This is a genomic window from Pseudomonas sp. KBS0707, assembly GCF_005937945.2.
GTDB classification, from domain to species: Bacteria; Pseudomonadota; Gammaproteobacteria; order Pseudomonadales; family Pseudomonadaceae; genus Aquipseudomonas; species Aquipseudomonas amygdali.
In genome coordinates this window covers 460,175-575,517 of the sequence record NZ_CP041754.1, presented here as the reverse complement: position 1 = coordinate 575,517, position 115,343 = coordinate 460,175, and the positions used below count along the sequence as shown (strand labels likewise).

General features: G+C 60.0%; 75 protein-coding genes, 5 pseudogenes and 1 riboswitch (2 of these 81 running past the window's edge). Of the genes and pseudogenes, 29 read left to right on the top strand and 51 right to left on the bottom strand.

Features of this window, described 5'->3' with window-relative positions; all coding sequences use genetic code 11:
• The 3 genes in view from FFH21_RS02710 to FFH21_RS02700 are tightly spaced (at most 29 nt apart) and all read right to left on the bottom strand, a layout consistent with a single transcriptional unit that may run on beyond the window.
• Window positions 1–726: the 5' portion of an N-acetylmuramoyl-L-alanine amidase gene (locus FFH21_RS02710; protein ID WP_199523490.1), read on the bottom strand. It extends 705 nt beyond the left edge of the window; the window shows 726 of its 1,431 coding nt (coding positions 1–726); the start codon lies at window positions 724–726; its stop codon lies beyond the left edge, outside the window.
• Window positions 727–728: 2 nt separating this feature from the next.
• Window positions 729–1,157 carry a tRNA (adenosine(37)-N6)-threonylcarbamoyltransferase complex ATPase subunit type 1 TsaE gene (gene tsaE / locus FFH21_RS02705; RefSeq protein ID WP_220273530.1) on the bottom strand — a complete coding sequence of 143 codons (429 nt, stop codon included), beginning with the start codon at window positions 1,155–1,157 and terminating at the stop codon, window positions 729–731.
• 29 nt (window positions 1,158–1,186) lie between these two features.
• On the bottom strand, window positions 1,187–2,677 hold the full coding sequence (locus FFH21_RS02700; protein WP_011167562.1) for a bifunctional ADP-dependent NAD(P)H-hydrate dehydratase/NAD(P)H-hydrate epimerase: 1,491 nt from the start codon (window positions 2,675–2,677) through the stop codon (window positions 1,187–1,189).
• A 63-nt stretch (window positions 2,678–2,740) separates the two neighbouring features.
• Between FFH21_RS02700 and queG the strand changes: the two genes are divergently transcribed.
• Window positions 2,741–3,835: a tRNA epoxyqueuosine(34) reductase QueG gene (queG, locus tag FFH21_RS02695; RefSeq protein WP_011167561.1), complete on the top strand. Its 1,095-nt coding sequence runs from the start codon at window positions 2,741–2,743 to the stop codon at window positions 3,833–3,835.
• A gap of 271 nt (window positions 3,836–4,106) precedes the next feature.
• Here queG and FFH21_RS02690 read toward each other — a convergent pair whose 3' ends face one another.
• Window positions 4,107–4,718, bottom strand: a complete 612-nt coding sequence (locus tag FFH21_RS02690; RefSeq protein WP_011167560.1) for a trimeric intracellular cation channel family protein — start codon at window positions 4,716–4,718, stop codon at window positions 4,107–4,109.
• A 96-nt stretch (window positions 4,719–4,814) separates the two neighbouring features.
• On the bottom strand, window positions 4,815–5,351 hold the full coding sequence (orn, locus tag FFH21_RS02685; RefSeq protein ID WP_002551812.1) for an oligoribonuclease: 537 nt from the start codon (window positions 5,349–5,351) through the stop codon (window positions 4,815–4,817).
• Window positions 5,352–5,459: 108 nt separating this feature from the next.
• On the opposite strand from orn, the gene rsgA reads away from it, so the two are divergent.
• Window positions 5,460–6,491 carry a small ribosomal subunit biogenesis GTPase RsgA gene (rsgA, locus tag FFH21_RS02680; RefSeq protein WP_002551811.1) on the top strand — a complete coding sequence of 344 codons (1,032 nt, stop codon included), beginning with the start codon at window positions 5,460–5,462 and terminating at the stop codon, window positions 6,489–6,491.
• A gap of 61 nt (window positions 6,492–6,552) precedes the next feature.
• Here rsgA and motB read toward each other — a convergent pair whose 3' ends face one another.
• Together motB and motA are read right to left on the bottom strand one after the other, a co-directional pair.
• Entirely contained in the window at window positions 6,553–7,578 is a 1,026-nt protein-coding gene (gene motB / locus FFH21_RS02675; RefSeq protein WP_011167559.1) for a flagellar motor protein MotB, read from the bottom strand.
• Window positions 7,579–7,581: 3 nt separating this feature from the next.
• The gene (motA, locus tag FFH21_RS02670; protein ID WP_054088567.1) at window positions 7,582–8,433 is read right to left on the bottom strand and encodes a flagellar motor stator protein MotA; all 852 of its coding nucleotides are present in this window, start codon (window positions 8,431–8,433) and stop codon (window positions 7,582–7,584) included.
• A gap of 207 nt (window positions 8,434–8,640) precedes the next feature.
• Here motA and FFH21_RS02665 point away from each other — a divergent pair, with 207 nt between their 5' ends.
• From FFH21_RS02665 to FFH21_RS02655, 4 genes and pseudogenes are all read left to right on the top strand, one after another.
• Window positions 8,641–10,176 (top strand): HDOD domain-containing protein, encoded by a 1,536-nt coding sequence (locus tag FFH21_RS02665; protein WP_011167558.1) that lies wholly within the window; start codon window positions 8,641–8,643, stop codon window positions 10,174–10,176.
• A 45-nt stretch (window positions 10,177–10,221) separates the two neighbouring features.
• A pseudogene (locus FFH21_RS30410) lies at window positions 10,222–11,034 on the top strand (rhodanese-like domain-containing protein); the annotation flags it as partial.
• Between the two features lie 156 nt (window positions 11,035–11,190).
• Complete coding sequence (asd, locus tag FFH21_RS30405) at window positions 11,191–12,054, top strand: archaetidylserine decarboxylase (RefSeq protein WP_038819939.1); 864 nt, start codon at window positions 11,191–11,193, stop codon at window positions 12,052–12,054.
• A 258-nt stretch (window positions 12,055–12,312) separates the two neighbouring features.
• Window positions 12,313–14,097, top strand: coding sequence for a hypothetical protein (locus tag FFH21_RS02655; protein ID WP_041924408.1), 1,785 nt, complete (start codon window positions 12,313–12,315; stop codon window positions 14,095–14,097).
• Between the two features lie 66 nt (window positions 14,098–14,163).
• On the opposite strand, the gene serB is transcribed toward FFH21_RS02655, so the two are convergent.
• A complete protein-coding gene (serB, locus tag FFH21_RS02650; RefSeq protein WP_054073171.1) occupies window positions 14,164–15,378 on the bottom strand; it encodes a phosphoserine phosphatase SerB in 1,215 nt (404 codons plus the stop codon).
• A gap of 129 nt (window positions 15,379–15,507) precedes the next feature.
• Here serB and FFH21_RS02645 point away from each other — a divergent pair, with 129 nt between their 5' ends.
• Window positions 15,508–17,046 (top strand): HAMP domain-containing protein, encoded by a 1,539-nt coding sequence (locus FFH21_RS02645; RefSeq protein ID WP_011167554.1) that lies wholly within the window; start codon window positions 15,508–15,510, stop codon window positions 17,044–17,046.
• Between the two features lie 447 nt (window positions 17,047–17,493).
• Here the strand turns inward: FFH21_RS02645 and FFH21_RS02635 are convergent, their stop codons facing one another.
• From FFH21_RS02635 to FFH21_RS02590, 10 genes and pseudogenes are all read right to left on the bottom strand, one after another.
• On the bottom strand, window positions 17,494–18,189 hold the full coding sequence (locus FFH21_RS02635) for a membrane integrity-associated transporter subunit PqiC (protein WP_029241083.1): 696 nt from the start codon (window positions 18,187–18,189) through the stop codon (window positions 17,494–17,496).
• A 183-nt stretch (window positions 18,190–18,372) separates the two neighbouring features.
• Window positions 18,373–20,628, bottom strand: a complete 2,256-nt coding sequence (gene parC, locus FFH21_RS02630) for a DNA topoisomerase IV subunit A (protein WP_011167553.1) — start codon at window positions 20,626–20,628, stop codon at window positions 18,373–18,375.
• A 10-nt stretch (window positions 20,629–20,638) separates the two neighbouring features.
• Window positions 20,639–21,172: a TIGR02281 family clan AA aspartic protease gene (locus FFH21_RS02625; protein WP_011167552.1), complete on the bottom strand. Its 534-nt coding sequence runs from the start codon at window positions 21,170–21,172 to the stop codon at window positions 20,639–20,641.
• A pseudogene (locus tag FFH21_RS02620) lies at window positions 21,169–22,133 on the bottom strand (DNA topoisomerase IV). Before FFH21_RS02620 ends, FFH21_RS02625 begins: the two are co-directional and overlap by 4 nt.
• The gene (gene parE / locus FFH21_RS02615) at window positions 22,130–24,034 is read right to left on the bottom strand and encodes a DNA topoisomerase IV subunit B (protein ID WP_002551799.1); all 1,905 of its coding nucleotides are present in this window, start codon (window positions 24,032–24,034) and stop codon (window positions 22,130–22,132) included. Before parE ends, FFH21_RS02620 begins: the two are co-directional and overlap by 4 nt.
• A 76-nt stretch (window positions 24,035–24,110) precedes the next feature.
• Complete coding sequence (locus FFH21_RS02610; protein WP_011167550.1) at window positions 24,111–24,728, bottom strand: YqiA/YcfP family alpha/beta fold hydrolase; 618 nt, start codon at window positions 24,726–24,728, stop codon at window positions 24,111–24,113.
• Between the two features lie 88 nt (window positions 24,729–24,816).
• Window positions 24,817–25,623 (bottom strand): 3',5'-cyclic-AMP phosphodiesterase, encoded by an 807-nt coding sequence (gene cpdA, locus FFH21_RS02605; RefSeq protein WP_011167549.1) that lies wholly within the window; start codon window positions 25,621–25,623, stop codon window positions 24,817–24,819.
• Between the two features lie 87 nt (window positions 25,624–25,710).
• Window positions 25,711–26,085, bottom strand: a complete 375-nt coding sequence (locus tag FFH21_RS02600; RefSeq protein WP_011167548.1) for a hypothetical protein — start codon at window positions 26,083–26,085, stop codon at window positions 25,711–25,713.
• 197 nt (window positions 26,086–26,282) lie between these two features.
• A complete protein-coding gene (locus FFH21_RS02595) occupies window positions 26,283–26,735 on the bottom strand; it encodes a DUF1249 domain-containing protein (RefSeq protein ID WP_002551796.1) in 453 nt (150 codons plus the stop codon).
• Window positions 26,726–27,343 (bottom strand): NUDIX domain-containing protein, encoded by a 618-nt coding sequence (locus tag FFH21_RS02590; protein ID WP_002551795.1) that lies wholly within the window; start codon window positions 27,341–27,343, stop codon window positions 26,726–26,728. The genes FFH21_RS02595 and FFH21_RS02590 overlap by 10 nt, the downstream gene beginning before the upstream one ends.
• Window positions 27,344–27,550: 207 nt before the next feature.
• Between FFH21_RS02590 and FFH21_RS02585 the strand changes: the two genes are divergently transcribed.
• On the top strand, window positions 27,551–28,297 hold the full coding sequence (locus tag FFH21_RS02585; RefSeq protein WP_011167546.1) for an RsiV family protein: 747 nt from the start codon (window positions 27,551–27,553) through the stop codon (window positions 28,295–28,297).
• Here the strand turns inward: FFH21_RS02585 and cytX are convergent.
• Window positions 28,266–29,555 (bottom strand): annotated as a pseudogene (cytX, locus tag FFH21_RS02580) (putative hydroxymethylpyrimidine transporter CytX). The gene FFH21_RS02585 and the pseudogene cytX sit on opposite strands and share 32 nt — an antisense overlap.
• 409 nt (window positions 29,556–29,964) lie before the next feature.
• Window positions 29,965–31,854, bottom strand: a complete 1,890-nt coding sequence (thiC, locus tag FFH21_RS02570) for a phosphomethylpyrimidine synthase ThiC (protein ID WP_011167543.1) — start codon at window positions 31,852–31,854, stop codon at window positions 29,965–29,967.
• Between the two features lie 155 nt (window positions 31,855–32,009).
• Window positions 32,010–32,114: riboswitch (TPP riboswitch) on the bottom strand.
• Between the two features lie 161 nt (window positions 32,115–32,275).
• Here thiC and FFH21_RS02565 point away from each other — a divergent pair.
• The gene (locus FFH21_RS02565; protein WP_041924407.1) at window positions 32,276–33,715 is read left to right on the top strand and encodes a TolC family outer membrane protein; all 1,440 of its coding nucleotides are present in this window, start codon (window positions 32,276–32,278) and stop codon (window positions 33,713–33,715) included.
• 122 nt (window positions 33,716–33,837) lie between these two features.
• On the opposite strand, the gene waaA is transcribed toward FFH21_RS02565, so the two are convergent.
• Window positions 33,838–35,118 carry a lipid IV(A) 3-deoxy-D-manno-octulosonic acid transferase gene (waaA, locus tag FFH21_RS02555; protein ID WP_011167541.1) on the bottom strand — a complete coding sequence of 427 codons (1,281 nt, stop codon included), beginning with the start codon at window positions 35,116–35,118 and terminating at the stop codon, window positions 33,838–33,840.
• Between the two features lie 69 nt (window positions 35,119–35,187).
• Between waaA and FFH21_RS02550 the strand changes: the two genes are divergently transcribed.
• The 4 genes from FFH21_RS02550 to FFH21_RS02535 are packed head-to-tail and all read left to right on the top strand — an operon-like array spanning window position 35,188 to window position 38,549.
• Window positions 35,188–35,520 (top strand): SMR family transporter, encoded by a 333-nt coding sequence (locus FFH21_RS02550; protein WP_002551789.1) that lies wholly within the window; start codon window positions 35,188–35,190, stop codon window positions 35,518–35,520.
• A gap of 48 nt (window positions 35,521–35,568) precedes the next feature.
• Window positions 35,569–36,744 (top strand): FAD-binding oxidoreductase, encoded by a 1,176-nt coding sequence (locus tag FFH21_RS02545; RefSeq protein ID WP_011167540.1) that lies wholly within the window; start codon window positions 35,569–35,571, stop codon window positions 36,742–36,744.
• Window positions 36,741–37,556: an aldo/keto reductase gene (locus FFH21_RS02540; protein ID WP_019742281.1), complete on the top strand. Its 816-nt coding sequence runs from the start codon at window positions 36,741–36,743 to the stop codon at window positions 37,554–37,556. Before FFH21_RS02545 ends, FFH21_RS02540 begins: the two co-directional genes overlap by 4 nt.
• Before the next feature lie 36 nt (window positions 37,557–37,592).
• The gene (locus FFH21_RS02535) at window positions 37,593–38,549 is read left to right on the top strand and encodes a hypothetical protein (RefSeq protein ID WP_002551786.1); all 957 of its coding nucleotides are present in this window, start codon (window positions 37,593–37,595) and stop codon (window positions 38,547–38,549) included.
• Between the two features lie 47 nt (window positions 38,550–38,596).
• Here FFH21_RS02535 and hldE read toward each other — a convergent pair whose 3' ends face one another.
• Both hldE and msbA read right to left on the bottom strand, forming a co-directional pair.
• The gene (gene hldE / locus FFH21_RS02530) at window positions 38,597–40,021 is read right to left on the bottom strand and encodes a bifunctional D-glycero-beta-D-manno-heptose-7-phosphate kinase/D-glycero-beta-D-manno-heptose 1-phosphate adenylyltransferase HldE (RefSeq protein WP_011167538.1); all 1,425 of its coding nucleotides are present in this window, start codon (window positions 40,019–40,021) and stop codon (window positions 38,597–38,599) included.
• Window positions 40,022–40,148: 127 nt separating this feature from the next.
• Window positions 40,149–41,951 carry a lipid A export permease/ATP-binding protein MsbA gene (msbA, locus tag FFH21_RS02525; protein WP_019742283.1) on the bottom strand — a complete coding sequence of 601 codons (1,803 nt, stop codon included), beginning with the start codon at window positions 41,949–41,951 and terminating at the stop codon, window positions 40,149–40,151.
• 178 nt (window positions 41,952–42,129) lie between these two features.
• Here msbA and FFH21_RS02520 point away from each other — a divergent pair, with 178 nt between their 5' ends.
• Entirely contained in the window at window positions 42,130–42,768 is a 639-nt protein-coding gene (locus FFH21_RS02520; RefSeq protein ID WP_038820444.1) for a toluene tolerance protein, read from the top strand.
• 47 nt (window positions 42,769–42,815) lie between these two features.
• Here FFH21_RS02520 and FFH21_RS02515 read toward each other — a convergent pair whose 3' ends face one another.
• The 7 genes from FFH21_RS02515 to FFH21_RS02485 are packed head-to-tail and all read right to left on the bottom strand — an operon-like array spanning window position 42,816 to window position 50,940.
• Complete coding sequence (locus tag FFH21_RS02515; RefSeq protein WP_011167535.1) at window positions 42,816–43,985, bottom strand: O-antigen ligase; 1,170 nt, start codon at window positions 43,983–43,985, stop codon at window positions 42,816–42,818.
• The gene (locus FFH21_RS02510; RefSeq protein WP_019742285.1) at window positions 43,975–44,748 is read right to left on the bottom strand and encodes a glycosyltransferase family 2 protein; all 774 of its coding nucleotides are present in this window, start codon (window positions 44,746–44,748) and stop codon (window positions 43,975–43,977) included. The genes FFH21_RS02515 and FFH21_RS02510 overlap by 11 nt, the downstream gene beginning before the upstream one ends.
• 31 nt (window positions 44,749–44,779) lie before the next feature.
• The gene (locus FFH21_RS02505) at window positions 44,780–45,736 is read right to left on the bottom strand and encodes a glycosyltransferase (protein ID WP_005743025.1); all 957 of its coding nucleotides are present in this window, start codon (window positions 45,734–45,736) and stop codon (window positions 44,780–44,782) included.
• Between the two features lie 30 nt (window positions 45,737–45,766).
• On the bottom strand, window positions 45,767–47,176 hold the full coding sequence (locus FFH21_RS02500) for a PIG-L family deacetylase (RefSeq protein ID WP_019742286.1): 1,410 nt from the start codon (window positions 47,174–47,176) through the stop codon (window positions 45,767–45,769).
• The gene (locus FFH21_RS02495) at window positions 47,173–48,069 is read right to left on the bottom strand and encodes an antimicrobial resistance protein Mig-14 (RefSeq protein WP_011167533.1); all 897 of its coding nucleotides are present in this window, start codon (window positions 48,067–48,069) and stop codon (window positions 47,173–47,175) included. Before FFH21_RS02495 ends, FFH21_RS02500 begins: the two co-directional genes overlap by 4 nt.
• The gene (locus FFH21_RS02490; protein WP_011167532.1) at window positions 48,069–49,199 is read right to left on the bottom strand and encodes a glycosyltransferase; all 1,131 of its coding nucleotides are present in this window, start codon (window positions 49,197–49,199) and stop codon (window positions 48,069–48,071) included. The genes FFH21_RS02495 and FFH21_RS02490 overlap by 1 nt, the downstream gene beginning before the upstream one ends.
• Complete coding sequence (locus tag FFH21_RS02485; protein WP_002551776.1) at window positions 49,183–50,940, bottom strand: carbamoyltransferase; 1,758 nt, start codon at window positions 50,938–50,940, stop codon at window positions 49,183–49,185. Before FFH21_RS02485 ends, FFH21_RS02490 begins: the two co-directional genes overlap by 17 nt.
• A 302-nt stretch (window positions 50,941–51,242) precedes the next feature.
• Between FFH21_RS02485 and FFH21_RS02480 the strand changes: the two are divergent.
• Window positions 51,243–57,335 (top strand): annotated as a pseudogene (locus FFH21_RS02480) (dermonecrotic toxin domain-containing protein).
• A gap of 10 nt (window positions 57,336–57,345) precedes the next feature.
• On the opposite strand, the gene FFH21_RS02475 reads toward FFH21_RS02480, so the two are convergent.
• The 8 genes from FFH21_RS02475 to glnE form a co-directional block, all read right to left on the bottom strand.
• Window positions 57,346–58,791, bottom strand: coding sequence for a lipopolysaccharide kinase InaA family protein (locus FFH21_RS02475; protein ID WP_011167529.1), 1,446 nt, complete (start codon window positions 58,789–58,791; stop codon window positions 57,346–57,348).
• Entirely contained in the window at window positions 58,791–59,570 is a 780-nt protein-coding gene (locus FFH21_RS02470) for a lipopolysaccharide kinase InaA family protein (protein ID WP_011167528.1), read from the bottom strand. Before FFH21_RS02470 ends, FFH21_RS02475 begins: the two co-directional genes overlap by 1 nt.
• On the bottom strand, window positions 59,567–60,301 hold the full coding sequence (locus FFH21_RS02465; RefSeq protein ID WP_011167527.1) for a lipopolysaccharide kinase InaA family protein: 735 nt from the start codon (window positions 60,299–60,301) through the stop codon (window positions 59,567–59,569). The genes FFH21_RS02470 and FFH21_RS02465 overlap by 4 nt, the downstream gene beginning before the upstream one ends.
• Window positions 60,301–61,107, bottom strand: a complete 807-nt coding sequence (rfaP, locus tag FFH21_RS02460; RefSeq protein ID WP_011167526.1) for a lipopolysaccharide core heptose(I) kinase RfaP — start codon at window positions 61,105–61,107, stop codon at window positions 60,301–60,303. The genes FFH21_RS02465 and rfaP overlap by 1 nt, the downstream gene beginning before the upstream one ends.
• Window positions 61,107–62,228, bottom strand: a complete 1,122-nt coding sequence (locus FFH21_RS02455; RefSeq protein WP_011167525.1) for a glycosyltransferase family 4 protein — start codon at window positions 62,226–62,228, stop codon at window positions 61,107–61,109. Before FFH21_RS02455 ends, rfaP begins: the two co-directional genes overlap by 1 nt.
• Entirely contained in the window at window positions 62,228–63,292 is a 1,065-nt protein-coding gene (gene waaC, locus FFH21_RS02450; protein ID WP_011167524.1) for a lipopolysaccharide heptosyltransferase I, read from the bottom strand. The genes FFH21_RS02455 and waaC overlap by 1 nt, the downstream gene beginning before the upstream one ends.
• 2 nt (window positions 63,293–63,294) lie before the next feature.
• Window positions 63,295–64,329, bottom strand: a complete 1,035-nt coding sequence (gene waaF, locus FFH21_RS02445) for a lipopolysaccharide heptosyltransferase II (protein ID WP_002551768.1) — start codon at window positions 64,327–64,329, stop codon at window positions 63,295–63,297.
• A 129-nt stretch (window positions 64,330–64,458) separates the two neighbouring features.
• Window positions 64,459–67,416 (bottom strand): bifunctional [glutamate--ammonia ligase]-adenylyl-L-tyrosine phosphorylase/[glutamate--ammonia-ligase] adenylyltransferase, encoded by a 2,958-nt coding sequence (glnE, locus tag FFH21_RS02440; RefSeq protein WP_011167523.1) that lies wholly within the window; start codon window positions 67,414–67,416, stop codon window positions 64,459–64,461.
• Window positions 67,417–67,800: 384 nt separating this feature from the next.
• Here glnE and aceE point away from each other — a divergent pair, with 384 nt between their 5' ends.
• From aceE to yccS, 5 genes are all read left to right on the top strand, one after another.
• Entirely contained in the window at window positions 67,801–70,446 is a 2,646-nt protein-coding gene (aceE, locus tag FFH21_RS02435; protein ID WP_011167522.1) for a pyruvate dehydrogenase (acetyl-transferring), homodimeric type, read from the top strand.
• Between the two features lie 142 nt (window positions 70,447–70,588).
• Window positions 70,589–72,226 (top strand): dihydrolipoyllysine-residue acetyltransferase, encoded by a 1,638-nt coding sequence (aceF, locus tag FFH21_RS02430; protein ID WP_011167521.1) that lies wholly within the window; start codon window positions 70,589–70,591, stop codon window positions 72,224–72,226.
• 298 nt (window positions 72,227–72,524) lie between these two features.
• The gene (gene dbpA / locus FFH21_RS02420; RefSeq protein WP_041924406.1) at window positions 72,525–73,904 is read left to right on the top strand and encodes an ATP-dependent RNA helicase DbpA; all 1,380 of its coding nucleotides are present in this window, start codon (window positions 72,525–72,527) and stop codon (window positions 73,902–73,904) included.
• A 176-nt stretch (window positions 73,905–74,080) separates the two neighbouring features.
• The gene (locus tag FFH21_RS02410; protein ID WP_041924405.1) at window positions 74,081–75,259 is read left to right on the top strand and encodes an NAD(P)/FAD-dependent oxidoreductase; all 1,179 of its coding nucleotides are present in this window, start codon (window positions 74,081–74,083) and stop codon (window positions 75,257–75,259) included.
• 136 nt (window positions 75,260–75,395) lie between these two features.
• Window positions 75,396–77,594, top strand: a complete 2,199-nt coding sequence (gene yccS / locus FFH21_RS02405; protein ID WP_011167518.1) for a YccS family putative transporter — start codon at window positions 75,396–75,398, stop codon at window positions 77,592–77,594.
• On the opposite strand, the gene FFH21_RS02400 is transcribed toward yccS, so the two are convergent.
• Window positions 77,557–78,312, bottom strand: coding sequence for an ABC transporter substrate-binding protein (locus FFH21_RS02400; protein ID WP_011167517.1), 756 nt, complete (start codon window positions 78,310–78,312; stop codon window positions 77,557–77,559). The genes yccS and FFH21_RS02400 overlap by 38 nt on opposite strands.
• A 227-nt stretch (window positions 78,313–78,539) precedes the next feature.
• On the opposite strand from FFH21_RS02400, the gene FFH21_RS02395 reads away from it, so the two are divergent.
• Together FFH21_RS02395 and FFH21_RS02390 are read left to right on the top strand one after the other, a co-directional pair.
• Window positions 78,540–78,998 carry a GNAT family N-acetyltransferase gene (locus FFH21_RS02395; protein ID WP_002551760.1) on the top strand — a complete coding sequence of 153 codons (459 nt, stop codon included), beginning with the start codon at window positions 78,540–78,542 and terminating at the stop codon, window positions 78,996–78,998.
• A gap of 61 nt (window positions 78,999–79,059) precedes the next feature.
• Window positions 79,060–79,356, top strand: a complete 297-nt coding sequence (locus tag FFH21_RS02390) for a helix-turn-helix domain-containing protein (protein ID WP_011167516.1) — start codon at window positions 79,060–79,062, stop codon at window positions 79,354–79,356.
• 16 nt (window positions 79,357–79,372) lie between these two features.
• On the opposite strand, the gene FFH21_RS02385 is transcribed toward FFH21_RS02390, so the two are convergent.
• Together FFH21_RS02385 and FFH21_RS02380 are read right to left on the bottom strand one after the other, a co-directional pair.
• Window positions 79,373–79,897 carry a M48 family metallopeptidase gene (locus FFH21_RS02385; protein ID WP_011167515.1) on the bottom strand — a complete coding sequence of 175 codons (525 nt, stop codon included), beginning with the start codon at window positions 79,895–79,897 and terminating at the stop codon, window positions 79,373–79,375.
• Window positions 79,898–79,930: 33 nt separating this feature from the next.
• Complete coding sequence (locus FFH21_RS02380; RefSeq protein WP_011167514.1) at window positions 79,931–82,069, bottom strand: EAL domain-containing protein; 2,139 nt, start codon at window positions 82,067–82,069, stop codon at window positions 79,931–79,933.
• A gap of 314 nt (window positions 82,070–82,383) precedes the next feature.
• Between FFH21_RS02380 and FFH21_RS02375 the strand changes: the two genes are divergently transcribed.
• Window positions 82,384–83,055, top strand: coding sequence for a polysaccharide lyase family 7 protein (locus FFH21_RS02375; RefSeq protein WP_005743045.1), 672 nt, complete (start codon window positions 82,384–82,386; stop codon window positions 83,053–83,055).
• A 98-nt stretch (window positions 83,056–83,153) separates the two neighbouring features.
• Here FFH21_RS02375 and putP read toward each other — a convergent pair whose 3' ends face one another.
• Window positions 83,154–84,641, bottom strand: a complete 1,488-nt coding sequence (gene putP, locus FFH21_RS02370; protein WP_041924404.1) for a sodium/proline symporter PutP — start codon at window positions 84,639–84,641, stop codon at window positions 83,154–83,156.
• Between the two features lie 448 nt (window positions 84,642–85,089).
• Here putP and putA point away from each other — a divergent pair, with 448 nt between their 5' ends.
• Both putA and FFH21_RS02355 read left to right on the top strand, forming a co-directional pair.
• A complete protein-coding gene (gene putA, locus FFH21_RS02365) occupies window positions 85,090–89,043 on the top strand; it encodes a trifunctional transcriptional regulator/proline dehydrogenase/L-glutamate gamma-semialdehyde dehydrogenase (RefSeq protein ID WP_011167512.1) in 3,954 nt (1,317 codons plus the stop codon).
• A 226-nt stretch (window positions 89,044–89,269) separates the two neighbouring features.
• Complete coding sequence (locus tag FFH21_RS02355; protein WP_019741268.1) at window positions 89,270–91,072, top strand: acyl-CoA dehydrogenase; 1,803 nt, start codon at window positions 89,270–89,272, stop codon at window positions 91,070–91,072.
• Window positions 91,073–91,093: 21 nt separating this feature from the next.
• On the opposite strand, the gene FFH21_RS02350 is transcribed toward FFH21_RS02355, so the two are convergent.
• The gene (locus FFH21_RS02350) at window positions 91,094–93,739 is read right to left on the bottom strand and encodes a dermonecrotic toxin domain-containing protein (RefSeq protein WP_011167510.1); all 2,646 of its coding nucleotides are present in this window, start codon (window positions 93,737–93,739) and stop codon (window positions 91,094–91,096) included.
• Window positions 93,740–94,240: 501 nt separating this feature from the next.
• Here FFH21_RS02350 and FFH21_RS02345 point away from each other — a divergent pair.
• Together FFH21_RS02345 and mscK are read left to right on the top strand one after the other, a co-directional pair.
• Entirely contained in the window at window positions 94,241–95,983 is a 1,743-nt protein-coding gene (locus tag FFH21_RS02345) for a potassium/proton antiporter (RefSeq protein WP_004666441.1), read from the top strand.
• A 38-nt stretch (window positions 95,984–96,021) separates the two neighbouring features.
• Window positions 96,022–99,411 carry a mechanosensitive channel MscK gene (gene mscK / locus FFH21_RS02340; protein WP_041924403.1) on the top strand — a complete coding sequence of 1,130 codons (3,390 nt, stop codon included), beginning with the start codon at window positions 96,022–96,024 and terminating at the stop codon, window positions 99,409–99,411.
• A gap of 69 nt (window positions 99,412–99,480) precedes the next feature.
• Here the strand turns inward: mscK and FFH21_RS02335 are convergent, their stop codons facing one another.
• From FFH21_RS02335 to FFH21_RS02315, 5 genes and pseudogenes are all read right to left on the bottom strand, one after another.
• A complete protein-coding gene (locus FFH21_RS02335; RefSeq protein WP_011167507.1) occupies window positions 99,481–101,214 on the bottom strand; it encodes a biotin carboxylase N-terminal domain-containing protein in 1,734 nt (577 codons plus the stop codon).
• On the bottom strand, window positions 101,211–102,815 hold the full coding sequence (locus tag FFH21_RS02330; protein ID WP_011167506.1) for a 5-oxoprolinase/urea amidolyase family protein: 1,605 nt from the start codon (window positions 102,813–102,815) through the stop codon (window positions 101,211–101,213). The genes FFH21_RS02335 and FFH21_RS02330 overlap by 4 nt, the downstream gene beginning before the upstream one ends.
• Before the next feature lie 9 nt (window positions 102,816–102,824).
• Window positions 102,825–103,622 (bottom strand): annotated as a pseudogene (locus FFH21_RS02325) (putative hydro-lyase).
• Between the two features lie 2 nt (window positions 103,623–103,624).
• A complete protein-coding gene (locus tag FFH21_RS02320) occupies window positions 103,625–104,389 on the bottom strand; it encodes a LamB/YcsF family protein (protein WP_002551748.1) in 765 nt (254 codons plus the stop codon).
• 15 nt (window positions 104,390–104,404) lie between these two features.
• Complete coding sequence (locus FFH21_RS02315) at window positions 104,405–105,637, bottom strand: NRAMP family divalent metal transporter (RefSeq protein ID WP_011167505.1); 1,233 nt, start codon at window positions 105,635–105,637, stop codon at window positions 104,405–104,407.
• A 253-nt stretch (window positions 105,638–105,890) separates the two neighbouring features.
• Here FFH21_RS02315 and FFH21_RS02310 point away from each other — a divergent pair, with 253 nt between their 5' ends.
• Together FFH21_RS02310 and selO are read left to right on the top strand one after the other, a co-directional pair.
• Window positions 105,891–106,556: a GntR family transcriptional regulator gene (locus tag FFH21_RS02310; protein ID WP_011167504.1), complete on the top strand. Its 666-nt coding sequence runs from the start codon at window positions 105,891–105,893 to the stop codon at window positions 106,554–106,556.
• Between the two features lie 138 nt (window positions 106,557–106,694).
• A complete protein-coding gene (gene selO / locus FFH21_RS02305; RefSeq protein WP_011167503.1) occupies window positions 106,695–108,158 on the top strand; it encodes a protein adenylyltransferase SelO in 1,464 nt (487 codons plus the stop codon).
• 623 nt (window positions 108,159–108,781) lie between these two features.
• Here the strand turns inward: selO and FFH21_RS02285 are convergent.
• The 3 genes in view from FFH21_RS02285 to FFH21_RS02275 are tightly spaced (at most 47 nt apart) and all read right to left on the bottom strand, a layout consistent with a single transcriptional unit that may run on beyond the window.
• Complete coding sequence (locus tag FFH21_RS02285; RefSeq protein ID WP_002551743.1) at window positions 108,782–109,252, bottom strand: chemotaxis protein CheW; 471 nt, start codon at window positions 109,250–109,252, stop codon at window positions 108,782–108,784.
• The gene (locus FFH21_RS02280) at window positions 109,245–115,205 is read right to left on the bottom strand and encodes an Hpt domain-containing protein (RefSeq protein WP_011167502.1); all 5,961 of its coding nucleotides are present in this window, start codon (window positions 115,203–115,205) and stop codon (window positions 109,245–109,247) included. The genes FFH21_RS02285 and FFH21_RS02280 overlap by 8 nt, the downstream gene beginning before the upstream one ends.
• Before the next feature lie 47 nt (window positions 115,206–115,252).
• On the bottom strand, window positions 115,253–115,343 hold the 3' portion of the coding sequence (locus FFH21_RS02275) for a methyl-accepting chemotaxis protein (RefSeq protein WP_011167501.1). It continues 1,952 nt past the right edge of the window; 91 of the gene's 2,043 nt are visible here — the last part of the coding sequence; the start codon falls outside the window, past its right edge — the gene reads right to left on this strand; its stop codon occupies window positions 115,253–115,255.

Genomic DNA, 115,343 nt, shown 5'->3' with positions numbered 1-115,343 from the left:
GGCGATCTCGGTACGTTTGCGCAACGGAATAAAGTAGTCGCCGGTCCGCGTCAGTTCAGCGCGGTAGCCTTTCTCGGCATTGACCTGGCGCTGCAGTTCCTTGGCGATCGACAGCACCACGTTTTTCTCTTTCTGCCCGGCACCGCCCGAGGCACCCGGGTCTTCACCGCCGTGCCCGGCATCGATCACCACGACAATGTCGCGCTTGCCGTTGGGCACCGGGGTCAACTTGATTTCAGGCTTGGCCGGGCTAACCGGGACAGCGGGCGCGGTATTGGCCGCGGTATCCGGGATCACCGGTGTCGGGTTGGCATCGGCGGCGTTATCGAACAGGTCGACCACCAGACGGTTGCCGTACTGCTGGTTCGGCGCAAGCGTGAAGCTTTTGGGCGTCACCGCCTTTTTCAGGTCGATGACCACGCGCAGATCCGTCGGCGTGCGCTGGGCAGAGCGCATGCTGTTGATCGGCGTATTGGCTGTCGATACATTCAGCGGACCACCGAGTGTCGCGCCATTGATATCGATCACCAGACGATCAGGTGAAGTCAGTGTGAATACGCTGTGCTGGACAGGCCCGGACAGGTCGAATACCAGACGTGTGTTGTCCGGTGCTCGCCATAAGCGGACACTTTTTACTTGCGTAGCGGCAACCGCCTCGACAGCCAGGGCCATCAGCAGCAGACCAACTACAGTAACCAGCGCGCGCATGCGCATACCTAACCCCATATCTATTTGAATTCCAAAGCCAAAGTGGCACACCAGCGTTCGCCACGCGAGCCCAGCGGGCTCAATATCACGGACCGACCTTCTCCGTGCGGGCCAATGGTAATGGTCAGGTCAGGCTTTGGCAAAAAGCCTGCACCACGCTGGGGCCATTCAATCAGACAAAGTGCATCGCCGTCGAAGTAATCACGCACCCCCATGTACTCGAGTTCTTCGGGATCGACCAGACGATAAAGGTCAAAGTGAAAGACCCGTATGGCACCTATTTCGTAGGGCTCGACCAGCGTGAAAGTAGGACTCTTGACAGCCCCGGCATGCCCGAACCCGCGAATCATTCCCCGCGAAAGAGTGGTTTTTCCAGCGCCCAGATCGCCATCGAGAAAGATGACGCCCACGCCTTCGGTAACTGCGGCCAGGCGTGCACCAAAATTCATCATGGCCTCTTCGCCAACCACATGCAGCGTTAAATCAGACACGGTTGCAGCTCCTCCAATAACTGACGAATGGCAAGAATAATATCGCTGGCCGCCAGCCCGCGACCGTATTCACCGACTTTCTGACCGGCGCTTGCATGTAGCCACACCGCCAGACAGGCCGCATCGAATGGCGTCAGATGCTGCGCCAGCAGCGCACCGATCAACCCGGCCAGCACGTCCCCCAGTCCGGCGGTGGCCATGGCCGGATGACCGCGGTCGCACAACGCCAGTTGTCCGCTCGCATCGGCGATCAGACTGCCAGAGCCCTTGAGCACGCAAACCGTATCGAACTTGCGCGCCAGCGCCCGCACAGCAGCGGCCCGGTCAGCCTGAATGTCTTTGATGCCGACGCCCAGCAAACGCGCGGCCTCTCCCGGATGCGGAGTGATGACGCAGCCTTTGGGCAGGCTCACCGCCCCGGCGGCCAGCATATTCAGAGCATCGGCATCCCAAACCTGAGGCCGCTCGGCGTTGGCGGCAGCCGACAGCAAACTACGCCCCCAGGCGGCCTGCCCCAGCCCCGGACCGACCACCAATACGCTGGCCGGCTCGATCAACGCCATCAACTGGTTCGCCGAGCGAATGGCCGCACTCATGATTTCCGGCATGCGCGTCAAGGCGGCCGGAATATGTTCGGCGCGGGTCGCCAGCGTCAGCATGCCTGCCCCGCTGCGCAGGGCGCTTTCGGCGCTGAGCAAGGCAGCACCGCCGAAACCGTGATCGCCACCAATGACAAGCACCCGGCCGAACATGCCTTTATGTGCAGTACGCGGACGCGATGCCAGCGTCGGCAGACTGGATGCGCTCAGACGCTTCGCGCTGACCGGCACCTGCGCAACCAGCGCAGGGTCGGCGCGTAAATCATCAAACACCAGCTCGCCCACCAGGTCCGCCGCATCGCCCGTCAACAAGCCCAGTTTGAGGCCTATGAAGGTAACGGTCACATCGGCACGCACCGCCACGCCCAGCGCTTGGCCGGTGTCTGCACTCAAGCCCGACGGGATGTCCACGGCGGCGACCGGCAGGCCGCTGGCATTGATCGCCTTGATGGCCGAAACGTAGGGCTCGCGCACTTCGCCATTGAGCCCGGTACCGAGCAAGGCATCCAGCACCACGCCGGTCAGCGGCTGTCCGGCCCATACCTGAGTGTCGATGCCGGAAGCCGCCGCGTGCGCCGAAGCGGCATCACCGCTCAATGCAGCCGGGTCGCCGACAGCCAGCACCCTGACTTGCCAGCCTGCCTTGTGCGCCAGCGCGGCCACCAGATACCCGTCACCGGCATTGTTGCCACGCCCGGCCAGCACGGTCAGTTCATTGGCCTGCGGCCAGCGTCGGAGTATCGTCCGCCATAGCGCCTGGGCAGCGCGCAGCATCAATTCCAGGCCTGGCGTACCGGCAGCAATCAGCCGTGCATCAAGGTCGCGGACCTGCGCGGCGCTGTACAGCGCGTCGGGTAAATGAGGTTTCGTGTCGAACATGCGTCTATAGGCTCCGATGTCTGGCAGAATTATACGCACCTTGGCCCCGGTTTCTCTCTGCGCATGTCCGCTATTACTGCTGTACTTCCCACTTCCGATGATCTCGCCGCCCTTGCCGTCTCAATCAAGGCATGGGGGCGTGAGCTGGGCTTTCAGGAAGTGGGGATCAGCGGTCTGGACCTGGCAGAGCACGAGCAGCACCTGCAACGCTGGCTCGATGCAGGCTATCACGGCGAAATGGACTATATGGCAGCTCACGGCAGCAAACGTTCCCACCCGGACGAGCTGGTGCCGGGGACGCTGCGCGTGGTGTCGCTGCGCATGGACTATCTGCCCGGCGACACCAAGATGGCCCAGCGCCTGACAGAACCGGAAAAAGCCTATGTGTCACGCTACGCCTTGGGCCGTGACTATCACAAATTGATCCGCAAGCGTTTGCAGCAACTGGCTGAGCGCATTCTTCAGGCCATTGGCCCGTTTGGTTTTCGGGCGTTCGTGGACAGCGCGCCGGTGCTGGAAAAGGCGATTGCCGAACAAGCCGGGCTCGGCTGGATCGGCAAGAATACGCTGGTGCTCAACCGTAAGGCGGGCAGCTTTTTCTTTCTCGGCGAGCTGTTTGTCGACATCCCGCTGCCGGTGGATGCGCCGCATGCGACGGAACATTGCGGGCGCTGCACGGCCTGCCTGGACATCTGCCCGACGGCGGCCTTTGTAGGGCCTTATGTGCTGGACGCACGGCGCTGCATTTCCTACCTGACCATCGAGCTCAAGACCGCGATTCCAGAAGAGCTGCGGCCACTGATCGGCAACCGGGTGTTCGGTTGCGACGATTGCCAGATTGTCTGCCCGTGGAACCGCTTTGCACGACCAACCGACCAGAGCGATTTCCAGCCGCGCCATAACCTGGACAACGCCGGGCTGGCCGAGCTTTTTTTATGGGATGAAGACAAATTCCTCACTAGTACAGAAGGCTCGCCCCTGCGCCGCGCCGGGTACGAACGCTGGCTACGCAACCTGGCTGTCGGACTGGGCAACGCGCCCTCCACCATCCCGGTGATCGAAGCCCTGCACGCACGGCGCGACTATCCCTCGGAATTGGTCAGGGAGCATGTGGAATGGGCGTTGCAGAGGCATGGGGTGGCAGACGCAGAGGGCTAACGCGTCTGAGCGAGCCGGGCGACGCTTAACTTGCGAGGGAGCGGACTTGTCCGCGAACTGTCGGGAACCGGTAGCAAAAACGGTCGCCTTGGTGCATCAGACACAACAGAGTCAGCAGGTTTCAGGGCCGCTTCGCAGCCCATCGCAGCCGTCGTGACCTCCTGAAGCTCCCACGCCCTCCGGGCAGAAGCCCACTCTGCGGGCATCTCAGGATGTGAATGAAGCAGAGTGCTCCGTATGGGCATGCAGCTCCGGGCGTTCTGCGCCCTCTTCAGGGCTCGTCTTTATAGACGAATTTGGGCATTTCCCAGCGGAATCGGATCGCCAGCAGGCGCAGCAGCAGGCCGCCGAACAAGGTGATGAGCACGGCCTGTTCATCCGGCAGTTGCAGGTACTGGCACAGCAAAAAACACCACGCGGCCAGAAATGAAACGCTGGCATACAGTTCGCGAGGGAAGATCAGCGGAATGTCGTTGCAGAAGATGTCGCGCAGGATGCCACCGAAGACCCCGGTGATGACACCGCACACTGACGCGATCACCAGACCATGCCCGGCTTCCAGCGCAGTCATGCAGCCGATCAGGGTGAAGGCTACCAGCCCCAGCGCATCCAGCACCAGAAACAACGAGCGCAGGTGGCGCATCAATGGCGCGATAAAGATCGTCACCAACGCTGCCACACTGGTCAATATGAGGTATTCCGGGTGCTTGACCCAGGTCAGCGGGTAATGGCCGATCAGCACATCGCGCACCGAGCCGCCGCCCAGCGCTGTGACGCAAGCAATCAGCACCACGCCGAACCAGTCCATTCCTCGACGGCCCGCAGACAGCGCGCCAGTCATGGCTTCAGCAGTGATGGCAATCAGATAAAGCATCAGCAACATGGCGGGGACTCTGCGACAAAGGCGCGCAGTCTAACCAGCCGACCAACGCACTGAAAGAGTGCAGCGAAGATTATTCACTGCACGCGCGAGTCTTGATCAAGGCTTGATGAAGTGCTCACGATAAAAGCGCAGCTCGGCAATCGACTCGCGGATGTCATCGAGCGCCAGGTGGGTGCTGCCTTTCTTGAATTTCAGCTCGGGGGACCAGCGCGCCGCCAGTTCCTTGAGGGTCGAGACATCCAGATTGCGGTAGTGGAACCAGTTTTCCAGCGTCGGCATGTGGCGATACAGGAAGCGGCGATCCTGGCAGATGCTGTTGCCGCAGATCGGCGAACTGCGCTCGGGCACCCACAGCTTGATGAACTCAAGGGTCTGCGCCTCGGCTTCAGCCATGCTGATGGTGCTTTCGCGTACTCGCTGGGTCAGGCCCGAGCCACCGTGCTGGCGGGTGTTCCACTCGTCCATTTTCGCCAGCGTTTCGTCACTCTGGTGCACAGCGATTACCGGGCCTTCGGCCAGGGTGTTCAGCTCGCTATCGGTGATGATCGTGGCCATTTCGATGATGACATCGGTATCAGGGTCCAGACCGGTCATTTCCAGATCGATCCAGATCAGGTTCTGCTTGTTCTGCATGTGTCGACTCCTCAGCGTAGGCGCGCAGTTTAGCTCACCCTGCCGTGCTAGACTCCTGCCGATCAATCGTACTGCCTAATTCATCGGTTACATCACATCGGAACACCCATGGCCAAACGCCAACTCAATCGTCGTCAGAACTGGCGCATCGAAAAAATTCAGGGCGAGCGTGCTGCCCGCGCGGCAAAACGCGAGTCCGCTACGCTTGAAACACTGGAAGGCGGCGACCTCGGCCCCGAACAGACCGGTCTTGTAATTGCTCACTTCGGTGTTCAGGTCGAAGTCGAGGCTCAGGAAGGCGAAGCAAGCGGTCAGGTCTTCCGCTGCCACCTGCGCGCCAACCTGCCTGCACTGGTGACCGGCGATCGCGTCGTATGGCGCGCCGGCAATCAGGGCATTGGCGTCATCGTTGCGCAACTGCCTCGCACCACCGAACTGCGCCGCCCGGACTCACGCGGCCAGCTCAAGCCTGTGGCGGCCAACGTCGACCTGATCGTGATCGTGTTCGCACCCATGCCCGAGCCACATGCCAACCTGATCGACCGTTATCTGGTGGCCGCCGAGCATGCCGGGATTCGTCCGCTGCTGCTGCTCAACAAGGCTGACCTGATCGACGAACAGAATGCGCCCGCGCTCAATGCGTTGCTGGCGGTCTACCGCACACTGGGTTACCCGGTGCTGGAAGTGTCGGCGCATCATGGCGATGGCATGCAGACACTGCAAAGCCAGCTTGATGGCCACATCAGTGTGTTCGTTGGCCAGTCCGGCGTCGGCAAGTCTTCGTTGGTCAACAGCCTGCTGCCGGAAACGGATACCCGGGTCGGCCCGTTGTCCGAAGTCTCCGGCCAGGGCACACACACCACCACAACCGCCCGCCTGTTCCACTTTCCGCGTGGCGGCGATCTGATCGACTCACCGGGTATCCGCGAATTCGGCCTGGGGCATGTCAGCCGTGCAGACGTAGAAGCTGGCTTCATCGAATTCAACGACCTGATCGGCACGTGCCGCTTTCGCGACTGCAAGCACGACCGCGAACCGGGCTGCGCCCTGCTCAAGGGGCTTGAAGATGGCCGCGTGCAGCAACAGCGCATGAACAGCTACCGTTCGATCATTGCCAGCCTGCCGCAAGACAGTTACTGAGCACCGAACGCCGCACACAAAAACGCCGCGATCATCGCGGCGCTTCTGTATCGGTTGCAGCTCAGTTCTGGGCTGGCTCGACCCGCAACTTGCCATCGTCAAAGATATTCAGCTTTTGCCGGATCTCGTGAGGCTGGGCATATGCCTGTGGGTCTGGCGGCGCCGCTGTCGAAGCCCCCGGAGCAGCGGGAGTAGCAGGAGCGGCGGGCGCAGGTTTGGACTGAGGCGCACCACCGGAGTTCTGGTCGCCTTCGATACGCTGCTGAGCCTTTTTGGTCAAAACCACAATGTCGATGCGGCGGTTGACCGGATTGGTCGGATTCTCGTGATCATAAAGAGCTGACGAGGCATAACCCACCACTCTGGCCACCTGTGAGTCCGGATAGGTACCGGCCACCAGCGCACGACGTGCAGCGTTGGCGCGGTTGGCCGACAGTTCCCAGTTACCGAATCCGCCGTTGCCTACAAAAGGTGTCGCATCGGTATGACCGCTGATACTGATCTTGTTCGGCACGCTCTTGATGGTGTCAGCCATTGCCAGCAGGATGTCTTCGAAATAAGGCTTGAGACGTGCACTGCCCGAGTCGAACATCGGCCGGTTGTCAGCGTCCATGATCTGGATACGCAAACCGTCCTGGGTGATCTCGAACAGAATCTGGTCCTTGAATTTCTGCAGTTGCGGGTTTTCCTCGACCTTGTTCTGCAGCTCTTGCAAGAGCATCTCCAGACGCTCCTGCTCGACCTCTTCAGCTTTGGTCTCGGAAGTCTCGGCCTCAAGGGGCACGGTGTCAGGTGACGGTGTGGTCTTGACCTCAGGGTTCAGCGTCTGATTCGGCGACATCTCGGGCGAGCCGCCCAGGTCGATCACATACGGCGAACCGCTGTCCGAAAAACCGACCGGGTCCTTGAAGTAACCGGCCACCGCGAGCAACTGTTCGGGCGTGGCAGAAGACATCAGCCACAGCACCAGAAAGAACGCCATCATCGCCGTCGCGAAGTCGGCAAACGCGATTTTCCAGGCACCGCCGTGATGTCCGCCACCAAAGCGCTTTACGCGCTTGATGATAATCGGCTGATTATTTTCCATGACTTAGCGACCGCGAACCGCTTGTTCCAGCTCGCTGAAGCTGAGGCGATGCAGCGGATAGAGAACCTTGCGGCCAAATTCGACGGCCAGCGAAGGCGGCATGCCGGAGGCCGACGCCACCAGCGACGCCTTGATGCTCTCGTAGACGTTCATTTCTTCCTTGGCATCATGGGCAAGGCAGGTGGCCAACGGACCGAAGAAACCGTATGCCGCAAGAATACCGAAGAAGGTACCTACCAGCGCAGCACCTACGTGCATGCCGATTGCAGCCTTGTCGCCCGACCCCAGCGACGCCATGGTCACCACGATACCGAGTACCGCTGCCACGATACCGAAGCCGGGCATACCGTCGGCGATACCGGTAATGGCATGGGATGGATGCTCGAGCTCTTCTTTCATGCTCAGCAGTTCCATGTCGAACAGGCCTTCCAGCTCGTGAGGAGCCATGTTGCCGGACGACATGATGCGCAGGTAATCGCAGATGTACGCAGTCATGCGCTCATCTTTCAGCACGCCAGGGTATTTGGCGAAGATCGGGCTGGAGGCGGCGTCTTCGATATCCCCTTCAATCGCCATCATGCCTTCACGGCGGCTCTTGTTGAGGATTTCGTATACCAGCCCCAGCACCTCGAGGTAATAGGCGTGTGTGAAGCGCGAACCGAACATCTTCAGCGACTTCTTGAACACGTGCATGGTCATGTAGCCAGGGTTGGCCTGGAGGAACGCGCCCAGTGCAGCACCGCCGATGATCAAGACCTCGTAGGGCTGGAACAGCGCCATGATCTTGCCATGGGACAGCACATATCCGCCGAGGACACTTGCGATAACGACAATGATGCCGATGATTTTAGCCATAGGAAAAAATACTTTACTGAGTCGGGTTCAGGGACAGTCCGGAAGTTCTTGAATCTCTTCTTCTCCTTATCGGCCTAACTGGGCCAGACTATAGCCGGTTCTTTTGAAAAACCCATTTATCCGCCTCCATAAAAGGAGGAAAATGGCCTCAGCGTCCCGTACGCTGGCGGTTTCCCAGCTCAGATAATCAGCCGCACAGGCCATCGAATGTCGACAGCACACGCAGCACATCATCTCGTTCCGAAAACGCTGGATGCCTGGGTCAAATTGCTTGACGGCATCGCGTTGCCGGTCCCGGCGGTCAATCATGGGCACGTTCGCGCAGCATTGAACGACAGTCGCCGCTCGCTGCGTGAAATCGCTGAAATGATGCAGGAAAGCCCCGCACTGGTATTGAGTGTGATGCGCGAGGCCAACCATCACACCCACGGTTTGACCGAGCAGGCCGAGAGCCTCGAGATTGCGATCAACCGCCTGGGGCTGGCGCGTACTGAAATCCTTCTGGGCCGCTTGCCGGCCAAGCCGCCCGAGGAAATTCCCGCGGTCTATCGCCAATTGATTCTTGTCAGCCAGCACGCCACACAACAGGCCAACGGGTTGTTTGCCAGTCGCCTTGCACGACTCTGGCAAGACATCCATATGGGCAGCCTGCTGTTCCTCTCCCCCCTTTGGCCGATGGCGCTGGCCTATCCGAAGCTGCTCGAAGAGCTTGAGTTGCGGGTTATCCACAAGGGCCATTCCAGCCTTGCAGTGGAAAAAGAGCTGTTCGGCGTCAATCTGCTGGAGCTGTGCCTGGCACTCGCCGAATTCTGGCGCCTGCCGATCTGGGTTACGCGCGGTTATAAGTTGCTGATCAACGAGCGACGCGATCTGGCCAAGGTGCTGCGCATCGCCCGCGAAGAACACAGCCCGCTGCAACAGCAACAACTCATGGACGCCGACCCCAACCTGCGGCGCTGGCTGAACCAGCCAGCCAATACTGTTTTGCTGGGTAACGGCCTGGCGCTGGCGGCGCAACATGCCTGGAACAGCCCGCATTGCCTGCGCTGGGAACGGCTGACCAGCCTTTACCTGCAACAGTCGATCAGCGAAGTGCAGCAGCAAGCGCATCAAAACGCTGCCAGCAGCGCGCGTATTCATGCGGAAAAAGACCTCTGGTACCCGGCCGAATCGCTGCTCTGGCCCTGGGATGCGCGTCGCGTAAGGCGCGACAACGAACCCGCCCCACCGCCCTCGGCCGACGCCCTGCAGCTATGGCGCAAGCACTGCGCCGAGCTGCTGCAGGACCCCAGCCCGTTCATCAACGCCATGCACTTGACCACCTCGGCGCGCGACGCGTTCATGTCGTGCGGTATGGAGCGGGTCATGCTGCTGATGCTGGACAAGACCTCGACCGTACTGCGCGTCAATCAGATGGCCGGACTGCCGCCCGAAACCGCCTCCTTGCAGCTGTTCATCAAGGAAAGCACCGTGTTGCAACGCTTGCTGACCCAGCCGACGCAGTTGCGCATGACGCCCGCGAACAATGCGCAGTTTGCCGCCCTGCTGCCCGCGCCACTGAAAACCCTGTTCAGTGGCCAGCACTGGCTTATTCGCTCGCTGAGCAACAACGGTAAAGTCATGCTGCTGGTGGTCGCCGACCAGGGTGGTGGGGCCTTGTCGGAAATTTCCGTCCAGGCATTCGGAAAAACCGCGCAATGTATTGAAAAGGCACTTGGCATCTTTAGTCATCGCAAAGCGTGAGGCCTGGCGTACAATTCGCCTCTTTCCTTTCATCGGAGGCTGCAAATGTCCGCATTCAATGGCTTGTCGCTGGTCATCGAACCCAACGATCTGCTTGAGCGTCTAGACGCCCCGGAATTGATCCTCGTGGATCTGACCAGCAGCGCTCGCTACGAAGCCGGGCACATTCGCGGCGCCCGTTTTGTCGATCCGAAACGTACGCAACTGGGCAAACCTCCTGCACCAGGCCTACTGCCCGACACTGCCGATCTGCAGCAGCTGTTCGGCGAGCTGGGCCACAATCCCGATGCAGTCTATGTCGTCTACGATGACGAAGGCGGCGGCTGGGCCGGGCGTTTTATCTGGCTGCTGGATGTCATCGGCCACCACCATTATCACTATCTGGATGGCGGCGTGCTGGCCTGGGAAGCGCAATCGCTGCCGTTGAGCACAGACGTTGCACCCGTTGCAGGCGGCCCGGTGACGCTGACGCTGCACGACGAACCTACCGCCACGCGTGAATACCTGCAAAGCCGTCTGGGCGCCGCCGACCTGGCAATCTGGGACGCTCGCGGCCCGACCGAGTATTCGGGCGAAAAAGTAGTCGCGGCCAAGGGCGGACACATACCCGGCGCGGTCAATTTCGAATGGACTGCGGGCATGGACAAGGCGCGTAACCTGCGTATTCGTCAGGACATGCCGGAGATTCTTCGCGACCTGGGCATCACGCCCGACAAGGAAGTGATCACCCATTGCCAGACTCACCACCGCTCGGGCTTCACCTATCTGGTGGCGAAAGCGCTGGGCTACCCAAGGGTCAAGGCCTATGCCGGCTCGTGGAGTGAATGGGGCAATCACCCGGAGACACCGGTAGAACTTCCGGAAGTGGCCGCCGCGCCCGCCGAGGCAGTCGAGGTTGCGCAACCCGTCGCGCCTGCGCAGCCAGCACCAGCCGAAACCGTCGAACCTGTCCGCTCTAGCGAACCGCGACAGGCCTCGCAGAAATATTCAGGACACTCATCCTCAGGACCTTCAATGAAAGACCGCTTGTTCATCATCAGTCAGTACCTGTTGCCACACCACCTGCTGTCCCGACTGGCAGGCTGCGTTGCCGAATGCCGCGTACGCTGGTTCAAAAACGCTTTCACCGCGTGGTTTGCCCGCCGTTATCAAGTGGACATGTCGCAGGCCCTGGTCGAAGACATGACGTCCTACGAGCACTTCAATGCGTTCTTCACCCGCGCATTGAAAGCCGACGCCCGCCCGCTCGATACCACGCCGGGCGCGATTCTTTCGCCAGCCGACGGCGCCATCAGCCAGTTGGGCCCTATCGACCACGGCCGGATCTTCCAGGCCAAGGGCCACAGCTTCAGCGTACTGGAACTGCTCGGCGGTGATCCCAAGCTGTCGGCACCGTTCATGGGTGGCGAGTTCGCGACGGTCTACCTGTCGCCGAAGGACTATCACCGCGTCCACATGCCACTGGCTGGCACGCTGCGTGAAATGGTCTACGTGCCGGGCCGCATCTTCTCGGTCAACCAGACCACCGCTGAAAACGTGCCGGAACTGTTCGCCCGTAACGAGCGAGTGGTCTGCCTGTTCGACACCGAGCGCGGGCCTATGGCTGTGGTGCTGGTCGGCGCGATGATCGTGGCGTCGGTCGAGACGGTGTGGGCCGGGCTGGTCACGCCGCCCAAGCGTGAGTTGAAGACGTTCAGCTACGACGAAGCAGCGCGTGCGCCGATCCACCTGGAAAAAGGCGCCGAGATGGGCCGTTTCAAACTGGGCTCCACGGCCATTGTGCTGTTTGGGCCAAATCAGGTGAAATGGGCCGAACAACTGACCGCTGGCTCCAAGGTACAGATGGGCCAGGCACTGGCAGTTCCGACACAGGCATGATCGTGACTTGAAGTCACAGTGCCTGGCATGGGCGCCCGATTAACAGGGACGCTCATGCAGTTTAAAACCGGACAGTAATGGCTTCAGGCCATATTTACTGCGTAGTGATGCCGATACTGGTGAAGTTGCCTGATCGGTGCTGTAGGATACTTCGCACTTTCATGGGCGTATGCTCGACATGTCGCCGCTCCGCGATGACGTCAGCCCCCATTTAAAGCCACCGTCCGGGCCAGTGAGTTGTTGGAGTTCGCCTGTCACATGAGTAATTTTAGCCTCCCTCTGCTGCTGCGTGCCCCCACGCCAGCGCAGTCGAGCCTGACATTCTGTGAAGCCAACCCCCGCGACCTCAAACGCTGGATCTCCAGGCTGCCCAAGGCAAACCTGGGAGAAATGGCACGCCAGCTCTATCAAGGGCTGACCGAGCTGAACCAACTGATCACCCCCAGCGAAAACCGCCTGCAACTGCTTGAACTGCTGCGTCCCGAGGTGTACTTCGTCTGCAAGCACCTTGAGCGCCACTTTCTCAACCAGGCCATTGTGCTGGACGAGCGGCCGCGCAAGGTCGCCAATCTCTGCCAGGCCCTGCAAAACCATCTGGCGACCGGTTACAAGCAAATCATCCAGCAGGTAGCGCCCCGCTACGCCAGGGATCAGGCCGGACTTTTCAGCACCGCGCTGCAACGAGCACTTCATGGGCTCAACGGACCGCTGATTCGCGCCAATCAGCTTTACTGCCCGGTTCAGGACGGTCTGTGGCTCGAACTGCATCAGATCTACCAGATTGCCCGCCAGTACCAGTTGCACAACACGCCGGTCGAAGAGCCTCTGGCTCATCACACCAAGGCGTTGAGTGTGGAGCAGACGTATATAATCGCGCTGCTGATGGGGTGTTCGCGCTGCAACCAGATGCGTCAGTTGAACATCGGCAAACTGGCCGATGCACTTGAGGCCTGGAGCCCGCTGGTCAAGCTGCAATTGCCTGCCGGGGACAACAGCCTGTTTGCCCTGGACCCGACGGCAGACAAACCGCCGCTGTATCGCACCCTGTTCAGCGATGAGCAATCACCGAGGCTACTGGGTATCGACACCCAGTCGCTGGCAGAGGCAATCAACCAGTACCTGGCCTTGCCGGACGACCAGCGCAGCCCGTCCAGACTGCTGATTCCTACCGGTATCAATACCGACCTGCTGCAACATCTGGCGGCCGCCTGGGGTGATGTGGCCGAGCGGACCTTTCAGCGCACGGCAGGCCAGGGCACCCTGAAGCTGTGCATCGGCATGAGCGCACTGCATTTTTATGTAGCCGGTCAGAAGTCGTTCAGCGAACTCCTGCAACTCAACAGCGCAGGCAGTGCTGCGAGTTTTTCGCTGAAGATCGCCAATGATGACGAAGACGACCCTTGGGCTTCAGCCTTCGATACACAGCGCGGCAAGACCTCATCGCACCTGCTGCCCTATGAAGAAATCGAATACCCGAAGAACGATGGCGATAACGACTCGCTTTCCAACGGTCAGCACACGTTTCCGACCTTCGACCTGAATATCGTCAACCACAGCCCGGGCGGTTACTGCCTGGCGTGGCAGAAGGAAGTGCCTCAGCAATTACAGGCTGGCGAACTGGTGGGTATTCAGGACGACTCCGGCCAGGGCTGGAGCATTGCAATCGTGCGCTGGATCCGCCAGGTACGTAGCGGCGGCACACAGATGGGGATCGAACTGATCGCCCCGTTTGCCCAACCGTGCGGCATGCAGCTGATTCGCGAACAGCAGAATAGCCAGTACCTACGAACCCTGATGCTGCCGGAAGTACGCGCCATGGAAAAACCGCCCACCGTGCTCGCACCGCGTCTGCCGTTTCAGGAGGGCAACAAGGTGATGATCAACGTCGCCGGTGAAGAACGCCGCGCGTCACTGAGCAACCGGCAGGTCAGCAGCGCCAGTTACAACCAGTTCGAGTATCAGATGTACGACGCCCCGAAAGCGACCGAAACCGAAAAGGCCAGGCCGGATCAGGAATTCGATTCCTTGTGGGGCACGCTGTAGCGATCACTGCGACAGCCGTCGCGATTGGCCCCTCGCCATCAGGGGCAAACCACCACGGCCTGAGCGTCAGCGCTTTCCTTCGCGGTCGCGGAAACCCAGCAGATATAGCACGCCATCCAGTCCCAGCGTCGAAATGGCCTGTTTGGCCGATTGCTTGACCAGCGGCTTGGCGCGAAATGCGACACCCAGCCCGGCAATCGCCAGCATCGGCAAGTCATTGGCACCGTCGCCGACCGCGATGGTCTGCTCCAGGCTCAAGCCTTCCTTGTGCGCCAGCTCGCGCAACAGGTCTGCCTTGCGCTGCGCATTGACGATCGGCTCTACGGCGACGCCGGTTACCTTGCCATCGACCACTTCCAGCTCGTTGGCGTACACATAATCGATGCCCAGCTTTGCTTGCAGCTGCTTGGCGAAGTAGGTGAAGCCACCCGAGAGAATCGCGGTCTTGTAACCCAGACGCTTGAGCTCGGAGAACAGTGTTTCGGCGCCTTCGGTCAAGCGTAGAGAAGCGCCGATTTCATCCAGCACACTGATATCCAGCCCCTTGAGCAGAGCCAGACGCTCCTTGAAGCTTTCGCTGAAATCCAGTTCGCCGCGCATCGCACGCTCGGTAATCTCGGAAACCTGCTCGCCCACACCGGCAGCCTTGGCCAACTCGTCGATCACTTCGGCCTCAATGAGGGTCGAATCCATGTCGAACACAGCCAGACGCCGGTTGCGGCGAAACAGCGAATCCTGCTGGAACGCGATATCTACGTTGAGATCCTGGGCAACTGCGAGGAACTCGGCCTGCATGGCTTTCGGGTCGGCTGGCTCGCCGCGCACGGTGAACTCGATGCAACCCTTGCCCTTGTCGGCCGGCGTGTCGAGCGGCATACGCCCGGACAGACGATCGATCTGATCGATATTCAGCCCGTATTTAGCCGTAATGGCGCTGACGCACTGCAATTGCTCGGCCGTAACCTTGCGGGTCAGCAGTGTGACGATATGACGGGCCTTGCCCTGACCTTCAACCCAGTGCTGATAATCCGCTTCGGACACCGCCGTGAAACGGACCTGCTGATCGAGTTTGTAGGCGGTGAACATGATGTCCTTGAGCACGGAAGAACCCTGCACGGTATCCGGAATTTCAACCAGGATGCCGAACGACAGGGTGTCGTGGATAACCGCCTGACCAATATCGAGAATGTTCACGCCACCCTGGGCGAGGACGCCGGTGATGGCAGCAGTGAGACCTGGACGGTCGACACCTGTGATGTTAATCAGGACGATTTCGCGCAAGGCGCACCCCTATAGTGGAAAAAACCGCATTCTAACCACATTCAGTGACCACCGGGCACAGGCAGCGCTTTGCCGCTACTGGGTCGCTCGTTATACTGCGCGACAACTTCACCGAAAGAGCCGTGCTCTGTGAACCGGCCCACGCCCGTTAAAACCGATAATTTCTTCCTGCTCATCTTTCGTGCCCTGCGTCATCGCCGTGTACCGATCGCTTTGCGCATTGCCAGCCATAACGTGATCCTGGTCGCTCTGGCGCTGGTGATCTACGCCGGTGTCATGGGTCTGCAATTCAAGCAGGCCATGCATGAACAGGCCGATGCGCTGGGGCAGGCCCTGACGACCCAGACCGCCACCTCGGCCACCGAGCTGTTGGTGTCTAACGACATCCTCAGTCTCAACGTGCTGCTGGGCAATCTGGTCAAGAACCCGCTGGTAGCGCATGCCGCTATCTACAGTGTGGATAACCGCATCCTCGCGGAGGCCGGCCAGCGTCCGAAAAACGGTCTGCTGGGGGAAGCTCAGGGTCTGTATGAAATCAAGATCACGTTCCAGGACGTGATGGCGGGCCATCTGCGCATCAGCCTCGACATGTCGCAGTTCCAGCAGCCGATGACCATCAGCCTGCAGAGCATGGGCATTCTGGCGGGCATTCTGCTGGCCCTGGCGCTGGCCCTGAGCCTGCGCCTCGGTCGCCATATCTCCACGCCATTGATGCAGATGCGCATCTGGCTGCGCGACATCGACCCATACACCCCGGCTACCGACCGCCAGGATGAAATAGGCGATCTGGCCCGGCAACTGCGCACCTCGTTCGCACCACCGGTTCCAGAGCCGGAGCCGCTGCCCGAACCTGAGTATGACGGCGACGAGGACGACGGTGACGATCCGTACCTGGAGCCGGAAGAGCGACCTGCACCACCGGTCTCGGCACGCAGCAGCGAACCGAAGCCGCGCCTGCCGGCACCGCCAGTCCAGCGTCGCATTGTTGCCGAAGAAGATGAAGACGACGAAGACCCGTTTGCGGACCTGCGTGACAGCTCGAACACTGCACCAGCCGCACGCCCGGTGGCTGCGCCGGTAGCGCCCGTTGAGCCGCACAACAGTGCCGTGCTGGCCGTACAATTGGGCGCGCAGGACCAATTGCGCCGCCTGCCGCGCGCACGACTGACCGAATTGCTGCAACGTTATCGCGACTGCCTCGATCAGGCCGCCTCGCTGTATGAAAGCGAGCTGCATACCCTGAACGATGGCAGCACACTGATGCTGTTTCACAGCCACGAAAGCGGTGATGACTACCTCACCAACGCAATCTGCTGCGGCGAGCTATTGCGTGCCCTGAGCCATGCCTTGCAGATCGAGGTGGCCGACAGCGGCATCACCTTGCAACTGCAACTGGGCCTGACGCTGGGTGAGGGCCTGAGCGGTCTGAGCCAGATCGACCTGCTGCTGACTGAAACGGCGCAGGATGCGTTGGCGCTGTCTCAGCACAGCCGCAACCTGCTGCTGGTTGAACGCCGTATCAACGACGACCCGTTGATACGCCAACGCGCCCGTATCCGTCCTATCGCCAGCCCTGAAGGCGCATGCTGTGTGGAACGCCTGATGGAGCCCTACCCTTCGATGCTCGAACGCCAGCTGGCGCGCATGCACGAATCCAACAAGGCCTGACCACCGCCTCTCGTTCACATGCGTAAGCACAGGACGAGAGGCGCCCGACCTTGACTGTGGCAGCGCGGCGCAGATCTGTGACGCAGAGCGTCACCCAAGGCATTCCCACGCTGGAGCGTGCGGAACGATAGGCGCCCGCAAGATCACCATCGTGCCCATGCTCCGCGTGGGCATGCCGTTCTGGACGCTCCGCGTCCGATCCTGACGGTGCAGCGCGGCACAGATCTGTGACGCAGAGCGTCACCCAAGGCATTCCCACGCTAGAGCGTGCGGAACGATAGGTGTCCGCAAGATCACCATCGTGCCCATGCTCCGCGTGGGCATGCCGTTCTGGACGCTCCGCGTCCTCCTGACTGCGTGGTGCGTCAGGAACGTCGAGGTGTGAGAAGCGAAGATTCGCGTCCAACAAAAAGCCCGCATCGCTGCGGGCTTTTTGTTGGGCCAACCCTAGAAGCGGAACACTTCAAGATCGGTACGTATGGGCGAGGCCATTGGAATTCTTGGTTTGTCAGGCTCTTTGGCCTTGGCAACCGGGGGCTTTTTCGGTTCTTCGATCGGCTGCCAGGAAATCGGCTTGATCGCAGTACTGACCTGATCGGCCAAGCGTTGCAACAGCATGCCCTGGGCCTTGACCTGGTCTGCGGAGCTGCCGGCATGGACCTGTTCAAGGTGCACCAGTCGGCTGTCACGAACATGACCTTTACGGTCCAGAAGACGCCATTGCGCATCCAGAACGGCAGGCTGTTTGGCACCGGAGTCCAGACGGGTGATCGACAGTACGACCTGAACGTCCGGTGTGAAGTTGGCAACCGCAGGTGCCATGACGACACGCTGGCTGTCCAGCTTCCAGGCCAGCTGACGCAAGAGCAACTGGTCGATATCCGAAGACAGATTGCCCGCCCAGCGCCCGTCAGGCGATGCGGTCAAAGTGCCGTCAGGCTGGCGTTGCAGCAGGGTTTCGCGTTGCAGATAGTCGGCCACCGAAACAGGACCCAGCAATACTGCCAGACCACTACTCTGTTTCGGCTGACCAGGCTCACCGCTATCGAGCTGATAAAGCGCGGTCGGCTGGCGCACACTGCAACCAGCCAGACCCAGAACGCCAGTCATCAGCAGGATCAGGGGAAGGCGTAGAAAATTCATCATCCCATCCAGGTGGCCGCCCCGAGGCAGGCCACAGTATAAGTACTTTCAAGACCCATGCAGGCACTGAGCCACGCATGCACCCCAAGACCCCATATCATCCGTGAATATGCATCATGACTCCAGCGATTATGCATCGTACTTCATGGCAAAACGAAGAACGCTGGTGCCAGATCAATGTTTTTAGCTATTTTCCACCAATAACGCGTCTACGCGCTGGAAGCCTCTTGGCAATTTATTGCCACGTCGGCCCCGCTCCCCCTTGTAATGTTCAAGGTCTTCAGGTTTAAGCGACAGCGTTCGCTTGCCCGCCTGGAGTACCAGCGTCGCGCCCTGCGCAATCACCGCCAGATCGGTCACATATTCTTCTCGGCTGGCTACCCGCTCACCCGGAATACCGATGATCTTGTTGCCTTTGCCTTTGCCCAACTGCGGCAAATCGCTGATCTTGAACACCAGCAGGCGGCCTTCGGTGGTCACCGCTGCCAGCCAGTTCTGTTCACGGTCGGGCACCGGCCGGGGCAAGATGACTTTTGCCCCGTTCGGCAAGCTCAGCAACGCCTTGCCCGCCTTGTTCTTGGCCTGCAGGTCTTCGCCTTTGACGACAAACCCATAACCGGCATCCGAAGCGATCACATACAGCGCGTCATCTTCGGGCATCAATACGCACTCGAACGCCGCACCCGGTGGCGGTTGCAGTTTACCGGTCAACGGCTCGCCCTGGCCTCGTGCAGATGGCAGGGTGTGTGCTGCCACCGAATAGCTGCGCCCGGTCGAGTCGATGAATACGGCGAACTGATTCGAGCGGCCGATGGACGACGTCTTGAAACCATCCCCTGCTTTGTAGGAAAGCCCGGTGGCATCAATATCGTGGCCTTTCGCGCAACGCACCCAGCCTTTTTCCGAAAGCACGACAGTTACCGGCTCGGTGGGCATCAATTCGTTTTCAGACAGCGCCTTGGCTTCGGCACGGGCAACAATCGGCGAACGACGGTCGTCACCATAGGTTTCAGCGTCGGCAATCAGTTCGGCACGGACCAGCTTGCGCAGCTTGGACTCACTGCCCAGCAGGGCCAGAAGCTTGGCCTGCTCTTTGCGCAGTGCCTCCTGCTCGCTGCGCAGCTTCATCTCTTCCAGACGCGCCAACTGACGCAGACGGGTATCGAGGATGTAGTCCGCCTGGATTTCCGACAGGCCAAAGCGTGCAATCAGTTCCGCCTTGGGATGTTCGGCGGTGCGGATGATGTGGATCACTTCATCCAGGTTCAGGTAAGCCGTGAGCAAACCGTCCAACAGGTGCAGACGATGCTCGACCTTGTCCAGACGAAACTGCAGACGACGACGCACAGTACCGATGCGGAAGGTCAGCCATTCGCCGAGCAGTGTCTTGAGGTTCTTGAGCTGCGGCTTGCCATCCAGACCGATGATGTTGATGTTCACCCGATAGCTGGACTCCAGCTCGGTGGTCGCGAACAAATGCTGCATCAGCTCGTCCAGCTCAACCCGGTTGGAGCGCGGAATGATCACGATACGACAAGGGTTTTCGTGGTCAGACTCGTCACGCAGGTCGGCAACCATCGGCAGCTTCTTGGCCTGCATCTGCGCGGCGATCTGCTCCAGCACCTTGGCGCCGGAAACCTGATGCGGCAGTGAAGTCACGACAATGTCGCCATCTTCAATGCGGTACACGGCCCGCATGCGCACCGAACCGCGCCCGGTCTCGTAAATTTTCAGCAGGTCGGCACGCGGCGTGATGATTTCCGCTTCGGTCGGATAGTCCGGCCCCAGAATGTGCTCGCACAGTTCCGGGACCGTGGCCTTGGGGTCGTCCAGCAGATGAACGCAGGCGCTGGCGACTTCGCGCAGGTTATGCGGCGGCACGTCGGTGGCCATACCGACGGCAATGCCGGTGGTGCCATTGAGCAGGATGTTCGGCAAACGCGCCGGCAGCACGGCCGGTTCGTCCAGTGTGCCGTCAAAGTTCGGCACCCAGTCAGCCGTGCCCTGGCCCAGTTCGCTGAGCAGGACTTCGGAATAGCGCGATAGGCGCGCTTCGGTGTAACGCATGGCCGCGAAGGACTTGGGATCATCCGGCGCACCCCAGTTACCCTGCCCGTCCACCAGCGTGTAGCGGTAGCTGAACGGCTGGGCCATCAGCACCATCGCTTCGTAGCAGGCCGAATCGCCGTGCGGGTGGAATTTGCCGAGTACGTCGCCGACGGTACGCGCCGATTTCTTGTGCTTGGCGTCAGCCCCTAGGCCCAGTTCGCTCATCGCGTAGATGATGCGCCGCTGAACAGGCTTCAGGCCGTCCCCGATATGCGGCAAGGCACGGTCCATGATCACGTACATGGAGTAGTTGAGGTAGGCCTGTTCGGTGAAGTCAGCCAGTGATCGGCGTTCTACACCATCCAGGCTGAGGTCAAGGGAGTCGCTCATGCGGGCCTCATTATTTCGTTGACTGGCGCAGCAGCAAGTTGCCGCCACGCTGTGTGAATTCAAGTTGTTTCATGGCGCTCATGCCCAGCAGCACCTGCTCACCGTCCAGACCGGGTGCTACCAGAGCACGCACATTGGTCAGGACAATATCGCCCAGTTGCAAGCGGTCGAGCGTGGTCCGAAAACCCTGGCTGTTGCCATTGGCCGTGCTGACTGTGACCGCAAAGCCACGTTTCAGGCCCAGGCTGTCAGCCATATCACCGGGTACAGCCACGTCGGTCGCCCCGGTGTCGATCATGAACTCTACCGTCCGGCCGTTGATCTGGCCGGTACTGACAAAGTGCCCCTGACGATTACCCGCCAGTTGCACTTCGATGTATCCATCACCGTGTTGCGAAGCAACCACCGTATTAGGGTTCTGCTGCTTGTCTTCCCAACTGCCGAAAAAGCGCGTCGCCAGAAACAGGCCAGCAGCCCAGGCCACGATCATTAATATCTTGCCAGCGCGCTTGCCGGGTTGCGGTTGATTCGCGGGCTGGCTCACTGACCGGCGCTCCAGCCCGCTTCAGGCGCAGCGAACCGCCAGACAATCGGGCGTTTTTCACCATCGGCGCGCGCACCGAAGTTATTGTCGATGCCGATCCACGCGCCCTTCTCGTCCACGACCAGCGCCTCGGTCAGGCCGTAGGGCTGATCATAACGACGCGAAGGCACCATCGCTTCCTTGGCGAACGACCAGCAACGTTCGATCTGCCCGGTCTCAAGCCCACGCCGACAGATGCGATAGGCCGCACGTTCGAGCGTGAACAGCTTGCCGTTGTAGAGCGACAGATCGGAAAAGTCCGTAGACACGGTCTTGTGCCCCTGTTCTGCGGGCAGCAGGTCTTTACCGTCTTCGGACAGCAGCACGCAGCTTTGCCCGCAGCTCCATTGTTCCTTGTCGCGCTGCACAGCCAGCAGCCCGCGCTTCTCGCGCTCGGCGGCCAGCCAGAGGCGTTCACGGCAATCCCTTCGAAAATCGCATTGAAGTGTTGCAACATGCCCTGGCCGCGCGCCTGTTCTATCAGTGCCTGCGGCAAGTCCAGCCAGAACGGTGCACCACTGACCGGAACCTTGAGCACCGTGCCATAGGCCTCGCTGACCAGATAACGGTTACCGGCTGCATCACAACTCACGCCCTCGAAATCCAGATCACCACCACGCACCAACGCGGAAAGGCCTGCCAGCGAACGCAGCTTGAGCGGCAGATAGCTGTGCGGCGCAGGTGCGTCAATGCGGTGTGCTTCTGCCTTCCAGGTATTTTGCGACACATCAAGGCTGTACAGCACATTGTCGTCACGGTCGGAAACGGTCCACAGCTGGCCATTGCACATGGCCAGACCCGACAGATTGCCGCCGACCATGTCGTCTACCGGGTGCTCGGATTGCAGTTTCAGGACCTCAAGCGGCGCGGCGAAAACCGGCGCGGCAACCAGGGTCAGGGCGGCGAGCCAGGCTCGTATCAAGTCAGGACCTCGGCGAGGTTGCCCTTCGATTCTAGCCAGGACTTGCGATCACCTGCACGTTTCTTCGCCAGCAACATGTCCATCATTTCCGACGTAGCAGCGAAATCATCCAGCGTGAGCTGCACCAGACGCCGTGTGTTCGGGTCCATGGTGGTTTCGCGCAGTTGCGGCGGGTTCATTTCACCCAGGCCCTTGAATCGGGTGACCTGTGGTTTGCCACGTTTCTTTTCAGCCACCAGACGGTCAAGAATTCCATCGCGCTCGCTTTCGTCCAGCGCGTAGTAGATTTCCTTGCCAAGGTCGATCCGGTACAGCGGCGGCATGGCCACATACACATGCCCGGCGTCGACCAGCGGGCGGAAGTGCTGGACGAACAACGCACACAGCAAAGTGGCGATGTGCAAACCATCCGAGTCGGCGTCGGCGAGAATACAGATTTTGCCGTAACGCAACTGGCTGATGTCCGCCGCGCCCGGATCAACCCCGATGGCAACCGCGATGTTGTGCACTTCCTGGCTGGCGAGCACTTCGCCGCCGTCCACTTCCCAGGTATTCAGAATCTTGCCGCGCAGGGGCAGGATGGCCTGGAATTCCTTGTCCCGTGCCTGCTTGGCCGAACCGCCGGCGGAATCACCTTCGACCAGAAACAGCTCGGAGCGCGCCGGGTCCTGTCCGGCACAGTCAGCCAGCTTGCCCGGCAACGCGGGGCCTTGGGTAATGCGCTTGCGTTCAACCTTCTTGCTGGCCTTGAGGCGGCGACCGGCGTTGTTGATCGCCAGGTCAGCCAGTTGCAGGCCCAGCTCCGAGTGGGTATTGAGCCACAGACTGAACGCGTCCTTGACCACGCCGGAAACGAAAGCCGCCGCCTCACGGGACGAAAGACGTTCCTTGGTCTGCCCGGAGAACTGCGGTTCCTGCATTTTCATCGACAGGACGAAGGCAATTCGCTCCCAGACATCTTCCGGTGCCAGCTTGACGCCACGCGGCAACAGGTTGCGGAACTCGCAGAACTCGCGCATCGCATCCAGCAAGCCCTGACGCAAGCCGTTCACATGGGTGCCACCCTGCGCGGTAGGGATCAGGTTGACGTAGCTTTCCTGAACGCTGTCGCCACCTTCGGGCAGCCAGAGCAGCGCCCAGTCGACCGCTTCCTTGTTACCGGCGAAGCTGCCGCAGAACGGTTCGTCCGGCAGTCGCAGGAAGTCGCTGACCGAATCCTGTAGATACGAGCGCAAGCCGTCTTCGTAATGCCACTCGACTTTTTCGTTAGTGGACTTGTCTTCAAAGCTGACCAGCAGGCCCGGGCACAGAACCGCCTTGGCCTTGAGTACGTGCTTGAGACGACTGACGGAGAACTTCGGGGTATCGAAATACTTCGGATCGGGCGCGAAATAGACGCTGGTCCCGGTGTTGCGCTTGCCGACAGTGCCGATAACCGCCAGCTCTGTGGCCTTGTAGCCGTCGGCGAAAGTCATTTCATATTCGTTTCCATCGCGCTTGACCCGCACCCGAACCTGAGTGGAAAGCGCGTTGACCACGGAAATCCCTACGCCGTGCAGGCCGCCGGAGAACTGGTAGTTCTTGTTGGAGAACTTGCCACCCGCATGCAGCTTGGTGAGGATCAGCTCGACGCCAGACACACCTTCTTCCGGGTGAATGTCCACCGGCATGCCGCGGCCGTCGTCGGACACCTCAAGCGAGTTGTCGGCATGAAGGATGACCTGTACCGAGCGCGCGTGACCAGCCAGAGCTTCGTCGACACTGTTGTCGATGACTTCCTGAGCCAGGTGGTTGGGCCGCGAGGTGTCGGTGTACATGCCCGGACGTTTGCGAACCGGATCGAGGCCCGAGAGGACTTCGATGGCGTCTGCGTTATAAGAGCTAGCGCTGGGATTGGCCATGGGTTCTCGTTATCAATCTTTCATGGAATTTCGGGGGTTCAATGTTCTTGCATTCAGTAGGCCGGGCATCGATCGCCTATAGCGCCGACAGGTCGATCTTCTGCAACAGATCGGGGGCAAACCCGGCAAAGCTCAACAACGCTGGCATTTGCTCGGCAAAACCCTGAAAACTGTGGTCGCCGCCCGCCTGAATGCGCAAGGCACAGGCCCGGTAAAACTTCTCGGCGCGACGATAATCAAGGGTCTCGTCACCGGTCTGCAACCACACCTGAAACTGCTGCGGGTCCTGGGGAGCAGGAACCTCCAGCTCGGCCAGTGCCTGAATATGGTCTTCGGTCAACTGCCACTGCTCGCCGGTGTACAGGTTCTGCTGCACGCCGAGAAACCCGTCAAACAGCTGATGCGGGTTGACTGCCGGGTTGATCAGCACCGCCTTGAGGCCATGCTGCTGCGCCAAATGAGTCGCATAGTAGCCGCCGAGCGAGCTGCCGACCAGTAATGGCCGTCCCAACTCCTTTATAACGGTTTCAAGCTGCCCCACAGCCTGACGCGGATGGTGATGCAGTTCAGGGACTTGCAGACGATCAGCCAGACCCAATGATTTCATCAGCGCGGCCAACTGACAGGCCTTTCTCGACAGGGCCGAGCTGTTCAAGCCATGGATGTATAGCAGTGAAGGTGTGTCGCTCGTCACGCTGTCGCTCCCGAGTGCAAGGCAAAGCCGTGTAGTTTACAGGGACTTACGCTACAACACCTCACTGGAAACGTGTCCGCCCGCTCATTCAGTAGCCGGTGCCGCCGTAATCGACTTCGAACTGCATGCCGACCACTCGGGAAACAGCGGTTTCCAGCCGTCCGTCGTCATGCAGTCGCAGCCAGCGATAGCCCGGTGCCGTGGTGTCCACCTTGAAATCGGCACTGCCCGGCGCGAACTGAATGCAGGTCGAGGGCGACGCCAGCAGGCGCACGCCGTTACGCATCTGGTCAAACTCTTGATGCACATGCCCCCACAATACGGCCCGAACCTGCGGGAATCGATCCAGCACCGCAAACAACGCGTCAGCATTGCGCAGACCGATGGGTGTCATCCATTCACAGCCGATGGCCACCGGGTGGTGATGCAGGCAGACCAGATGATGCCGGTCAGGCGCTTCGCTCAGCGACTGCTCCAGCAACTGCAATTGCCCAGCGGCCAGAAAACCTGGCACCGAACCGGGCACTGCCGAATCCAGCAGTGTCACCCGCCACCGGCCGATGTTGATGATCGGCTCAAGCAGCCCTTCAGCCTGTGCGACATGCTCCATCTGCGGCAATTCATCATGATTACCGGCAAACCAGCGCGCGGGGGCGGCGATCTGCGTACTTATCCGGCGAAACGCTTCGTAAGACTCGACACTGCCATCCTGGGAGATATCCCCGCTTGCAACCACAAGATCAACCTGCGGCTGCTCGGCGAGGACCAGATCAACGACTTTTTCCAGACTGTCGCGGGTACTCATACCCAACAACGCCCCGTCCGCCTCGGCGAACAGGTGGCTGTCGGATATCTGCACCAGCAAAACTGACGATGAAGGGGCTGCGCTTGGCAAGACCGTCTCCCAGAGAGGATTCAGCGCGATTATGTGATGTGGCAGCGGGCGGGTAAACCGGGAATGTGAGCGCAGACGAGCATTTGGTCACATTTGCTGATTTGCTCGGTGCTTGAGCACAATTAAAGCAATAAGTCCGGCCGACATCATGCCCGCCAGTCCCGCACCCAAGAGATAGCTCAGCACCCGCTCATAAGGCATTCCAGGCCAGAGATATCCCGCCAACAAAAGCTCCAGGACAACGCCAAGAATCATTCCTGCCAGTCCAGCCAGATGAACGATCCACGGCATGAGCCTCAAAGACAGAATACCGATGACCACTCCGGTAATGGCCGTATATAGAAAGTGTTCCCAACGCAGAGCGCTGCCTGCCAGGGTTATCAACCCGAGATAGCTGAAAAGGCTGAGGGTGACTCCCGAGAAGCACGCTAACAGACATCGTGGGGTGCCTAAGTCACTCATTCGTTATACCTGCAAATAAATTCAGGTCGAATGTAAGGCATGTGGTTTCAAATCCAAGGTGCCGGGGGATTTTCAGAAACCACCTACAAGACTGGAGCCTGCCCGCTGTCAGCTGACGTCACTTATCGGTCAATCCGGTGTGGGATAAATACAGGGCGAAGCCAAGGAGCAGTAGTGCGATAACAATTGAAGAGGCGTTAACGCACTGCCTCAAACTCATGCCCACACGCCAGGCAATGACTCAGCCATTCGCCCAGAAACAAATTGAGCTGGGCTTTTTCGTCCGGTTGATGCATGTCCGCGTTGGGGTAGGGATAAATCCCGCGAAAGCGCCGCGCATGCTCGGCGCCGATGACTTCGGCCATGCGTGCGTCGTGGTATACCTGAACCTCGAGCACCGGCACCGGCAGCCATGGCAGGCTGTGTTCCTGGCGGACTTGCAGGGTGGTGGTGTACGGGCAGTCGAGCAATACTTCGACGGCCAGTACGCCCAGCATCTGGTCGCCCTGGGTGACGGCGACGCGGCGTGAGCGCTGTTCGTTGCGCATGTCGGGCAGCAGGCGCATCAGGCGCGCGTAGTTGGCCTCACACGCAGCCTGCAGTCCGGCAAGGTCGACACGGTAGCGCTCGCGCAATAGATTCACGACCATAAACCCCTTATCTCCGCACGATTCAGCGCCAGCCATTGCAAGGCGATGATCGTCGACGCGTTTTTGATTGTTCCGTCTTTCATCGCCTGCATTGCGTCATCGAATGACCAGACTGTGACCCGGATGTCTTCGCCTTCGGACTCAAGCCCGTGAATTCCGCCTGCCCCTTCACTGCTGCACTGCCCCAGGTACAAGTGAACAAACTCATTACTGCCACCTGGAGAAGGAAAGTATTTGGTGATGGGCCAAAGCGAGCGGAACACCAGTCCAGCTTCCTCCTCTGCCTCGCGATGAGCAACTTCTTCCGGCTGTTCATCCTTGTCGATCAGCCCGGCGACCAGTTCGATCAGCCACGGGTTGCTGGTCTTTTCCATGGCACCCACGCGGAACTGCTCGATGAGCACCACTTCGTCACGCTTGGCATCGTAAGGAAGTACACAAACCGCATCGTGGCGAACGAAAAGCTCGCGGCTGATTTCCTTGCTCATGCCACCTGCGAACAGCTCGTGGCGCACATGCAGCTTGTCCAGCCTATAGAAGCCCTTGAAGCAGTTTTCACGCTGTATGGTTTCAAAAGCGCTTGGTGCAGATCGTGTGGTCTGGGTCATGGGTTTCTCGCTTGCCGCCGTTTTTGACATCGGGTCATCCTAACGCGCATCGACGGTAAGATGCAGCCCCCTTGAAGATGCAGGGTAGACGGCCGGGACTTAAAACAATTCTAATCTGCCATGATCGAACCGAAGACGTTGTTTACAGTCCAACCAGCCTGCATACGCACAACGCAACCGCCTTTACTGACACTGCCAAGGATCAACATGTCGTTACTGAGGATCACTTCACTGGCTTGCCTGGCCCTGTTGCTCGGCGCCTGCCAAAGCCTCTTCACGCCCAACATGCGCACACCGCTGCAAGTCCAGCGCGATGCCTCCGAGCTGATCAAGCCAGGCTGCACCACGGCGGACTGCCCGCTGGTGAACATCGATACTGTGCATTTTCCCGATGAGCCGCGACTGGACGCCATCGTTCAGAAGACCTTGCTGCAACTGACCGTTGCTGACAGCAGCGCCTCGCCGCCTGCGTCTATCAAAGCCTATCAGGAGCAGTTCCTGAGCCAGGCCCAGGGCAGCAACAGCAGTTATCTGCAAGCCAAGGTACGCGAGCAGCATGACGGTATAGTGGTTGTCGAACTGTCCAGCTACCTGGATACCGGTGGTGCCCACGGCAACCCTGGCCGGGCGTTCATCAACTATTCGCGTCAGCAGCAGAAAGTTCTGACGCTGGCCGACATGATCATTCCGGGCAAGGAAAGCGAGTTCTGGCAGAAGGCCCAACTGGCCCACCAGGGCTGGCTGGTCTCGACCAAGATGAATGAAGACAGCGAGTTCATGAAGACTTGGCCGTTCAAGCGCACGCCACACATCGCGCTGACCTACGGCGCGGTGATCCTCAAGTACTCGGTGGATACCATCGCGCCGTATTCGATGGGTCACATCGAGCTGAAGATTCCTTACCCTCAGCTCAATGGCATCCTCAAGCCGGAACTGTTCCCCGGTCGCGGTTGATCGCACCGCCGATCAACAGCTGCAACACGCCAGCGACAACGAGCGCTGGCAGTGTTGCACCGACATTCGGGTAAAAGCCAGCCAGCAGGTGATAGGTGCTGAGCCCGCCCAGCCACGCCAGCAGACTCATCCAGCGCAAACCGCCCTCCACTACCTGACCACTGCGACGACGCAGGATGAAATGGTCGACCAGCACCACGCCGAACAGCGGCGCAAACACCGAGCCGATCAGCAGCAGAAAGTTCTGGTACTGGGCCAGCGGTGCCAGACAGGCGATCAGCGTGCAGATCACGCCGATGGTCAATGCCAGGTGCTAGACCTTGATGCGTGACAGCAAAGCACTCGATACCGCCGCCGAATGAATATCGGCGAACGCATTTTCCGTCTCATCCAGCAGAATCAGCAGCAACGGGATACCCAGACCTGCGCCGGCCAGTGCCAGCAGCAAGGCATTGACCTCACCGCTCGGCGCGAACGCCAACGTATAGGCAACGCCCAGACTCATCAGCCAGAAGTTACCGATGAAAAAGCCTGCAGCCGTGCCGCCGAAGACACTTTTCGCACGTTGGCCGAAGCGCGAGTAGTCGGCAATGAGCGGCAGCCAGGACAGCGGCATGGCGATGGCAATGTCGAACCCCGAAGCAAACGGCAGTGAACCGTCCCCGGATGTCGCCCTCAGCGCTGCCAGATCAGCCTTGCTCAGCAGGTTCCAGGTCAGCCATGAACACGCGGCCAGCAGTATCCAGATTCCCCACTTGCGCAAGAATCGGCGCACGAAGGTCAATGGCCCGCTGACCGCCAGCAGAGTGGCCAGCGCTCCGAAAAACAGTGTCCAGAGCAGCGGACTGGTCCACAGACTGCCCTGCGAAAAAGCCCGATCGCTCAACAGACTGGCGGCGTCGCGCATGACGATGATCTCGAACGAACCCCAACCCATCAGTTGCAGCAGGTTCAACACTGCGGGCAGCGATGCGCCTTTGCTGCCCAGGCTGAGTTTGAGGGCTGCCATGGAAGACAAACCGGTGTCACTGCCGATCACGCCGACACTGGCGAGCAGTAAAACGCCCACCAGCGTGCCGAGGAAAATCGCCAGCATCGAGCCGGACATACCCAGCCCCGGCGCCAGCAAGGCCCCGGTTTGCAGCACCATCAAACCGATGCCGAGGGAGAACCACAGGGAGAACAGATCCCGCCCACCGAATACCCGCTGGCTGGCAGGGATGGGGGTGTCGGGAGAATAGGTGCCAGGTGTGTTCACGTTGGTGTCTCGTGTGGGGTGTTGATCGGTGATTCGGGATCGGACGCGGAGCTTCCAGAACAGCGCTACCACGCAGAGCGTGGGATCATCGCAATTATCGTGCGGCGCTCTGCGTCGCATGCCGTTCTGGACGCTCCGCGTCCTCTTGACGACGCAGAGCGTCGAGACCTGCATTCCCACGCTGGAGCGTGCGGAACGATAATCTCATCTATCATGCGACGCTCTGCGTCGCATGCCTTTCTGGACGCTCTGCGTCCTCTTGACGACGCAGAGCGTCGAGACCTGCATGCCCACGCTGGAGCGTGCGGAACGATAATCGCAACTATCGTGCGACGCTCCGAGTCGTAAAGCCCAATGCTGGAGCGTAGCGATAACCGCTAGCGGTGTTCTGTCGTGCACGTACCGCTTTCTACACCTTCTTGTACAACTGGCTGCCTTCCTGCTTGAAGCGCTCGGCCTGCTCGGCCAGGCCTTTGGCTACATCGACGTCGACTGCTTCGATCCGCTGGTTGGCGGCGTACTCGCGTACTTCCTGAGTGATTTTCATCGAGCAGAATTTCGGCCCGCACATGGAACAGAAATGCGCGACCTTGGCCGAGTCCTTGGGCAGGGTTTCGTCGTGGTAAGAGCGCGCGGTGTCCGGGTCCAGGCCAAGGTTGAACTGGTCTTCCCAGCGGAACTCGAAACGCGCCTTGCTCAAGGCGTTATCACGGATCTGCGCCCCTGGATGGCCTTTGGCAAGGTCCGCTGCGTGGGCAGCAATCTTGTAGGTGATGATCCCGGTCTTCACGTCATCCTTATTCGGCAGCCCCAGGTGCTCTTTGGGCGTGACGTAGCACAGCATGGCGCAACCGAACCAGCCAATCATCGCGGCACCGATGCCCGACGTGATGTGGTCATACCCCGGCGCAATATCGGTGGTCAGCGGGCCAAGGGTGTAAAACGGCGCTTCGTCGCAGCATTCCAGCTGCTTGTCCATGTTTTCCTTGATCAACTGCATCGGCACATGACCGGGGCCTTCAATCATGGTCTGCACGTCGTGCTTCCAGGCGATCTTGGTCAGTTCACCCAAGGTTTCCAGCTCACCGAACTGCGCCGCATCGTTGGCGTCGGCAATCGAGCCCGGACGCAAGCCATCGCCCAGCGAGAAGCTGACGTCATAAGCCTTCATGATTTCGCAGATGTCTTCGAAATGGGTGTACAGGAAGTTTTCCTGGTGATGCGCCAGGCACCACTTGGCCATGATTGAACCACCACGGCTGACAATCCCGGTCACACGCTTGGCGGTCAGCGGCACATAACGCAGCAACACACCGGCGTGGATGGTGAAGTAATCAACGCCCTGCTCGGCCTGCTCGATCAGTGTGTCGCGGAACAGCTCCCAGGTCAGATCCTCGGCCGCACCGCCGACTTTTTCCAGAGCCTGATAGATCGGCACAGTGCCGATCGGCACCGGCGAGTTGCGGATGATCCATTCACGGGTTTCATGAATATGCTTGCCGGTAGACAGGTCCATGACCGTGTCAGAACCCCAGCGAATGCCCCAGGTCAGCTTGGCGACTTCTTCTTCGATGGAAGATCCCAGCGCGCTGTTACCGATGTTGCCGTTGATCTTTACCAGAAAGTTACGGCCGATAATCATCGGTTCCAGTTCGACGTGGTTGATGTTGGCCGGGATGATCGCGCGACCACGGGCGATCTCTTCGCGCACGAACTCGGCAGTAATTTCCTTCGGGATGCTCGCGCCGAAGCTGTGCCCGGCATTTTGCTGGGTCCGCAGGCCTGCGGCACGGGCTTCCTGAAGCTTCATGTTTTCGCGGATGGCAACGTATTCCATCTCGGCGGTAATGATGCCCTGACGCGCATAGTGCATCTGGCTGACGTTGGCCCCCGCGTTGGCCCGGCGCGGGTTGCGCACATGAGCAAAGCGCAGCGCGGTCAGTTCGGCGTCGCTCAGGCGTTGCTGGCCGAAGTTGGAACTCAAGCCCGCCAGGCGCTCGGTGTCGTTGCGCGAGTCGATCCACGGCGAGCGAACATCCGCCAGGCCTTTACGCACGTCGATGATCACGTTGGGGTCGGTGTACGGGCCGGAGGTGTCATAGACCGTGACCGGCGCGTTGATTTCACCGCCGAAGTCAGTCGGTGTGACGTCCAGAGTGATTTCGCGCATCGGCACGCGGATGTCCGGGCGCGAGCCCTGAACGTAGATTTTCTGCGAACGGGTAAACGGCTGTACCGATCCGGAATCGACTTGTGCCGACTCGCTCAAATGGGCTGCATTTTTTAGTGTTGTACTCATCACGGCTCTCCAGACATCCGGTTACGGATTTATTGTCGGAGTGACCTGACGTGACGGACGGGTGCACCAGTGCTGGTGCTGAGTATCGAAAGGAGACGTACGCTGTTCATTTTTTGAACAATCGACCCCGGACGATACTCAAGAGGACTCGCCGGGAGACGAGAAATCTTGTTCCCTACGCAGGCGCTAACCTGATCAGGTTCAACGGGATCCGGTTTAACCGATCTCAGCCTCACAGCAAGGCACCCCGACAAGAACGCGATCAGTCTATGCCGGGGCGCGGTCGCAATGCCAGCCTATTTGCACAGGGCTCGATAAATGGCGCAAATCGCCGATTGTTGCTAAAAGAGTCTGGCTCTACACTCGCTAACCCGGTTTCTCTTAAACCGTGATTACTTTCTTCATGAACAGGGAATGCCTCATGCTGCGCAAACTTTCGTTGGTTGTGGCCGTTTCGTTTGCGTCCAGCGGCCTGACGTGGGCAGCCGATATGCCACTGCCGACCCAGACTGGTCTGCTGAATGTCTATCAGCAGGCGGTGGACAACAATGCCGACCTTGCGGCATCCCGCGCCGATTACGATGCCCGCAAGGAAGCCGTACCGCAGGCCCGCGCCGGTTTGCTGCCGAACATTTCCGGCAGTGCACAAAGCAACAATACCCGCACCAGTATCGACCAGCCCAGAACCGTGGCCACCCGCAGCGGTAACGTCTATCAAGCCACCCTGAGCCAGCCGATCTTCCGTGCCGACCGCTGGTTCCAGTTGCAGGCCGCCGAGGCGAGCAACGAGCAGGCGGCACTCGAGCTGTCGGCTACCGAGCAGAACCTGATCCTGCAAGCGGCACAAAGCTATTTCAGCGTGCTGCGCGCCCAGGACAATCTGGCCTCGACCAAGGCCGAGGAGGCAGCGTTCAAACGCCAGCTCGATCAGGCCAACGAGCGTTTCGATGTCGGCCTGTCGGACAAGACCGACGTGTTGCAGGCGCAGGCCAGCTACGACACCTCGCGTGCCAGCCGGATTCTCGCCAAGCGCCAGGTGGATGATGCGTTTCAAGCCCTGGTGACGCTGACCAACCGTGAATACAACTCCATCGAAGGCATCGTGCATACCTTGCCTGTGCTGGCGCCAACGCCAAACGATGCCAAGGCCTGGGTCGATACCGCAGCACAACAGAACCTCAACCTGCTGGCCAGTAATTACGCGGTCAGTGCTGCCGAGGAAACCCTGCGTCAGCGCAAGGCCGGGCACGCCCCGACACTTGATGCCGTGGCGACTTATCAGCGTGGCGACAACGACGCACTGGGTTTTAGCAACCCCAATTACACCGGGCGCAATTATGGCGGCGACGTCGAGCAGCGCAGTATTGGCGTGCAGCTGAATATCCCGATCTACAGCGGTGGCCTGACCAGTTCACAGGTACGCGAAGCCTATGCGCGCCTGAGCCAGAGCGAGCAACGCCGTGAAAGCCTGCGTCGTCAGGTGGTGGAAAATACGCGCAACCTGCACCGTGCGGTGAATACCGATGTCGAGCAGGTCCAGGCCCGCAAACAGTCGATCATCTCCAACCAGAGCGCGCTGGAAGCCACCGAAATAGGTTATCAGGTGGGCACCCGCAACATCGTCGACGTGCTGGATGCGCAGCGCCAGTTGTATGCCTCGGTGCGTGACTACAACAACACGCGCTATGACTACATCCTCGACAACCTGCGCCTCAAGCAGGCAGCAGGCACCTTGAACCCGGGCGACCTGCAGGATCTTTCACGCTACCTGAAGGCTGATTACAACCCGGACAAGGACTTCCTTCCGCCCGACCTGGCAACTGCCGCACAGAAGAACTTCGAGCGACCTGCAAAGCGCTGACAGGTGACGCAGAGCGTCACGAAATGCATTACCACGCTGGAGCGTGAGGAACGAGAATCTCGACTATCGTGCCCATGCTCCGCGTGGGCATGCCGTTCCGGACGCTCTGCGTCCTCTCCGACTCAGCGTTTGCCCATCAACCGCCCGATTCCGTCGAGCAGACGTTGCAGAGCGCCCTGATTGGCCTTCATCACCGCAAGCCCTGCATCGGCCATGCCGCGAGCCTGCTGTGGCTGGTCGAAAAGCCCCTGCACGGCGGTCGCCAGCGTGGTCGCATCGCTGATTTCCTGCAACGCACCGGCAGTGCGCAGCATGGCGGCAATCTCGAGGAAGTTGAACAGGTGAGGGCCGCTGAGTACCGGTTTGGCCAGCGCCGCAGGCTCCAGCAGGTTGTGGCCGCCATTAGGCACCAGGCTGCCGCCCACAAAAGCGATATCCGCCAGCGCATAGAGAAACAGCAATTCGCCCATGGTATCGCCCATCAGCACTGAGACTTCCGGCGTGACAGCCTGCGCGGATGAGCGCCGAACCGTCGCAAAACCCTGCTGCTGACACAGCGCATGCACGCTGTCGAAACGCTCGGGATGACGCGGCACCAGGATCAGCAGCGCATCAGGATGGCTCGTCAATAACGTGCGATGAGCTGAAAGAACGCTTTCATCCTCGCCCGCATGGGTGCTGGCGGCGATCCATACCGGGCGCTGCGTCGCCTGCCATTGCTCACGCAAGTGCGCGGCACGTTCCAACAATTGCGGGTCAATGCTCAGGTCGAACTTGATCGAGCCGGTCACCGCAACGCACTCGGGACGCGCGCCCAGGTCACGGAAGCGCTGCGCCTCAACTTCAGTCTGCACCGCGAACCAGGCCATTTGCGCCAGCATCGGCCGGGCAAGCCTGGCAAAGCGCGCATAGCCCCTTGCCGAGCGCTCCGAAAGCCGCGCATTGGCGAGCACCACGGGGATCCCGCGCAGGGCGCATTGGTGGATGTGGTTGGGCCACAGCTCGGTTTCCATGATGATGCCCAGCCGGGGCTGCACATAATCGAGAAAACGCCCTGCCGCCCAGGGCAAGTCATACGGCAGGTAGCAATGCTGAATGCGCGGCTCGCTGGCGAACAGCGCCTTGATTCGTTCCGAACCTGTGGGCGTCATGCAAGTCACAGTGATCGGCCGTTGGGGGTATTGCAGCAGCAGCGCGCGAATCATCGGCGCGGCCGCGATGCTTTCGCCCACTGACACCGCATGCACCCAGATACCACCGCGCTGCATGGCAGGCAGGCCGCTGGCGAACCGCTCGCCGATGCGTTGGCGATATGCCGGAGCCTTGCGCGCACGTAACCACAGGCGCAGGGCAACCAGTGGCAGGCCGAGATGAAACAGTAGGGTATAAAGGGTTCTATTCATGGGCGCGGAGTTTATCAGCCCGCCATCACAAGTCGCTAGAATGCGCAGCCTGACGAAAAGGAATGCACCATGAACGCTTATTACCTGCTGGCTATCGCCGTTTGCGCGGAAGTCATCGCTACCACCTCCATGAAAGCCGTGAAAGGGTTCAGCACTCCCCTGCCGCTGTTGCTGCTGATCACCGGTTATGCAATTGCATTCTGGATGCTGATTCTGGTGATGCGCACGATCCCGGTCGGCATCACCTACGCCATCTGGTCGGGCATGGGCATTGTCATGGTGAGCATTGCGGCGTTCTTCATCTACGGCCAGAAACTCGACCTGCCCGCGTTGTTGGGCATGGGCATGATTGTGGCTGGCGTAGCCGTCATCCAGCTGTTCTCGAAAACCGCCGGGCATTGAAAAGCCGATCCTTTATAATGCTCGTACTTTTTACTCACTGAGGTGCTCATGACATCGGTTATTTCCACTGACGTGCTGATTGTCGGGGCTGGCGTAGCCGGTCTATGGCTAAACGCCCGGTTGCGTCGTCAAGGGTTCTCGACAGTGCTGGTAGAAAGCGCCAGCCTGGGTGGCGGGCAAAGCCTCAAGTCTCAGGGGATCATCCACGGCGGTGCCAAGTACGCGCTGCACGGTGCGCTTTCCGGTGCCTCAGAGGCCATCGCCGACATGCCGCGCCGCTGGCGTGAAGCTCTTGATGGCAAAGGCGAGCTGGACCTGTCCGGTGTACGCCTGCTGTCCGAGGCCCACTACTTGTGGTCGCCGGGCACCATCGCCGGCAACCTCACCAGCTTCTTTGCCAGCAAGGCGGTGCGCGGCCGTGTGGATCAGGTCAAGGGCGAGCAACTGCCACCTGCACTGCAAAACCCCAAATTCAAGGGCAAGGTCTATCGCCTCGCGGAACTGGTGGTCGATGTACCGAGCCTGATCGAGCGACTCGCCGAGCTGGCCGGTGACAGCCTGCTGGCCGGTCAGAGCATCGAGCCGCTGTACGAGGGCGATGAGCTGATCGGGCTGCGCGTCGATGGGCGCGATATTCATGCCCAGCGCATCGTACTCAGTGCCGGCGGCGGCAATGCCGATCTGCTCAATGCACTTGGCGTGTCGCAACCGCAGATGCAGCGCCGCCCCTTGCACATGGTGCTGGTCAAGGGCCCGACCCTGAAACCGCTGTTCGCCCACTGCCTGGGTGGCGGTCCCAAGCCGCGCATCACGGTCACCACCCACCCTGCGGCTGACGGCCAGTGTGTGTGGTATCTGGGCGGCGATCTGGCTGAGGCCGAGGGTGTGTCGCGCGAGCCGGACGCGCAGATCGCCGTCGCCCGCAAGGAGCTTGAAGCCCTGCTGCCGTGGGTCGACCTGAGTCAGGCGCAGTGGGCGACCCTGCGCGTGGACCGCGCCGAGCCTGCCCAGTCGGGGCTGGTGCGGCCAGACAACGCCTTTCTCGACAGCCAGCGTCGCCTGATGGTTGGCTGGCCGACCAAACTGGCACTGGCTCCGGACTTCGCTGACCGGGTTCTGTCGCAGCTTTCGAGAGATGGCATTCACCCGACACCGCAGTTACCGCTGGTTGATGTGCCACGGCCGCCGATGGCCATACCTGTCTGGGATGAGCTGCTGCCATGAGCTTGAAAACCCTGCACGACCTGCATCGCCCGCTCGGCAATAGCGGCCTGAGCGTATCGCCCCTTGGCCTGGGCACCGTCAAACTGGGCCGCGACCAGGGCGTCAAATACCCCAGTGGCTTCAAGATTCCCGATGACCAGCAGGCGCAGATGCTGCTGCGCATGGCCCGCGACATGGGCATCAACCTGATCGACACTGCCCCCGCCTATGGCACCAGCGAAGAACGGCTCGGGCCGTTGCTGCGTGGTCAGCGCCAGGACTGGGTGATTGTCAGCAAGGTCGGCGAAGAATTCGATAACGGCCAGTCGAGCCATGACTTCAGCGCTGAACACACCCGTAAATCGGTCGAGCGCAGCCTGAAACGTCTTGAAACCGATTTTCTCGATCTGGTGCTGGTGCATTCGGACGGCAATGATCTGGCGATCCTCAACGAGGCCGAGGTGTATCAGACCCTCGCCGACCTCAAGCGCGAAGGCAAGATTCGCGGCTTCGGCTTTTCCGGCAAGACGGTCGAAGGCGGTTTGCTGGCATTGCGCGAAGGTGATTGTGCGATGGTCACCTACAACCTCAACGAGCAAGGCGAGAAACCGGTGCTGGATTACGCTGCCGCCCATGGCAAAGGCATCCTGGTGAAGAAAGCACTGGCCAGTGGTCATGTCTGTCTGACGCCGGGCATGGACCCGGTGCAGGCCAGTTTCCAGCTACTGTTTGAACATCCGGCGGTTGCCAGTGCTATTGTCGGCACCATCAATCCGTTGCACCTGGCGCACAACGTTGCAACTGCCGCTGCCGTGATTTGCCGTCAAGCCTGATTGAGGCGGCCGACCCCAACGCAAGAAGGAGCCGTTATGCCGCGAACACTGATCCGCAAGAACCCCAGCAACTTCAAGACCCTGCCGCTGTTCGTCGAGGCCACGCCGGAAGGCCTGAGCTACCAGAGCATCGGCATGCCGATGAACTTCGCGCAGACCTTGCAGCGGCGGCGCAAGATCGACGTGCCGGACACCGAACGTTTCTCCACCGAGCTTGCCAATCTGGGGGTGTCCGTTCGCCTGACCGTGAGCTGGCAGAATCGCGATTACTGGGTGCTGGTTCGCCAGCGTCGCCAGGACCGTGGCGACGTCGTACTCAAGCTGATCTCGGGTTATGTGCCGGCCCACGAACTGACCCTGCCACTGCATACCGCCATTCAGGAAGTGGCCGAAGAGTGCATGATCGAAACGCCTCAGGGCTGGCTGAGTGGACTGTTCAAAGAGACCTGGCTGCCTGCGCCATATGCCGCTGCGCTGCATTATCGCGAGGCCATGCCCTTTCGTCTGAGCCCGCTCTCCGGCGCAGCGCGACCGGTGCGAAGCGGCAGCCTGACACTGTTGGAACGCCCACGGGCTTATGTGCATTTACCCACCGCGTCCTTGCAGCTGATTTACGACATGCGCCTGGAAATCCCCAAGGAAGCGCGCCCGGTCAGCCTTTTCCATGTCGATGAAGTGTTGGAAAACGATCAACTGGTCGCCCGCCTTAACCGCAGCAAACCCGACCTGTACCTGATGCCGCTGGAAAATGGAGTGCCGCTGCCCGAGCTGTATACGCTCAAGCGCGACAAACTGATCCCGGCTGGCACCCGAGGGCTGTACCTGGCCGAAAGTTTTGCCGCGCAGGATGGCTGGATCGTGCGTGAAGAACGAATTCGCTGGAAGGACTGGCTACGCCAGCAGGGCATGGCCCCACCGGCGAAGAAGTCAGGACTGAAACGCCTGACCGGAAAAGCTCGGGAGCTGCTGCACGCCATGAGCGGCAAGCTGTGAGCCTCAAGCCTTTTGATTTGCCTTGGCTTGTAGCTTGCAGCTGAAAACTATCCCTGCCCGCGGATCTTCTCGACAATTGCCGTAGTCGAGCTGTTTTCCACCAGCCCCAACACACGCACATCGCCACCGTACGCCTGGACGATATCGGCACCGACCACCTGGTCAACGCCGTAATCACCGCCCTTTACCAGTACGTCCGGTTTGACGTGACTCAGCAGATTTTCAGGGGTGCCTTCAGGGAAGCTGATCACCCAGTCCACTGCACCCAACCCTGCCAGCACGGCCATACGCCGGTCGACGCTGTTGATCGGACGGCCCGGCCCTTTCAGGCGGCTGACAGACGCATCATCGTTGACGGCCACGATCAGACGATCACCCAGCGCGCGCGCCTGCTCCAGGTAGGTCACATGACCTGCGTGGAGGATGTCGAAGCAGCCATTGGTGAAGACGATTTTCTCTTTGTGCGCGCGCGCATCATCGACCGCCAGCAACAGTTGCTCCAGCCCCAGCACGCCGCGCTCGGAACCTTCTTCACGCTGAATGGCGCGGCGCAGTTCCGGGGCGCTGATGGCTGCTGTACCCAGCTTGCCGACCACAATGCCTGCTGCCAGATTGGCCAGCGCCACCGCATGCGGCAGTTCCTCGCCCGCAGCAATCGCTGCTGCGAGAGTGGAAATTACCGTGTCACCGGCGCCGGTCACATCGAACACTTCGCGCGCGCGCGCTGGCAGATGCAGCGCCTGCTGATCAGGACGCAGCAGGGTCATGCCATGTTCACCACGGGTCACCAGCAGAGCGCCCAGGTCAAGCTCCTGCATCAGCTGCGCGCCTTTGGTGACCAGCTGTGCCTCGTCTTCACAATGCCCGACGATCGCTTCGAATTCGCTGAGGTTCGGCGTAATCAGGCTGGCACCGCGATAAATCGTGAAATCCTTGCCCTTGGGATCAGCCAACACCGGGATACCGCGTTTGCGGGCAGCCTGAATCAGTGCCTGATGGTTTCTCAGCGCGCCCTTGCCGTAATCGGACAGGACCAGCACCTTGATGCCATCCAGCAGGCTGTAGACCTCTGCACTCAGTGCCAGCGGGTCAGTATTGAACGCCTCTTCGAAGTCGATACGCAGTAGCTGCTGATGGCGACTGATAACACGCAGCTTGACGATAGTGGGCTGATTGGCAATGCGCTGAAAACGCGCCAGCACACCCGCTGCTTTCAGGCTGTTGGCCAGACTTTCTGCGGCCTCGTCGTCACCCGTCACACCGACCAGCGAAGCCGGTGCGCCCAGTGCAGCGATGTTCAAGGCCACGTTGGCAGCGCCGCCCGGACGATCTTCGATTTGATCGACCTTGACTACAGGCACCGGCGCTTCAGGGGAAATACGCGAGGTGCCGCCATGCCAGTATCTGTCGAGCATCACATCGCCAACCACCAGGACAGGGGCCTGATCAAAGCGCGGCATGGATAACTTCATGGAACTACCCGTACTTTAAAAATAGACAGGGGCGGAATCTTAGCACAGGGGTTTATAACCGACAGGCTGTTGAATCACACCGCCCGAAGGCAGGCAGGCCACAGGGGCCCGCCCGGTGAGAGCGAAATCAGACTGCGCCGACAGGTGACGGCTCGTCCAGCCCCATGGCATGCAGACGGGCGTAATAGCCGTTCTGTGCCAACAACTCGGTATGCGTACCGCGCTCGACGATCTGCCCGGCGTCCATGACCAGAATCATGTCAGCCTTTTCGATGGTCGAAAGGCGGTGAGCGATAACCAGCGTGGTACGGCCCTTCATGACGTGATCCAGCGCCGCCTGGATGTGGCGTTCGGACTCGGTGTCCAGCGCCGACGTGGCTTCGTCGAGGATCAGCAGCGGTGCGTTTTTAAGCAGTGCGCGAGCAATGGCCAGACGCTGCCGCTGACCACCGGACAGCAGCACGCCGTTTTCGCCCACCTGAGTATCGAACCCCTGCGGCAACTGGTCGATGAACTCTTTGGCGTAGGCATCAGCGGCGGCCGCTTCGATGTCGGCACGCGGGGCACCTGCCAGATCGCCATAGGCAATGTTGTTGGCGATCGTGTCGTTGAACAGCGTGACGTTCTGGTTGACCTGGGCGATGTGCTTGCGCAGGTTGCGCAAACGGTAGTCGTTGATTTCGACGCCATCGAGCAGGATGTTGCCCATCTCGTGCCCGTAAAAACGCGGTATGAGGTTGGCCAGGGTCGATTTACCGCTGCCGGAACGGCCTACCAGCGCAATCATCTGCCCAGGCGCTGCGGAGAAACTGATGTCGTTCAACACCTGACGCTCGGTCTGCGGGTAGAAGAAGCTGAGGTTCTTCACCTCAAGGTGGCCGGTCACGCGATCACGCTCGATGGTGCCGGTATCGACTTCTTCTTCCACGTCCAGTTGTTCGAAGATGCTCTCGGCCCCAGCGACGCCTTTCTGGATCGTCGAACTGACTTCCGACAGCTGGCGAATCGGCTTGGGCAGCAGACCGGCCGCAGTGATATAGGCAACCAGATCGCCCGCGGTAGCATCGCCTCGCAGGAACAGCACCAGAAACATCAGCACCGCCATGGCGCTGTAGATCACCAGTTGCAGCATCGGCGTATAGATGGCACCGGTTTTGGTCATGCGCAGTTGTTTGCGTGTGTTGCTGTCACTGGCCTGAGCGAAGCGGTTCTGTTCGTAGGACTCGCCACCGAAGCTGCGTACCACGCGATAGCCCTGAATGGTTTCCGAGGCAACGTGCGTAACATCGCCCATCGCTACCTGAATCTTCTTGCTCTGCTTGCGGAATTTCTTGCTTGCACTGCCGACCATGACGGCAATCAGCGGCAGGATGGCGAGCATGACCAGAGTCAGCTTCCAGTTCATCATCAACAGATAGATGAACAGGAACACCACGGTCAGACCTTCACGAATCACCACTTTGATGGCATCGGTGGCGGCACCGGTGACCATCGTGACGTTGAACGTGATACGCGAGATCAGGTGGCCGGAGTTGGTCGTATCGAAGTAACGATTGGGCAGTACCAGCAGCTTGTTGAACAGCTCCACCCGCAGGTCATGGACCAACCCGAGAGACACCTTGGCCAGGAAGTAGTTACCCAGGAAAGAGCCAAGCCCCTGCCATGCGGCGATCAGAACGATCAGCAACGGCACTGCCTGCAACAGTTGCAGCTCACGCAGATAAGGCACATTGGGGAAAAGCACGGCTTCAGGGTTGGTCAGGCCATCGACAAAATATTTGAGGATGCCGGCAAGCATCGGCTGGGTCGAGGCGAAGATCACGAAACCAATGATGCTGAGCAGAAAAATGCCCACATGCGGACGCACATAAGACAACAGACGGAAATAGATTTTCACGCTGGAAGTCGAGGACGATTCGGAGGTTGTCATGAGAATCCGTCGTATTAAAAAGAGGCCGAATTGTATCACAGCAGTTTTCGCGGCTGCCTGCTGCGGTAACATAGGCGGCTCGTCCATTCCCTGAGGTTTCTGATTGCTGCTTGAAACCGGCAAAGCAGGCTTCTGTATGACGACCAGTAGCCCTTGGGGCATAAAAACCGGAGTATCGATGCAAGCGTTTGACCACGCCCATTACCTTGATCTGGTTCAAGGTGCCGAAGTGCTTGAAGCCGATGGCACGGGCGACAAAGTACTACGTCTGCGTGACGGCTCCATGTTGAAATTGTTTCGACGCAAACGCCTTGTCAGCTCGGCAGCCTGGTATCCCTATGCCCAACGCTTCGCAGACAACTGTGAAACGCTGATCAAACGCGGCATTCCCTGCCCGCGCATACGCTCGGTAAGCCGCATCGCCGAAATCGAGCGCGATGCAGTGCATTATGATCCGCTGGCAGGCTTCACCCTACGCCAGCTATTGGGCAGTGCGGTGGCCGACGACAAGCTGCGCAGGCAACTGGGAAGCTTCATTGCTCACCTGCATGAAAAGGGCATCTACTTTCGCTCGGCCCATCTGGGTAACGTTATCCTCACACCGGAAGGCACCCTTGGCCTGATCGACATTGCCGACATGAAAACCTATCGCCGCGCATTGCGTAAAAGCCTGCGCTTGCGCAACTTCAAGCACATGTTGCGCTATCAGGAAGATCGCCAATGGCTGCTGGATAACGGCAACCCGGCGTTTCTGGATGGCTACATGAGCGCTCAGAGCCTGTGCGACACCAGCGAACTGGTCCAGGCTATTCAGTAACGCTTTCACTAAAAGAATGGCCGCTTTCGAAGCGGCCATTTTTTATCTTACTGCTGCTGCCTGAGCCGATGCGCCTGCACAATACGGCCCAGCACCATCGTTGCCGGTAACAACACCAGCACCCAGAGCTCATCCGGGTTACCGACCAACTGGCCACCGTCAAAGTTGAGCATCAACAGCGCGCAGGCCAGATATAGGCCCCAGGCATCACCGTTACGCAAGGCGTTCCACAGCGTCATCGCCATCACGACCAGAAACATCACCAGCGAAGCCGCGCCGGTGTACAGCCCCAGCGACACGAAAATGTTGTGCGGATGCTGAATGGGCATACCGCCCGTCAGAGTCTGGGTGGTATAAAAATCGACACCACAGCCCTGTACCCAGCCGCAGCGACGCCATTCACCGGTCATGATTTCAAACAGCTCGACGCGATAAGAGTCACCTCTGACCATCAGCAGAGCGACCCACTGCTCATCCTTCACAAGCCAGAAACCTATGGCAGCCAAAACGCCCGCCACCAGCAAGGCCACGGCAGTGCGCAGTGTAAAGCGGTAAAGCGAATATGCTGTGCAGATGGCAAACAGGAAGGCTGCGCCCACCAGCGCGGTGCGGGTCTGGACGACGAAAGCCGTTAACACCAGAGTAACAAGAACTGCAGACACCGCTTCAATCCAGCGCCGCTCTCTGGCCCATAGCGGCAGTGCCAGGGCAAGGCTGCAAACCAGCCATGCGCTGGTGTAGATCACATTCTCCATACGCCCCGGAAGAATGGCCACACGCTGACCGAACTCGAATTTCCCGGTTACCCAGCTGTAAATGCTGCTGAGCAGAATGTACAGGCAGATGGCCCAGAACATGCCGCGCACGAACAAACCGCGCCGGAAGAAACCGTTTTCCGTAATACCGGCCACGACAAAGACAAACAGGCTGACGTAGACAATATGCTTGTAATACTGGAACTCCTGCGCTTGCAGCGCCGGCACCAGAAAACACGCCATAAATACAGCCCAGGCTATGCCCAGCGGCTCTGCAAACACCCCGGTGCCGCGGTACTTGATCAAGAAGAACAAGCCCGGCAAGGCGGTGAATGCGTAAAACAGATTGTTGGTGATCTTGGCTGACGGGTTAAGAATGAAACTCAGCAGGAAGACTACAATCGCTACGGTGAAATACGTCTGTACTTTGTTGCTGGGGATTGTGATTCGGTCAACTGACATTATTGAGCAACCAACCTGTTACCAGACCAGCAAGCACAGCGATGATCAGCTTGACGCGATCACGACGCTTGCGACGCTGTTTGTCGAGCCGCTCCTGCGGCACCACCACATGCTCACCGAACCCGGTGTGCAATACGGCATCATTTTCCAGAATCAAAGCGTAACGGTTTTGCGACGCGAATAATTGTGAAAGTTTCTTCTCGCCACCATGCTCGGCATACGGCGCATGCTGCTGGTAATCAGCCAGGCGGCGCAGCCCGGGATTGAAGGAAAAACCCTGCCACTCCGGCTTGTGCGAGCCCAGCTTGTAAAACGGGATACCTTCGAACACTTCACGCTCGTTCAGGTAAACGTAAGGGCTGTGGATACGCAGATCATGATTGTAGCTGCGCAACCAGACCTGCAAGGCCTGAGGGTCGTGTTCCAGCAGCGTCATCGACTCTTCGATGAAGTGCGGACGGTAGAAATCCCAGTCGTCTTCGCAATGGAACACCCAGGACGTTTCGATCAGCGAATAGGCCGCATCGACAGAGCGCATCTGCCCCAGCTTAGGGTTGTTGATGATGAAGCGCGTATGCGGGTGCCAGTGCTCTGGAATGCACGCCTGGACCCGGGCATCGCCGGAGTCTTCGGTAATCAGCACATGGCGTATGGGCGCAGTGTTGAAATGGTCGAACGTTTCCAGAGTGCGCTTCAACAGGTCGAACCGACCACAACTGGTGACAACCAGCGTAATGTCGCTGTTTTCGCTGAATACCATCATTCGTTCCCAATCATTGAATATTCATAATTCCCTACCATCCCAATCGTGACCGCAGGCGGTCGAGCCAGCTCATCGCCGGCATGCTGCGCAGCGGCGAATGCATTGCGTCCACGATGGCTTTTCCAAGGGCATGGAATGTAAAGCGTTCTTCGACCAAAGTCTGCCCATTACAGGATATTTCGCTGGCCAGCACGGTGTTCTCGCGCAACATCGCCAGCTTTTCACGAAGCTGGGGAATGTCGCGATAGAGCACGATGTTGTGCATGTCGACAAAGCCCAGCGCGCGATTTTCTTCAGCGCCCTGATCAAAGGCCAGTAGCACGCAACCGCAGGCCATGGCCTCGAAATTCTTGATCATGTACTCGCCCATGCCGACATCGGCACTGACGAAAAAGCGGATGCGGTTAAGGGTGTCGCAATACTCTTCCCCGGACTTGGTACGCGTGACGAGCAGATTCTCGACCTGCCCCAACTCATCCAGCAACGCCTTGCGGCCGCTGTAGGCCACACTGTTGGTGCTGCCCACGAACGCCAGTTCGATGTCACGCTCACGCGCCTGCAATTGCAACAGGCTCTGGTCATAGCCCTTGGGCACGAACACCGCGTCGAAGCCTTCCTGGCGCAGGCGCTCGCTGACCATGAACCCCGAACAGATCACCCGCGCCCAAGGCAGCTTGCGATAGTGCGCACTGAACTTGCCGGTGTATTTGCAAGGAATGTAGTTCTGGTAGGCATCGTGTTCAAGGATGACCAGGTTGGGAATCGTGCGGATGAACCCGACCTGACGCACTTCCTGCTTGAAGCGCAGGAAAAACACGATCCGGTCATAACGGCTGACGTCCACTTCGCGGCGGAAATAGCCACGCAGGTTGCGCTGCTCCGCGGAACTCAGCCAGCGCACATCGCATTCGCAGTGTGCCGCGATGCCGTCATAGAGACGGTCCAGAATCGCACGCTGCTCTTTCTGGACCAGAAGTAGAACTTTCATGGTTTTCCTTGCAGTACTGCGCCTGCTGAATCAGATGTCACGGCTGCGCCAGAACAACTCGTGTCGTCGCACAGCTTTGCGGAAGAATTCGTTTTCGCCTTCGGCCGGCCAGTGGCGACCGGCCAGAACGCGTTGCAACGTACGGCGCACACGGCGTTTGAACGGCATCGGCGGCAACAGGTCATGCATCATACCCAGCGCCATTGCCTTGTCGCGTTGGGCCGCAACCGATAAGTGCAGGCTGTACGGTACCAGCGGCAGACTGGCATCGAATACCGGCGGCAGGCTGATGCCACTGTAGGCATCGCCCATTGGCCAACGGTCGTTGTCGTGCAAGTGGTTGGCGTAACCGAGCACCACGTCTGGCTGCCATTCAAGGCCGGCCAGCGCTTCACGCACGGCTGCCTGGGCACAGATATGGTCGGGATGCGGATCGATGGCCGGGTGCGGCATGACAATAACCTGCGGCCTGGCCTTGAGGACCAGTGCACGCAGGTCGGCGAGCAGGTTATTCCAGGTCGGCAGGCCGTCATCGCCGGGCAATGGTAGCGTATTGAACTGGCGAAACAACCGCGTATCGGTCAGATCCGCCTCACGCGAAGCGACCGGCGTATCCGGCGCAGCCTGCATGGCGGGCAGTTGCAGGCAGAAATAGCCCAATTGTACACACTGCGACTCGGGCACCCCGCCCCAGCGCGCCACGGCGATACTGTCCCAAGCCCGCAAGCGGCCCTTCATGCGCGCAGCTTCGGCGCGCTGCATGCCCATCTGGCGATAATGTTCAGCCTCGATCTCACCGGCGGTCAGCGTGACAATCCAGGCTTCCTCGGCCTGGCTGTAAAGCCCGAATGCGGCGAGCTCGGCATCGTCGGCATGCGGCGCGATGACCATGACACGCTGCTTTCGCGCATCCGCCTGACGAAACAGCCAGAGGCGCGGCGTACCAGCAAAACGACAGAAACGTCCGCGCAGTTGCAGGGCACCCGCAGCCAGCGGCTCGCCAAGACCGGTCAGGTTCAGATAACGAACGCCGCAAACGCCACGCTCGAAGGCCTGCCGGTCACTCAAGGCCTGCCCCTGCAGTTCCACGACCGGGTCGAGAAAACGTCCCAGCCAGGTGCTTTTTACGGTCAGTGCCAGTATCAATGTTTCGTCGCCGGTCAGTTGCACGGCGGGGTCGATCAGCAACGTGCCGCCGTCCAGGCGGACGCCCGGCACTTCGCTGTCGGCAGCAAAGTTGTACTGATAGTCGTCAGACGGCGAATAGAACAGATGATCGGCGAACCAGGCCTCATGAGCGACCCATGCACACACGGCCAGCAGCGGCGCCAGCCACCAGGCCACCAGCACGCCGACCGCGATCAACAGGAGCAGACCACCCAGTAACGCCAGCCGCTTGTTACGGCGATGGCGCTTGAGCAACTGTTGCTTGCGACTCAAATCTGGAACACCGGAACGGGGTTGCACCATCGGTCCTTGTACTCGCGGTCGGCACGACCAAAGGAAAAACGCAGTGATTTGCCCAAGGCGCGGGCGTTCTCCCAGGCGGACTGGGTATTGACGAAACTCAGCACGCTGCCTGGGCTGAAGTCCCGGGTTTCGGGATCGACACCGCCGTTGACGTACTCGATGCTGACCCACTGCGGCGCTTCGACGCGATACACCAGTTGAATGGCAATCGGCGCATCGTTGAGGCACACCACCGAACCGATCAGCAGTTCACGCAACAGCTCGATGACGTCGGCCTTGTGCCGGGCACCGGTGGCCTCAAAGCCCCAGCGACGCTGAAACAGATCGCAATACATACTCGCCAGCTCGGCGCTGCTGAACTCGCTGACAGGTCTTACCGTGCCGCCAGCCTCCTCCAGCAAGCGAAGTTCACGACGCTGGTTGTAACGAAATTTCTTGGACAGTTCTTCGGGCGTACGCGCCATCGCCAGCGATTCGGTCTGCGGCCTGAAGGTGCTGATGCGGCCCTCGTTGAGCGCAGACACATAGCGGGCACGATGGCGGACCGGGACCTGAATGTCATCGGCCACCGGCAAAATCAGTTCGGCGTTGCCCAGGTCGAACAGGCCTTTCTTGCCGTGACGCTTGAGTTCGTCCTTGGACAGCGCCAGCGAACGCCCCCAGGTGGCAATCGCTGCCTTTACTTCGCCGCCCTGCTCCCAGGCCAGATAACGCACAGCAATACCGGAAAATTCCGACAGGCGCGCAACGACCAGCGGATGAGTGGCTACGCTGCCACCCAACCGTTGCCATGCCTGCTCGTAAGCAGCCGCGTCGATCTGCACCCAGCCACGCTCGCGCCAGCCTTTGAATCGATTGAGCATCAGGCCCCCGCCGTCAGGCTGGAGACTTGCGGCAGCCGCCAGAAGACATCGCGCACAGCATGATCGGAAAAGCGTTCGCGCAAACGCAGCAACATGCGCTCGGCGCAGTCCTGACGCTGCTCGGCGTCAAGACCGGCCATGTGTACCAGGCCGTGCGCCAGGCTGTGAACATCACCCAGCGGGAACAGCAGACCCACGTCTTCGACCACTTCCTTCGCGCCGCCGCAGGACGTTGCAACCAGTGGCACACCGGCCACCATCGCCTCCAGAAGGACCATACCGAACGGCTCGTGGTCAGAGCTCAGGGCGAATACATCGAACGCCTTGAAGTAGCGACGGGCGTCAGGCACCTGCCCAAGAAACAGCACCTGCGGACCAATGCCCAGCTCCAGCGCAAGCGCCTTGAGGTTTTCTTCCAGGCGGCCCTTGCCGAGAATCACCAGCTGGCTGTTCTCGGGAAGATTGGGCAGCGCTTCGGCAAAACCGCGCAACAGCGTGGCCTGATCCTTGTCCGGATGCAGGCGACCGACGTTGGCGACGATCCAGGCCGAGGCAGACAGACCCAGCTCTGCGCGGGCATCTTCAGCGGAAAACTGACTGCCCTGCAGTTGCTCGACGTCGATCCGGTTGTACAACGTCTGAATGCGCTCGGCCGGCCACTTGGGCAGGCTGCTGCGCATGTCGTCGCGGACCGCATCGGAAACACCGAGTAGGCTCAGGCGCTTGCGAAACAGGTTGGCGAACAGCTTGCGACTGCGCCGGTGGTAATCGCCGAACGCATGATGCACACCGATCACCGGCAACTTCGTCGCCAACAGGGCGATGTACACCGGCTTGAAGCGGTGCGCGATGCAAAAGCTGAACGAGCGCGTCGCGGCAATTTTGCGCAGGTCACGGATGGCACCCAGCTTCAGGCCACGAATGGCGCTGGAGCTGTATTCCATGAACAGCACTTCGTCCGAGCCGCAGTCGGCGACTACGTCGGGGTCGGCGGCGCCGGTCAGAAACACCGTCGTCACCCGATAGCCCTTGCCGGCGAACAGGCTGGCGTATTGCCGTGCGCAGTCCAGAAACGGCCCATCATAGCCGTGACAGAACTGCAGCACGTGACGTTCAACCGAGCGTGTCATAAGCCTCGACGCCCTCTTTTACCACCAGGATGTCTTCCATGATCAGGTACTCGAGGTCCGAGCCGAAGAACATGTTCAGCGCATCGGTCGGCGAACAGATCATCGGTTCGCCACGGCGGTTGAGCGAGGTGTTCAGGGAAACGCCATTGCCGGTCAGTTCTTCCAGCGCCTTCATCATGTCGTAGTAGCGCGGGTTGTATTCGCGCTTGAGCACCTGGGCACGGGAAGTGCCGTCTTCATGGACAACTTCCGGAACACGGGTTTTCCACTCTTCCGCCACTTCGAAGGTGAAGGTCATGAACGGTGCCGGGTGATCGATCTTGATCATCTGCGGCGCGACGGTGTCGAGCATCGACGGGCAGAAAGGCCTCCAGCGCTCGCGGAACTTGATCTGATGGTTGATACGGTCGGCTACCCCGGTAACGCTCGGGCAACCGATGATCGAGCGACCACCCAGCGCACGCGGACCGAACTCCATGCGTCCCTGGAACCAGGCAACCGGGTTGCCCTTGACCATGATTTCGGCAATCCGCTGTGGCGTATTGTCGATCTGACGCCAGACCGGCTTGCTCGGGTGACGGGCACAGGCCGCGATCACGTCTTCGTTGCTGTACGCCGGGCCAAGGTAGACGTGTTCCATCTTCTCGACCGGCACACCGCGAGCGTGGGACACATAAGCCGCGGCACCGACCGCCGTACCGGCATCGCCGGACGCAGGCTGCACGAACAGTTCCTTGACTTCAGGACGGGCAATGATGCGCTGGTTGAGCTTGACGTTCAGCGCACAGCCACCGGCGAAAGCGATCTTGCCGGTCTCCTTGAGGATGTCACCCAGGTAGTGATCCATCATCTGCAACGCGAGCTTTTCGAACAGTGCCTGCATGCTCGCGGCATAGTGAATGTAGGGCTCGTCGGCTACGTCGCCAACGCGTTTCGGGCCGAGCCACTCGATCAGCTTCGGCGAGAAGTAGAAGCCCTTGCCGTTCTCTTTATAGCGACGCAGGCCAATGACGTTGGCCAGCTCGGTATTGATGATCAGCTCGCCGTTCTCGAACGTGGCCAGACGCGAAAAATCATACTTGCTGGCATCGCCGTACGGTGCCATGCCCATCACCTTGAATTCGCCGTCGAGCATCTCGAAACCGAGGAATTCGGTGATAGCGCCATACAGGCCGCCCAGCGAGTCCGGATCGAAGAACTCCTTGATCTTGTGGATCTTGCCGTTTTCGCCGTAGCCGAAGAAGGTCGTGGCGTACTCGCCCTTGCCGTCGATGCCCATGATCGCGGTTTTCTCGGTGAAACCGGAGCAGTGGTAGGCGCTGGATGCGTGGGCCAGGTGATGCTCGACCGGCTCGATCTTGATCTTTTTCGGATCGAAGCCCAGTTGCTCGAGGCACCAGACGATCTTGTTGCGGTAGCGCTTATAGCGGCGGTTGCCCATCAGCAACGCATCAAGGGCGCGATCCGGCGCGTACCAGTAGCGCTTGGCGTAGTGCCAGCGGGCCTTGCCGAACAGGCTGATGGGGGCGAACGGAATTGCAACCACGTCGACGTCCGAAGGCTTGATGCCTGCCTGTTCCAGACAGAACTTCGCCGACTCGTAGGGCATGCGGTTCTTCGCGTGTTTGTCACGAACGAAGCGCTCTTCTTCAGCCGCTGCTATCAGCTTGCCGTCGATATAAAGCGCTGCGGAAGGATCATGGCTAAGGGCGCCGGACAGGCCAAGGATCGTCAATGCCACTAGGGTCTAGCCTCTTTAGTCTGCATGCAGGCGCATTGCGCCCGAGAAAAGGTGTGCCCCCGCACAGCGGGCTGAGGGCAGCTAAAGGGCGGGATTATAACGTAATGACCAAGGATTGGCTCGACGCGCTGAAATGTCATCGGGGATGCCCGCCGGACGGCGTAGGAAACATCTCTTTCTCAGCATCAATAACTATCTACGACCTGACGCCCGTTGCTTCTGATTAATTGAGGCCCATCGTCGCCTGCCCGACGGCCGTCGCTCAAACCTCAGCGCCTGAAGCGCGCAATGGAACGCCTGTCATGACACAAACACTGTCCTCTTTGACTATAACGCCTACGCCACTGAAACCTGCCGATACCTGGCCTGCCGCCTCCGCCGCACTGAAAAGGCTCGATGAACTGCGCACACTTCTGGCCATCGAGCTGAGGCCCAGCCTGGCCCGGGCGAAGGGCTGTTGACTGCGCTTGGCGGTTCCGATGTTTCTGAACGGGAACTGGAAATATTCAGCCTGCTGCAACAGACCGATGACTACTGGACAGACCCTGGCAAAAACGCTGAAAGCCGCCGCGACCGGCTTGTACCTGCCTTGCAGCGAGCCTTGCGTGATGAAGCCAGCGTCAGGATTCACGAGCGTGATCTGGAGAGTGGCTATCTTGTCTGCCTGCCGGACTCGCCCGATCAAAGCCCGGCGCTCACTTACGCCTCGCTGCATATGCAACTGCACGATGACGAACACGTTGAAATGGCAGGCGCGCTGGCGATATCCGAGGAACAGGGACGCACGCTGCTGATGTTACCCGGGCTCGGTATCATGGGCTTTGCCACGCAGGCCCTGATGCTCGCAACCCTGGCGCGCTGGCTCAATACAGCGACGTTGCAGGATGCTCTCCTGAACACGATGGAAAAGCGTCACCAAGACCTGCTCTTCAAGATCAGCCAGGACGCCGACCTGTACCTTGAGCCGTTCACGACTGAAGACCTGCAATTACAGCCGGTCACCACCGCCCCCTTCGTGCATGCCCTGGATCGTCTGCTAAACAAGCAACGCAATGACATTCGCCATGCGTGCGAACGACCCTGACAGTGAAGACCGGGTAACACGTCAGGCGCTGATTCAGGCAGCCATCGACATGCGCGGCCTGCTCGGCCCCGCCTGCATGCTCGAACTGCGCGAACTGACCAACAGGCAACGTCAGTATCATCGAAACCTGCCGGACTGGATGAAGATTGCCAGCGAGGCCGACCTGCAGACCTACGCCAGGCATCTGCAACACTACGATGAGGCACATGCCGCGCTGCTCAGCGTACTGGGCAGCGCGGCCTCTCCAGAGCATTTTGCCGAAGCCCGTTTGCGCATCCGGCTGGCCGATGACCTGGGCCATGATCTGGACCCGCGCGCATTGACCATCGACACGCGTCGCACGCTGCCATCCACGAGCGAGATCTACCGCGTGACATGCTCACTGGTCGAGCTGGCACTCTATGGCCTGCACCCGGACGACGAGAGTGCAGGCTCGGACTTTATCGATCACACCGTTATCACTCTTGATGGCAAACCGCTTGATGCAGCCTGCTCGGCATTGAATCCGGCTTACCTTGCCGGAGTGATCGATGAGCTCGATCTGCGGGCGGAGTTTGGCGAGTGTCAACGCAAGGCTTACCAGCAAGAACACAACCGGGAAATGCTCTGCGCACTGGCACGAACCCGACTGACCGCGCAGGGTTGGGCGGCGAAGATGCAGGGGCATATCCAGCCCGGTGATTTCGCCATGGTCGCGGCACTGACCGGCCCGGCAGCGCGCGCATCCGATCCAGCATTGCGTGTACAACAGATCAAACTCAACGACTGCTACGTGATGGCCAGATTGCTGGTGTTTCGCAAGCAGGATGCCGAGGGGCGGACGCAGCGACTGATCATGATTGCCACCGATGCACCCGGGCAGCAGCACTTCAAAGCCTTCGACACTGAAACCCAACTGCTGCACGAAGTGGTCGGCTGGGCGGCTTCGCCGTCAATGGTCAACTATCTGCTCGATCAGGTGGAAGTGGATGCCCGTGCGGCACTGGCAGAGCAACTGACGGCTCTGGCACTCAAACCCCAGCCTTCAAAAAACTTCATTCAATTTATTGATCATGCGGACTGCGAGTCGGCCTTGCGCCACTTTACCGACGAACAGACCGGCGTGTTGCTTTCCGAACAGGCCAGGCATACGCCGGACTGGTACCTGCGCGCCAGCCGCGCCCAGCGCCGGGAACTGCTGGCCCTTGAACAGGCCATTGGCGGAGCACTCGACAACTATCAGGCGCAGCCACACACCGGGGTTCAGCCATTCAAGGCTTACGTACACCAACGTGCCAGCCAGCAAATCGGCAAGCTGCTGAACGTACCAGCCGGCACGGTAGACCCCGACCTGATTGTGATCACCACCGAGCGCGAAACACTGACCTACACCAACATGCTGCTCAATGGCTATGACGACAGCATTGACCCCTTGCGTGCTTCGGCAGCAACCAACGCGACGTTCAGCGGCCCGGAAGGCATCGACGTGAGCGCGCTGTCAGCTGCTGCCGTTGCAGGTTCGGTGCGCGGCCAGTGGCTGGCGGACGAGTACATTGCCTTGATCAGAAACACCCTGCTGAACAGCGAAAGCGAAGGCTATGCCTATCGTCGCCACTTCAGCGTGATGATCACGCAACTGCAGATGCAGGCAGCGGCATTGCGCAGCGCCCTGAAAGGTCATATAGAAGCGGCGCACCATGTCTGGTTGAAACAATCTCTGGATAACGCCCACCTTGACGACACCACCTCCCGCGAGCGATACCCCCTCTACCCGCTGCAAGTGCATGTGGACAAACCACTTATCGCCTCGGGGCTGACCGGCGTCGATCAACTGGTCATTCCCAGCACGCTGCTCACCCACGTCGAAACCGTGCAGGGCTGCCTGGTGAACCTGCCGACACAAACTCGCCATGCTGCGCTGCTCTACACCCCGCAGGCGCCTGATGGTATCGAGTTTCGTCTGTTCAGCGACTTTGTGCGTTCGCTCGCCAGCGACGGCATGATCGACTACTACAAGGATCGCTGCCGGATCAAGGCGCGCCGAACCTTGTCGTTCTTGCTCCGAGACATGCAGCAGGGCAAGGCCAACAAACCTCCGGTCATCCCCAAGGCATTCATTTCAGACTTCGCCGACACCTGTTTCAACAGGCCGCTGGAGCGCAGGTTGCGTGATGTGGAAGAGACCACCACCGGCCGTAACGACATGCTGGCGAGGCTGATCCGGGTCAGCGTCGAGATAATCGCTACCGCCCTGACCCTGCCGTTCCCGCCGGCAAGCTTTGCGGTTGGCAGCCTGCTTTCATTGCATGACAGCGGGCAGGCAGTTGCCGCCTTGACTGAAGGCGACCAGCAACGCGCTGCAACATATATGCTCTCGGCACTGTTCAACGGCATCGGCGCAGGCAGCGACTTGCTGGTTGGTATTAAAGGCTTCGGCGGCGTATTGCATCGGCTTGAGCGCGGTCATCAATCACCGCCGGTCCTGCGCTCGTTCCAGCGCCAGTCCTCGCTGCCGCGTTACGAGGACCTGTACCCGGTTGAACTGCAGGAGCAGGTATTCCTGATCGGCAAGCCCAACGCCCATGGTCACGCCGCGGTTTTCCATGCACCCCACGTCGCCTCGGCGCCCCCGATGGCAACCGGTCAGTTCGCCCTGCGAGAAGCCGCCGGTGCCTGGCAGCCGCTCCTGCCGCCGCCCAACGCCGTGGCGCGCGTGCCTTCGGGGTTGCGTACCGACCTGGCAGTCGACGTTTCGCTGGATAACGTGCCACGCATAACCGACGGCCACGCGAAAGGCGTGTACGCACTCAGCGGGAAAAATTACATCAGGTTGTCAGATCGCACCTTTGAGGTTCAATACGATGCGCATCTGCGCTGCTGGCAGATCATCGATCCGGCCAATCCATTCGCGTTCTTCGGCAAACAGCCGGTTCGTCTGAATGATCAGGACCAGTGGCTGGTCGTCGACCGGCGCTTGCGCGGCGGCGGGCTGGACGCTCCGGGGAGCTATAGGCCACTGCCTGAAGGTGCCGCCGCAGGCTCGCTCGACATGTTGATCGACTATGAGATGCCAAGCACCATGAGAGCGCATCTGGACATCGTCATCAGCAAGGAAGTCTTCGACCCGACCGGCGCAGGTCTGGAAGTCTACTTCGAGACCTATTTCACGGAAATACGCCAGACCTTTACAGCGTTTCGGGAAAAGCTCTACCAGGACGCTCAGGCATTTTTTGCCCGATTCTCTGCGCCGCCCAGGCCAGCACTTCCCGCTTATGGCCTGCCCGGCAAGGTCGAGACACTCATCGAGCACATCTTCACGCACAGCAACGGGCTGGTTTTCAGCGAGGCCCCCAGGTCGGTAGCCAGCAAGCGTCTGCTCCTGCTCAACATGCCCTTGCTCGCAGAGCAGCGTGTCGAGGTCCTGTACATCGAACACCTGCTGACCGACAAACACCTGCGCAAACTGGCCAGATATCGCCAGTTGGGCAAAAAGAGTCGCTCTGGCTCTCATGAGCTCAAGTACTACCTGCACGACGTCAATCGCGGCGCCTTGAACAACTCGAGCAGCGAATACGACTACTACCACCTGATCAAGGAAGCCCACCGTCACGGCATCGAAGTGCGCCCGTTCAGCTCGTCGATAAGCTACCCGTTTTTCGGCCATCCGGTGCTGGCAGCCGCTGATGATCCGGCAGCGGCCAGCAAAATGAGCAACTTCTTCGGGCACAGGCTCATCAGCCAGGACATCGCACCGGGCTCTTCCAAACGCTGGGTCGCACTGCTCGACCAGAAACTTGCCACGACGCATGATCAGGTGCCCGGCATTGCCGAGATGCAAGGAGTCGTCAGTGTGCATGTTCAGGACATACCGGCAGGACGCCCGACCCGCATAAGTGAAGGTACCAACGGGTCGCATCAAAACACGCCGACTCGCTGTGACTTCACCATCGCGTTTGCCGACCCTGCGCTGCCGGGCGTTCCGCTGCCCCCCGCCACCCCTGTAGATGACATGCTGATCCGAGAGCTGAGGGGCTCCGTTGCCGAGGGCGAGCATTGGGCGGGCCAGTACGGGTTTGTCCACGGCGAAAACACTACCTGGCTACGCGTACCACCCGAAGAGTGGAATGCCGACAGCCCGATGACAGCGATCCAGCAATCCTTGGCCGACGCGACCTATGAGATGCCGCTTGATACCAGAACGACGCTTCATACATTGGCGAACTTCGAAAGGAAAGGGCTCGACATGGAGTATTTCTTTGAAGACATAAATCTCGACACTGTTCGCAATACGTTCGCCCAGCGCCGCAAAAATCTGCAAAAGGACGCCGCCACGATCAGATCAGCCCAACTGCCACCTCGCCCGACATTGCCAGCTATCGAGCCACAGACGAGCCCGGCGGGGCTGCTTGAAACCCTGTACCGTCACACGGAAGGCGTCGTTATCGGCGAGTCGCATTTTTCTGTTTCGAGCAAAAAACTGATCATCGACAACCTGCCATTGCTGGCGCGGCAAAACGTCAAGACGCTGTACATGGAGCACCTGCTGACCGACCTGCATCAGGCGGACCTGGATCGTTTCTTCGAAACCGGGCAGATGAGCAAAACGTTACTGCATGACCTGAAAATCCTGGACCGTGGGCATCACACCGATCCGGACAAGGTCTATAACTTCGAACAACTGATCATCAAGGCGCGGCAGTATGGCCTGGAGGTCCGCGCTATCGACTGCGCAAGCAGCTATCACCTCAAAGGCATTGCCAGGGAAGAGTCCATCACCCGCCAGCAGATGATGAATTACTTTGCGTCGCGCACAATCCGCAGGCATCAGGACGTGATGGGTTCCCACAAATGGATCGCGCTGGTTGGCAACAGCCATTCCAATACCTACCAGGGCGTGGTACCCGGTATTGCAGAACTGCAAGGAGGAATCGGTCTGCGGGTTATCGATGTGGCACCAGGCAAATCGACCGGCGTAGTACCAGATCCGGGAGAGCTTGTTACGGGAGGCATAACCAATGAACAGGTCTATATCAAGGGCGATTACCGAGTGGCCATGGAAGTGTCGCGCCCAGAGTCAGCCAGGCTCTTGAGCATTGACCAACGCCTCTTCAAGCCGGGAATGTTTCTGGTGCAACAGGGCGAAGGCGATTTGCAGACCATCGTCCATCGCGCTCGTGACACATGGATTCATCGCACGCCGGTGCAGCGCAATGCCGAGGGCAAACTGTATCTGGAGCGTGTGCGTTGGCCGCGTATCCACCTCAAACCCTTCGACGACATGGACGCGCTGGTGGCGGCCCTCGAGGCGATGAACCTCACCCACATTGCCTGAGAAGCCAGGCTCAGTCTGGCGTGATCTTTGGCAAGCGCTGCTCCAGCATCTGGTGCAGCGCACTCTGCACCGGCCAGTTGCGCATGAACCGCGCCCGGTCACGCGCGTAGGCTGCTGCAAAGGAAGAGTGAGAACTGTGCTGCTGCATGGCATCCAGGTCGATCATCGCCCAGCGATCGGTGTGCCAGAACAGGTTATGCCCCTTGAAATCACCATGACTGATGCGCGCCTGGATAAGCTGTGCGAACAGCGTGTCCAGCGCCAGCAGTTCGGCCTCTGGTGCATCACCGGTTTCGACATGGGGAGCGAAGTGCTCGATGATGTCCGGCCCTTCGATAAACTCGGTCACCAGCCAGGCTTTGCTGCGCAAGCCGAGGAAACGCTTTTCCTGAACTGCCAGCGGTTTTGGTGTGGCGATGCCGAGAAACATCAGGCGGTTACCTTCGCGCCATGAATGCCAGGCCCGGCTGGGACGCCAGAAGCGCTTGAGCCAGTGACTGAAATTCTTGATGTTGTAACGCTTGATGACCAGCGTACGACCACTGATTTCGACACGGCCTACGCTCGCAGCGCCACCGGTCTTGTACAGATGACCCTTGTCGAGCAAGGCATCAGCCTGATCAAGTACCGGCAGCATCGCGGATTCTTCCTCGCGACGAACAGCACGGAACATCGAAGCTCTGTCCTCGACGCTGAACAGACTGCAATCGCGCACGGTCTTGCTCATGAAGTCCTTGAGCCGCCAGCTGCGAACCTTGTCGATCTGCTTTTGCAGCGCCTCCATCGGCAAACCATGTTCAGCGTTGCTCAGCAGGTAGTGCACCAGCAACTCTTCAGTGAAGGGCTCGAAGGACCTGGGCAACTGGGCGAAGAACACACCGAGGTTTTCCAGCACCTTTTGCCGGGACAACGGTGTGCCGGCCTGCTCGGCGCGAATACCGGCACCATCAATCAAGTACAACTGCCCGTTGTCGCGCAGCAGGTTGTCGAGGTGCAAATCTTCCTGCCACAAGCCTTTGGCGTGTTGCCGGGCGATGGCCGACAAAGCCTCGCCGAGCACGGCTTGCTGCTCATCCGCCAGCGGTGGCAGGTCCTGGACAGTATTCCAGGCATCGCCCAGGCTTGACGCCTGCTCCAGAAACTCGAACAGCAGCCAGCCACCCTCGCCATCCTGCAAACCGTCGGCCAGCAGCAGCGGAGTGGTCAGCCCCTGTTCGGCAAGCAGGCGCACCCCGGCAAGTTCACGCTGAAAGTGTCGGGCCGCCTTGTCGCCCACCAGCAGTTTTGCCAGCACCGTTCGGCCTCGCCAGACACCTGCACCGACGTAGCGCTGCCCCGGCAATACACGCAGCAGGGTCAGCAATTGCAGTTCAGCCGAACCGGCAGCATCAGCCAGCGTCAGGCTCATCGGCAACTCGGGGGTACGTCCAGCGGTCTTGAGTTCAGACAAACGCATCAACGGGTCTCTTTATCATCGCGGTGTTGAAGGTCTCTTTTGTGAGCGCCGCGCTTGCCCAGACGCGCATTCCAGGCGTCGACCAGCAGGCTGTTCGGCGTGGCTTGCAGATAAGCCGCCAACAGCTCGCGCCGATCGGCCTCATTCCACATCGGCGCGCGGCGCAGCAGCGGTTCGAGGTCCCGGGCAAGGTCACGCTTGCCGAAGATCACCGGACGGGTTTTCTCCAGGTCGATCAATTGCGCCTGGTAGCCCTTTCCCACCGCCTGCAGAAAAATATGCTTGGGATAAAAGCAGCCATGAACCTGTCCGGCGCCGTGCAGCGTGCGCACCAACTGGCCGCAGGCGTGAAGTACCGCCAGACGCTGGACGCTCTCCATCTGGTTCCACTGCTGCAACAGTTCGTCAAGATCGGTCCAGCCGTCCAGCGCACGCGTCATGAGGATCGCCCGGTATTCCCCGTCGACCTTGCGCTCGCCATAAAACACCGCTTGCAGCGCTGGAATGCCCAGCTTGCGGTAGCGACTGATGTTACGAAACTCACGAGAGAAGGACGGCTCGCCAAACGGATGATGCAACGTGTGGGTCAGGTAATTGCTCTGGCGCTTGAGGTAAAACCCCTGACCGTCCAGGTCGAGACGGAACACACTGCTCCAGCCGCCGCGCCCGGTATTGGGCTCGTCGACCGCATCAAGCCTGATGTTCCAAAGCGATTCAAAATCAGCCAGGTTGTGACGCGCCAGTAACGGCTGGTCAGCACTGGCAATAAAAACGCTCATTCACGGCCCTCGAAAAAGCTGACGATATGTCGAATACGTTTCTTGTCGGAGGCGTTCAACCGCGTTCGATGACGGTACTGCAGGTAGAAGCGCAGACGCTGGGTAGCTGACAAGTGATACTTGGCGACCTTGTCCAGGCACGCCAGATCCTTGGTGATCCGATAGCGCAGCATGAAGCTCCACCAGAATGCGCCATTGGGGCAATCGATGAAAAACAGCTTGCCTTCGTCATCGACCAACAGGTTGCGCCATTTCAAATCATTATGTGTGAAATGGTTGTCGTGCATGGTCCGGGTACAGGCAGCCAGCTGGCGGCTGACAGCGTCGACCCAGTGGCGGTCGGTCAGTCGCGGATCCTTGCGCTGTGCCAGCGCAGACAAGTCTTCGGTATTGGGCAAGCCGCGAGTGATCAGTGCGCCGCGATCATACGCTGCGCCGTTGCGCTCCAGCCCCCAGGCCACCACCTCTGCCGTGGGAATGCCCCATTTGGCAAAACGCTTGAGGTTCTGCCACTCGGACTTGACCCTGGGCTTGCCGATGTAACGGCGCAGGCCTTTGCCAGCACCTACGTAGCGTTTGACGTAATAGTAAACCCCGGCGCGCTCGACGCGAATGACGTCGGAAAGCGGGTCGCGGGTCAACTGCTGGCCCTGCAAGGCAAACACGGCATCCAGACTGCCGAAATCCTGTTCCAGAAAAGCGTACTCGGGCTCGAGCTTCCAGCCCGCCATCAGAGTGCATCCCCATAGCGCACTTTGCGCTGATACAGCTTGTCGGCCTTTTTCTCCAGCCAGCTCAGGAGCGGTGCTTCCTTGCGCAGTATTTCGCGCAGCGGTTTCTGGAAATACCCCTTGAGGAAACGCAGCTTGTCGCGGCGGGTCAGGCCGATGTCCAGCGCTGAAAAGTACAGCGCGGCCAGGTCCTTGTTGCGCCAGCGTGGTGTTATTGCCCGGCGCGTCTGAGCACGGTGCAGGTCGATGACCGACAATCTGAAATCGTCAGCGGTGACCGGCGTATCGATGTGCAGCAGAAAATGACAGATGTAACAGTCGCGATGGTTCACGCCGGCGCGGTGCATCATGCCGACCAAGCGGGCAACTTCGGCGATAAACGCTCTTTTCAGACGAGGCTCGGGCGGCTGGGTGCGCCAGTTGAGGCTTACGTCTTCCAGGCTGGTAGTCGGGGCCAGCTCTTCAGTGACAATAAACGAATGCTGCGCGGCAGGGTTGCTGCCACGCTCGCCATAGGCCACGGCAGTCATGGTCGGCACGCCGACTTCATGCAGGCGCTCGATGGCTTCCCATTCCTTGCCCGCGCCCAGCACCGGCAACTTGGCAGTAGCCAGGTTCTTGGCGATTTCGCCCCAGCCGATGCCACGGTGGATCTTGACGAAGTAGCCACGCCCGTTGACCTCGGTGCGCAGCGTGCGGCGTCCTTCCAGCTCGCGGTAGACCTCGCCGCTCAGGCCCTCGACCTCGACGAACGCATCGCGTCCGGCCCACAGGCTCTTGAACGGTTCAGCCAGGAACAGCTTCATCAATAGTGCTCCGCCAGAATCACATCCGCAGCGTGTTGCGGCATGCTGTAAAGGTCCGCTGTGTCAGCAAAGGCAAGACCATTGCGCCCCCATGCGCTGCGTGCGCCATCATCCTCAAGCATGTCCGACAGGTAGCGATTGAGCTGCACCTGATCGAACGGCTCGTCCAGCACCCGCCCGCAGTCAGCTTCGGCTATGTAATGGGCGTAGCCGCAGACTGCGCTGACCAGAACCGGCAAACCGGCGACCAGTGCTTCAAGCAATACGGTGCCAGTGTTCTCGTTGTAAGCCGGATGAATCAGCAGGTCGGCGCCCAGCAGAAAGCGCGGAATATCGCTGCGCCCTTTCATGAACGTCACCTGCTCGCCCAGGCCCAGCGCAGCGCTCTGCAACTGGAATACTTTGGGGTCGTCCTGACCGATTACAAACAGCCGTGTGCGTTTCTTGAGCTCGGCAGGCAAGGCTGCCAGCGCCTTCAGGCTGCGATCGACGCCCTTTGTCTTGAAACCGGAGCCGATCTGCACCAATAACAGGTCATTGTCGGCAAGCCCGAATTCCTTGCGAAAGCCCGCACGGATGTCAGGCGCGTCCGGCGGTGCGCGGCGATCCTGGGAAATGCCCGGTGGCAGCAAGTGAAAGCGCGACGCCGGGGTGTGGTAGTGCTTGATGAACAGCGGCTGCTGTACTTCGGAGATCATCAACACCTGAGTTTTCGAGTCTTTGGCGAACACCGCGCGCTCGTAGTCAGCAAAGTGGCGATAACGGCCCCACTTGCGATACAGCGGGCTGCGCAGGTTCTGCGCCTTGTCCTCGAAGCAGCCGTCGGCGGCGTAATACACATCCAGACCGGGCATCTTGTTGAAACCGATCAGACGGTCCACCGGGCGCCTGGCCAGGTCTGCTTCCATCCACGCCGTGAGCTTTTCATTGCGTCGATGATTGAAGAACGCCTTGACCGGCGCTACCAGCACTTCAAAACCGGGCGGCACATCGCCTTCCCAGATCAGGGTGTAGACGCGGATCTGGTGGCCGCGCTGCTGGCACTCCAGAGCAATGCGCATGAAATCGCGTTGCAGACCGCCGAACGGAAAGTATTTGTAGAGTACAAAAGCCAGTTGCATCAGCCAGGTTCCTTTGCCAGCAACAGCGCGCCCAGTTGGCTCGCTACTCGCTCGGGATTCAGGCGAGTGAAGCACATCGGCCACTCGCGTTTAAGGTCGAACCGGCGCTGATCATCGGCGGTCGGTTGGTACGTGCATTTCTTTTGCAGGCAAGGTGTGCAGCCCGGATAGTCGCTGGCCAGATGCACCTGCGACTTGCCATACGCTCCGGTCAGGCCCGGGTTGGTCGGGCCGAACAGGGAAATGGTCGGCACGTCCAGTGCGGCGGCCAGGTGTCCGATTCCGGTATCCACCGCAACGCAGGCCTGTGCGCTGGCCAATACCCGCGCTACACCCGCCAGATTCAATTTCGGCAGCACGTGTGCGCTGTCCAGACCGTCGGCAATGCGCTCGGCGCGTGCCTTTTCTGCCGGGTTGCCCCATGGCAATTGCACCTGCAAACCGCGAGCCGCCATCAGTTCGGCCAGTTGTCGCCAGTACAACTCGGGCCAGTGCTTGGTGTCCCAGGTTGTTCCATGCAGAAACAGCACGAACGGAGCCTGCAACGTGTCATCCAGAGTCGCCAGCGGCTTTAGGCCGTAGTCGCCCATACCGGACGGCTGTGGATAACCCAATGCCTGAGCGAACAACTGACGCAGTCGTTCGACCGCATGCTGCCCGCGTGGCACTGCAAAAGCGCGGTCATAAAAGCGACTGGCGACCGGTTCGCGTGCCGAGTCGCGGTCCAGCCCCGCCACCGGCGCATCGACATAACGTGTCAGCCAGGCACTTTTGAACAAGCCCTGAGCGTCAATCACCAGATCGTAGCGCTGTTCGCGCACCTGCTGCTTGAAGCGCCGCCACTCCCCCGACCTGAAGGTCTGCCAGAGGCGCTTGCGCCAGCGACGGATCGCCACCGGGATCACCCTGTCGACCGCCGGGTGCCAGGCGGGAATTTCGGCGAAACCCTCTTCCACTACCCAGTCAAAGCGGATGCCGGGCAGCGCTCGCTGCGCATCGGTCAGTGCGGGCAAGGCATGGATCACATCGCCCAGCGAAGAAGTCTTGATCAGCAGTACCCGCAAAATCAGGCGACCTCCACCGGCGTGCTGTTCAGGCGGCTCAGCGCCTGAATCACGGCGTCCGGTTCAAGCAGACGCATACAGTTGTAATGGCCGAAACGGCAGGTGCGCTCAAAGCACGGGCTGCACTCGATACCCAGGCGCACCACTTCCACTGCGTCGGCCAGCGGTGGCGTGAAGCCCGGCGAGGTCGAACCGTAGACGGCCACCAGCGGGCGGTTCAGCGCTGCGGCCACATGCATCAGGCCGGAATCGTTGGACACCACCGCGTCGGCACACGAGAGCAGGTCGATGGCTTCGGCCAGCGAGGTTTCACCACTGAGGTTGACCGACTCCTCACGCAGACCGGGAATCAGTTCCTGGCGAATACTCTCGCCGACCGGGTGATCCTTTTTCGAGCCGAACAGCCAGACTTGCCAGCCTTCGCGAATGCTGGCGTCGGCGACTTGTGCGTAATGCTCGGCAGGCCAGCGCTTGGACTCGCCGAACTCTGCACCTGGGCATAGTGCCAGCACCGGACGATCGAGGGTCAGCCCGAACTTGCTCAATGCCGCATCGCGAGTCGCGGTGTCGATGCGCAGGCTGGGCTTGGGATAAGGACGCGGCAACTCGGTGCTCTTGTCGAATGCCAAAGCCATGAAACGCTCGATCATCAGCGGATAGCGCTGTTTGTCGAGGGTGCGCACGTCATTGAGCAGGCCATAGCGGAATTCACCGCGCCAGCCGGTACGCTTCGGTATACCGGCAAAAAAGGGCACCAAAGCGGATTTCAGCGAGTTGGGCAGCAGGATAGCCTGATCGTATTGGCCAGCCAGGGACTTGCCGATCCGGCGACGGGTCGCCAGCTCGAGGGCGCCGTGACCCAGCGGGAAACTGAGCGCAGCACGAACCTGCGGCATGCGTTCCAGTATCGGACGGCTCCATTCAGGGGCCAGCACGTCGATTTCGCACTCGGGATGACGCTGTTTCAGACACTGGAACAGCGTTTGTGCCATCACCATGTCACCGACCCAGCTAGGCCCAACGATCAGAATTTTCATGTTCTATCCAAAAACGACCAGAAACGATCAGGGAGGCCGATCAGACTGCGTGACATTCCCACACAACCTGTCGCCTCCCTGTGATAGCTTTATATAGTGTTGCAGCGGAATATGGCGTTGCCGCGCGGCTCAGCTCAAACCCATCTGCGTCCAGATCCGCATCACCTCACGCCGCTGGGCATGAAACTGATCGCCGCTGACCACGCCCGCCTGCTTCTGTAAAGCCTGACGATGCGCTGCCGAGCGGTACGCCTTGTAGGCTTCGCGCAACAGGCCGGCGTCCGTGTCAGGCAACAGTCCGGCGTCCTCAAGCCCTTCGAGAATCCGGATGTTGTCGGTGTATTGCAGCAGCGCTGGATGCTCTCTGGACCACGCCAAGGCGGCGTATTGCACCATAAATTCGATATCGACGATACCTCCGGCGTCCTGCTTGAGGTCGAACGGCACCGACGCCTCGAAGGCATTGGCCGCCCTTCCGGCTGCTGTCACGCGGGTGCCGAGGTTGTCGCGCATCTTGCCGCGCATCTCGCTGACCTCTGCGCGCAGCTTGCCCAGATCACGCTCGCGCCCCAGCACATCGGCACGGACTTTTTCGAACTGCTCGCCCACATCCCGGCTGCCGGTCATCACCCGCGCACGCACCAGCGCCTGATGCTCCCAGGTCCAGGCTTCATTGGCCTGATAACGGGCGAAGGCCCCCAGCGAACTGACCAGCAACCCGGATGCACCCGACGGCCGCAGGCGCATGTCGACGTCATACAACTGACCGGAGTTGGTTTGCGTGGTCAGCAAATGGATCACCCGCTGCCCCAGACGAGTGAAGAACTGCGCGGTGTCGATCGGTTTGGCACCGTCGGTCTCGGCCTCCAGATCGCCATCATGAATGAACACCAGATCCAGATCGGAGCCGTGCCCCAGCTCGATGCCGCCGACCTTGCCGTAGCCGACGATCACAAAGCCCGGATCGCACAACGTGCCGTCCGGACGTAAAGGCGTACCGTGCCGGGCCACGCTGTAGCGCCACGCCAGCGCCAGCACCTGGTCCAGAATGGCCTCGGCCAGCCAGGTCAGGTAATCACTGACTTTCATCAACGGCAGGCTGCCGGATATCTCGGACGCCGCAACGCGCAGACTGTGCGCCAGCTTGAAATGCCGCAAGGCTTCCATCTGCTGCTCAAGGTCGTCCTCCGGGATACGAATCAGCCGCTCACGAAGCTCGGCCGCCAGCTCTGGTGCCAACGGCGGATTGAACAGGCGACCTTCATTGAGCAGCTCATCGAGCAGCAGCGGGAAGCGAGCGATCTGCTCCGCAATCCATGGGCTGGCAGCGCACAGGGTCAACAGTTGTCGTAATGCATCGGGGTTTTCGGTCAGCAACACCAGATACGCCGAGCGCCGGGCGACCGCTTCTACCAGCGGTAGCACACGCTCCAGCACCAGGTCGGGCTTCTCATGCTCTACCGCCTGAGCCAGCAACCGAGGGATGAACGCATCCAGCCGTTCACGACTCAGACGCTGCATCGAACGCAGGTTGGGACTGCTGCGCAGGCTGGCCAGATTCTTCAGTGCCTTTTCCGCATCGACGAAACCGGCCTGCAACAGCTGGCGACCCGCGGCATCCTCGTCCTGGGACTCTTCCCACAGGGGCAGCCACTCGCCACCCACCGCGACCTCACTGTCGTCCTGCTGCTCATCGTCAGGATCAGAATCGGGGTCGGCGATGACCTGACGGAAATGCCAGGACACCCGACTGCGCCAGTACATAAGGCGCTCGTGAAAACTGACCCAGTCGGCAAAGCCCATGATCAGGGCAATGCGTGCCTGATCCTGATCGTTGTCCGGCAACATTTGCGTCTGACGGTCGGCAATCGCCTGAATCGCGTGCTCGGTATAACGCAAAAACTCGTAACCCTCGCGCAGCTCTTCAGTCACCGCCGAAGGCAGATAACCCTGCCCTTCAAGGGTTTTCAGCACTTTGAACAGCGGGCGCTGTTGCAGGCTCAGGTCGCGGCCACCGTGGATCAGCTGGAACGCCTGGGCGATGAACTCGACTTCGCGAATACCCCCGGCACCGAGCTTGATGTTTTCCGCCATGCCCTTGCGCTTCACTTCCTGCTGAATCAGCTGCTTCATGGTGCGCAGCGCTTCAATGGCCGAGAAGTCCAGATATCGGCGATACACAAACGGGCGCAACATATCCAGCAGCTCGGCACCTGCCGTCTGATCGCCGCCGACCACTCGCGCCTTGATCATCGCGTAACGTTCCCAGTCCCGGCCCTGATCCTGGTAATACTGCTCCAGCGCGTTGAAGCTGAGCACCAGCGCCCCGGAAGAACCGTAGGGCCGCAGGCGCATGTCGACCCGGAACACGAAACCATCGACAGTCACCGGGTCCAGCGCCTTGATCAGCCGTTGCCCCAGGCGAATGAAAAACTCCTGATTGTCCAGCGCACGCTTGGTGCCCTGCGTCTCGCCGCCCTCCGGGTAGGCAAAGATCAGGTCAATGTCCGACGAAAGGTTCAGTTCTACCGCGCCTAGCTTGCCCATGCCCAGAATGACCATGTGCTGCGGCTGCCCCGAGTGACGACCGGTAGGTGTGCCGAACTGCTCGCAGTGCCGTGGATACAGCCATTGGTAGGCCAGGTCGATCGAGGCATCGGCCATTTCCGACAGATCACGGCAGGTTTCGATCAGATCGGCCTGACGGGTCAGATCGCGCCAGATGATTCGCACTTGCTGGCGTGCGCGCTGCCGACGTAGATTACGCCCCAGCTCGTCATCACTCGCGGCGCTCGACAGGGCATCGGCAATCTGACCGCGCAATTGGCCGGCAGAGAAGCTACGCTCCAGCTCGCCCGAGTCGGCCAGTTGCAGGAGCATCTGCGGGTCACGGCAAATTTGCTCGGTGACAAAATCACTGGCAGCGCAAACCCGGTCGAACGCCTTGCGGCGTGCCTCGGGCCAGGCCTCGAAAGACGCCAGCGCGTCCGCTGACAAAGCAGTGAGCGCGGCCTGGAACGTCTGGCGGGCACGGGTAATCAATGGCAGCAGAATGGCCGGAAATTCAGCCAGTAAAGGTAGGCTCATGGTCTATCCTTGATCGGCGTGCAAACGCCCGTCTTTCATGACGGCAAGACGCGTCTGCCAGCACCGCTTGTCGAACAAAGGTTATAAATTGCTGGAAAAATCAAATTAGAAGCATAAAAATCCGCTTTTTCCCTGCAAGATATTCAATAGCAATCAACAGTAACGTTTTAAGTTACAAGACAACAGGAGCGATTGAGTCGCTTCTCTGTAGTTTTACTACTGGGTCCGATACTCGGAGGGCTGAAATCGTCGTCGATTTGTAGTAAAACTACACGCCGCCGGATCCCACCCTCCGGTAATCCAAGAATTTATGTCGTCTGCCCACAAGGCCAGTCGCAAACTCAGGCAACCGATTCTGGAAGCCTTTCCGCCCTGGAGCAAGCCATGCAAGACCTCGATCCCGTCGAAACCCAGGAATGGCTGGACGCCCTGGAATCGGTTCTCGACAAAGAAGGCGAAGACCGCGCTCACTACCTGATGACCCGTTTGGGCGAGCTGGCCACCCGTAGTGGTTCGCAGCTGCCGTACGCCATCACTACGCCATACCGCAACACGATTCCTGTCACCCACGAAGCACGCATGCCTGGCGACCTGTTCATGGAACGCCGCATTCGCTCGCTGGTGCGCTGGAACGCATTGGCAATGGTCGTCAAAACCAACCTGAACGACCCGGATCTGGGCGGCCACATCTCCAGCTTCGCCTCCAGCGCCACGCTGTACGACATCGGTTTCAACTACTTCTTCCAGGCCCCGACCGACGAGCACGGCGGCGACCTGATCTACTTCCAGGGTCACGCATCGCCAGGCGTCTATGCCCGTGCGTTCCTCGAAGGCCGTATCACCGAAGACCAGATGAACAACTTCCGTCAGGAAGTCGACGGCAACGGCCTGTCGTCTTACCCACACCCGTGGCTGATGAAGGATTTCTGGCAGTTCCCGACTGTATCGATGGGCCTTGGCCCGATCCAGGCAATTTACCAGGCACGCTTCATGAAGTACCTGGAACACCGCGGTTACATCCCGGAAGGCAAGCAGAAAGTCTGGTGCTTCCTGGGTGACGGCGAGACCGACGAGCCGGAATCCCTGGGCGCCATCGCTCTGGCCGGTCGCGAAAATCTCGACAACCTGATCTTCGTCGTCAACTGCAACCTGCAGCGCCTCGACGGTCCGGTTCGCGGCAACGCCAAGATCATCCAGGAACTGGAAGGCGTGTTCCGTGGCGCTCAGTGGAACGTCACCAAAGTCATCTGGGGCCGTTTCTGGGACCCGCTGCTGGCCAAGGACGTCGACGGTATCCTGCAACGTCGTATGGACGAAGTCATCGACGGCGAATACCAGAACTACAAGGCCAAGGACGGCGCGTTTGTCCGCGAGCACTTCTTCAACTCGCCTGAACTCAAGGCAATGGTTGCCGATCTGTCCGACGACGAGATCTGGAAACTCAACCGTGGTGGCCACGATCCGTACAAGGTTTATGCGGCCTACCACGAAGCCGTCAACCACAAGGGTCAACCGACCGTGGTTCTGGCCAAGACCATCAAAGGTTATGGCACCGGCGCCGGCGAAGCGAAAAACACTGCACACAATACCAAGAAGGTCGATGTCGACAGCCTGCGTCACTTCCGTGACCGTTTCGACATCCCGGTCAAGGACTCCGAACTCGAAGCCCTGCCGTTCTACAAGCCGGAAGAAGGCAGCGCCGAAGCCCGTTACCTGAGCGAGCGTCGTGCTGCGCTGGGTGGCTTCGTACCTCAGCGCCGCGCGCAGAGCTTCAGCCTGCCGACGCCGCCACTCGATACCCTCAAGGCCATCCTTGACGGTTCGGGCGACCGTGAAATCTCCACCACCATGGCTTTCGTGCGCATCCTGGCGCAGCTGGTCAAGGACAAGGAAGTCGGTCAGCGCATCGTGCCGATCATCCCGGACGAAGCGCGTACTTTCGGTATGGAAGGCATGTTCCGCCAGCTGGGCATCTACTCGTCGGTCGGCCAGCTCTACGAGCCAGTCGATAAAGAACAGGTAATGTTCTATCGCGAAGACAAGAAAGGCCAGATCCTCGAGGAAGGCATCAACGAAGCGGGCGCCATGTCCTCCTTCATCGCTGCCGGTACTTCGTATTCCAGCCACAACCAGCCGATGATTCCGTTCTACATCTTCTACTCGATGTTCGGTTTCCAGCGTATCGGCGACCTGGCATGGGCTGCTGGCGACAGCCGCACCCGTGGTTTCCTGATCGGCGGCACCGCCGGCCGTACCACGCTGAACGGCGAAGGCCTGCAGCACGAAGACGGTCACAGCCACATTCTGGCGTCGACCATCCCGAACTGCCGCACCTTCGACCCAACTTACGGTTACGAACTGGCAGTGATCATCCAGGACGGCATGCGCCGGATGTTCGAAGAGCAGCAGGACGTTTTCTACTACCTGACCGTGATGAACGAGTCCTACACCCAGCCAGCCATGCCGGTCGGTGCGGAAGAAGGCATCGTCAAGGGCATGTACCTGCTCGAAGAAGACACCAGGGAAGCGGCGCACCACGTCCAGTTGCTGGGCTCGGGCACCATCCTGCGTGAAGTTCGCGAAGCGGCGAAGATTCTCCGTGACGAGTTCAACATCGGCGCTGACGTCTGGAGCGTTACCAGCTTCAACGAACTGCGTCGCGACGGTCTGGCTGTAGAGCATAACAACCGCCTGCACCCTGGCCAGAAGCCGGAACTGAGCTATGTTCAGCAGTGCCTCAACGGTCGCAAAGGTCCGGTCATTGCATCGACGGATTACATGAAGCTGTTCGCTGACCAGATTCGTCAGTGGGTTCCAACCAAGGAGTATAAAGTCCTGGGCACCGACGGTTTCGGCCGTAGCGACAGCCGCAAGAAGCTGCGTCACTTCTTTGAAGTCGATCGTCACTTCGTTGTGCTGGCAGCCCTGGAAGCTTTGGCGGATCGTGGCGATATCGAACCTAAAGTGGTGGCGGAAGCCATCGCCAAGTTCGGCATCGATCCTGAAAAACGCAATCCACTGGACTGCTAAGAGTCTGCTTCAAGAGCGCTGATCAGAGCGTAAACAGCCGAGGATGCGGAATTTACCTACCGTAAATGAGCATCCAACGCTGTTTCGTTGTAACCGAACCAGCGTATTGGTGAGTGAACAGGTTCTCCTAAGGAGAGACATAGTGAGTGAGTTAATTCGTGTACCCGACATCGGCAACGGTGAAGGCGAAGTCATTGAATTGATGGTCAAGGTCGGTGATCGCATCGAAGCCGACCAGAGCATTCTGACGCTGGAATCAGACAAGGCGAGCATGGAAATCCCTGCTCCCAAGGCTGGCGTCATCAAGGCCATGAAGGTCAAGCTGGGCGACCGTCTGAAAGAAGGCGACGAGCTGTTCGAGCTGGAAGTGGAAGGTGAAGCGGCTGCCGCTCCTGCCCCCGCAGCCGAATCTGCCGCGGCCCCTGCTGCTGCCGAAAAACCGGCTGAAGCTGCACCGGCACCTGCCGCTGCTGCGCCTGCTCCGGCAGCCAGCGCCAGTGTTCAGGACATCCACGTGCCAGACATCGGCTCGTCGGGCAAGGCCAAAATCATCGAGCTGATGGTCAAGGTCGGTGACTCCATTCAGGCTGATCAGTCGCTGATTACCCTGGAATCCGACAAGGCCAGCATGGAGATCCCGTCTCCGGCAGCAGGCGTTGTCGAGAGCATCGAAGTCAAGCTGGACCAGGAAGTCGGTACCGGCGACCTGATCCTCAAACTGAAAGTCGAAGGCGCAGCGCCCGCCGCAGCTCCGGCACCTGCTGCCAGCGCACCGGCTGCCGCTCCTGCCAAGGCTGAAGCTGCTGCACCGGCCGCTGCTCCAGCGCCGAAAGCCGAAGCAGCACCTGCTCCGGCCAAAGACGGCGCCAAGGTTCACGCAGGCCCGGCTGTTCGTCAGCTGGCACGCGAGTTCGGCGTCGAGCTGAGCGCCGTCAGCGCCACCGGCCCACACGGTCGCGTGCTGAAAGAAGATGTTCAGGTCTACGTCAAGACCATGATGCAGAAGGCCAAGGAAGCTCCAGCTGGCGGCGCAAGCGGCGGCTCGGGCATCCCGCCGATCCCGGAAGTCGATTTCAGCCGTTTCGGCGAGATCGAAGAAGTACCGATGACGCGCCTGATGCAACTTGGCGCTTCGGGTCTGCACCGCAGCTGGCTGAACATTCCGCACGTCACGCAATTCGACCAGGCCGACATTACCGACCTGGAAGCATTCCGTGTTGCGCAGAAAGGCGCTGCCGAGAAGGCTGGCGTCAAGCTGACCGTTCTGCCACTGCTGCTCAAATCCTGCGCCCACTTGCTCAAGGAGCTGCCGGACTTCAATGCCTCGCTGGCACCTAGCGGCAAGGCGGTGATCCGCAAGAAGTACGTGCACATCGGCTTTGCCGTAGACACCCCGGATGGCCTGTTGGTACCGGTTATCCGCGACGTCGATCAGAAGAGCCTGTTGCAGCTGGCCGCCGAAGCCGCAGCACTGGCTGAAAAGGCGCGCAACAAAAAGCTGACTGCAAACGACATGCAAGGCGCGTGCTTCACTATCTCCAGCCTCGGCCACATTGGCGGCACCGGCTTCACGCCGATCGTCAACGCGCCGGAAGTGGCTATCCTCGGAGTTTCCAAGGCCACCATCCAGCCAGTCTGGGACGGTAAAGCCTTCCAGCCGAAACTGATGCTGCCGCTGTCGCTGTCCTACGATCACCGCGTGATCAACGGTGCAGCCGCCGCCCGCTTCACCAAGCGCTTGAGCGAATTGCTGGCGGATATCCGCACAATCCTGCTGTAAGCCAGCCAGGCCCGTCACCACGACGGGCCTTGCCGTACACCTTTGCGAGCTGCCACGCTCGAACCTCAACCCCGCTCTCCAGCGGGGATTTTTTTGCCCTGGATTTCGTAGCGCGGCGCAGATGTGTGACGCAGAGCGTCACGAACGGCATTCCCACGCTGGAGCGTGAGGAACGAGAGGTGTTCTCTCGGAACGCCGTTCTGGACGCTCCGCGTCCGATCTCTCCCTTATCGTCAGTGTGAGGTCTGGCTGGCGGGTGATACACTACGCGACATTTTTGTTTTGCAGGTCCACCGTCGTGACTAACACCGCTTTCAATTCTCTGCCTCTGTCCGCTGCCATGCTGGCTAACCTGGAGTCGCTTGGTTATGCCGAAATGACACCGATTCAGGCGCAGAGCCTGCCGGTGATCCTCAAGGGCATGGACCTGATCGCGCAAGCCAAGACCGGCAGCGGCAAGACCGCTGCCTTCGGTATCGGCCTGCTCAACCCGATCAACCCGCGGTTCTTCGGTTGCCAAGCACTGGTCATGTGCCCGACCCGCGAACTGGCGGATCAGGTCGCCAAGGAAATCCGCCGTCTGGCGCGCTCGGAAGACAACATCAAGGTGCTGACCCTCTGTGGCGGCGTGTCTTTCGGCCCGCAGATCGGCTCGCTGGAGCACGGCGCGCACATCATCGTCGGTACGCCGGGGCGTATTCAGCAGCATTTGCGCAAGGGTTCGCTGGTCCTGGACGGCCTGAACACGCTGATCCTCGATGAAGCCGACCGCATGCTGGACATGGGCTTCTACGACGCCATCGCCGACATCATCGAGCAGACCCCGCAGCGCCGTCAGACCCTGCTGTTCTCCGCGACCTACCCGGTCGGCATCAAGCAGCTGTCGTCGAAATTCATGCGTGACCCACAGACCGTAAAAGTCGAAGCGCTGCACGCCGACAGCCAGATCGATCAGATTTTCTATGAAATCTCTCCGGAACAGCGTCTGGAAGCGGTGGTCAAGGTACTCGGTCATTTCCGTCCGGCGTCCTGTGTGGCGTTCTGTTTCACCAAGCAGCAGGTTCAGGAAGTGGTCGACCACCTGACCGCCAAAGGCATGTCTGCCGTCGGTCTGCATGGTGATCTGGAACAGCGCGACCGCGATCAGGTGCTGGCGATGTTCGCCAACCGTAGTACCTCGGTACTGGTCGCCACCGACGTGGCCGCGCGCGGTCTGGACATCGACGCACTGGACATGGTGATCAACGTCGAGCTGGCGCGAGATTCGGAAATCCACATTCACCGCGTAGGCCGTACCGGTCGCGCAGGCGAAAAAGGCATCGCGGTCAGCCTTGTGGCACCGTCGGAAAGCCAGCGCGCCCGCGCTATCGAAGAGTTGCAGAAAGCCCCGTTGAACTGGCAGCAGTACGATCAGCTAAGTATCAAGGAAGGCGGCAAGCTGCTGCCGACCATGACGACGCTGTGCATCGGTTCGGGTCGCAAGGACAAACTGCGCCCGGGCGACATTCTTGGCGCGCTGACCGGCGAAGCGGGTATTGCGGGCACTCAGGTGGGCAAGATCGCGATCTTCGATTTCCAGGCTTACGTCGCCGTCGAACGCAGCATGGCCAAGCAGGCCCTGGAGCGTCTGAACAACGGCAAGATCAAAGGCAAGTCGCTGCGCGTGCGAATCCTCTGAAATAGTCGTTAGTTGGATTATCGTCGCCACCCTCCGCGTGGGGACGCAGTTCTGGACGCTCTGCGTCCGATTTTGAATAGGTGGTGCGGCGCAGGTATGTGACGCAGAGCGTCACGAGAGGCATTCCCACGCGGAGCATGGGAACGATCGTGACCTACAGATTGAGGAAACACGCTGTGCCCGTTACCGACGTTGTAATCATTGGCGCTGGCGCCGCTGGTCTGATGTGTGCGTTCACCGCTGCCGCTCGCGGGCGCAGGGTGATATTGATCGATCACGCCAATAAACCTGGCAAGAAGATCCTCATGTCCGGCGGCGGACGCTGCAACTTCACCAACATGTACATCGAGCCGGCCAACTTCCTGTCGCAGAACCCGCACTTCTGCAAATCGGCGCTGGCGCGCTACACCCAGTGGGATTTCATTGCGATGGTCGCCAAACATGGCGTGCCGTATCACGAGAAAAAACTCGGCCAGCTGTTCTGCGACAACAAGTCCAGCGACATTCTGGAAATGCTCCTGGAGGAATGCCGTCAGGCCGGTGTCAGCCTGCACATGGACACTTCCGTGCAGCAGATCGACAAAACCGAATCCGGCTACAGCCTGCAAACCACGCTGGGCACGTTGAGCTGCGAGGCGCTGGTCATCGCCACTGGCGGGCTGTCGATCCCGACGCTGGGCGCGACCGGCTTTGGCTATCAGGTCGGCAAGCAGTTCGGCCACACGCTGCTGCCCACCCGCGCAGGCCTGGTGCCGTTCACCATCACCGATCAGCTCAAGGAGCTGTGCACCGAGCTTTCGGGCACATCGGTGGATTGCCTGGTCAGTTGCAATGACACCAGCTTCCGCGAAAACATCCTGTTCACGCATCGCGGCCTCAGTGGCCCGGCGATCCTGCAGATCTCCTCGTTCTGGCAGCCCGGTGACACCGTGGAAATCAACTTGCTGCCCGATCACGATGTGCCCGCCTGGCTCAGTCAGCAACAGGCAGAGCGTCCCAACAGCGAGTTGAAAACCCTGCTGGGCGAGGTTTTCACCAAGAATATGGCCAACCTGATCACCGAACACTGGTTCGTGTCCAAGCCCATGAAGCAGTACACCCACGCCGAACTGGCCGACATCGCCGACAAACTGGCGAGCTGGAAGGTGGTCCCGGGAGGCACCGAGGGTTATCGCACCGCTGAAGTGACGCTGGGCGGTATCGATACCCGTGAAGTGTCGTCCAAGACCATGGAGTCGCTGAAATCCCCTGGCCTCTATTTCGTCGGCGAAGTACTCGACGTGAGCGGTCATCTGGGCGGCTTCAACTTTCAGTGGGCGTGGGCCTCGGCCTACGCAGCGGCGCAGTACGTGTGACGTAGTGCGCGTGGCGTAACATCACGACACTGCAAACCGGTATAAATTTTGCCAAGCGGATGTACAGCCAGTCGTTTGGTCTGTACATATCCTCCTGCAGAATTGATCAATTGCGAACAGGGCCGTCAGCTTACCCATGGCATCGAAATCTCTCCGTCATACATTCCGTCGATTGTGGGCGCTGGATAAATTCAGCTATAGCGTTCGAGTCTTTATCGCACTGACCGGCAGCATGGCGCTGTGCTGGTACCAAAACGAGATGGCATTGCTGATCCCGCTGTTTCTGGGGATTATTGCCTGCGCACTGGCAGAGACTGACGATAGCTGGCAAGGCCGGCTAAATGCTCTGGCCGTGACGCTGGTGTGCTTCAGTGTTGCCGCACTCGCCGTAGAACTGCTCTTCCCCTACCCCTGGCTGTTTGTCTGCTCACTGGCGCTGGCCAGCTTCTGCCTGACCATGCTCGGCGCGCTGGGCGAACGCTATGGCGCGATTGCCTATGGCACGCTGATCCTCTCGGTCTACACCATGATCGGCGTCGATCAGCGCGGCGGTGAGGTACTGGACTTCTGGCATGAGCCGATGCTGCTGGTGGCGGGTGCAGCCTGGTACGGCCTGCTGTCGGTGCTGTGGCAGATGCTGTTTTCCAACCAGCCGGTGCAACAGGCGCTGGCCCGGCTGTTCCGTGAGCTGGGGCAGTACCTGAAACTCAAGTCGACGCTGTTTGAGCCGATCCGCACACTCAATGTAGAGGCCCGTCGTCTGGAACTGGCGCAGCAGAATGGCAAAGTGGTCGCCGCGCTGAACTCCACCAAGGAAATCATCCTGCACCGCGTTGGCAGCGGCCGCCCCGGTTCGAAAGTCAGCCGCTACCTGAAGCTGTATTTCATTGCCCAGGACATCCACGAGCGCGCCAGCTCGTCGCACTACCCCTACAACTCACTGGCCGACGCCTTTTTCCACAGCGATGTGCTGTTCCGCTGCCAGCGCCTGTTGCGTCAACAGGGCGTTGCCTGTCAGGCCCTGTCGGAATCCATCCAGTTGCGTCAGCCGTTCGTATACGACCCAAGCTTCGCCGAAGCCATGGAGGACCTGCACGCCTCTCTGGAACACCTGCGCATCCAGAGCAACCCTGCGTGGCGTGGCCTGTTGCGTTCGCTGCGCGCGCTGGCTGCCAACCTCGGCACACTGGATCGCCTGATCAGCGACGCCAGCAACCCGGACGCCGTGGCCGATGCCACCGACAGCAGCCTGCTGGACCGCTCGCCGCGCAACCTCAAGGATGTCTGGACCCGTCTGCGCTTGCAGATGACGCCGACCTCACTGCTGTTCCGTCACGCCCTGCGCCTGCCGCTGGCGCTGACCATCGGTTATGCGATGGTGCACCTGATTCATCCGTCACAGGGCTACTGGATCATCCTGACCACGGTGTTTGTCTGCCAGCCGAGCTACGGCGCCACCCGGCGCAAACTCGGCCAGCGGATCATTGGTACGGCCATAGGTCTGACGGTCGGCTGGGTACTGTTCGATCTGGTTACCAGTCCGATTCTGCAATCGATGTGCGCGGTGTTGGCCGGTGTGGTGTTCTTCGTCAATCGCACCACGCGCTACACCCTGTCGACCGCCGCCATCACAGTCATGGTGCTGTTCTGTTTCAATCAGGTCGGCGACGGCTACGGACTGTTCCTGCCCCGGTTGTTCGATACGCTGCTGGGCAGCTTGATCGCCGGGCTCGCGGTGTTCCTGTTCCTGCCGGACTGGCAAGGACGACGCCTGAACAAGGTGCTGGCCAACACCCTGACCTGCAACAGCATTTACCTGCGGCAGATCATGCAGCAGTACGCCAAGGGCAAGAGTGACGACCTTGCCTATCGACTGGCGCGACGCAACGCACACAATGCCGACGCTGCGCTGTCGACCACATTGGCAAACATGCTTATGGAGCCCGGTCACTTCCGCAAGGAGGCCGATGTCGGTTTCCGCTTTCTGGTCCTGTCACATACGCTGCTGAGCTACCTTTCCGGCCTCGGCGCGCACCGTGATACACAGTTGCCTGGCGATGTCCGCGAACACCTGATCGATAACGTCGGCGCTACGCTGGCAGCCAGTATCGACGAAATCGCCGCAGGGCTGGCCGAGAAGAAACCTGTCGCCGTACAGAGTGACGCAGAGGAAGCACTGGCCGCGCAACTGGAACAGCTGCCGGAAGAGATGGACGAAAGCCAGCGTCTGGTACAGGCTCAGCTAGCCTTGATCTGCCGCCAGCTGGCACCGCTACGCACCCTTGCCGCCCACCTGATCAAAGCTCCGGAGGCTGTTGCAGCCCATGCAGTCTGAACAGCTCGTCGTAGGTGCCGTCGGCCTTCATGGCGGTAATTTCACGATCAAAATCGGCGACGATTTTTGCGTGCTGAGGGTTTTTCAGGCTGACCAGAATATGCAGACTGTTCTCGCTCAACGACCCGGGTAGAAACTCGACACGGTCGCGAACCGCTTCTGCCTCCATCGCCAGGTTATAGCGGGCGACGTATTCGTCCTCCAGTGTCAGGTCTACACGTTCGGCAGCGAGCATGCGTACGGCTGTGGAGAAGTTTTGTACAGGGACCTTCTTGAGCAGACTGTCGCCGTCAAACGCAGGGGAATAGGCATAACCGCGTACAACCGCAATCCTGTAATTGTGCAGTTGTTCATGGGTCCGAACCTCGATAGGCGATTCCTTGCGTTTGATGAAGCGCACCCGATTGAGCAGGTATTCGGCTGAAAACTGGCCAATTTTTGTGCGATCTTCGCTGAACCATGCGTTGATCAGCACATCGTGTCGCCCTTCACTCAACCCCAGCATTGCCCGCGCCCAAGGCACTTGCTCATACAGGGTGGTGTATCCGGCGCGGCGTAACGCCGTATTGACGATATCGGTCGCAAGCCCGCCGTTGAGCAGCAGCGCATCGGTAAAAGGTGGCCAAGGGTCAGCGACGAGGCGCAGTTTCTCGGCTGCACTGGCATGCGCCATCAGCAAAAAGACCAGCAACCCAACCGCTCGAAGCCACTGCGACATGCTCAGGTTCCTGAAAAGGGCGGTATACCCGATTTAATCCTATCGGCAGCAAAACCATCACTCATGAGAGTGCCAGCAGCTTTTAATTGAAGACCTGAAGCTGTCAGTAGACAAGCCGGGAGAAGAACATGCTCAGTAAAGCTGTACGCACATCGTTGACAGCGTTTATTGGGAATGTCGGCGGATACGTTTAGACTTCGCTTCTGGTTTCCCTGCGAGTCTGCGACATGTCTATCAAATGGATCTGCAAACATCACACCGAGTTGAGCATCCAGCAGCTGTATGCCGTGCTGCAACTGCGCGCCGAGGTGTTTGTGGTCGAGCAGCAATGTGTGTATCTGGACGTGGACGGGCAGGACCTGACGGGCGATACCTGCCACCTGATGGCCTGGCAGGAAGACAAGCTGGTCGCCTACCTGCGCTTGCTGGACCCTATCCAGCAGGGCGGCGACGTCACTATTGGGCGAGTCGTGACAGCCCCTTCGATTCGCAGCCGGGGCATTGGCCATGAACTGATGGAACAGGCTCTGGAAAACGCCGAACGCAAATGGCCTGACCAGCCCATCTATCTGTCGGCACAAGCCCACCTGCAAGGCTATTACAGCCGCTACGGTTTCAACCCGGTGGGCGAGGTCTACCTGGAAGACGACATCCCCCACATCGGCATGCGCCGCGATCTGGACTAAGAGCAGTTGTACGCCTTGAGCTGCAAGCTGCACATTGAAAGCATTGAAAAGGGATTCGTCGATGGAGGTCAGCAAGACCAAAAGCAGTTTCTATCGCCGCCTGTACGTGGCGTACCTGATTGATTCGAAGCTCGCCAGCAGCGTACCCGAACTGACCGCCGCGACCGGCATGCCACGCCGCACCGCACAGGACACCATCAGCGCGCTCTCCGATCTGGACATCGTGTGTGAATTCGAACAGCAAGAAGGTGCCCGCAATCACGCAGGCAATTACCGTATTCGCAACTGGGGCGCCATCGACAAAACATGGATCGCCCGCAACCTGAACAGCATCAAGGCCGTGCTCGGGTATCCCTAGCAGGGCAGTTGCGAGCTTAAAGCTTGCCGTTCGAAGCCTGCAGCTCGTTATAGGTCAGGTAGACGCGCAGGTCGAATTCCAGCTGGTGATACCCGGGCAGCATGTGCTCGCATAACTGGTAGAACGCCTTGTTATGGTCTGACTCGCGAAAATGTGCGAGCTCATGAACCACGATCATCTTCAGGAATTGTGCAGGGGCTTCCTTGAACAAGGCGGCTACCCGAATTTCATTGCTTGCCTTGAGCTTGCCGCCCTGCACTCTGGATATTTTAGTGTGCAACCCGAGCGCGCGATGGGTCAGGTCCAGGCGACTATCGAAGAGCACCTTCCTGATGGCCGGCGCGTTGCGCAGGTGATCCTGCTTGAGCGCCAGCGCGTAGGCGTAAAGAGCCTTGTCGCTTTGTATCTGATGACGCTCAGGGTAGCGCTGCTCCAGATAGCCCGCCAGACGGTTCTGGGCAATCAGCTGATGCACTTGATCCTGCAGGGTCTGCGGATAGGCCTGTAGGTATTTGAGCGGAGCATGGCTGGCGGCAGTCATGGGGCCTTTTGCATGATGACGAAAGACGCCATTCTACAGCAATCCACTCGATCTCAAGCCTGCCACCTCAAAGTGCCCGGGGAAGCGCAGCGCGTCTTCGGGCACCATCGGATGCGCGATCAGAAAGCCCTGCATGACCTGACAACCGTTGTCCGCCAGCCACTGGTATTGCTCGGGGGTCTCGACCCCTTCGGCAATAACCAGCATATCGAGGTTGCGACTCAGGTCGATGATGCTGCTGGCCATCGCCGCCTCGCGCCTGGACTCGACAATGTTGGCGACAAAACGCCTGTCCAGCTTCAAGGTGTCTAGCTGAAGATTGCGCAAGTGCGACAGCGAGCATTCGCCGGTCCCGAAATCGTCCAGCGCAATACGCACGCCGACGTCATGCAGCAACTTCAGCTGTTTATGGCTATGCGTAAGGTTATGCACCAGAGAGCTTTCAGTGATTTCCACCTCGATCTGCCCTGGTTTGAGCTCGAAGCGATCCATGGCACGCTTCAGCTCCGAAGCCAGGTTGGGCATGTAGAATTGCGTGGGGCTGACACAGACACTCAGTACCACATCGGCAGCAAACACCCGACTCCACGCCTGACGCTGTTCGGCACCCTGATCGAAAATCCAGCTGCCTAGCCGGTTGATCAACCTGGTCTCCTCAAGCAAGGGAATGAACAGTGCAGGAGGTACCTCGCCGACCGCCGGATGCTGCCAGCGCAACAACGCTTCGAAACCACGCAGGCGGCCATCCGCAACGTGGACCTGGGGCTGGTACACCACCGAAAAATCCTTACCATCGATGGCCGTGCGCACGCTTTCCTCAAGCATCAGCCGTGAGCGGGCGCGTCCGTTCATGTTCTGGTCGTAGAACCGGTATTGCTGACGCCCTGCACGCTTGGCCTCGTACATGGCGATATCTGCCGCACGCAGCAAACCGTCCAGATTCGAGCCGCAGTCCGGAAAGGTCGCAATACCGACACTGGCACCCAAGGTGATATCGATACCGTCGACCTGGCGTCTTCCCGACACCCGTTCAATGAGCTTTTCGGCGATTTTGGCCGCCTGTTCAGGGTAATCAAGCCCATCGATCACGACCGTGAATTCGTCGCCGCCAATGCGCGCCAGAACATCATAGGGGCGCATGCTGTCCTTGAACTGCTCGGCGACCCAGAGCAATACCTGATCACCGGCGTCATGACCCAGCGCATCATTGATCTGCTTGAAGCCGTCCAGGTCCATGAACAGCACAACCAGGTATTTGTCTGTCTGCTCCTTTCGCAGGAGCATGCCTTCAACGGCCTGATAAAGCCCGCGGCGATTGAGCAGGCCTGTCAAAGCGTCGGTAACGGCCTGTTTTTCAAGTTGCTGATAAAGATCACGGACTACCGACATATCCAGAACCGTCATCACCATCGCCTTCTGCTCCGCAGGCAGCGCCGCGCAAGACAAGGCAACCGGCAACTGTGTACCTTGTGCGGTACGCAGAACGGCATCGTGCACCCGGTAGGTGTCGGCCTTGCGATAGTGCTTGTAGAAGCCAGACTCCAGCCATTCGCCCACTTGCGGTTCGATAATGTAATCCAGCACTTGCGTACCGCGCAGTTGATCGACCGAAGCGCTCAACAACTGGCAGATGGCGGGATTGGCAAAACTGATGGTGCCCGCCTCATCAACGACCAGAATGCCTTCGGCGACGTTGGCCAGCACTGACGCGTTGAACGCTCGGGCCGATTCAAGCTCCAGCGAGAGCTGTTGCAGCGCACGACGGTTACGCTGCTGCTCAAGCAGGGTCTGCACCTTGGGCTTGAGAACGTTCGGGTCGAAGGGTTTGAACAGGTAATCCGTCGCGCCATTCGCATACCCCTTCTGCACGGCATCCTGAGTCTGCTCATTGGCCGTGAGAAAGATAATCGGCGTCAGACGGGTGCGCTGACTGCCTCGCATTAGCCGGGCGACTTCGAAGCCGTCCATGCCCGGCATCTGCACATCCAGCAGAACCAGATCGACTTCCTGCTCAAGAAGTACCGTCAACGCTTCGATGCCTGAACTCGCAGTCACAATGTGCCAGTCCGTTCTTTGCAGAACAGCGCACATCGTCACCAGATTTTCCGGGTAATCGTCTACAACCAGTAAAACCGAAGAGCCATCATGTGGCTGTGTTGGCACGCGTTCCATGCTGCTTCTCTATGTGGGCATGACGCCTGGGTTTCAGGACGACCGTCATACTTTGGAATAACTCTAGCCCCGTCTCGCAAAAAGCAGAAGCAAGGCACCCCTTCCCTACCATCAAAGTTCGATCTACCCGACTAACGGTCATTCCCTGTACGCCGTGCACACTCTGCTCTGCAGGAAAAGTGACAGCACTTTGACGTCATTGGTTCGACAACTTTTAATTAACAAATCGCCCTACAATCCGTATAAAACTCGCTCAAACCCTCTTGCTAGAGGCCCCCCTTGGTAGCAAACAGACATGCGCGGAAGGATTGAACATGATCGATCTCGGATCGTACCAACTCAGCATTCCAGTGGGCTCACCCCCCAAAACCATTACCACCGCTCAGCTTGTTAAGGGTTATGACGGCAAATACTTCAAATCAAAATCGGACTCCATTGTGTTCTGGTCTCCGGTGACCGGGACCAAAACCGAAAACGCTAAATATTCGCGCAGCGAGTTACGGGAAACATGGTCAGATGGATCACTGCACAATTGGGTATATCCCGACGCGGACAACTATCTGAACGCTAAACTGGAAGTCGATCAGGTGCCCTCTTCCGGCAAGATCGTGATCGGCCAGATACATGCCTACGAGAGCACCGAGCCTCTTCTGAAAGTCGAGTATCAATACAAGGAAGACACCAAGACCGGAGACATCGTTGCGAAAGTTCGCAATCGTTTCGATGACGACGAAAGCAAGGTCTATAAGATAGTCGAAGGTGTGAAGCTCAATCAGACATTCAGTTACGTCATTCACCTGAGCAAGGGTGGAAAATTGACTGTCAGTGTCAACGACACCGACTGGAGCAAGCGCATCAGCGAGACCTGGCGCGACAAGCCTTTGTATTTCAAAGCCGGTGTTTATACCCAGGACAACACCGGGTATACCTCGGAAGGCGGCAAGGCAACGTTCTATAATCTGGATATTGATCACAACAAGAGCTGAGTCGCACGCAGGCCTTGAATCAAACGATCAAAAAAACGGCCCGCACTTGCAGAAAGTGCGGGCCGTTTTTCATTTCATCGGTTATTCAAGCAGCATTATCAGCGGTTGGCTTTGAACTCCTGCTCAGCCGCCAGGAAACGTGTCTGCATGGACGCAGACGCAGGCTTGCCGATCAGACTGAATACCACGATGGCAATGCTGGCAAGGATGAAACCCGGGATGATTTCATACAGGCCAAGGGTACTGAACTGCTTCCAGAGTACGACAGTCGCAGCGCCGACTATTACCCCAGCCAGCGCACCATTGCGCGTCATGCCTTTCCACAGCACAGATATCAGCACCACAGGGCCGAATGCAGCGCCAAACCCTGCCCAGGCATAGCTCACCAGCCCCAGTACGCGATTCTCGGGATTGGCGGCCAGCAGAATGGCAATGACAGCGATCAGCAACACCATCGCACGCCCGACCCACACCAACTCAAGCTGCGAAGCCCCCTTGCGCAGATAAGCCTTGTAGAAGTCTTCGGTCAGCGCGCTGGAGCACACCAGCAACTGGCAACTCAGCGTACTCATCACCGCAGCCAGAATGGCCAACAGCAATACACCGGCAATCCATGGATTGAACAGCAGCTTGGCCAGTTCGATGAAGACCCGCTCCGGGTTCTCGGTCACCGGCCCGGCCACATCCGGGTGCGCGGAGAAGTAAGCGATACCAAAGAAGCCTACCGCCACAGTACCGCCAAGGCACAGGATCATCCAGGCCATAGAGATGCGTCGGGCGCTGGCAATCGACTTGACCGAATCAGCCGCCATGAAGCGCGCCAGGATATGCGGCTGACCGAAATAACCCAGTCCCCAGCCAAGCAGGGAAATGATGCCGATGAAAGTCGTGTTCTTGAACATGTCGAAGCTGGTCGGATCTTTCGCTTCAATGGCCAGGAAGGTGGTATCGACCCCGCCTGTTGCCAGCAGGACGATGATCGGCGTCAGGATGAGGGCGAAGATCATCAGCGTGGCTTGTACGGTGTCGGTCCAGCTCACGGCCAGAAAACCACCGACGAAGGTGTACGCAATGGTAGCCGCAGCGCCGGCCCACAGGGCGGTTTCGTAGGACATGCCGAAGGTGCTTTCAAACAGACGCGCGCCCGCAACGATGCCCGAGGCGCAATAGATGGTGAAAAACACCAGAATCACGATGGCCGAGATGATGCGCAGCAGGCCGCTGTTGTCTTCGAAGCGGCTGCTGAAGTAATCCGGCAGGGTCAGCGCGTCACCGTTGTGCTCGGTCTGCACACGCAGACGACCGGCCACGAACAGCCAGTTCAGGTAGGCGCCGATGATCAGACCAATGGCGATCCAGCTTTCCGACAGGCCGGACATATAGATAGCCCCCGGCAACCCCATCAACAGCCAGCCGCTCATGTCCGAGGCCCCTGCTGAAAGCGCTGTTACCACGCTGCCCAGGCTGCGCCCGCCGAGGATGTAATCCGAAAGGTTGTTGGTAGAGCGATAGGCCATCAGGCCGATCAAGACCATTGCCGCTATATAGATCACAAACGTGATCAAGGTAGGGTTACTGACACTCATGAGTTCTGCCTTGGCATTGTTTTTATGTTGGCACCCGATGCCAAAGGGAATAGCGACCGATATTCGGCGCATCCGTGCTTTTGCACCCGACACCGCGTTGACTGATCGCTCCGCAAGGATCGGCAATCAATGACTGGCGGTTGCACCGCGGGAATGAATCCTATTAAACAAACCAAACAAGGTGCAACCCATTTCACCGTGCAAGTTGCACCTGTTACAAAAAAACCAATAAAGGCGTTTTTCTGCGCCATTTTAGGGCGTTTTCGACCCTCTCTACAAACAATCGCGCACCAGCTCTGAGCAAAGCAGCACTCTGGCGGATCACCTGCCGGGAATGTCACAAAATATTATCGAAACAGGGTTTCACTCGGTTGCACCTGACCCCGTCACAGCGCTAATCTTCGCCAAAGCCGATGCCACCGTTGCGTGGCTATAATGAGGACAACACATGGCCACCACTACTCTGGGCGTCAAACTTGACGACCCGACCCGCGAGCGATTGAAAGCCGCCGCCCATTCGATCGACCGCACACCGCACTGGTTGATCAAGCAGGCGATTTTCAATTACCTGGAAAAACTGGAGAGTGGTGCAACCTTGCTGGAGCTCAATGGCGCGACTGGCAAAGACAGCGAAGACCGAGGCGAAGTGGCGGAAGACACAGGCCTGCAATGCTTCCTGGATTTTGCCGAGAGCATTCAACCGCAGTCGGTACTGCGGGCGGCCATCACCTCCGTCTACCGCCGCCCCGAGCAGGAAGTGGTGCCGATGCTGCTGGAGCAGGCGCGCCTGACTGCACCTGTTGCCGAAGCCACCAACAAGATGGCCGCGTCTATTGCCGAAAAGCTGCGCAACCAGAAAAGTGCTGGCGGCCGCGCTGGCATTGTTCAAGGCCTGTTGCAGGAATTTTCGCTGTCCTCGCAGGAAGGCGTTGCACTCATGTGCCTGGCCGAAGCGTTGCTGCGCATTCCGGACAAGGGCACGCGCGATGCCCTGATTCGCGACAAGATCAGCAACGGCAACTGGCAGCCGCACTTGGGCAACAGCCCCTCGCTGTTCGTCAACGCTGCCACCTGGGGCCTGCTGCTGACCGGCAAGCTGGTCGCCACTCACAATGAGGCAGGCCTCACTTCTTCACTGAGCCGCATCATCGGCAAGAGCGGCGAACCGATGATCCGCAAGGGCGTCGACATGGCCATGCGCCTGATGGGCGAGCAGTTCGTCACCGGCGAAACCATCGGCGAAGCCCTGGCCAATGCCAGCCGTTTTGAAGCCAAGGGCTTCCGCTATTCCTACGACATGCTGGGTGAAGCGGCGCTTACCGAGCACGATGCGCAGAAGTATCTCGCGTCCTACGAGCAGGCCATACACTCCATCGGCAAGGCCTCCCACGGCCGCGGTATCTACGAAGGCCCGGGCATTTCCATCAAGCTGTCGGCACTGCACCCGCGCTATAGCCGCGCTCAGTACGAGCGCGTGATGGAAGAACTGTATCCGCGCCTGCTGTCGCTGACCCTGCTGGCCAAGCAGTACGACATCGGCCTGAACATCGATGCCGAAGAGGCTGATCGTCTGGAGCTGTCACTGGATCTGCTCGAGCGCCTGTGCTTCGAACCGCAGCTGACTGGCTGGAACGGCATTGGCTTCGTGATTCAGGCTTACCAGAAGCGCTGCCCTTATGTGATCGATTACGTGATCGATCTGGCTCGGCGCAGCCGTCACCGCCTGATGATCCGTCTGGTCAAGGGCGCGTATTGGGACAGCGAGATCAAGCGCGCCCAGGTCGAAGGTCTGGAAGGCTATCCGGTGTACACGCGCAAGGTGTACACCGACGTCTCGTACATCGCCTGTGCCCGCAAGCTGCTGGCGGCACCAGAAGTCATTTATCCACAATTCGCCACACACAACGCCCACACCCTGGCGGCTATTTACCAGATCGCCGGGCAGAATTATTACCCAGGTCAGTATGAGTTCCAGTGCCTGCACGGCATGGGCGAGCCTTTGTACGAGCAGGTCGTAGGCAAGGTCGCAGACGGCAAGCTGAACCGTCCATGCCGCGTGTACGCTCCGGTCGGCACGCATGAAACGCTGTTGGCCTATCTGGTCCGTCGTCTGCTGGAAAACGGTGCCAACACGTCGTTCGTCAACCGGATTGCCGACCATTCGATCTCCATTCAGGAACTGGTGGCCGACCCGGTCAGCCAGATCGAACGCATGGCAACACAGGAAGGCGGTTTCGGCTTGCCGCACCCGCGCATTCCGCTGCCGCGCGACCTGTATGGCACCGAGCGCGCCAACTCCAGCGGCATCGACATGGCCAACGAGCATCGTCTGGCTTCGCTGTCCTCGGCCCTGCTCGCCACAGCGCACAATGACTGGAAAGCTGCCCCCATGCTCGGCTGCCCGGCCAGCGCAGGCACACTGACTGCCGCGTTGAACCCATCGGACCTGCGTGATGTGGTCGGTCATATTCAGGAAGCCTCGCTGCAGGATGTCGAGAACGCCATCCAGTGCGCCTTGAGCGCTGGCCCGATCTGGCAGGCAACACCGCCTGCAGAACGCGCCGCAATTCTGGAACGTGCTGCCGATTTGATGGAAAGCGACATCCAGCCCTTGATGGGCCTGCTGGTCCGCGAGGCGGGCAAGACCTTCGCCAACGCCATCGCCGAGGTGCGCGAAGCCGTCGACTTCCTGCGTTACTACGCCGTACAGGCGCGCAATGATTTCACCAACGACGCCCATCGTCCGCTGGGGCCGGTGGTCTGCATCAGCCCGTGGAACTTCCCGCTGGCAATTTTCAGCGGTCAGGTCGCTGCTGCACTGGCTGCGGGCAACCCGGTGCTGGCCAAACCGGCCGAGCAAACACCGTTGATTGCCGCCCAGGCCGTGCGCCTGCTGCTTGAAGCCGGTATCCCGGAAGGCGTGGTGCAATTGTTACCGGGGCGCGGTGAAACCGTAGGTGCCGGGCTGGTCGGCGACGAACGCGTCAAAGGCGTGATGTTCACCGGTTCCACTGAAGTCGCCCGCCTGCTGCAACGCAACGTGGCGGGTCGCCTGGACTCGCAGGGCCGCCCCATCCCGTTGATCGCCGAAACCGGCGGTCAGAACGCGATGATCGTCGACTCTTCGGCGCTGACCGAACAGGTTGTCATTGACGTGGTTTCTTCGGCGTTCGACAGCGCCGGGCAACGCTGCTCGGCACTGCGCGTGCTGTGCCTGCAGGAAGACTCTGCGGACCGCGTCATCGAAATGCTCAAGGGGGCGATGGCCGAGAGCCGCCTCGGCAACCCGGAGCGCCTGTCCGTGGACATCGGCCCGGTGATCGATGCCGAGGCCAAGGCGGGTATCGAAAAACACATCCAGGCCATGCGCGACAAAGGCCGTACGGTTTATCAGGTGGCCATTGCCGACAGCACGGAGCTCAAGCGTGGCACTTACGTGATGCCGACCCTGATCGAGCTGGAAAGCTTCGATGAGCTGCAACGCGAAATCTTCGGCCCGGTGCTGCACGTGGTGCGCTACAAGCGCAAGGAACTGGGCCTGCTGATAGACCAGATCAATGCATCCGGCTACGGCCTGACCCTTGGTGTTCATACCCGCATCGACGAAACCATCGCCAAGGTCATCGACAACGTCAACGCAGGCAACGTCTATGTAAACCGTAACATCGTCGGTGCTGTGGTGGGCGTCCAGCCATTTGGCGGCGAAGGCTTGTCCGGTACCGGCCCTAAAGCCGGTGGCCCGCTCTACCTGTACCGCCTGCTGTCGACGCGTCCGCAGGATGCCATCGAGAAATCGTTCGTGCGCAGTGATGCACTGTCTGCTCCGGACACCCGCCTGCGTGACATCCTCAACAAACCGTTGCAAGCCTTGAAGGCCTGGGCAGCCAGTAACCAGCAAAGCGATCTGGATGCCCTGTGCAGCCAATACGCCGAGCAATCGCAAAGCGGCATCACTCGCCAGCTGGCGGGGCCGACCGGCGAGCGCAACAGCTATGCGATTCTGCCGCGTGAACACGTGCTTTGCCTGGCGGATGACGAGAACGACCTGCTGATTCAACTGGCGGCTGTGCTGGCTGTTGGCAGTTCTGCCGTGTGGCCGGAAACAGACATCAGCAAGCCATTGCGCGCTCGTCTGCCAAAAGATGTGCAGGCACGCATCAAGCTGATCCCTGACTGGACCAAGGACGAAGTCATCTTCGACGCCGTCCTGCACCACGGCGACTCCGATCAGCTACGTGCCATCTGCCAGCAGATCGCCCAGCGCAGCGGCGCAATCGTCGGCGTCAACGGCCTGTCCCACGGCGAAACCAACGTGCCGCTGGAACGCCTGGTGATAGAGCGGGCATTGAGCGTCAACACCGCGGCGGCGGGTGGCAATGCGAGCCTGATGACGATCGGCTGATGCCGCTCGGTGACAGATGACGCAGAGCGTCAAGAAAGGCATTCCCACGCTGGAGCGTGCGGAACGAGAGGTGTCCGAAAGACACCGACCGTTCCCATGCTCTGGACGCTTCGCGTCCGCTCTCGATACCCCCCGCACACGCTCGACCATCACCCGAATCAATCTTGCTACCCTCCCTACTCAACCCGACCTAGACTTGAGCCATTCCAAGAATAGGTACGCCATCATGTCCGAGTCACTGCTCAGTTCCCGAAACCTGGCTTTCGAGCTGTATGAAGTGCTGGACGCCGAAGGGCTGACGCGGCGTGAGCGGTTTGCCGAGCATTCGCGTGAAACCTTTGATGCAGCGCTGGGGACGGCGCGTACTATCGCGGAAAAATATTTTGCGCCGCACAACCGCAAGGCTGACGAAAACGAGCCGCGCTATGAAAATGGCGAAGCGATTCTGATCCCCGAGGTCAAGCCTGCGGTGGATGCGTTTCTCGCCGCTGGTTTTCTCAATGCATCGCGTGATTTTGAAGCGGGCGGCATGCAGTTGCCGACCTTGCTGTCACAGGCCTGCTTTGCCCACTTTCAGGCAGCCAATGTCGGAACCACGGCCTACTCGTTCCTGACCATGGGCGCGGCGAACCTGATTGAGAGTTTTGGCAATGACGAACAAAAACAGCGCTTTCTGCAACCGATGATCGAGGGGCGCTTCTTCGGCACCATGGCGCTGACCGAGCCACACGCAGGCTCGTCGCTGTCAGACATCCGCACCCGCGCCGAACCGGCAGAAGACGGCACCTATCGGCTGCGTGGCAACAAGATTTTCATCTCGGGAGGTGATCACGCACTTTCGGAAAATATCGTGCACATGGTATTGGCAAAGCTGCCGGATGCGCCTGGCGGGGTCAAAGGTATCTCGCTGTTCATCGTGCCCAAGTTTCTGGTCAACGACGACGGCAGCCTCGGCAAGCGTAACGATGTGCTGCTGGCTGGCCTGTTTCACAAGATGGGCTGGAAAGGCACTACCTCTACCGCGCTGAATTTCGGCGACAACGGTGAGTGTGTCGGCTATCTGGTCGGCAAGCCTCATCACGGTTTGAGTTACATGTTCCAGATGATGAACGAAGCACGCATCGGCGTCGGCCTGGGCGCGGTCATGCTCGGCTATTCGGGGTATCTGTATTCTCTGGATTATGCCCGCGACCGACCTCAAGGTCGGCTGCCCGACAGCAAGAGCCCCGAGAGCACGCCTGTTCCGATCATTCAGCACGCCGACGTGCGGCGCATGCTGCTGACCCAGAAAGCGTATGTAGAAGGCGCGTTCGACCTGTGCCTGTATGCCTCGCGACTGTTCGACGACACACAGACCGGCGAGACGGAAGACGCCCGCAAGCATGCCCATGAACTGTTGGACCTGCTGACTCCGGTGGTCAAGTCATGGCCCTCGGAGTTCTGCCTGAAAGCTAACGAGCTGGCGATTCAGGTTCTAGGCGGTCATGGCTATACCCGCGAATACCCTGTTGAGCAGTACTACCGCGACAACCGGCTTAATCCGATTCATGAAGGTACTCACGGCATTCAGTCGCTGGACCTGCTTGGCCGCAAGCTGGCGCAGAACGGCGGCACCGGACTCAAGCAACTGCTGCGCCTGATATCCGAGACCTGCGCGCGGGCGCAGGGCTACGATTCACTTCATGAGCTGCGCCAACCTCTGGAGCAATTGGCCACTCATGTGCAGGCTGTCACCCTCGGCCTGCTGACCGATCTGGCGCAAGGCAGAATCACCAGTACGCTGGCCAATTCGGCGCTGTACCTCAAGGTATTCGGCCACACCATCATCGGCTGGCGCTGGCTGGAACAGGCGATCCGCGCCGAGGAAGGTCTGGGCAAAGGTCATTCGGCCGACAGCGACTTCTACAAGGGCAAGCTTCAAGCTGCCCGGTACTTCCTGACATGGGAAGTACCGGGCTGCCATCACGAACTGAGCATTCTGGAAAACCGCGATGACACTTGCCTTGCCATGCGCGATGACTGGTTTTAAATAAAACCGGGCGGCGCTTGATCAGTGAGGGCTGAACAGGTCAGTCATCGGGTTCTGTGGAAAGAACCGGTCGAACAATACCTTGGCATCTGCCCCCAACTTGAGCGCGTATTGCTCTCGACTGAATGGCTCGCCCGTGCGCATATCGTAAAGCGCTCTTCCCTGAACCGGGCGATCGACCTCCTGCATCTGGACTTTCATGAGACGATAAAAATCGCCGACCACTTCTTCGATACTCTCGATCTGAAAATAACAACCGGGCAAAAAGATCGATTCGGCCTCATCGGGCGAGGCTGAAAATGGCGCGATCGGCGTGGCCCTCAAATACCGTCCTTTGGGCAAGACAAAGACCACCGAAGTGTCATCGAACGTTATCGGCCCAATCACCGCATTAGTAGGAGCACCGGCTCGACTGCTGGCGAACGCGCTGACCACATAGGGGTTTTCACTGAACGAAGTGATATCGGTATTGACCAGCACATCGCCAACCTTGATCTGCCCGCTGCGGAATACGGCACCCGAGGTGCCCCGATCACCGCTGCCACCCCGATACAACTCGACATCATTGCTATAGCCCACCACCTGGATGTCATCGGCAAGACGCTCAATGAACCTTACCTGGTTGGGGCCCCTACGTTCGCCTGTACGCAGGAATCGATTGAACACCGTATCCTCCTGGGTATAAAGCATGATGTTAGCGCCGTAATAGTCGTCCTCGCCCAGCTTGAATACCCTGTGTTTACCGTGCCACGGGTCCCGGTACACTTCATCGCCTTCGGGTGAAGAGTCAGACTCCAGAACATCGTCCGTGGTTGGCTCCCAGATATCCATGACCTCTTTCTGACGAGTCAGGGCTCTTTCTGCATAATATTGCTCATTGAATATGTCCGTTTGCAGGTACCTGTCCCAGAACGTTGAATGCACTGTTGCATAAGGTTTTCCTGGCGGGACTGATGAGCTGGTAGACGGCACCTGCGGATCCATAGGCGAGCCACCCTGCAAGCCAGGTGATTGAATCAGCGTCCATTCTCCGTCGAGCCCCAAGCGAACCGGCTTACTGCCAACGAACGCAAAAGGATTGTCAGGGTCAACGATAAACCAGCAATGCTGTTGCTCACTGAACATCACGCGGTACGGCAACCGCGCAAGCTTGATCCAGGTTTCGCCATTGCCCAACGAATAAACGCCACGAAACCTGCCTTCTTCGGCTGAGGGCGTGAGGCTGTCCAGCAGCAGGTTGCCTTCCATGTTTTCCAGCGGATCGACAATCACGCCACTCTCCACAACTTCACTGGGGAGCGACACGACATCCGCCCGCACTAATGGCATACGCTCAGGCATGGCACGAATGGACATCAGTAGCGGCAGGTTAAAAAGCAGGTAAAGGGTGTTGATAATGGCACCCAATACACCAGCGCGACGTTGCGCCGGGGTCTTGCCATTGACCGCCTGATCAATGTTCAACCCGGTATTGGCGAGGCCTGCGCCAACCAGCGTCAGAGCAATGGGCCACCCCAACGCGGCTAGCCCGCCAAAAGCCTGCATGAAGGCACTTAGATAACCGATCCACATCTGCTTGCGCAGATCGGCATTGGACGTCAGCAACTGATGCGCGTCGGCGGTCATGACCTGACGCGCGATATCACGCATATGAATAAAGGGATCACCCACGATCGGTGCCCGGGATTGATTGATAAGTCGAACATCGGCACGCCAGTCATGTGCGAGCAATTCACTGACCCCGCGCGCAAACCTGACGCCGTCTTGTGTTCGTGCCGCTTCGCCGCGCAGGAAATTGCCTGTCAGTGCCTTACCCGCCTGCTCGCTCGCGAACTGCCCCTTGAGCCAGTTGTACAGCGCGCGTTCGTTTTCGAACACCTGAAAAGGCTGCTCGGCATCAGGCCGGTAAATCACTTCCCGGCCATCAGCGATAACGATACGCAGCATGTCGTAAGTCTTGACGCCGTTGATATCCAGCGTATGCACCGAAAGGCCAGGCGTTACCAAGGGCGAGTCCCGCAAGGCCTTCAGCGTCGCTGGCTGCGAGGGATCAGTGACGACGAATCGAGTGACGTGCTTGAAGTCGTCTGGCGAAAGCTGACCTTTGCGCAGGCAATTACCGGCTGCAACCAAATAGTGCGCTTTGGCCAGAATGCAAAAATTCTCACTGTGCGAACTCCAGAAACGCTCCATGCGGCGGGTGTACAGCGAGCTGAAATCCAGCGTCCACATTTCTGCCAGCAAAGTCTGCGGCAGCATGGGCACCTCGTTGCGCTCGTCGAACACCTCATGATCCGGACCGTCGGTATAAAAACCGCCGTAAAGGGAAAGCTCATCACTGGCCTCTTGGTCGTGGGCGTTGAAGTTCTGCATGAGCAGTTCGATCAACGTCATCGATTGCAGCGGTTTGCCGGAATGTTGCCAGCCGGTAAATGTACGCGGACTGCTGCTTGCGCTGCCGAAACGATGCCAATAGACCTTGTCAGGGTTAAACACCTTTTGCGTGTGCTGAAGCATGATCTTGCTGACTACGCTATAGGCCAGATCGTGCAGATCGGGGTAGTCGAAAACAAATTGCTTCGCGCGTTCACGCAGCAGTTGCTGATCGGTTTTAGGTATTTTCAGAGATTGGGTCGTCATGACTTCTTCCTGTATGAGAGAAGTCATGCACGTAATCACTCCTTACGGCATACGTGGCACTAACTATTTATAACGCGACCCTGCGCAGGCAGGCACGTGAACTGATTCAGTCAGAGGCCCGAACAGCAAAGGCGGCGGGTGACTGTAGATTGATCGGGTTCAGCCGGAAGTAATCGCGACCGAAAGTATTTGCTCGCCCGCCTCCAGAACTCTGCATGCGGATCCCGCTTATCGCCGAACGGATTTCCGCCCTTCTTATTTTCTGCAATTTCATCGTCCATGATGAAAACCTTCTATAGCTGAAGCTCGACAACAGGCCGCAAGAAGGCTTGGCTTGCGGCATATACGTCTGTGTCGACCGCCGGATTGCGACGAGTCACGTGCTCTGGAACGCCGAATCTGCGTGATCCGCCGGAAATTGATCTTTGACAGCCAAGCAATTCAACAGGTTAAATCGCTTGGCACGCGGACTGCATGGTCAGTTTTCGCCCCTCTCGCTTCAATTCAGTTTTCTACGGAGTACCGCCCTTGGACGCCACCACCATCAACAGCCTGTTCTTGGTCGGCGCGTTGCTGGTAGCCGCAAGCATCCTGGTCAGCTCTCTTTCATCACGCCTGGGTATTCCGATCCTGGTCATCATCCTGGCCGTGGGCATGGTGGCGGGCGTGGATGGCGGCGGGATCATCTTCGACAACTACGCTACCGCCTACCTGGTCGGCAACCTTGCGCTGGCCGTGATCCTGCTCGACGGCGGGCTGCGCACGCGGGTGGCCAGTTTCCGGGTAGCACTGTGGCCTGCCTTGTCGCTGGCGACGGTGGGCGTGCTGATCACCACCGTACTGACCGGCATGGTGGCGGCATGGCTGTTCAATCTGAGCGTTATCCAGGGGCTGCTGATCGGTGCAATCGTCGGTTCGACAGACGCTGCTGCGGTGTTCTCCCTGCTGGGCGGCAAAGGCCTGAACGAGCGGGTCACCGCCAGCCTTGAGATAGAATCGGGCAGCAACGACCCCATGGCGGTGTTCCTGACCGTCACCCTGATCGGCATGCTGGCCAGCGGTCAGACCGGCTTGCACTGGGGGCTGCTGGGACATTTGATTCAGGAGTTCGGCATCGGCAGTTTCATCGGCCTGGGCGGCGGCTGGATCCTGCTTCAGCTGGTCAACCGCATCAATCTGGCGGCCGGCCTGTACCCTATTCTGGTGATTGCCGGGGGGCTTGCGATCTTTGCCCTGACCAACGCGATTCACGGCAGCGGCTTTCTCGCGGTCTACCTGTGCGGTCTGGTGCTGGGTAACCGGCCGATCCGCAGCCGCCACGGCATCCTGCACATGCTCGACGGCATGGCCTGGCTGGCACAGATCGGCATGTTTCTGGTGCTGGGCCTGCTGGTCACGCCACACGATCTGCTGCCGATTGCGATTCCGGCGCTAGGCCTGGCGCTGTGGATGATTCTGGTGGCACGCCCGCTGTCGGTGATGGTCGGCCTGCTGCCGTTCAAGGCCTTCCATGGCCGCGAAAAAGCCTTTATCGCCTGGGTCGGCCTGCGCGGCGCGGTGCCGATCATCCTCGCCGTGTTCCCGCTGATGGCCGGGCTGCCCAATGCGCAGCTGTACTTCAACCTGGCGTTCTTTATCGTACTGGTCTCGCTGTTGCTGCAAGGCACCAGCCTGCCGTGGGTGGCCAAACTGTTGAAAGTGACGGTTCCGCCTGACCCTGCGCCTATTTCCCGAGCCGCACTGGAGGTGCACGTCACCAGTGAATGGGAGCTGTTCGTCTACCGTCTGGGCGCTGAAAAGTGGTGCATCGGTGCAGCGCTGCGTGAGCTGAAAATGCCTGAAGGCACGCGTATTGCCGCGCTGTTCCGGGGCCAGCAGTTGCTCCACCCGTCCGGCAGTACGACGCTGGAAGTGGGCGACCTGCTCTGTGTGATCGGTCACGAACATGATCTTCCGGCACTGGGCAAACTGTTCAGCCAGGCACCGCAACGTGGCCTGGACCTGCGCTTCTTCGGCGACTTCGTTCTTGAAGGCGATGCACGGCTGGGTGAAGTCGCGGCCCTGTATGGCCTGAAACTCGATGGCATTGACCCCGGAATGCCACTCAGCCAGTTCATCGTGCAGAAGAACCGCGGCGAGCCAGTGGTGGGCGACCAGATTGAATGGAATGGAACTATTTGGACAGTTGCCGTCATGGACGGGAACAAGATCCAGAAAGTGGGCGTCAAATTCCCCGAAGGAACCCGCCCGGGCCCCGGACTGTTCCTTTAAACTGCCAATCCACACGTATCATCATGCGACCGGTGTCTATGTTTTCCCTGCGTTCCATTTGTGCTGCCGCACTGTTTGCGCTTTGCCTGTCCACCTTCCCGGCGCTCGCCGCCGACCCGCCCAGCAGCGATGCCGTGCAGCAAAGCCTCGACAAGATTGCTGATCGCAAGCTGCCTGATGCCGAGCAGAAAGCGCTGCAACAGGTACTCGAGCAAACGTTGGCTTTTCTCGCCAGCAAGAAGGACAGCGAGCAGAAACTCGAAGCGCTCAAGCAACAACTGGCCCAGGCGCCAAAACAGACCTCGGAAAACCAGCGCGAGCTGGCCCGCCTGAAAGAAAGCAAAGTGGTACCCGTCGCCCAGCGCTACGGCGGCCTTGATGTGCCACAACTGGAGCAGCTTCTCAGCCAGCGCAGTACCCAGCAAAGCGACCTGCAAAGCGAACTCAACGACGCCAACAGCCTGGCCATCACCGCGCAGACCCGGCCTGAGCGGGCGCAGACTGAAATCAGCGCCAATCAGACGCGTATCCAGCAGATCAACGCCATCCTCAAGAGCGGCAAGGACAACGGCAAGACCCTGAGCGCCGACCAGCGCAATCTGCTCAATGCAGAACTGGCCTCGATCAACGCCCTCAACCTGCTGCGCCGTCAGGAACTGGCCGGTAACAGCCAGTTGCAGGACCTGGGCAATAGCCAGCATGACTTGCTGACCGAAAAGGTCGCGCGCCAGGAACAGGAAATTCAGGACCTGCAGACCCTGATCAACGACAAGCGTCGCGCCCAATCGCAGAAAACGGTCGCCGACCTGTCCCTGGAAGCGCAAAAGTCCGGTGGCAGCAGCCTGCTGGCGACCGAAAGCGCCGCCAACCTCAAGCTGTCGGACTACCTGTTGCGCGGCACCGATCGCCTCAACGAGCTGACCCAGCAGAACCTCAAAACCAAGCAGCAACTGGACAACCTGACCCAGACCGATCAAGCCCTCAGCGAGCAGATCAACGTGCTGAGCGGTAGCCTGCTGCTGTCCAAGATTCTCTACAAGCAGAAGCAGGCGTTGCCGCACCTGGAGCTGGACAAGGGCCTGGCCGACGAAATCGCCAACATCCGCCTGTATCAGTTCGACATCAACCAGCAACGCGAGCAGATGAGCACGCCGACCGCCTATGTCGAAAAGCTGCTCGCCACTCAACCGCCTGAAAACATTACCCCGCAACTGCGCCGTACGCTGCTGGACCTGGCAATCACCCGCAGCGACTTGCTGGAGCGCCTCAATCGCGAGCTGAGCGCGTTGCTCAACGAGTCCATCACGCTGCAACTGAACCAGAAGCAGCTGACCAGCACCGCTCAGGGGCTGCGCGCCACACTCGACGAGCAGATGTTCTGGATCCCCAGCAACAAGCCGCTGGACCTGGAATGGTTTCAGAATATCTGGCCGCGCCTGCAAAAGCAGATCGCCACCCTGCCCTGGACATCCAGCCTGAGCGAGCTGTCAGACGGCCTGACTCAGCGACCGCTGCTGTTCCTGCCCCTGCTGCTGTTGATCGGCGTACTGACCTGGCGGCGCAAGGCGCTGTATCAGAAGCTTAATCGCCTGCATGCCGACATCGGCCACTTCAAACGTGACAGCCAATGGAAAACGCCACTGGCGCTGCTGATCAACGTGCTGCTGGCAATGCCTGTGGCGCTGGGCCTGGCGCTGTGCGGCTATGCCCTGCAAATCGATGCACGCGGGCAAAACGCCAACCTGGGCGAGGCCTTGTTGCAGATCGCCCTCGCCTGGCTGGTGTTCTACACCGCCTACCGCGTACTCGCCCCATCTGGCGTTGCCCAACTGCATTTCCGCTGGGAAACGGCGCAGGTCGAGTTCCTGCGTGGCTGGGTGCGTCGCCTCGGGCTGGTCGTTCTGGCCCTGGTGGCCGTGGTGGCCGTCGCCGAGCACCAACCTGCCGCACTGGCCGACGATGTACTGGGGATCGGCGTGGTGCTGACCTGCTACGCGCTGATGACCTGGCTGCTCGCTCGCCTGCTGATCTCAAGCCCCACGCACCATAACGCTTCGCTGTTCCGCAAGACTGTCGGCGTGGTGTTCACGGCATTGCCGGTTGCGCTCTTCCTGGCGGTTTGCTTTGGCTACTACTACACGGCGCTCAAGCTCAGCGACCGCCTGATCGACACCCTGTACCTGATGATGATCTGGCTGATGGTCGAGGCGACCTTCGTTCGCGGCCTGAGCGTCGCCGCCCGCCGCCTGGCCTACCAGCGTGCACTGGCCAAGCGTCAGGCAGCCCGGGAAAACGGCGACAGCGACATTCCGGTCGAAGAGCCGAAGCTGGACATCGAACAGGTCAACCAGCAGTCGCTGCGCCTGATTCGTCTGGCCCTGCTGGCCGGTTTCGTCGGTGCGCTGTACCTGGTCTGGGCCGAACTGATCACGGTATTCGCCTACCTGGACAACATCATCCTCTACGAATACACCAGCGGCACCGGTGCCAACATAAGCATGGTGCCGATCAGCCTGAGCGACTTCCTTGGTGCCGGGGTGATCATCGTCATCACCTTCGTGCTCGCCGGCAACCTGCCGGGTCTGCTGGAAGTGCTGGTGCTGTCACGCATGAACCTTGCGCAAGGCAGTGCCTACGCGACAACCACGCTGCTGTCGTACACCATCGCCGGCGTCGGCTTCGTGACCACGCTGTCGACGCTGGGCGTGAGCTGGGACAAATTGCAGTGGCTGGTCGCGGCGCTGTCGGTAGGGCTCGGGTTCGGTATGCAGGAGATCTTCGCCAACTTCATCTCCGGCATCATGATCCTCTTCGAACGTCCGGTGCGGATCGGTGACACCATCACCATCGGCGCACTCTCGGGAACGGTCAGCAAGATCCGCATCCGCGCCACGACCATCACCGACTTCGACCGCAAGGACATCATCGTCCCGAACAAGACCTTCATCACCGGCCAGCTCATCAACTGGTCGCTGACCGACACCGTCACCCGCGTAACGCTCAAGCTGGGCGTCGATTACGGCTCGGACCTGGACCTGGTGCGCTCCCTGCTGCTGCAAGCCGCTCGGGAAAACCCTCGGGTGCTGAAGGAACCAGAGCCCATCGTTTACTTCCTGAACTTCGGCGAAAGCACCCTCGACCACGAACTGCGCATGCACGTCCGCGACCTGGGCGACCGCAACCCGGTGCTGGACGAGATCAACCGCTTCATCAATCGCGAGTTCAAGAAACAGCACATCAACATCTCGTTCCGCCAGATGGAGATTTACCTCAAGAACACCCAGGGCCTGGAATACAAACTGGTGCCCGCCGAGCCAAGCGACAAAACCGGTGCCCCGACCGGGCAAACAACGCTGCAACCGGTAAACACCAAAGTGGCCCCGGCGACCAAGGATGCGCCCGAGCCGCCTGAGTTGCGGCTGGACTGAGGCGATTATTTTCTGCAACAGCACGCATCAATCGGGTAACCGCCCGGTTGACGCGCGATTGCAATGAAATCAGGCCTCAACCCGCCCAATCACCACCTTCGCCTCCAGATACCCGCCAGGCTCCTTGCTGATCTGCACGGTTCCGGCACACGGCGCCAGTATCGATGTTTCCATCTTCATCGCCTCCATGATGGCGATCACCTGTCCTTTCTCTACCGTCGCACCGTCCTCAACCGCCCAGGCATGCAGGTTGCCCGCAACCGGGGTCAGCACTGCGTGCGGGTCCGGGGCATCGGCAACTGGCTGGCTAGCGTCAGCTGGTGCAGCCGAATTCAGGCTCATTCCACGCAGCAGCGCAGCAGGCAGGCCCAGTTCGTGGCGTTTGCCGTCGATTTCAACGAAGGTGCGCAGCACGCCTGCATCGACTGGCGCAGCGTTGCGCGGTGCGATGGTGACGTGCTCGGCGAAGTCGGTTTCGATCCAGCGGGTGTGGACGGCAAAGGTATTGGACGCCGTGAAGTCATAATGGTCCATGACCGCCCGATGGAACGGCAGCACGGTGGCCACGCCTTCCACCTTGAACTCGGCCAACGCACGGCGGGCGCGGCTGATGGCCTGTTCGCGGGTTGCGCCGGTGACGATCAGTTTGGCGATCATCGAATCGAAGTTCGCTGAGACCCGTGAGCCTTCCGTCACGCCGGTGTCCAGCCGCACGCCCGGTCCGGACGGTGGCTGAAACACGTCGATGCTGCCCGGTGTCGGCAGGAAGCCGTTGCCTGCATCTTCGGCGTTGATGCGGAATTCGAAGCTGTGCCCGCGCGGTACCGGCGTACCGTCGAACGACAGCGGCAGGCCGTCGGCCACGCGCAGTTGCTCGATGACCAGATCCACACCGCTGGTTTCTTCAGTCACCGGGTGTTCGACCTGCAAGCGCGTATTGACCTCCAGAAATGACAGGGTGCCGTCGCCACTGAGCAGGAATTCCACCGTACCGGCACCGACATAGCCTGCCTCGGCACAAACCGCACGGGCAGAATCGTGGATGCGCTGGCGCAGTTCATCATTCAGGTAAGGCGCTGGGGCTTCTTCGATCAGCTTCTGGTTGCGGCGTTGCAGCGAGCAGTCGCGGGTGCCGACGACGATTACGCGGCCGTGGCGGTCGGCGATGATCTGCGCTTCGATATGACGAGGACGGTCCAGAAAGCGTTCGACAAAGCATTCGCCACGGCCAAACGCGGTTACCGCCTCGCGTACGGCAGACTCGTACAGTTCGCTGACTTCATCCAGCTTCCAGGCCACCTTCAAGCCGCGACCACCGCCGCCAAAGGCCGCCTTGATGGCAATCGGCAGGCCGTGCTGCTCGGCGAACGCAAGCACCTCAGAGGCATCTTTCACCGGGTTTTCAGTACCGGCTACCAGCGGCGCACCGACTTTCAAGGCGATGCGCCGGGCTTGCACCTTGTCGCCCAGCGCGTCGATGGTTGCAGGGTCCGGGCCGATCCAGGTCAGGCCGGCGTCGATCACGGCGCGGGCAAAGTCGGCGCGTTCCGAGAGGAAGCCATACCCCGGGTGAACCGCGTCGGCACCGGCACGAGCAGCCACTGCCAGCAGTTTTTCGATGTTCAGATAGGTGTCGGTCGGGCGCTCACCTTGCAGCCCGTAGGCTTCATCGGCTTGAAGCACATGCAGCGCGTCGATATCGGCATCGGCATACACGGCCACCGAGGCAACCCCATAGTCACGGCAGGCGCGGGCAATGCGCACGGCAATTTCGCCACGGTTGGCAATCAGAACCTTTTTCATCTGTTATTGGTCTCGTCTGAAGTGGCGGGGCGCACTGGCTCGAAGGCGCTCAGCGGGTTGAAACGAATGCGGGCATTGACCGGAATCTGCCCGGCCTTGTCCAGGTGATAGGTAGCGACTGCGCCGATGACCGGGTAACCGCCGGTCAACGGGTGGTCCGCCAGAAACAGTACCGGCTGGCCACTGGGCGGTACCTGAATGGCACCGACCGTGGTGCCCTCGCTGGGCAGTTCGCCACTGACGGCGCGCGCAAGCGACTGCTCGCCTGCCAGGCGGATACCGATCCGGTTGGATTGCGGTGTGACCAGCCAGGTCTGCTGCGCAAGCAACGCCTGCGCCTCGGCGGTGAACCAGTCGCTGCGCGGCCCCATGACCACATCCAGGGTAATGACCTGATCGTTACGTGGCATGTCGAAGGCCGGTTGTTCGCCAGTCGACACCGCAGCACCACCGGTTCTGCGCCTGAAGCCCAGCCGGTCACCCGCCGCCAGCGCTGCGGGCCCCACCTGGGCCAGCGTATCGGTGGACAGACTACCCAGCACCGGCTCGTGGACAAAACCGCCGCGCACGGCCAGATAACTGCGCAAGCCTGCGGTGGGCGAACCGATGCTCACCTGATCGCCGCTCTGCAACGAAAACGGCGCGTAAAGCGGCGGCTGCATGCGTTGGCCATCAGCCGTCAGCACCTCGACAGGCGCCTGAGCACCGGTAACCGCTACCACGGCCTGGCCCTGACAGGTAAACGTCAGGCCACCCATGAGAATTTCCAGACAAGCAGTGCCCGGCTCGTTGCCTACTGCGCGATTGGCCGCACGCAATGCGCCGCGATCCAGCGCGCCTGATGCGGAAACACCCTGCCCTGCCCGTCCGGGACGACCCAGGTCCTGAAAGAGGGTCTGCAGACCCGGCGTAACGACTTGAAGATAGTCTTCGGTGATTGTCGACGCCTGCTGGCGAACGGGCGCAGCCACCGAAACGCTGGTCACGGGCAGCGGACCCGCGTCTTGAAAGCGCACGCGATAGCCAGGCTGAAGCAAGGCTGGCTCGTCGCGGCCCAGATCCCACATTTTTGAGTGAGTCACGCCGATGATCTGCCAGCCACCGGGGCTGGCCTGTGGATAAATGCCGCTGAAACCACCGGCCAACGCCACTGCACCAGCCGGAATGCGCGTGCGCGGTGTGCTGCGCCGCGGCACGACAAAGCCGGCACCGCCGCTGAGGTAGGCAAAACCGGGCGCAAAGCCACAGAAGGCAACGTTGTAGTCGCTACCGGTGTGGCGCTTGATCACTTCGTCAACGCTGATGTCCAGCTCGCGGGCCACATCAGCCAGGTCTTCACCGTTGTAATGCACGGGTATTTCAATCAGCTTGCCGGGCTCGCGAGCGCTGCCGCGAATGTCACGCGAGGCAATCTGCGCCGCCAGCGCTTCGAAACCAATGGCGGACGGGCGAAAATGCACCAGCAGCGTCCGGGCCGCCGGAACGATTTCCTCCACGCCGAAAATGGGCATCTGCTGTAACGATTCGAACAGGGCCAGAGTCTCGTCCAGGTTCGACAGTTCAACCAGGAGCGCGTCCAGGTTGGCCGGGTAGAAACGCATGAGCCTCTCCTATACGTGATAGTAGCTGTCCGGAATATCGGTAATGAACATGTGCCTCGGCGCATGGGAAATCGCGAACGGCACACGAGACGCCATGACAACCGCCTGCGGGGTCACGCCGCAGGCCTAGAACACAGGAATCTCGCCGGGCTTGATGCTCACGGCATCGCCGAAGTCCGGGTGCGCAAGGTCCTTGATGCCAAGCAGCTCAGGTTCGCCGACATGCACCGGGGCGCCGTGCACGCCGGGGTAGCGCCCGGTGATCCTTGCTGCCTCGGCAACCCGGTCGGCAGCGATGGGCCGCATCGACACCACCATGTTTCCCTGCAAGCGCCCGGCAGGTCGACAGACACGATTGCTGCGGTACATCGGTACGTTGCAGCCTTCGCTGATGTGGCGCACATCGATCCCGGCGTTCATCAGGTCGGTCTCGAAGGTGAAGCTGCAACCGATCAGAAAACTGACCAGATCGCCGTGCTGCGCCCAGATTTCGCTGGCGTCGCTGACTTCTTCAGCCAGTTGCCCATCACGCCAGACCCGATACAACGGCAGGTCGGTGCGCAGGTCGGCCTGTTCGGCCAGCAACGTGGTGTAACTGCCGGGCTCGGTCACATCCAGCACCGGGCAGGCTTGCGGGTTGCGCTGGGCGAACAGCAGAAAGTCATAGGCCCAGTCGCGCGGCAGCGTGATCATGTTGCACTGGGTCAGACCGGGAGCCTGACCTGCGGTAGGCGAGACAAACCCTTGTCGATAGCGGGCACGTGCGTCGATAGCCGCCTGACGGGCGTGTTGCAAGGTGTTGTTCATGATCAGCCCCTATTGAATGCGCGGACGGTAACGCCTGCGTCGTGCAAACGGTCTTTCAGGATGCGGGCGATGTTCACCGCGCCCGGGCTGTCGCCGTGTACGCAGATAGAATCGGCTTGCAGACTGATTTCGCGGCCGTCTTCAGCCTCGATAACCCCGTCGCGCACCAGACGCAGCATGCGTTCGGCGATCAGTTCGGCATCGTGCAGCACGGCACCGGGCCGCGAACGGGAGACCAGCGTGCCTTCAGCGGTGTAGGCCCGGTCGGCGAACGCTTCGGCAACGCACGCCAGTCCGGCTTCCCGCGCCCAGCCGAGCAGTGGCGAATTGGCCAGACACACCAGCTTCAGCGCAGGGTCGATGCGCAACAGCGCCTGAATGACCGCCGCCGCCTGGCGCTGATCGCCAGCGATGGTGTTGTACAGCGCGCCGTGAGGTTTGACGTATGTCACGCTGGTACCGGCGCTGCGCGCCAGCCCCTGAAGCGCGCCGATCTGGTAAATGACGTCGGCGGTCAGTTGGTCGCTCGGGATATCCATATTGCGGCGGCCAAACCCGACGAGGTCCGGGTAAGCCACATGCGCACCAATGGCCACGCCCCTGGCCGCAGCGGCCTCAAGGGTACGGAGGATGCCGGCCGGATCGCCAGCATGAAAACCGCAGGCCACGTTGGCACTGCTGACCACATCGAGAATCGCCTCGTCGTCGCCCATGCTCCAGGCGCCGAAGCTTTCACCGAGATCACTGTTGAGGTCTATTGCAGGCATTTTTATTCTCCGAAATCAGGCTGCATTGATGAAGGCAAAGATGGCTCCCGCCGATTTGAACGCCATGTACCACGACAGCAGACAGGTCAGCACGCCCAGCACCAATAGCCAGCGCGGGTAGTGGTAGCCGTCCATCATGTCGGACCGACGCCAGCCCACGTACATGAAAATGCTCAGGCCCAGTGGCAGAATCAAGCCGTTGAAGCCACCGGCAAACACCAGCAGCGCAGCCGGTGGTTTGCCCCACATGACGTATACGACCACGGTGATCAGGATAAAGCCGACCGTGGCAAGGTTGCGCACGCGCTCGGTGATGCGTTTGGAAAATACCGTGATGAACGACATCGAAGTATAGGACGCGCCGATCACGCTGCTGATGCCGGCCGCCCAGAGCACCAGGCCGAACATGATCAGGCCGAAGTTGCCAGCGGCAGCGGTGAACGCCTGGGCCGCAGGGTTTGCGCCCTGGCCGGATACATCGATGACAACGCCGCTGGCGACCACGCAGAGGATTGCCAGAAAAAGTATGTAACGGACAACCCCGGTGACCAGAATACCGGTCAGCGCCGCCTTGGACACTACATCGATGTTCTCGACCCCGACGGTGCCGCGATCCAGCAAGCGGTGAGCACCGGCGTAAGTGATATAGCCACCGACCGTGCCGCCGACGATGGTGGTGATGGCGGCGAAATCAACCATGTCCGGCAATACCGTCTGGCGCAGCGCCTCGCCCAGCGGCGGGTGCGAGGCAAAGGCGGCGAAGAGGATCAGGCAGACCTTCAGGGTGCCCAGCACCATCATGATGCGGTCCATGGCAATGCCGGCGCGGTGCGATGAGAAAATCGCGATGGCGATCAGCGCGCTCAAGGCGCCCCCCCATTTGGGATCAAGACCGGTCAACGCATTCAGGCCCAGGCCCGCACCGGCGATGTTGCCCAGACTGAACACCAGGCCGCCGAAGATGACCAGTACCGCGAGCAGATAACCACTGCCCGGGATCGCTGCGTTGGCCAGATCGGCCGCGCGCATTCTGGTCAGCGTCACGATGCGCCAGACATTCAACTGCACCACGAAGTCGATCAGGATCGACGCCAGAATGCCGAAGGCAAACGCCGCCCCCAGGGTCGCGGTGAAGGTGGCTGTCTGGGTCAGAAAGCCTGGGCCGATGGCAGAGGTCGCCATCATGAAGATCGCGGCGATCAATGAGGCGCGACGCGCCTTGGTGAACTCATTGGCAGTCTGTGTCACGGCGGCATTCCTGAGATGAGAGGTAACCTGCCAGAGCAATGAGCATGCCAAAGGGCATTAAACAGCGCCAAGTTGTAGATACATAAAGATAATATTGTTGAACAATCTAAATACTATGGATCAACAATACGCACCATATTGTTACGCTTGAACTCAAGTGTGCTACCTGATGAAGCATCGGATGGCCTTCGTCCTTGCCAGCCAATGAGCTGTCGTGGAATATCGACTCGGCTTTTCCTTATCCGGACCCTTTATGAACGACGCTGCTTCTCTCCTCCCCCGTACTCTTGGAGAATCCATCACCACAGAGCTTCGCAGAATGCTGGTCGAGGGTGAGCTGGTTCCCGGTCAACGCCTTTCGGAAGCGGCGCTGGCCGAAAGCCTGCAGATTTCCCGCAATACCTTGAGAGAAGCCTTCAGAATTCTGACCCGCGAGGGTTTGCTCACTCATGAACCCAACCGCGGAGTGACCGTGGCCAAGCCTGACATGGCTTCGATCATCGATATTTATCGCATCCGGCGCTTCATCGAATGCAGAGCGATTGCCCAGGCATATCCGCAGCATCCTGGCGTGCAGAACATGCGCAATGCGGTCGAGGCAGGCGTGCGCGCCCGTGAAGCCAATGACTGGATGGCCGTGGGCACCGCCAACATGAAGTTTCACAAGGCCATCGTCGAACTGTCCGACAGCCCGCGACTGGTAGCGTTTTATGCGCAGATCTCGGCAGAATTGCGCTTGGCTTTCGGGCTGCTCAACAATCCGGAATTGCTCCATTCGCCCTACCTGGACATGAATGCTGCCGTGCTCGGCCGCCTCGACGCTGGCAAGACCGATGAAGCGACCCATATGCTCGAAGAATATCTGGTGCAATCGGAGCGCACGATTCTGGCCGCCTACGAGCGAACCCGGGGCCGCTAGTCCGGGCGTCTACCTGATCGCCAGAACTACCACCCCGGGACCCGGTCTACGGGTTCTGACCGCTGCAACACGCCCGACGAGCCAGGCAGGCCGCCGCTTCGTTTAAAGCCTGAAATCCCCCTCTGGAGGCGCTACGTTTTGAAAGCACTCGACGAACTCATTTTCGACAACCGCTTTGCCCGTCTGGGCGATGCGTTCTCCACCTCCGTGCTGTCTGAGCCCATCGAAACGCCGCGGCTTGTGGTTGCAAGCCAGTCAGCGCTGGCACTGCTGGACCTGGCCCCTGAACAAGCCGATCTGCCGCTGTTCGCGGAGATATTCAGCGGCCACAAGCTGTGGTCCGAAGCCGAGCCGCGAGCGATGGTTTACTCCGGCCATCAGTTTGGTTCCTACAACCCGCGCCTGGGCGACGGCCGCGGGCTGTTGCTGGGCGAGGCGTACAACGACGCTGGCGAACACTGGGACCTGCACCTCAAGGGCGCGGGCCGCACGCCGTACTCGCGGATGGGTGACGGGCGCGCCGTGCTGCGTTCGTCGATCCGTGAGTTTCTGGCTTCCGAAGCGTTGCACGCTTTGGGTATCCCCAGCAGCCGTGCCGGTTGCGTAGTCAGTTCCAGCACGCCGGTATGGCGCGAAACCCAGGAGCACGCCGCGATGGTGCTGCGTCTGGCGCAGAGCCATGTGCGCTTCGGCAGTCTGGAATACTTCTTCTACACCAAACAGCCAGAGCAGTTGAAGACGCTGGCCGAACATGTGCTGACGATGCATTACCCGCATTGTCAGGAACAGCCAGAGCCGTATCTGGCGATGTTCCGCGAAATCGTCGAGCGCAACGCCGAGCTGATTGCCAAGTGGCAGGCCTACGGTTTCTGCCACGGCGTGATGAACACCGACAACATGTCGATTCTGGGCATTACCTTCGATTTCGGGCCGTTTGCGTTTCTGGATGATTTCGACGAGCACTTCATCTGTAACCACTCCGATCACGAGGGCCGCTACTCCTTCAGCAATCAGGTACCTATCGCACAATGGAACCTGAGCGCACTGGCGCAGGCGCTGACACCGTTCATCAGCGTGGAAGCGTTACGCGAGACTATCGGTTTGTTCCTGCCGCTGTATCAGGCGCACTACCTGGACCTGATGCGTCGTCGCCTGGGCCTGACCATTGCCCAAGAGCAGGACGAACAACTGGTCAGCCAATTGTTGAAGCTGATGCAGAACAGTGGCGTGGACTACACCCTGTTTTTCCGCCGCCTGGGCGATCAGCCCGCCGCAGAAGCGCTGCGCACATTGCGCGACGACTTTGTCGACATCAAGGGCTTCGATGGCTGGGCAGAAGCGTATCTGGCGCGTATTGCCGGCGAGGGCAAAGGCACCGAGCAAGAGCGTCAAACCCGCATGCACGCGGTCAATCCGCTGTACATCCTGCGCAACTACCTGGCCCAGAACGCTATCGCCGCAGCGGAAAAAGGTGACTATGCAGAAGTCCGCCGCCTGCACCAAGTGCTCTGCACGCCCTTCACCGAACAACCCGGAATGGAAGGCTACGCCCAGCGACCACCGGACTGGGGCAAGCATCTGGAAATCAGCTGTTCGTCGTGAGGCTTTTGGTCCCCTATCGTGCCTATGCTCAGCGTGGGCGATAACCTCAACTATCGTGCTACGCGGCGCGTCGCAGATTTGTGACGCGGAGCATCACGCACGGCATTCCCACGCTGGAGCGTGAGGAACGATAATCCTGTAGCTATCGTGCGGCGGTCCGCGTCGCATGCCGTTCTGGACGCTCTGCGTCCGATCCTGACTGTGCGGTGCGGCGCAGATTTGTGACGCGGAGCGTCACGCACGGCATTCCCACGCTGGAGCGTGCGGAACGATAATCCTGTAACTATCGTGCGGCGCTCCGCGTCGCATGCAGTTCTGGACGCTCCGCGTCCTATCCGGAATGTGCGGTGCGGCACAGATCTTTGACGCGGAGCGTCACGCACGGCATTCCCACGCTGGAGCGTGCGGAACGATAATCTCAACTATCGTGCGGCGCTCCGCGTCGCATGCCGTTCTGGACGCTCTGCGTCCGATCCTGACTGTGCGGCGCGGCGCAGATTTGTGACGCGGAGCGTCACGCACGGCATTCCCACGCTGGAGCGTGAGGAACGATCACCTCAACTATGACTATCGTGCGGCGCTCCGCGTCGCATGCCGCTCTGGACGCTCTGCGTCCTCTTTACCTATGACAGCCCTGCATCCACCAGCCACTGCTCCAGCCCTTCCAGGTCGGGGATGCGCGCGACGGTTTCGCCGATCTGTACAGCAGCCAGCTCCAGTTCGGCCAGTGGGACGTCGACGTAGCTCAACTGGCTGTCGACTTTGCACGAGCGCGGAATGCCTTGGGTGAGCAACGCGATGAACCTGACGTCGTTACGCCCGCCCAGTGCATTGAGCACTACAATCCGGGCCCGGCCACCCACGCGGGTGCGGCCTCCGCAGGCGGCTTCGAAACTGAGCAGCGGCAAGGTCAGCTCGCGCCAACTGATCGGTCCCAGATACCACTCGGGAGCGCCCGGCTCTGCGCTGCAGTCCTGATAGTCGATCAACTCGGCGACCGCGACGTTGGGCAGCAGCAAATGCCGGTCACTCAACGGCAACAGCAGGCCGGTAAGGCTGGTCAGGCGACTGGTCTGGAACGTACCTTCAGACATGCACCTGACTCCAGTAAGCAATACTCTCCAGCAACACGGTTTCCTGATAAGGCTTGCTCAGGTACTCGTTGACGCCCACCGCCATGGCCCGATCCCGGTGCTTCTGGCCCGAGCGGGAAGTGATCATGATGATCGGCAGTTCCTTGAGCTGTTCGTCCTGGCGGATCTGGCTGGCCACTTCAAAGCCGTCCATGCGCGGCATTTCGATATCCAGCAGCATGATGTCAGGCGTGTGCTCCTGCAACAGGGTCATGGCGTCAATCCCGTCCTTGGCGGTCAGCACATGCATGCCGTGGCGCTCAAGCAACCGGCTGGTGACTTTGCGTACCGTCACCGAATCGTCCACCACCATCACCAGCAACGGCCTGGCGTGCTCGGCTTCGTGGTAGACAGGCGCCAACCCTCTGAAAGGCAAGCCCTGCAAGGTACGAATCTGCGCCATCAAGTCGAGAATCAGGACCACACGCCCATCACCCAGAATAGTCGCACCGGAAATGCCCTGCACCCTTGAGAACTGCGTACCAAGGCTCTTGACCACAATTTCGCGTGAACCTGCCAGCGCATCGACCTGCACCGCCACCCACTGATCCTGCAAATGCACCAGCAATACAGGCAGCGGCTGCAATTGCCCGGCAAGCCTGGGTGGACTGCTGCCCAGCAACTCGCCCAGATAACGCAGCTCGTAGCTGCGTCCGCCGTATTGATAACGCGGCGGGCTGGTCTGGTAATAGCCATCCAGCTCGTTGGCCATGACGCGCACGATGCCATCGACGGTATTGAGCGGCACGGCATATTGCTCTTCGCCGCAGGTCACCATCAGCGCACGGTTGACCGACACCGAAATAGGCAGGCGAATACGGAAGCGCGTGCCCTTGCCAGGCACCGAGTCGATGACCATCGAGCCGCCCAGTTGTTTGACCTCGGCATGCACCACATCCATGCCGACGCCACGTCCGGAAATCTGGGTGATGATCTCGCTGGTGGAAAACCCCGCCTGCAGAATGAACGGCAAAACCTCATGGTCGGACAGATCGGCATCCGGATGGATCATGCCGCGTTTGATGGCCTTGCGGCGCACGGCCGCCAGGTCGACACCCGAGCCGTCATCGCTCAACTCGATCACCATATCGCCGCCTTCGTACATCAGCTCAAGGCTGATATGGCCCTGCTCCGGCTTACCGGCAGCGATGCGTTTTTCGGTGCTTTCCAGGCCATGATCAACAGCGTTGCGCAGCATGTGTTCCAGCGGCGCGACCATCCTTTCCAACACATTTCGGTCCATTTCACCGTCGGCATTGCCGACCTCGAAATGGACCTTCTTGTGCAGTTCCGAGGCAACCTGGCGCACCAAGCGACGCAAACGCGGCACCAGGCGTTCGAACGGCACCATGCGCGTACGCATCAGGCCTTCCTGCAACTGGGTGTTGACCCTGGCCTGTTGCGACAGCAGCGTTTCAGCGTCGCGGGCCCGCGCACCGAGGGTTTCCTTGAGGTCCATCAGGTCGGAGGCAGACTCGAAAAGCGCACGCGACAACTGTTGCAACTGCGAATGACGGTCCATTTCCAGCGGGTCGAATTCCTCATAACCCAGCCGCTCGGCCTGAACCTGCTCGCGACTGAGAATACGGCCTTGGGTTTCCATATCCAGTCGACGCAATTGATCGCGCATCCGCTCGATAGTGGTTTCAACTTCCAGCAGCGCGACCTGCGAATCCAGAATCTGCTGTTCGATCCGCCCACGGAAAATAGACGTTTCACCGGCCAGGTTGACCAGGTCTTCCAGTTGCTCGGCGGGCACCTTGACCATTTCCGGCCCACTGCGCTCGACCTCGCCGTCAGCAGCAGGCGCGACGGCCACCACCGATTCAGGACCGGTTTCAAAGGTTTGCGCAACCACCGGCTCGCCCACCGGTTCATCGCTGGCCAGTCTGCGGATGCTTTCAATCAGCAGCGAGGCATCAGGCAGCGGCTTTTCGTTACGCACTGCGTCGAGCATATCGGCCAGCACATCGTGACCGCTCTGCAACAGGCTGATCGTCAATGGCGCAGGCTGCAGGTTGCCGGCAGAAAGCCCTTCGTAAAGCGTTTCCAGCTCGTGGGCGAGGTCGCCTATCGGGGCGATTTCGACCATCCGCGCACCGCCCTTGAGGGTGTGCAGGTCGCGCAATAGGTTTTCGACTTCCAGCAGGTTGTGCGGATCGGCCTGCCAGCGGGCCAGCGCAGCGCCCGAGCTTTCGATAATGTCGAAACCCTCCTCAAGGAAGACTTCACGCAGCTCGGTGTCATGTTCAGGAGGATCTTCGCTGGCCGCTGGCGGTGCCTGCACATCAGCCCCTGAGCTCTCGAGCGAGCGGCAGCGGCCCAGCGCTTCGATCAAGGCCGAGGGGTCACTGAGCGCTTCCTGCCGATACAACTGCTCCAGCAGAATCGCCAGGTGGTCGTGACTCTCATGCAGCAGCTCGGCCAGCGCTGGCGAATGGTTGAAGCGCCGGTCGATCAAGCCTTCGTAGAGGTTTTCCAGTTCGTGGGCAAGGTCGCCCACCTCGGCCACCTCGGCCATCCGCGCGCCGCCCTTGAGGGTGTGCAGGTCGCGCTGCAGTGAGGCCAGCGGCGCGGAGTTTTCCGGATCAGCCAGCCAGCGCTGTAACGCCTGACCGGCGCTGTCGAGGATATCGACAGCCTCTTCCAGAAATATCTCGACGATCTCGTCGTCAGGGCCAGCAGTTTCAGCATGCTCAGCCTCACTGGCCAGTTGCTCGGTGGCCGCGTTGAGTTCGGTAACGCTCAGGGTCCGATGGCCATCGCTCTTGACCAGACCGGTCGCCGAAGGGTCCAGCGCCTGATCCAGCAACTGGTTCAAGGCTCGCACGCATTCGGGACGCGGTTCGACATCCTGACCGGCAGCCACCTGATCAAGCATATTGATCAACGCTTCGTGGGCGTTCTCTGCCGCATCGAAAAAGCGTTCGCTGACCGCCAGGCTGCTTTCCTCGACCGCCCCGTATAGGTCGAGCAAGGCTTCACAGAGCTCATCGACCTGCGGCAGATCGGCCAGATGCGCGCCATGCCCCAGCGTGGTCAGTTCATCGAGCAACGCGCTCAGCTCCTGACGTTCGCCCGGGTGCTGACGCCAGCGCCGCAACAGGTTTTCCGCATCCAGCACGATATCCATGCCTTCGGCCAGAAAGCCGGCAAGCAGCGTGGGATTACGCTTGATCCGCAGGCCACTGTCCGACTCGCGCAGCACCACAGTGAGCCGCTCGTTGAGTAGCGCCAGGGCCGCTTCGATCAGCTCCGCAGCACCCGCAATGGCTGCCAGCGGGGTTGTGTCGAGTTGCTTGAGCCCGTCGTGCAACAACGGTTCTGCGCTGCGCAGCAGGGCGAGTTCGGGCGCGCCGATGTCGATAAGGTTGGCTTTGTATTCGCGCACCAACTGGTCGAGCGGGCTGGCCAGCTCGGCAATCGGCAACACACCGGCCATGTGCGCGCTGCCTTTAAGGGTGTGCAGCGCACGCAGCACTGCGTCGCTGATTGAAGGCGATGCCGATTGTTCGGCGTTGTCGAGGAAGCGACCCAGGGTATTCAGATGCCCGAGCGCTTCCTGACGGAAAATTTCCAGCAATTGCGGATCAAGCGCTTCGACCGGCACAGATTCACCGGTTGCGGGCAGTGCCGGCAGCTCAAGTCCATTGGCCAGCGCATGGGCACGGGCCGCCAGCAGGTCGACATCGTTACGCTGGCGCTGCGCATCCTCGGCGAAATCGCGAATCACCGACGGCAGCAGCGTCAGCACTTCGCTCATCAATTGCTGAACTTCAAGACCCGCCAGCACATCGCCTTCCAGCACCCGGTTAAGCAGGTTCTCCACCGACCAGGCCAGTTCGCTGAGAATCAGCGCACGCACCATCCGGCCGCTGCCCTTGAGGGTATGAAACGCCCGGCGCACTTCGGTCAGTGCGGTGCTGTCCCAATGGCCGCCGCTGCCCAGCGAGGCAAACCAGCGCGGCAGATACTCGCGCAATGCGTCGAGCACCTCGTCTGCCTCTTCCAGAAAGACTTCGCGCAACTCGTCGTCCACCGCCTCTTCGTCTGCCGAGGGCGGCAACAGGCTGGTGGGCACGTTGCGGGCAGGCGGATTGACTGCCGACACCGGGCTGGCGAGGACCTGGGCAATGGTTTGCGCAGGGCTGACCAGCGCCTTGCGATCATCCAGTTCCAGCAACTCATCCTGGGTGATGATTTCTTCCAGCAGCGGCACTTCAAGGGTATCGGCAGCGGGCGTATAGCCCAACCGCGCCAGGCTTTGCTGAGCCATGTCGAGGACCTGATCACCCGGCGCTTCATGGTCTTCGAGCATGCGCTCCAGGTAATACTCGATGCCAGTAATTGTATCGGCCAGGCAATCGAGCTGAACCCAGCTGGGACGGGTTTCGTCCACCAGCAGGTGTTCCTGAATGTATTCGTTGCAGGCGGCCAGCAGGCTGGCAGCACGGGCCAGCGGGATCATCGCCAGCGCACCGCGAACCTGCACGATCAGCGCGCAAAGCGGGTCAAGCCGCTGGCGGTCCCACTCGCCGTCGATGTAATCGAGGATCACGTCCTTGGCCTGCTGCAACACCGTGCGGGCTTCGCGAATCACCAGTTGATGAATTTGCGTCAGGTCAGTGGTCGGCAGGCGGCTTTCTTCGCGACTGGCCTGTTCGTTGCTCCCGGCCATGCCCGCGAGGGTCGATTCGACGTAGAGCAAGGCACCCGCGACATCCATCAGCGCGCCGTCGCTGGGCTCGCGCTGCCCCTGCGCCAGCCCCAGAACGACAGAAAGCTGATCGATGATCACCTTGCGCGGCTGGCCGAAGCCAAGCACTGCAAGGGTATCGGCGATCTGCCGCAACGGCGGCGGCAGCGCGTTGAGTTCACTGACATGCTGGCGGTCACCGCGCACGAACACGTCAAGCCGTTCCTTGACCCGGACCAGCCCTTCGCACAGGGCTACGATTACCGAGCGCATGGCGTCGCGGTCCGGTCCGGCCATGCGTGCGCGTTCTTCGTTGACCACATCGTTGCCGGGCAAGGCATCGGCCAGCGCGTACTGGTCTTTGAGGTCGAGCATCTTCGGTGCCAGGCTGTCGGACTTGGCGATGTAGAACAGCAGGCTTTTCAGCAGCTCTTCGGGGGCCGGCTGATTGATGCCGGTCACGCCCTGCTCGGCCAGCCGCTTGAGTTCCTTGTCGGCATCCTTCAGCAGGCTGCGCAGGGCCGGGCTGTTGGTGAAGTTGCCGTTGAGCATGGTTTCGACCAGCGCCGAGGCGATTCGCCAGAGCGGACCGAGCGGCGCGTCCTCGCATAACTGCTCCAGCCGGGCAAACACCTTGGCCATGTAACCGAGCTGGGTCTGAACGCCCTGCTCGCGCATCAGGCCCGCCAGCGCCGCCTGCAAGGTCTGACGCAGCTTGCGCAGCAGGTTGGGCAATTCAGGGGTATTGCGCCGCGCCAGTTCCTGGTCATCGAGCGCAGGAACGACGACCAGTTGCGGGGCGAACAGGCTGGTTTCCGAGAGCAGACTTTCGCCCCGCGCACTGCGCAGGTCATTGAGCAACGGCAACACCACCAACGGCAGGTCGCGGCGCGCGGAGTGGATACGCTCCAGATAAACCGGCAACTGACTCATGGCCTGAATCAGCAGTTGCTCGGACTCCACCGGATGGCTGACACGGTTCTGCTGGACTGCCAGCGCCAGTTGCTCGATTTCCTCGGCCAGCAACGCCGCGCCGTAAAACTCGATCATCTGCAGGCTGCCATGAACCTGATGCACCAGGTTCAGACATTCGGCCATCGCCGCGCTGTTGGCCGGGTCTTCAATGAAGGCATCCAGCTCGTTGCGGGCCTGGCGCAGCGTTTCGGCGATTTCGCCCTTAAGCCATTCAAGGGCCACGTAATCATGACGATCAGCCATGACGAGTACCGCCTGTTACCCAATCAAGGTTGTTCATTGGTTGTACATCATCCGGCTTTCTTCGATGACGGCAGGGCAAAACCCGATACCGAACGACGCATTTCGCTGGCCATTTTTGCCAGATTGCCGATGCTTTCG

Coding starts and splice junctions, on each gene's coding strand:
- FFH21_RS02455 (WP_011167525.1), bottom strand. CDS start 62,228: ATGCAACTGGCTTTTGTACTCTACAAATACTTTCCGTTCGGCGGTCTG.
- FFH21_RS02595 (WP_002551796.1), bottom strand. CDS start 26,735: ATGGTCGTGAATCTATTGCGCGAGCGCTACCGTGTCGACCTTGCCGGA.
- FFH21_RS02585 (WP_011167546.1), top strand. CDS start 27,551: ATGTCGTTACTGAGGATCACTTCACTGGCTTGCCTGGCCCTGTTGCTC.
- FFH21_RS02310 (WP_011167504.1), top strand. CDS start 105,891: ATGAACGACGCTGCTTCTCTCCTCCCCCGTACTCTTGGAGAATCCATC.
- FFH21_RS02655 (WP_041924408.1), top strand. CDS start 12,313: ATGAGTAATTTTAGCCTCCCTCTGCTGCTGCGTGCCCCCACGCCAGCG.
- FFH21_RS02330 (WP_011167506.1), bottom strand. CDS start 102,815: ATGCGTTTCTACCCGGCCAACCTGGACGCGCTCCTGGTTGAACTGTCG.
- FFH21_RS02335 (WP_011167507.1), bottom strand. CDS start 101,214: ATGAAAAAGGTTCTGATTGCCAACCGTGGCGAAATTGCCGTGCGCATT.
- waaF (WP_002551768.1), bottom strand. CDS start 64,329: ATGAAAATTCTGATCGTTGGGCCTAGCTGGGTCGGTGACATGGTGATG.
- FFH21_RS02280 (WP_011167502.1), bottom strand. CDS start 115,205: ATGGCTGATCGTCATGATTACGTGGCCCTTGAATGGCTTAAGGGCGAA.
- FFH21_RS02520 (WP_038820444.1), top strand. CDS start 42,130: ATGCAAGCGTTTGACCACGCCCATTACCTTGATCTGGTTCAAGGTGCC.
- FFH21_RS02380 (WP_011167514.1), bottom strand. CDS start 82,069: ATGGAACGCGTGCCAACACAGCCACATGATGGCTCTTCGGTTTTACTG.
- FFH21_RS02700 (WP_011167562.1), bottom strand. CDS start 2,677: ATGTTCGACACGAAACCTCATTTACCCGACGCGCTGTACAGCGCCGCG.
- FFH21_RS02540 (WP_019742281.1), top strand. CDS start 36,741: ATGAGCTTGAAAACCCTGCACGACCTGCATCGCCCGCTCGGCAATAGC.
- FFH21_RS02550 (WP_002551789.1), top strand. CDS start 35,188: ATGAACGCTTATTACCTGCTGGCTATCGCCGTTTGCGCGGAAGTCATC.
- FFH21_RS02535 (WP_002551786.1), top strand. CDS start 37,593: ATGCCGCGAACACTGATCCGCAAGAACCCCAGCAACTTCAAGACCCTG.
- FFH21_RS02495 (WP_011167533.1), bottom strand. CDS start 48,069: ATGCTCAATCGATTCAAAGGCTGGCGCGAGCGTGGCTGGGTGCAGATC.
- FFH21_RS02505 (WP_005743025.1), bottom strand. CDS start 45,736: ATGAAAGTTCTACTTCTGGTCCAGAAAGAGCAGCGTGCGATTCTGGAC.
- FFH21_RS02565 (WP_041924407.1), top strand. CDS start 32,276: ATGCTGCGCAAACTTTCGTTGGTTGTGGCCGTTTCGTTTGCGTCCAGC.
- putA (WP_011167512.1), top strand. CDS start 85,090: ATGGCCACCACTACTCTGGGCGTCAAACTTGACGACCCGACCCGCGAG.
- FFH21_RS02285 (WP_002551743.1), bottom strand. CDS start 109,252: ATGTCTGAAGGTACGTTCCAGACCAGTCGCCTGACCAGCCTTACCGGC.
- thiC (WP_011167543.1), bottom strand. CDS start 31,854: ATGAGTACAACACTAAAAAATGCAGCCCATTTGAGCGAGTCGGCACAA.
- msbA (WP_019742283.1), bottom strand. CDS start 41,951: ATGACAACCTCCGAATCGTCCTCGACTTCCAGCGTGAAAATCTATTTC.
- orn (WP_002551812.1), bottom strand. CDS start 5,351: ATGCAGAACAAGCAGAACCTGATCTGGATCGATCTGGAAATGACCGGT.
- FFH21_RS02490 (WP_011167532.1), bottom strand. CDS start 49,199: ATGACACGCTCGGTTGAACGTCACGTGCTGCAGTTCTGTCACGGCTAT.
- FFH21_RS02385 (WP_011167515.1), bottom strand. CDS start 79,897: ATGACTGCCGCCAGCCATGCTCCGCTCAAATACCTACAGGCCTATCCG.
- FFH21_RS02375 (WP_005743045.1), top strand. CDS start 82,384: ATGATCGATCTCGGATCGTACCAACTCAGCATTCCAGTGGGCTCACCC.
- FFH21_RS02465 (WP_011167527.1), bottom strand. CDS start 60,301: ATGGCGGGCTGGAAGCTCGAGCCCGAGTACGCTTTTCTGGAACAGGAT.
- rsgA (WP_002551811.1), top strand. CDS start 5,460: ATGGCCAAACGCCAACTCAATCGTCGTCAGAACTGGCGCATCGAAAAA.
- FFH21_RS02475 (WP_011167529.1), bottom strand. CDS start 58,791: ATGCGTTTGTCTGAACTCAAGACCGCTGGACGTACCCCCGAGTTGCCG.
- aceE (WP_011167522.1), top strand. CDS start 67,801: ATGCAAGACCTCGATCCCGTCGAAACCCAGGAATGGCTGGACGCCCTG.
- parC (WP_011167553.1), bottom strand. CDS start 20,628: ATGAGCGACTCCCTTGACCTCAGCCTGGATGGTGTAGAACGCCGATCA.
- FFH21_RS02320 (WP_002551748.1), bottom strand. CDS start 104,389: ATGCCTGCAATAGACCTCAACAGTGATCTCGGTGAAAGCTTCGGCGCC.
- FFH21_RS02665 (WP_011167558.1), top strand. CDS start 8,641: ATGTCGACAGCACACGCAGCACATCATCTCGTTCCGAAAACGCTGGAT.
- rfaP (WP_011167526.1), bottom strand. CDS start 61,107: ATGAAGCTGTTCCTGGCTGAACCGTTCAAGAGCCTGTGGGCCGGACGC.
- FFH21_RS02545 (WP_011167540.1), top strand. CDS start 35,569: ATGACATCGGTTATTTCCACTGACGTGCTGATTGTCGGGGCTGGCGTA.
- FFH21_RS02590 (WP_002551795.1), bottom strand. CDS start 27,343: ATGACCCAGACCACACGATCTGCACCAAGCGCTTTTGAAACCATACAG.
- FFH21_RS02355 (WP_019741268.1), top strand. CDS start 89,270: ATGTCCGAGTCACTGCTCAGTTCCCGAAACCTGGCTTTCGAGCTGTAT.
- queG (WP_011167561.1), top strand. CDS start 2,741: ATGTCCGCTATTACTGCTGTACTTCCCACTTCCGATGATCTCGCCGCC.
- tsaE (WP_220273530.1), bottom strand. CDS start 1,157: ATGAATTTTGGTGCACGCCTGGCCGCAGTTACCGAAGGCGTGGGCGTC.
- asd (WP_038819939.1), top strand. CDS start 11,191: ATGAAAGACCGCTTGTTCATCATCAGTCAGTACCTGTTGCCACACCAC.
- FFH21_RS02635 (WP_029241083.1), bottom strand. CDS start 18,189: ATGAATTTTCTACGCCTTCCCCTGATCCTGCTGATGACTGGCGTTCTG.
- motB (WP_011167559.1), bottom strand. CDS start 7,578: ATGGAAAATAATCAGCCGATTATCATCAAGCGCGTAAAGCGCTTTGGT.
- FFH21_RS02515 (WP_011167535.1), bottom strand. CDS start 43,985: ATGTCAGTTGACCGAATCACAATCCCCAGCAACAAAGTACAGACGTAT.
- FFH21_RS02395 (WP_002551760.1), top strand. CDS start 78,540: ATGTCTATCAAATGGATCTGCAAACATCACACCGAGTTGAGCATCCAG.
- FFH21_RS02510 (WP_019742285.1), bottom strand. CDS start 44,748: ATGATGGTATTCAGCGAAAACAGCGACATTACGCTGGTTGTCACCAGT.
- FFH21_RS02390 (WP_011167516.1), top strand. CDS start 79,060: ATGGAGGTCAGCAAGACCAAAAGCAGTTTCTATCGCCGCCTGTACGTG.
- putP (WP_041924404.1), bottom strand. CDS start 84,641: ATGAGTGTCAGTAACCCTACCTTGATCACGTTTGTGATCTATATAGCG.
- parE (WP_002551799.1), bottom strand. CDS start 24,034: ATGGCCAATCCCAGCGCTAGCTCTTATAACGCAGACGCCATCGAAGTC.
- FFH21_RS02350 (WP_011167510.1), bottom strand. CDS start 93,739: ATGACTTCTCTCATACAGGAAGAAGTCATGACGACCCAATCTCTGAAA.
- motA (WP_054088567.1), bottom strand. CDS start 8,433: ATGGCTAAAATCATCGGCATCATTGTCGTTATCGCAAGTGTCCTCGGC.
- FFH21_RS02600 (WP_011167548.1), bottom strand. CDS start 26,085: ATGAGTGACTTAGGCACCCCACGATGTCTGTTAGCGTGCTTCTCGGGA.
- FFH21_RS02400 (WP_011167517.1), bottom strand. CDS start 78,312: ATGTCGCAGTGGCTTCGAGCGGTTGGGTTGCTGGTCTTTTTGCTGATG.
- waaA (WP_011167541.1), bottom strand. CDS start 35,118: ATGAATAGAACCCTTTATACCCTACTGTTTCATCTCGGCCTGCCACTG.
- hldE (WP_011167538.1), bottom strand. CDS start 40,021: ATGAAGTTATCCATGCCGCGCTTTGATCAGGCCCCTGTCCTGGTGGTT.
- yccS (WP_011167518.1), top strand. CDS start 75,396: ATGGCATCGAAATCTCTCCGTCATACATTCCGTCGATTGTGGGCGCTG.
- FFH21_RS02690 (WP_011167560.1), bottom strand. CDS start 4,718: ATGTTGCTGATGCTTTATCTGATTGCCATCACTGCTGAAGCCATGACT.
- FFH21_RS02470 (WP_011167528.1), bottom strand. CDS start 59,570: ATGAGCGTTTTTATTGCCAGTGCTGACCAGCCGTTACTGGCGCGTCAC.
- mscK (WP_041924403.1), top strand. CDS start 96,022: ATGTTTTCCCTGCGTTCCATTTGTGCTGCCGCACTGTTTGCGCTTTGC.
- glnE (WP_011167523.1), bottom strand. CDS start 67,416: ATGAGCCTACCTTTACTGGCTGAATTTCCGGCCATTCTGCTGCCATTG.